This is a genomic window from Shimia sp., from assembly GCF_039969785.1.
Taxonomy (GTDB): Bacteria; Pseudomonadota; Alphaproteobacteria; order Rhodobacterales; family Rhodobacteraceae; genus Shimia.
This window is the reverse complement of sequence record NZ_JBDVNC010000027.1, coordinates 1-87,058: the sequence shown is the minus strand read 5'-3', so window position 1 is coordinate 87,058 and position 87,058 is coordinate 1. Positions and strand designations below refer to the sequence as shown.

The window sequence follows — 87,058 nt, the reverse complement described above, 5'->3', positions numbered from 1 at the left end:
TTTTTTGCAGGCGTCAGAGGCTGATCCCCGTTTCCACGGCACGGAAATTGATGGACATCACAACGTCATGGTACTTGATCCAACGCGAACGGCTGAAGCAATCTCGGCTGCTGTTTAACTTCGGATTTTAGACAGCTGGCGGGAATAATGTCGATTAGGGCTGATTGTGTTGAAAAACTTCATTTTTGCCGAAAACCAGTGAAAAAATTTCCCGTTGAGAGGCCTTCGAAATTTTAGGTTTGGGTGTCGGCAAAAATACCGGATCAGCGATGTGAGAGGCTGTCATGGCCCGCTCTGGGCAAGTGGTGCCGACTTTGAAGAGGTAATGGAATTTGGCAGAAAAACGGGCGCGCAGAATACTCGAGTTTTTCAACACAATGAGCCCAAAGCGGCGGTTATCGCCAAAGACTGCTTTAGGTAATGCCGCAACATTGTAGGCTCTGCCCTTGCACGCAACAGCAATTCCTACCTACATTTGGCGAAGTCTGCTTATTCAATATTCGGATTGAATTGGCTTCCGTTTAGAGCGTCGAAGAGGCCGAAATGGTTCAATACTTTTATGCAGAGAATTCCGATGGCGAGATTATCGAGGCGGCAGATATTGTATCGGAAGATCGCCACAAGTATGCGGATTTGGTTTGCCCCGGCTGCAAGGAGCCGATGAATGCTGCGGTAGGTGAAGTTGTTGAATCGCACTTCCGGCATAAGGTTGGGGAACAATGCAGCGATTACTTCGCCCAAGTTATTGAGAAGACGATTACACATTCCCACAGGCTGCGTCAGGAAAACAACCAACCGTACAATTTGACCGTGCCGGGTGGTCAAGTAGTCAACCTAGCAAAATCTGACGCGGTACTTGAGCAACACGAAACGAACAACAGGTTTCGGGTGGATTTGCGGTTTCGAACAGAGGCGGGTCAGATTGATGTGGTGGTTTCGCGGCGCGAAGCTGATATGCCCATGCTTGAGCGCATGAAGGGCTACTGCATCGGTATTGATGCCCAAGCTGCACAGGCTCGTGGTGAACAAAACCTTGTCAAACTGTTCAAGTCGGGGATCGACACGAACAATTTGTTCGTTGAGTTCTTCAAAGAGGGTCAACAGCAATTTTCACGGAAGCGAAGAACGCCACCGAAAAATTCAATGACAGCGTTAGAACAACTCAAAAAGCAACCCGGAGAGAGTACCGAGGATTACCGCGTTCGTATTTTGGGGAAGCACTAATGAGTGCTCGGCAAAGGCGCGTAAAGCCACCTTGCGGATTGGGACGGAAGTCGGTCCATAAGAGACCTTCGACATCCCGCTAACATTCTGCGGTTGCAGCCCGCATTCCGGTCATTCGCTGCGATAGCAAAATCTCTAGGTCGACGAACGGGAAATGTGCGGACTTTGCTGCCACTCGGGGAAAAGCCGAAATTGTCGTCCGCCGCTCTGCGAATTCTACGGTGTGCGCCCTCATTATGCTACACGTGCTGATCTGAGACTCGCAGGTGAAAGTAGCACATGTCAGACTGGTAGATTAACCCGGCGGCGGCACTTGGAGAGAGACTCCGCCGGGTGTGCCGTCTTCGCACCACTGGGGCGGATCGGGCATGTGTAACCTTACAGTGACGTCAAGGTTGGGGGCAAGTGTGCGATGGGTCGGGTGCGGTCAGATGCAGGTGCATGCGGGCGTCCTGCTGGCTCTGCGGGCAACGTGAAAAACGCGGTCAACGTGGCCCGTACATGGCTCGAAACCAACGAATTGCAGCCATTTGTGGATACGCTGGGTGACGAAGTCTTTGAAATCACTCGAGAAAAATGTGAAAAGGTGGGCCTCGCGTCCCGCCTTCCGAGATTTTTTAAGGGTGACTTCCCCATGTGAGGTGCCCGGCGATCCTAGCACCTCAGAAAAAAATTGGATACGTGGCTGGTACGCTGCACCCCGACAGATCGCTTAAGTTGTTGATTTTATTAGCAAAATGCGGGATGGCTTGGTAGGCCCGGAGGGATTTGAACCCCCAACCAAAGCGTTATGAGCGCTCTGCTCTAACCGTTGAGCTACAGGCCCGCCTGTAGCTTGTGCTACCAGAACCAGTCAGCGCGTCAAGGGCAACAATGGCCCATGGCGCGCTGAATCCTTTTGGAGAGTCGTTGGTCACGCAAAATACGATTTTGGCAATCATGTCGCAACGGCGGGCAGGAAAGGTCAGCCGCGTCTGCGCCTTCTGCGTCCGCCACCCGCGCCATCGCCGCCACCGGTGTTGAACGTGGGCGTGGGCAAGTCCACGATGCTGCGCAATATTGGGAACCGGTCAGACGCATTCGGCATCGCAGAGGCGTTGACAAAGTGTTCCTGAAAACGCGGTTCAACGGCGGTTTCGATCTTTTCGATCTTGCGCACCAGGGTTTCGATCTGCGTGCGGGCAGCGCGGTTGAGCAGGGCGATCCGAGCGCCAGTGCCCGCTGCATTGCCGGCTGATGTAACCTTGTCCAGTGGGCAATCGGGGATCATGCCCAGAACCATGGCGTGTTTGGCCGATATATGCGCGCCAAAAGCCCCCGCCAGAACCACGCGATCCACCCGATCTACGCCGCGCTTGTCCATTAACAAACGGGCACCAGAGTAGAGCGCAGCCTTGGCCATCTGAATGGCACGAATATCTGCGTTTGTGACCGCTATTGACCCATGGTCTTCGTTGCCGTCCCACAGCCGATAGGAGTTTGTACGCCCGTCGGTAAAACAGCGGTTTGTGCCAGTCTGTTCGGCAGATCCGATCAGACCGCTTGGGTCCACCAGACCGGCCATACGCATTTCGGCGATAACCTCAATAATGCCAGACCCGCAAATCCCTGTGACTCCGGTTGTCGCGATCGCACGTTCGAAACCGTCCTCATCCGACCAGAGATCGCAGCCAATAACCTGAAAGCGGGGTTCCTTGGTGTCGGGGTTAATTTCGACGCGTTCAATGGCCCCGGGAGCGGCTCGCTGGCCCGCGCTGATTTGTGCGCCCTCAAATGCGGGACCGGTGGGCGAGGAACAGGCCAATACGCCATTCTGATCACCCAACAAAATTTCGGCGTTGGTGCCGACATCGACCACCAGAACCAAATCGGCAGATTTGTCTGGCGCTTCGGAGAGCGCGACCCCGGCCGCGTCCGCACCGACATGTCCGGCGATACAGGGCAAGATATAGGTCCGGGTGCCCGGCGCGATCGCAAGGCCAATTTCAGCGGCTCTCATTTCAAGCGCATCGGACGTCGCCAGCGCGAAAGGTGCCTGTCCCAGTTCGAACGGGTCAATCCCAAGGAATAAATGATGCATCACCGGGTTCATCACGAAAACTGAATCAAGGATTTGCGACAGGTCTGCGTCTGCTTCCTTAGCGATATCAATCACCAGCTGATTCAATCCGTCGCGCACGGCTTGTGTCATTTCCAGATCGCCGCCAGCATTCATCATCGCATAGGACACCCGGCTCATCAGGTCTTCGCCAAAGCGGATCTGAGGGTTCATCAAACCAGACGAGGCGACCACTTCGCCCGTAGACAGATTGCAAAGATGGCCCGCAATTGTGGTGGAACCAAGATCAACCGCCAGCCCGAAAACTGGTCCGTCAAAATAGCCGGGCCAAAGGGCGGTTACACGTGGTGCGCGCCCGTCTCGACCCTGATGAATGGCTGCCGTGACGGTCCAGTTTCCTTTTCGCAAAATGGGCTGCAGCGGCCGCAAAAGGTGCGCGTCAATTTCGATGTTCTCATGGCCTGTTGCAGCTTCAAGCGCCGACAAAAGCCGCTCCAGGTCACCGGAGGGTTTGTGCATGTCAGGCTGGACCACTTCGACATAGGTCAGGTGTACGGTTGGGTTTAGCGTGATATCTCGCACTTCGGCCCGTTTGCGGACCACTTGTTTGTGGACCTGGCTTTCCGGGGGCACGTCGATCACGATGTCGCCCTGAACGGTTGCCTGACACCCCAGCCGGCGCCCTTTGGGCAAACCGCGTTTTTGGTCGTAACGCTCTTCGACGGCGTTCCAGTCTGACAGCGCATTTTCGGATACTGTCACGCCATGTTTGGGAAATTCGCCGAACGATGGGGTGATCTGACATTTCGAACAAATACCGCGCCCGCCACACACAGAATCCAGATCGACACCCAATTGACGTGCCGCTGTCAGAATTGGCGTTTCGGACGGAAAGTGACCGCGTTTGCCGGAGGGCGTAAAAATCACGAGGGGATCGCTGGTCATGGAGGGCCTCAAATGTGTTCGCGTCGTCCGAGCATATCTGGCTGTTTGCATTGTGAAAGGCAAGACACGGCACGGCAACGTCCGGAAACGGCATAGCGGCGCCAATAGTCGCTGAGAGTACACAGATGGTCTCTGTCGCGCGATTAGGGGTTTTCGGGAACGCCGTCACATGTAATAGGGAAGCGCCAAACGAGGTTCCCCCAAGGAGATGTGTGATGGAGATTCGTGAGGCGCTTACTTTCGACGATGTACTATTGGTTCCTGCTGCGTCAGCGGTGTTGCCTTCGACGGCTGACACGCGGACTCAAGTGACCAGAACCATTGCGATGAATATCCCGCTTTTAAGTTCAGCGATGGACACTGTGACCGAAAGCCGGATGGCGATTGCCATGGCGCAGGCCGGTGGTATCGGCGTAATTCACAAGAATCTCGATACAGAATCTCAAGCCCGGGAAGTTCGTCGTGTAAAGCGCTTTGAATCCGGTATTGTTTATAACCCTGTGACGTTGCGGGCTGATCAGACGCTGGCTGATGCCAAGGCGCTGATCGAACGCTATCGGTTTACCGGTTTTCCAGTGGTTGATGACAACGGGCGTGTGACGGGGATTGTGACCAACCGCGACATGCGATTTGCGCAAGCGGATGACACGCCTGTACACGCAATGATGACGACAGACGATCTGGCGATGTTGGCGGAACCAGCAGATCTGGAAGAAGCCAAAAGCCTGATGCGTGCGCGTCGCATCGAAAAACTGTTGGTGCATGACGGGCAGGGTAAGCTGACAGGCTTGTTGACGTTGAAGGACACAGAACAAGCCGTCCTGAACCCGACGGCCTGCAAAGATGATCTGGGCCGGTTGCGGGTTGCCGCGGCGACGTCAGTGGGCGATTCTGGCTTTGAGCGGTCCGGAGCGTTGGTTGATGCGGGCGTTGATATTCTTGTGGTTGATACCGCACATGGCCATTCCGAGGGCGTGATTGATGCAGTCAAGCGGGCCAAAAAGCTGTCCAATCATGTGCAGGTGATTGCCGGTAACGTCGCCACCGGCGAAGCGGCCAAAGCGTTGATCGATGCCGGTGCGGATGCGGTTAAGGTGGGTATCGGGCCAGGTTCAATCTGTACCACACGTATGGTTGCCGGTGTGGGCGTACCGCAGCTTACCGCAATCATTGATTGCGCCAAGGCTGCCGGAGACGTGCCGGTGATTGCAGATGGCGGCATCAAGTTTTCCGGCGATTTCGCCAAGGCTATTGCGGCAGGCGCCAGCTGTGCCATGGTTGGGTCAATGATTGCCGGCACAGATGAAAGCCCCGGAGAAGTTATTCTTTATCAAGGCCGTAGCTTTAAAAGCTATCGTGGTATGGGCAGCTTGGGTGCCATGGCGCGTGGATCTGCAGATCGATATTTCCAAAAGGATGCCGCCAGCGACAAGCTGGTACCAGAAGGCATTGAGGGGCAGGTTCCATATAAAGGGCCAGCTGGCACAGTCATCCATCAGCTTGTTGGAGGTTTACGCGCCGCCATGGGGTATACCGGAAACGCAACAGTTGAAGAAATGCGTCGCGGTTGCCAATTCGTCAAGATCACAGGTGCCGGGCTGAAAGAAAGCCATGTGCACGATGTTCGGATCACGCGGGAAAGCCCGAATTATCGGATCGGTTGATGACACCGGCAGCGCGGGTTCAAACCGCAATTGAGATACTGGACGACGTATTAGCGGGCAAGCCCGCGGAAAAGGCGTTGACCGGTTGGGCGCGGCGCAGTCGATATGCCGGGTCCAAGGACAGGGCGGCGGTGCGTGATCATGTGTATGATGCGCTCCGACGCCGAAATTCAGCAGCCGCTTTGGGCGGTGGTCTCTCCGGTCGCGCGGTTATGATAGGCCTATTGCGGCAGGAAGGTGTTGATTTGGATACCTTGTTTACCGGCCCGCCCTATGCTCCGGAACCATTGAAGGTATCGGAAACGGAATTTGCAGTCGAAACGGTTCCATTGGACGTTCCGGATTGGTTGGTTGAACCTCTGCGCGCAAGCCTTGGGGCTGTTTTTGATGAAAGCATGCGATACCTGAAACAGCGGGCGCCGGTCGGTCTGCGCGTCAACCTTCAAAAAACCACGCGCTCAGCCGCTCAGGCTGCGCTGCAAGAAAACGGTATCGAAACCAGAGCCGCCAGCAAGGCAGAGTCTGGATTGTTGGTCACACTGGGCGCGCGTAAGATCGCACAGTCACCCGCCTATCGTGATGGTTTGGTTGAACTACAGGATGTGTCCAGCCAGTCAGCAGTTGAGGCGATTCCCTTGTGCGACGGAATGTCTGTGCTTGATTATTGTGCCGGTGGAGGCGGTAAATTGTTGGCCATGGCGGGGCGGGCGCGGGGCCGTTTTTATGCGCATGATGCCTTGGCTCATCGGATGCGCGATTTGCCAAGTCGAGCAGATCGGGCCGGTGTGAAGGTTGTTCTGATCGAAGAACCTGCACAACATGCGCCTTACGATCTGGTGTTTTGTGATGTTCCGTGTTCGGGGACAGGCACATGGCGCCGCACCCCGGATTCGAAATGGCGATTTACTCAACCTGATCTGGACAAGTTATTGGAACTGCAGCAACAAATACTTTCTGATGCTTCAGAATTGGTGAAACCCAAGGGGACGCTTGTCTATGCGACCTGTTCGATTCTACTGGATGAGAACAGCGTGCAAATTGCTCAATTCCTAAAAAACCATCCAGAATGGCGTTTGGCAAAGGATTGTCAGTTGCCAATTTGCACAGACTCCGATGGATTCTACTTCGCGACCTTGACGCGCGATTAAAGTGATGGATACTCAACCTTAGGGGGTGTATGTTGTTAATCTCACTTTAATCGAATTCAACGAAAGTCGCCCTGCTTGATCAACCAAGGGGGGGCTGTCCTTGTCGATGCCTGAAACTATTGCCTGGACCGAACTTTCAAATCGTAGCCGACCTGCTGTGTTTGGTATTTCGCTGATTGTTTGTGCCGGACTGTTTGCCGTGGCGACCTTTTGGCAACCCGGAATGATCCGGGACGTATTATTGATCAGCGGTGTTAGCTTTGGCGTGCTGGCGATACTTCAAGGCATCAAAACACTGTGGGATCGGTACAGGTTCAGGGCCCGTGTACAAGTATTGATACCTCTCGTGGAGCAATGCAAAACGCAGCAGGTCTTAACGCTCAAAAACGGAAAGATTGCCTACGCAAATGACGCAGTAACAAAAGACGTCGAAGCTGATGTTAAGGGCAAGCATATTTCAGCAATTATACAACGGTATTTGGCAACTGCCGATCTGGACGTGACTCGTATTTTTGCGACCACAGATCGAAATATCCGATTTCAAGAGACGTACTCGACCCGAAGCGGCACGTTGTACCTTTCAGTCACGCCTCATTTCGGCAATTTGTTGCACTGGGACATGGAATTCAAAGCGTTGAGGGTGGAAGACACGCACCAAGCAGGCGTTCCGCGCATTCCGATGCTGACAATTGGGCGTGGGGGAACAATCCTGTTTATGAATATAGCCGCGCGCGCGTTGTTGGGGGCTCGCAAAAAGAACCTTAGCGAAGTTTTGGGAGGGGCGGGTGCTGACGTCAGTGAAACTAATACAATCCAGACTGCCGAGGGCGAGAGACAGTGTCTGGTCGCTGAATTTGAAGTTTCTGCGGGGCGTCGGGAAGTATACCTCTTGCCGACTGAAGTGCCGGCGGTGCGTGGCGGTGCCATTCAATTTGATGAGCTTCCTGTCGCACTTTTAAAAGTCAGGCGGGATGGACAGGTTGAACTGGCCAACCGCGCGGCGCGGGTTCTAGTAAACCAAGAAATCACTTCAACCACCACCGTTGGCGATCTTATGGAAGGGCTGGGACGTTCTATTCAGGACTGGCTGGCTGAAGCGGCCACTGGCCATGGAAACAATCACACCGAGTTTTTGCGACTAAAACGCGAAGACCGGGAGCTTTTTGTACAAGTGAGTCTGAACAGGGTTATTGAGGGTGATACAAGTTCCTTAATCGCTGTATTAAGCGACGCCACCGAACTTAAAACACTAGAAGCGCAGTTTGTGCAAAGCCAGAAAATGCAAGCGATTGGTCAACTTGCAGGAGGCGTAGCACACGATTTCAATAACCTTTTAACAGCAATTTCAGGGCATTGCGACTTGTTGTTGTTGCGCCATGATCAAGGGGATTCCGACTTTGGAGACCTCGTGCAGATCAACCAGAACGCCAACCGAGCAGCTGCGCTTGTAGGGCAGTTATTGGCGTTTTCACGTAAACAAAATCTTCGGCCAGAAATTCTTGATCTACGCAATACGTTGGCGGACCTTACCCACCTTTTAAATCGCTTGGTTGGAGAAAAGGTCACTCTTATCTTAAGCAATGACCCGATTTTGTCGTCAATTCGTGCTGACAAGCGTCAGTTGGAGCAAGTGTTGATGAATCTGGTGGTAAATGCGCGTGATGCAATGCCTGATGGGGGGGAAATCCGAATCCACACCGAAATTATGGACATTGAGCTGCCCCTGGAACGCGACAGGGCTGTCGTCCCGGCTGGCAAGTACGTGTCGGTGCGCGTTTCTGACGACGGCGTCGGAATTCCTTCTGATAAGCTGCAAAAGGTTTTTGAACCGTTTTTTACAACGAAACGCACAGGAGAAGGCACGGGGCTTGGGTTGTCGACTGTATACGGAATCGTCAAACAGACTGGTGGCTATATCTTTGTCGACAGCACTGTTGGAGTTGGAACATTTTTTTCGCTTTTGTTCCCTGTTTTTGATCCTGTTGAGTCACCGGTTGAAACAGTTACTGAGGTAAAGTCTCAACAGGGTCTGGCTGAAAAAACGGACGCAGTTGTTCTGTTAGTGGAAGACGAAGCGCCGGTGAGGTCGTTTGCATCGCGAGCTTTGCAATTGCGTGGGTTAACAGTTTTAGAAGCTGGATCGGGGGAAGAGGCGCTCGAACTACTGGCAATTGACGTGCCACATGTCGATCTTTTTGTAACAGACGTCGTGATGCCCGGAATAGACGGCCCCGGTTGGGTTCACGCCGCTCGGGAAAGCTACCCAGAAACTCCGGTTGTGTTTGTGTCCGGATATGCAGAGGACAGCTTCTCTGACGATCAGGCCCGCATCAATAATTCAGTCTTCTTGCCCAAACCATTTTCGTTGGCCGAATTGACTGAAATGGTACTGGCTCGGTTGCCCGCGCCTTAAAACAGGCTTTCGTAAAGGTCGAATTCAGCGCTGCATTTACGTCGAAATCTGGTTTCAATTTTTTGAGATAGCTCCAATGTCAATGCCGGAGAAATATTGTGTCTTTCAAGATCAATCTTGCGATCTAGCCGTTGCTCCAGAAAGTCAATAAGGCGAGGCTGATCTTCATAGCGAAACAAATTATGGACTTTGACCCCATTTGGACGAGGTTCAAGGAATTTCACCTGACTGCCCACATTTGCAAATGCCGGGCGATCACCCTTCATGTAGGCCTGAACAAATTCGTCAAATGTAACATGATGAGTTGAATTGGGATGCCCCTTCATAGAATCACGTCGCCGGTATCGATACCAGCTCGCCAGCCAGCTAACAGGTTCGCGAACAACCGCCATCGTCTCCATATCGGTGGTATCGCACGCTCTTTCGAACATTGGACGAAAAAACCGATTGTAACGATATAGAGGCGCATGTTTGAGTTCGGGAGGGTGGGACACTACAATGTCGGCATACGGTGCCAAGGCGGCTTCCATCGCGGTTGTACCGGTTTTGGGAACCGACAGAAAAACAAGTTTTTTATTCCAGAAAACAAGCATTTGCGAAACCTCAGCGCCGTTAATTAAGTTTGTTTTTGACTTGTAAACTACTCCTTAACGCTTCGGGGAAAAAGTGGTTTGCAGAGAATTATATTGTAATGTTCTCCTTTTGGTCTCATAAGGGGTGAGAACAAGACAAGAACGCAGGCAGCGATTGCCGCCCGTAGATGGGTGTGAAATAAGGATGCAAGCAAAATGGCAACGGCAGATCTTTTGACAATGAGCAGCAAATCTTCAAACAACAAACAAAAAGCGCTGGATAGCGCACTGGCCCAGATCGAACGACAGTTTGGTAAGGGGTCGATCATGAAATTGGGGGCTGACAACCCGATCCAAGAGATTGAGGCAACGTCCACCGGATCGTTGAGCCTTGATATTGCGCTTGGTATCGGCGGCTTACCCAAAGGACGGATCATTGAAATTTACGGCCCTGAAAGCTCGGGCAAGACGACCTTGACCCTGCATTGCATTGCGGAGGAGCAAAAAAAGGGCGGAGTTTGCGCTTTTGTCGATGCTGAGCACGCGCTTGATCCGCAATATGCAAAAAAGTTGGGCGTCAATTTAGACGAGTTACTGATTTCGCAACCCGACACAGGTGAACAGGCGTTGGAAATCACAGACACATTGGTGCGGTCTGGCGCAGTCAATATGGTCGTGGTCGATTCGGTCGCGGCGCTGACGCCTAAATCCGAGTTAGAAGGTGACATGGGCGACAGCAGCGTGGGTGTTCAGGCCCGCCTGATGAGTCAGGCGATGCGCAAACTGACGGGGTCGATTTCGCGCAGCAACTGCATGGTTATTTTCATAAACCAAATTCGAATGAAAATCGGCGTAATGTTTGGCAGCCCTGAAACCACGACAGGTGGGAATGCGCTTAAATTTTACAGCTCAGTTCGGTTGGATATTCGCCGCATTGGTGCGGTTAAGGATCGTGACGAGATTGTCGGGAACGCAACGCGTGTGAAGGTCGTCAAGAACAAGGTTGCTCCGCCTTTCAAACAAGTCGAGTTTGACATTATGTATGGCGAAGGTATTTCCAAGACTGGTGAATTGCTTGACCTAGGTGTCAAGGCCGGTGTGGTCGACAAATCCGGATCGTGGTTCAGTTATGGAGACGAACGTATTGGTCAGGGTCGCGAGAATGCCAAGAATTTCCTGAAGGAAAATACGCGGATTGCTCTGGATATCGAAGATAAAATTCGTGCGGCGCATGGTTTGGATTTTGAAATGCCGCGTGACGGCGGCGACGATGACGCACTTGTCGAAAGCTGATTGATACTGTGCATGTAGCGACAGAAATATTAAATCAGGCCTTACCTGAAATAATGGCCGCCCCAAAAGACGGGGCGGCCATTGATTTTTTGTGCCTGCGTCCGGCACGCAACGAACGACGTTTTGTCGACCAAATTTCGCTGACCTGTGACCGGGGAATTCCGGGCGAAAGATGGTTGGATGCGCCGTGGCTGCGCACCACAGACGGGGCGCCTCATCCTGGAATTCAGGTTTCCATTCTTTCACAACGGGTTCTTGATCTCGTCTGGACGGACCGTCAGAAAACAGAACACCCCGGCGACACGTTTGTTGTCGATATGGATCTGTCGTTGACAAATTTACCGACAGGTCAGCTGCTGCAAGTTGGGACGGCTATTTTAATGGTCTCTGACGTGTTCAATGATGGGTGCGTAAAGTGGAAAGTACGCTATGGCGCGGCCGCCAAGGACTGGATTACGGCGCCGGGACATCCGGAATTACGACTGCGCGGAATATTATGCAGCATTGAACAGGGGGGTGTGATTAGAACCGGCGATGTACTGAGAAAAATTGTGTCGCCAATGCGGTGATCAAGGCTCAGGCTTTTTGACATGTGGACAGGCGCGAGCAGGGGTATTAAACCCGAGCGGAACGCAAAACTTTCGCGAGAGATCCCGCATTATGCCCAGTCTGAATGACATCCGGTCGACCTTTCTGAACTACTTTGCCAAGCAAGGCCATGAGATCGTGCCATCAAGTCCGTTGGTGCCCCGCAATGATCCGACGTTGATGTTCACAAACTCCGGTATGGTGCAGTTTAAAAACCTGTTCACCGGGGTAGAACACCGCGACTATCAGCGCGCAACTTCGTCGCAAAAATGTGTACGTGCCGGCGGTAAACATAATGATCTGGACAATGTCGGCTACACGGCGCGACATCACACATTTTTCGAAATGCTCGGGAATTTTTCATTCGGGGATTACTTCAAAACCGATGCAATTCCGTTCGCCTGGGAACTGATCACCAAAGATTTCGACATTGACGAAAAACGGCTTTACGTAACGGTGTACCACACCGACGATGAAGCATTTGAAATCTGGAAAAAAGTTGGTGTTCCGGAAGACCGGATCATTCGGATCGCCACATCAGACAATTTCTGGCAGATGGGGCCAACGGGCCCGTGCGGCCCCTGTACAGAAATCTTTTTCGACCACGGCGATCATATTTGGGGCGGACCGCCAGGTTCACCAGAAGAAGATGGCGATCGATTCATAGAAATCTGGAACGTCGTTTTCATGCAAAACGAACAGTTCGAAGATGGTTCAATGCGCGCGCTCGACATGCAATCCATTGATACCGGCATGGGGTTGGAACGCATTGGCGCGTTGCTTCAGGGGTCGCATGACAACTATGACACGGACCTTTTCAAGGCGTTGATCGAAGCGTCGGCCCATGCAACTTCGACAGATCCATTTGGAGATAAAAACGTTCATCACCGCGTGATTGCGGACCATTTACGGTCGACATCCTTTTTGATCGCAGATGGGGTGATGCCGTCGAATGACGGGCGCGGATATGTTCTGCGTCGGATCATGCGCCGGGCGATGCGTCACGCGCATTTGTTAGGGGCCAAAGACCCTGTCATGTACCAATTGGTTCCTTCGTTGGTCAGCCAGATGGGAGCAGCCTATCCGGAACTTGGACAGGCGCAGGCGTTGATTGAAGAGACGTTGAAGCTGGAGGAGACCCGGTTCAAGCAGACGTTGGATCGTGGCCTGAAGCTATTGGATGATGAGCTGGATGATCTGGACGACGGCGCGCCGTTGCCCGGCGGTGCGGCGTTCAAGCTGTACGACACTTACGGCTTTCCGTTGGATTTGACGCAGGATGCGCTGCGCGAAAAGGGGCGCGAGGTTGATACTGACGGGTTCGACACTGCCATGGCTGAACAAAAGGCCAAAGCGCGGGCTGCATGGTCTGGATCTGGAGAAGCCGCAGACAGCACGATCTGGTTTGACATAGCTGAAAACAAGGGCACAACCGACTTTTTGGGATATGACACAGAAACGGCTGAAGGGCAGATTTTAACGCTTGTCATGGACGGTGCCGAGGCGACGAAGGCTGTCAAAGGCGATCAGGTGCAGATCATCCTGAATCAATCTCCGTTCTATGGTGAAAGCGGTGGTCAAGTTGGTGATACGGGGACGATTAAAACCGAAAACGGTTCCGCCAAAGTGACGGACACCAAAAAGGCTGCGGGAGTTTTCATACACGTCGCCGAAGTTTTGGATGGTGAAATTGAGGTCGGATCCGGTGCCGTTCTGGAGGTGGATCACACGCGTCGTTCTGCGATCCGCGCCAATCATTCGGCCACGCACTTGCTGCATGAAGCGCTTCGGGACGCGCTTGGAGAACATGTCGCACAACGTGGGTCGTTGAATGCTCAGGACCGTTTGCGGTTTGATTTCAGTCACGCCAAACCGCTGAGTGCAGCTGAACTGCACAAGGTTGGCACAGATGTGAACGCCTACATCCGTCAAAATTCACCAGTGGAAACCCGGATTATGACACCGGATGATGCGCGTGAGATTGGGGCACAGGCTTTGTTTGGGGAAAAATACGGCGATGAAGTGCGCGTTGTCTCGATGGGGCAGGCCAATACCGGTAAGGGATTGGATGGAAACACCTATTCGCTAGAGCTGTGCGGCGGTACCCATGTGAAACAAACCGGTGATATTGGGGTTTGCGTCATTTTGGGTGACTCTGCATCCAGTGCGGGCGTGCGCCGGATCGAAGCGTTGACCGGAGAGGCAGCGTTTGCCCATCTGGAGAGAGAGACCCGTCGCATGGGTGACATCGCCGGCGCGCTTAAGGCGCAGCCTGATGACGTCATGGATCGCCTCAAAGCGTTGATGGATGATCGCAAAGCCCTGCAGAACGAAGTTGCTCAGTTGCGCCGTGAACTGGCGATGGCTGGTGGATCAGGGCAGGGAGCAGCTCCGGAAGCGAAGTCGGTCGCGGGGGTAAAGTTTCTGGCGCAGGTATTAACCGGTGTCTCAGGCCGAGATTTGCCTGCATTGATCGACGAACATAAAACACGCCTTGAAAGTGGCGCCGTATTGTTGATTGCTGATACTGGCGACAAGGTCGCGGTTGCTGCCGGCGTTACCTCTGATTTGACGGACAGTGTAAACGCCGTTGATCTGGTGCGTGCGGCCGTTGGCGCGATGGGGGGGAAAGGTGGCGGTGGACGTCCTGATATGGCGCAAGGTGGTGCCAAGGACGCAAGTAACGCCGAGGCCGCGATTGCGGCGGCAGAAACTGTAATCGGAGGATAATACCATGGGTGCACTTTGGATCGCGCATGTGACAGTTACGGACGCGGATGCCTATGGCAAATACGCCGAACTCGCGGGACCGGCGATTGCAAAACACGGGGGTGAATTTGTTGCCCGTGGTGGACGTTTTGTGCAACTGGAAGGCAAAGAACGCCCGCGCAATGTTGTGGCGAAGTTCCCGGATGTTGACACTGCGGTGGCCTGTTACAACAGTCCTGAATACCAGGAAGCCTTGAACCATGCCCGCGGCGCGTCTGAACGTGAACTTATGGTTGTTGAAACAATCGAGTAAGAGGAGACTGGTCATATGTGCCGTTGGGCCGCCTATATCGGGCAACCCTGTTATCTGGAAGATGTCGTCACAAGGCCAGATCACTCGCTGATCCAGCAAAGTATCCAAGCGACCGAATGTAAAACCGCGACCAACGCCGATGGGTTTGGTGTTGCGTGGTATAACACACGCCCGGAACCGGGTCTGTATCGTGATACCTATCCAGCGTGGTCAGACCCCAATTTACGCTCTTTAACTGCTCAGGTGCAATCCGGGTTGTTTCTGGCCCATGTGCGCGCTTCGACAGGTACGGCCACAAGCCGGAATAATTGTCATCCGTTTTCTGTTGGTCGCTGGTCCTTTATGCACAACGGTCAGGTTGGCGGGTTTGATACATTTCGTCGGCGCGCAGACATGTTGATTCCGGATCAGCTTTATCATGAACGCAAGGGCGCAACTGACAGTGAGATTTTGTTCCTGCTTGGTTTGGTTGAAGGACTTGATGATGATCCCAAAGGTGCCATGGAGATTGCCGTGGGGGTTTTGCAGCGCATGAGCCGGGACAAAGGCCATACGCCGCACATGCGTGTCGGTGCGGCTTTTTCGGATGGCGAAACGCTTTATGCGATTCGTTATGCATCGGATGATCGCGCGCCAACTGTGTATCACCGTTGGAGCAAAAGTCGCGGAGGACGGGCAGTTGTCAGTGAGCCTTTAGCAGCAAATGAAGCCGACTGGCATGCGGTTCCGCCCGGATCGTTTTGCACATTTAAAGCAGATCAGGTACGAATTGAGCCATTCCGACCTTTGGCCTGAAGTCTAAAGGAAAAATTGTACTGCCCAAAATGTGAACCCGGCATAGATCAACGGGTAGACCCAAACGACCAAATAGAGGTCAATTTTGCGCGCCAATGCTTCGCGGTCCATGAGTTTGAGCCTGCGCAAAGCGATGTTCACGATGACCATTGAACCCGTTATCAGGAACATTCCTGCCAGCAGGCTATCCAGGAATGTCAAATACCCGAGTTTGGGCAAGCTCGTTGAGATTGCAAAGTTAAAGGCGACAAACACCAGAAGGTTGGCATTGGCCATGTCGATACGACGGCGGTATTCCTCGAGAAAGAACGTGGCCCAGGACACAAACAAGATAATCAACAGCGGCAGCATGAACCGTAACAAGTAGTATTGAACGTGCCGCTTGGCGCTAAACTTGAGCTGAATTTGCGCGGTATCCAGCTCTGTCGGCCCAGGAACGATGCGTGTTGATATTTGCGGGTTTGACAAAATCCACTCTTCTTCGCCGAGAAGATCGCCCAGTCCAGACAGTTCCTCTATCGGAACGTAAGTTACATGAGAAGCTGGGAAAACCGACATTATTTCTACAAAAAACGTTTGCGTATCAAATGGATACCGCCTGAAATTAAAGTGTGGCGCTTGCATTGTCGCCGAAAACCGTTCAACAAAAGTGAACTGTCCATTTGGGCGAAGAATAATTGTCGACTGTTGAACAAAGCGACGGCCTTGCTGGTTGTGCAGCAAGAATATTGGAATATTGAATTTTCTATCCCGTGCGTATTCGCGAAATTCGTCAATCGTGAGGCTCATTATGTCAGAGCCCATCTCCGCTTCGTCAAACGCCAGTAACGGATTTTCCATCCGCATTACCAGGGTTATAACAGCACCATAGTTTTCGGCCTGTTGATCTACGAATGTGATTTGGTCAACTTTGATCCCAACTGCAATTTCCTGTGGCCCGCCGTCTGGAGGGGTTATTTCAGAATAACCCTTGGTCCCAAATCCTTCTGCCTGCGCAGGGATTGAGTGAAGGAACGCGGAAAAGAAAAGGATCGTAAGAAACGCAAGTGTTCGCATAGGGAATGTTTCGACATTTTGTTGGCAGTTTGGGCAGCTTCGTTCAGAATGAGTTTTCAAACAACCCCGCGAACAATCAAAAGGCCGCCCCAGGAGGCGGCCGATGCTTTTTTACTGCATTGTTTTTGCCATGCGTTTGCGCTCATGGGGATCCAAATAGCGTTTGCGCAACCGGATCGCGTTAGGTGTCACTTCGACGAGTTCATCATCATTGATATAGGCGATGGCCTCTTCGAGGCTGAGCGTGACGGGCGTTGTAAGACGCACCGCTTCATCCGTACCGCTGGCCCGAACGTTGGTCAGTTTCTTACCTTTGAGCGGGTTCACTTCCAGATCGTTTTCACGGCTGTGTTCGCCGATAATCATACCTGTATAGATTTTGGCCTGCGCACCGATGAACATCTTTCCGCGGTCCTCGAGGTTCCACAGCGCATAGGCCACGGCCTCGCCGTTTTCCATCGAGATCAGTACCCCTGCACGGCGCCCTGGAATGCTGCCTTTAAAGGGTGTCCAACCGTGGAATACGCGGTTGAGAACGCCTGTGCCGCGCGTATCGGTCAGGAATTCCCCATGGTAACCGATCAACCCACGTGATGGCACATGAGCGATGATCCGGGTTTTACCAGCACCAGCCGGGCGCATTTCGGCAAGTTCGCCTTTGCGCGATCCGGTCAGTTTTTCGATCACGGCGCCAGAGTATTCATCATCCACGTCGATGGTCGCTTCTTCGACGGGTTCCATACGCTGGCCGTCTTCTTCCTTCATGATCACCTGAGGGCGTGAAATGCTGAGCTCGAACCCTTCACGGCGCATGTTTTCAATCAGAACGCCCATTTGCAGCTCGCCGCGACCTGACACTTCGAAAGCTTCGCCACCCGGAGTGTCAGCGATTTTGATCGCCACGTTGGATTCGGCTTCTTTCATCAGTCGTTCGCGAATGACGCGCGATTGAACTTTTTTGCCGTCACGACCAGCCAGAGGCGAATCGTTAATGCCAAAGGTCACTGTGATGGTTGGTGGATCGATCGGTTGCGCTTCCAGTGCGTCTTCGACCGCCAATGCACAGATTGTGTCGGCCACGGTGGCTTTGGACATGCCTGCAATCGACACGATGTCGCCGGCCAGCGCTTCTTCAATGTCTTGCTGTGCCAAGCCGCGGAAAGCTTGGATTTTTGTGACACGGAACTGTTCGATCTTCTGGCCAATACGGCTGATCGCCTGCACTGTCTGGCCCACTTTGAGCCGACCAGATTCAACACGGCCGGTCAGAATGCGTCCGACAAACGGGTCGGCGCCAAGCGTTGTGGCCAGCATGCGAAAGTCTTCGTCCTGCTGTTTGATCTGCTTGGGGGCAGGGACGTGATTAACAATCAGATTGAACAGGGCATGCAAATCCTGGCGTGGGCCATCCAGTTCGGCATCGGCCCAGCCGTTGCGACCTGACGCATACATATGTGGAAAATCAAGCTGATCGTCATCGGCGTCCAGTGATGCGAACAGATCAAAGCATTCGTCCAGCGCGCGGTCGGGTTCGGCGTCTGGCTTGTCGACTTTGTTCAGAACCACAATTGGGCGCAACCCCAGAGCGAGCGCCTTTGAGGTCACAAACTTGGTCTGCGGCATCGGGCCTTCTGCGGCGTCGACCAACAGCACAACACCGTCAACCATGCTCAGAATACGTTCAACTTCGCCGCCGAAATCGGCGTGGCCGGGCGTATCCACAATGTTGATACGAGAGCCCTTCCACTCGACGCTGGTAGGCTTGGCGAAAATCGTAATACCGCGTTCGCGTTCCAGATCGTTTGAGTCCATGGCGCGTTCGGCCACGTCCTGATTTTCGCGGAATGCGCCGGACTGCTTCAGCAACTCATCCACTAGGGTGGTTTTGCCGTGGTCGACGTGCGCAATGATAGCGATATTACGGAGGTCCATAAGGTATGCCTTTCCTGTTCGCGCCCGCCCTATAATGCGCGCGCAGAAAAGGCCAGCCCCTTAATGCCTCTTAGTGTGTGGCACTTTTGGAAAACAGGTGGATCACAAGAATGCCTGCAAGAATCATAGCCATTCCCAGAACCGCAGGCCAGTCGAGTTTTTGCCCAAATGCAATCAGCCCGATGATGGCTATCAGAACAATGCCCAAACCGGACCAGATTGCGTATGTGATGCCGACTGGCAAAACCTTTAGCGTGAGCGCCATAAAATAGAATGCCGCACCGTAACTGAGAACTACAATCACCGATGGTACCAGTCGCGTAAATTGGTGGCTGGCTTGAAGCGCTGTCGTTCCAATGGTTTCAAACACGACGGCAATAAACAACACGAGATAGGCTTTAGGCATGGGCCGGCGGCTCCTTAATGGGCGATATACCTATCGCGCCGGTGATTTGTTGCCACCATCATATTGGTAATCGCCGCGCCGAGCAGCGAATAGACGACCACCGAAATGTCAAAAAGCGACACTGCCAATGTAAAGACAGACAGATCAAAACCTAGCTGAACCCAACCCGCTTTGATACCCTTGGTGTCCTGAAGCCAGACCGCCACAATTCCAACCCCGCCAAGCGTTGCGCCGTGTCGAAATAACACGATGAGCCCAGCACCAGATGTGACACCCGCTAAAATCGCACCGGCCGCTGGATGAAGGGCATCAAAGTGCATGAAATTAGGCAACAGGTACGTCCACGTCGACATTAACCCAACGGCTACAAAGGTTTTGACAGTAAAGAGCCTGCCCATGCGCAAAAAGGCGATAACATAAAATGGTAGATTGAGCACAAAGAAGACTGCCGCGAAACTAAGGCCGCTCGCATAGGAAAGAACTAGCGACAATCCGGCGATTTGACCCGTGATAAGGCCGCCGGCCAACAGGAATTGTACGCACAACGCCATCAAAAGCGTCCCAACGATGAGACCCTGAATGTCTTCTAACGGACTGTGCCGTTCGGCTTGTGCGGGTTCTAGGAAACTGACCATGAAACAGCCATTTCACTGACGCCCGGAATTGTCCAGACGCCAGAATATCGCAGGTTGTTGCCTTTAGCCCGCCAGCGCCTTGTTCAGGTTTTCATCAATTTTTTCAAGGAACCCCATTGTGGTCAGCCAACCCTGATCAGGCCCAACCAACAAAGCCAGATCTTTGGTCATATATCCGGCTTCGACCGTGTCCACGATCACCTTGTCGAGCGTTTCCGCAAAGCTCTTCAATGCCTCGTTATTATCCAGCTTGGCGCGATGCTTGAGCCCGCCGGTCCATGCATAGATCGAGGCGATTGAGTTGGTTGATGTCGCTTCTCCCGCCTGATGCTGGCGATAGTGGCGTGTCACCGTACCATGTGCGGCCTCTGCTTCAACAATTTTACCATCAGGCGTCATCAATTGAGACGTCATCAACCCCAAGGAGCCAAACCCTTGCGCCACGGTGTCTGATTGCACGTCACCGTCATAGTTTTTGCAAGCCCAGACAAATTTACCGTTCCATTTCATCGCACAGGCGACCATGTCGTCGATCAGCCGGTGTTCATACCAAATCCCGGCCTCTTTGAATTTTTCTTCAAACTCTTCCTCAAACACTTGCTGGAATAGGTCCTTGAAACGGCCATCATAGGCCTTGAGGATTGTGTTTTTGGTCGACAGATAAACCGGCCATCCCAGATTGAGACCATAGTTCAGAGACGCGCGCGCAAAATCGAGAATGGAATCATCCAGATTATACATCGCCTGATAAACACCGGCTGAAGGCGCGTCATATACGTCGCGCTCGATCACCGTGCCATCTTCGCCTTCGAATTTCATCGTAAGCTTACCGGGGCCCGGGAATGTGAAATCCGTAGCCTTGTATTGATCGCCAAACGCATGACGTCCGACGACAATCGGGCTGGTCCAACCAGGGACAAGGCGAGGGACGTTTTTGCAGATGATCGGCTGGCGGAAAACAACGCCGCCCAATATGTTGCGGATCGTTCCGTTGGGACTGCGCCACATTTTCTTAAGGCCGAACTCTTCAACGCGCGCCTCGTCAGGCGTGATTGTGGCGCATTTAACAGCGACGCCAACTTCTTTGGTTTTCAATGCGGCATCAATGGTGATCTGATCGTCGGTGCGGTCGCGTTCTTCAATGCCTAAATCATAGTACAAGAGATCGATATCCAGATAAGGCAGGATCAGTTTGTCTTTAATGAATTGCCACATGATACGGGTCATCTCGTCGCCGTCCATTTCGACGATGGGATTGTCTACCTTGATCTTGGTCACGGGAACCTCCTGAGATCTGAGTCGAATTTCTGTACTTTTCTAGTGCATCTTTATGCTGACTTACATCAATTGTATACATTGGTATACATAAATTCGTTGTGTGGGTTTTTCTTTTGGCCACTTTTGGTCGACGGCATTTGAGAATGCGCTTAGATTACCAGTATAGATCAGGAGATTTCCCCTTTGAAAAAATCATTACATGACGTCCAGTCAGCATTTCAGACCGCATGGACGTTAAGATGGCGTCTTGTGGCTGCGCATTTGGCTTTTAATGTGGTTCTGGCCGTTGCGTTTGTTCCGTTGCTGGCTGTAACCGTCCGGTTGGCGTTGAAATTTTCCGGGCAGCCTGCTTTGTCGGATTTTGACATTGCCTATTTCCTGCTGTCACCTGTTGGGTTCATATCCTTTCTGATCCTCGCCGGGCTTGGACTGCTGCTATACGTGTTGGATGTGGCCCTGATGATGGCCGTTGCTTTGCGGGCGCGCCAAGAGGGGAGGTCCGGGGTTTTGGAAACCCTGATGCTGATCCTGCCACGTGCGCCAAAGGTCATTGAATTGGGCGCCCTTTTGACCCTTCGTGTTTTGTTAATCTGCCTGCCGTTTCTTGCGATCAGCGGTGGTGCATTTCTGCTTTGGATGTCGGAATACGACATCAATTATTATCTGGCCAACAAACCGCCCGAATTCACCCGAACTGTAATCGTCGCAGGGGGTATGCTGTCGATTATGGCACTGATCTTGGCACGGTTCCTGATCCGTTGGACGTTGACTTTGCCGTTGGTTCTGTTTGGCAATATCGCACCGGGCAAAAGCTTTGCTCTTAGCGCAGAACGGATGCACGGTTCTGAAATCCGGTTTGGGATCAAAGTTGCTATTTGGTTGGCGATTTCATTTGTGGCAGGAGCGATACCGGTTGGGATCCTGACAGCCTTGACGGACGTATCCATTTCCATGTTTGCATCCAGCCTCAAGTCACTGACCTTTATGCTTATTTTATTCGCAACTTTGGGCGTGGTGATCAATCTCCTGGTTGCCGCCATCACGACCGGAGCGCTTTCAGTTTTGATAGTGGAACGTGCAGATTGGCCTGATAATACTCTGCCGACCCAATACACTGCGCCTCGTTGGATAGCGCCGGTTGCCGCGATTGCGGCGCTGACCACGCTTGTTTTTGCGGGGCTCGCCCTAACACAATTGGTGCGCGTCAAAGCTGACCCGAATGTTCAGATCATCGCTCATCGCGGGGCTGCCGGCAGCGCGCCAGAAAACACGATGGCGTCCATTCAGCAAGCCATTGATGATGGCGCGGACTGGATCGAAATTGATGTTCAGGAAACTCTGGACGGGCAGGTGGTTGTCATTCACGACAGCGACTTCATGAAAATTGCAGGAGTAAATCTTAAGATCTGGGATGCAACAGTGGAGGACATCAACGACATTGATATTGGCAGTTGGTTTGCACCAGAGTTTTCGGATCAGCGTGCCCCGATGCTCATAGATGTTTTAACTGCGGCTAGGGACAAAGCCGGGGTTGTGATTGAACTGAAATACTATGGGCATGACCAAAAACTGGAACAACGTGTGATCGACATTGTCGAAGCGCTGGATATGGCAGGGCAGGTCAAAATTATGTCCCTGAAATATGATGCTGTTCTAAAAATGCGGGCTTTGCGGCCAGATTGGAATATCGGTTTGCTTGCGTCTGCATCTCTTGGACGGATGTGGGAATTGGATGTGGACTTTTTGGCGGTGAACGGAGCGGCTGCGTCGCATCGATTGGTTCGTGAAACCCGCAGATCAGGCAAGGATTTGTTCGTCTGGACGATCAACGACCAGATTTCGATGTCGCATATGATATCAACCGGGGTCGGTGGATTGATCACGGATGAACCTGCATTGGCGCGTCAGGTATTGAACGAACACCGGGAATTAAATCTGATCGAACGAACCGTGTTGGGGCTGGCGGGATCATTGGGGCTGGATATCGACACCAAGGCGTACCGCGATGAGTCCCCATAAATTCTGCGTGCTGGCCTTATGCTTGGGGTGTTCTGGTGTCTACGCACAGGAAAGCTTTGGCCCGACGGAGAGGCTCGAAATCTGGCGGCATGCGCGGCTGCAGGCCACACGGAATGATCATGCCAGTGTTCTGGCGGAATTCACGACTGATGGGTGCTCCGGTGGTATGTCAGCTGCATGGGAAACGGTCAGCACAATATTTCCGAATTTCGCCCTTGCACATGAGCAGCATCCCCCGTGGGAAGCATGTTGCGTGACCCATGACCATGCATACCATCTGGGGGGTGAAAATGATGATCCGGTCGCAAGCTTTGAGGCCAGAATAGCTGCGGATCAGGCGTTGAAAATCTGCGTGATTGAGACATCAAAACTCAGAAGTCTTGATTTGCAACAACAATACGATGTTTCAGAACAACAAGTTACATGGGCTTATGAACGTATTGCAAAAGGCATGTACGATGCTGTCCGGCTTGGTGGTGCACCGTGTTCAGGATTACCATGGCGGTGGGGGTACGGTTGGCCGCAATGCTGGTGAACAATTAGTTGCGCCGAAACCAGGCCTGAATTTTAGGGCGCAACCAAGCCCACACACCCGGCGCGCCGTGCTCTATCGGAACACCAACTCTTTGATCAATCTGGTCCATCGTTACATTGTAATCACTCCATGATCCGCCGCCAATTTCCATATTTGTAACAGGCGTGGGCACACGGTCGATCGCTTTGGCAAAACGTGATTCCGCACTTTCACCGGCTTCGAATTCTCTCCAAATTGCGATAAATTCGGATTGTAAATCATTGGGAAGTAAACCAAAAAGTCGTTTGGCTGCTTGTTCTTCTTCGGCGGCTTTGACCTTGGGATCAAAATCACCGTGAATTGGTGCATCGCCAGCGTCGATTTCAACGATGTCGTGCAGCAACAGCATTTTGAGCACGCGGTTGATATCGACCGACCCTTCAGCCTGATCCGCCAAAACAAGCGCATACAGCATTACATGCCAGGAATGCTCTGCAGAGTTTTCAAATCGCGTGTCATCAATCAGTCGCGACGCGCGCAGGATAGACTTCAGGTGATCGGCCTCATTCAGAAACGCAAATTGCGCATCTAACCGGTCGCTCATGTATCTGTTCCCTTTTCGCGTGCTTCCTTGACTTTTTCGACAAGAAAAGCGCGGGCTTTTTCTTCGGCAAGGCGCACCCGAACTTCAGTCAGGTAGGCTTCCTCAAGGGATTGAGACGCCGCCGCCAATACCCCGCCGACGGCGACAAACATACGGTCGTCCCCTGTAATACGCTGCGCTTTGAGCGTATCTTCGGCCAGTTTGGCGGCGAGTGTCTCAATGGTTCCCATTAGCGGGTGGTTTCTGTCAACCGTCGTTTGACGTAATCGGTGACGTTGCCAACCATCTGATCCATGTACTGCTCGTTTTCAAAGAAATGCCCGGAGCCATCAATCTCTGTGTGAGTGATGGTGATTCCTTTTTGCTCGTGCAGCTTATTGACCAGATTATGCGTATCAGCCGGAGGCGCGACGCGGTCATTCGTGCCGTTGATCACAAGACCAGAGCTGGGGCAGGGTGCAAGAAACGAGAAATCGTACATGTTTGCAGGCGGTGCCACGGAAATAAATCCTGTGATCTCTGGACGGCGCATCAACAATTGCATGCCGATCCATGCCCCAAACGAAAACCCGGCAACCCAGCAGTGTTTAGAGTTGTTGTTCATCGACTGGAGGTAATCCAGTGCTGACGCGGCATCGCTCAGCTCGCCAATGCCCTGATCATATTCACCCTGGCTACGCCCCACACCACGGAAATTGAACCGCAAAACGGTAAAGCCCATGTTGTAGAAAGCATAATGCAGATTGTAGACCACTTTGTTATTCATGGTCCCGCCAAACTGCGGATGAGGATGCAGCACAATCGCGATTGGTGCATCTTTTTCTTTTTGAGGGTGGTAGCGGCCTTCGAGGCGGCCTTCTGGTCCTGGAAAAATCACCTCGGGCATAGTGTTTGTTCATCTCCTGCGAAAGGTGCAATGCAATTCTTGACGAATTTGCTAAGCTACCTTAGAACGGTTCTAATCATTGAACCGGCTTGATACCGGTAAGGGCTTAAGCGACTTAAGCACCTTGGAGGCTGACGTCAATCTATTCGCAAGGGGGAGCGCGATGAAACTGTCCACGAAAGGCCGTTATGCGGTGGTTGCGCTCGCAGATATCGCGCTTCAACCGTCAAGTTCACTTGTGAGTCTGTCTGAAATCTCGAAACGTCAGGACATATCGCTGCCATATCTGGAGCAGCTCTTTGTAAAATTGCGCCGCGCAGGGCTGGTGGATTCGGTGCGTGGACCGGGCGGTGGCTATCGGCTGGCGAAGAACTGTTCGGATATCCGCGTGGTCGACATTCTAACGGCGGTGGATGAAACCGTATCTGCACTGCATACTGGCGCAGGTGCCAGCGGAGGATTAAGCGGGTCGCGGGCGCAATCGATGGCCAATCGTCTTTGGGAAGGCTTGTCCGCACATGTCTATGTGTTTTTGCATCAGACGCGGTTATCTGACGTCATTTCCAACGAACTGGCGCCATGTCCGGCTGTGCCAACTTTGTTTTCTGTGGTGGATGAAGACGTCTGATGCGGGTTTATCTGGACCATAACGCCTCGGCGCCTTTACGCCCGGAAGCGCGCGACGCGATGATCGCGGCCATGGATGTGGTCGGCAATCCGTCAAGCGTGCACGGCGAAGGGCGCAAGGCAAAAGCGTTGGTCGAAAAAGCCCGTACAGACATTGCCTCGGCATTTGGCGCAGATGGTGCGGATGTTGTCTTTACTTCGGGCGCAACCGAGGCCGCTGCGCTGGCACTTGCAGGGCGTGATTTGCATGCGGGTGATATTGAACATGACGCGGTTGCTGCGTGGGTCAAAGCGGATTTGAACGTTGATCTTATGGGGCAGGTGAACGTCAGTGACCCTGCAAGCTCGGCCGTTCAATTGGCCAATTCCGAGACTGGGATTGTGCAGATCTTGCCCGCGGGACTTGCGGTTAGCGACATGACTCAAGCCTTTGGCAAGTTGCCGGTGGCCTTTAACTGGTCGGGCGCAGAGATGGCGTTGCTGTCTGCACATAAGCTTGGCGGACCGAAGGGGATTGGCGCACTTGTGGTGAAACGCGGGACCAATATTCACGCGCAATTGCGCGGTGGGGGCCAGGAAATGGGCCGTCGCGCCGGAACGGAAAACGTGATTGGTGCTGCTGGATTTGCTGCTGCGGCCAACGCTGCGGCAAAAGACCTTGCCGATGGCGTATGGGAACGGGTTGCGTCTTTGCGTGATTTACTTGAAGAGACCCTTGTCGTTGAGGCAAAAGGTACCATTTTTGTCGGGAAAGATGCAAAACGTCTTCCCAACACAATCTGTATCGCCACACCCGGCTGGAAAGGCGAAACGCAGGTGATGCAAATGGATCTGGCTGGTTACGCTATTTCGGCTGGATCGGCATGTTCGTCGGGAAAAGTGCGTGCCAGTCGCGTGCTCAAGGCGATGGGGTATGAAGAAGCCGCCGCTGCAGGCGCAATTCGGATCAGCTTGGGTCTGGATACAACGGAACAGGACATTATGGGATTTGCCAAAGCATGGCTCGCCCAGATGAAGAAACATCGCGACAGAGCCCTGCGAGGGGCGGCGTGACAGCGGACGTACAGGAGAGCACGATGACAAGTCTGGAGCAGACAACAGACGTCAAAGACGGGGTTGATCAGGAAACCGTAGATGCCGTTCGCGAAGTTGGTGGCAAATACAAATATGGCTGGGAAACCGAGATCGAAATGGAATACGCCCCGAAGGGGTTGACCGAAGATATCGTGCGCCTGATTTCCGAGAAAAACGAAGAACCAGCCTGGATGACAGAATGGCGGCTCGAAGCTTATGCCCGTTGGTTGACCAAGGAAGAACCCGATTGGGCGATGCTTGATTACCCGGAAGTCAACTTTCAGGATCAGTATTATTATGCACGCCCCAAGAGCATGGAAGAGAAGCCTAAATCCTTGGATGAGGTTGATCCTAAACTTCTGGCCACCTACGAAAAGCTCGGTATCCCTCTGAAAGAACAAATGATTTTGGCCGGGGTTGAGGGAGCTGAAAATGCACCTGCCGAAGGGCGCAAAGTGGCCGTAGACGCCGTCTTTGACTCGGTTTCAGTTGGAACGACGTTCCAAAAAGAGCTCAAAGAAGCTGGCGTCATTTTTTGTTCGATCTCGGAGGCAATCAAGGATCACCCCGAACTGGTGAAAAAGTACCTTGGGTCAGTTGTGCCTGTATCGGACAATTTTTATGCCACGCTGAACAGCGCTGTCTTTTCAGATGGGTCCTTTGTGTACGTGCCACCCGGCGTGCGTTGCCCAATGGAGCTGTCGACCTATTTCCGTATCAATGCAGAAAATACTGGACAGTTTGAACGCACGCTGATCATCGCAGATAAGGGCTCATATGTGAGCTATTTGGAAGGATGTACGGCGCCGCAACGGGACACAAGCCAGCTGCACGCGGCTGTGGTTGAGATCATCATCGAAGAAGATGCCGAGGTGAAATATTCCACTGTTCAGAATTGGTATCCGGGCGACGAAAACGGCAAGGGTGGGATATATAACTTTGTGACCAAACGCGCCGACTGTCGGGGCGACCGGTCCAAGGTGATGTGGACACAAGTCGAAACCGGCTCTGCTGTGACCTGGAAGTATCCGTCCTGCATCCTGCGTGGGGACGACAGCCAGGGTGAATTTTATTCGATCGCCATCACAAACCATTATCAACAGGCCGATACCGGCACCAAGATGATCCATTTGGGCAAGAACTCAAAGTCGCGCATCGTCTCAAAAGGCATCAGCGCCGGTTTTGCCCAAAATACGTATCGCGGTTTGGTTTCGATGCACCCAAAGGCCAAGAACTCGCGCAACTACACTCAGTGCGATTCTTTGTTGATTGGCGATAAATGTGGGGCCCACACGGTTCCTTATATTGAAGTCAAAAACAATTCATCGCGTGTGGAACACGAAGCCACAACTTCGAAGGTGGATGATGAGCAGATGTTCTATTGCCGCCAGCGCGGTATGGACGAAGAAGAGGCCGTCGCGTTGATCGTAAACGGGTTTGCCAAGGAGGTCCTGCAGGCTTTGCCAATGGAGTTCGCTATGGAAGCGCAACAGCTTGTCGCGATTTCGCTGGAGGGATCAGTTGGCTAATTCAAACGCATCCCGGATTGGGGCAGCGATACCTTACGTGCTGCCCGTCCTTGGTGGCCTTTTCGGTGTTATCTACGTGAACCTTGTTCCTGAATCCCAAATAAGCCCGGTTCTGGGGATTGGGTTGGGGGTTGTAGTTGGCGTGCTGATTTCTCGTGTCATTCTTAAGCTGATGCATAGGCGGCGGTAATGGAAACCTTACAGATTTTGATTCAAAAATCCGTTGGTGTCGGCGCAGGGATTTCCATCGGCACGGCGATCGGCTTATTGATACGACGCCATAAAAGCGGAAACACAAATAACCTGATTGGCGGGTCGATTTTTGTGACTGCTGCTGTTTTTGGCATGGTTGCCATGGCGGTCATGATGCTGATCACCTATTTGGGTGGCATGTAATGATTATCACGACGACTCCGACTATCGAGACGCACACAATCATGGGCTACAAAGGTATAGTTGTGGGTGAGGCGATCATGGGTGCCAACGTTGTACGCGATATATTTGCCTCGATCACCGACATCGTGGGTGGTCGGTCAGGCGCTTACGAAACCAAATTGCAGGACGCGCGCGAAACCGCGCTGCACGAGTTGGAAGCACGGGCCCGGTCTTTGGGCGCGGACGCAGTTGTTGGTGTCGATCTGGATTATGAAGTTGTTGGGGACACAATGCTGATGGTTTCGGCCAGCGGCACTGCTGTCACATTGAAATAACGGGCAGCGCGCGACCTGCTCTTTGTACGAATGAAGGAATAAAAATGCTGAAAATCAAAGGCCTAAAGGTCAAACTTGAAGAAGAAGATAAGCAAATCCTCAAGGGAGTTGATTTGACAGTCGAAGCAGGAACTGTGCACGCCATCATGGGACCAAACGGGTCAGGCAAATCAACTTTATCATATGTCTTGTCTGGTCGTGACGGTTATGAAGTGACTGATGGTAGCGCCTCTTTGCAAGGCAACGATCTTTTGGAGCTCGAAGCCGAAGAACGCGCAGCGTTAGGTTTGTTTCTTGCCTTTCAATACCCCGTGGAAATTCCCGGTGTTGGTAATATGACGTTCCTGCGCACAGCGGTGAACGCCCAGCGTAAAGCGCGCGGACAGGACGAAATGTCCGCAGCGGAATTTCTGAAAGAGGTACGTGCCAAAGCTAAGTCGCTAAAAATTGATGCCGATATGCTGAAACGCCCGGTGAATGTCGGATTTTCGGGTGGTGAGAAAAAGCGCAATGAGATCCTGCAAATGGCTATGCTGGAACCGAAAATGTGCATTCTTGACGAGACCGATTCAGGCTTGGATGTTGACGCGATGAAGCTCGTATCTCAGGGCGTAAATGCTTTGCGCGGGGAAGGACGTGGGTTTCTGGTGATCACGCATTATCAGCGCTTGTTAGATCACATCAAACCTGACGTTGTGCATATCATGGCGGATGGCCGTATTGTGAAAACCGGTGGCCCGGAACTGGCGTTGGAAGTCGAACAGAACGGCTATGCCGATATTTTGGCGGAGGTGGCGTAATGGCGCGAGCACACCAAAAGCAGGAGGCAACTCAGTCGCGGATCGCCGCGTTGACGTTGCCCACTGGCGGTGCGTGGGCGACAGAAGCACGCGTATCCGCGCTGGCACGTGTTCAGGATATGGGCATGCCGGACCGGCGTGATGAATATTGGCGTTTTACACGACCAGATACGCTGACTCAAATCACTGCACCTGCGGCGGTTGTTTTTGACGCCAACGAACACCTGATGTTCAACGATTTTGACCGGCTAAGGGTCGTTTTTGTTGATGGCGTATTTGACGCCGAGAAGTCTGATGATCTGACCGGCGAAGGCTTTACCATCGAACGGTTGTCAGAAATCACGGATATGGACATTCACTGGGCGCGCGACCTTTATGGTGTTCTTGAAACGGCTGGACAGTCTCCTGTGGAGCGCCCGTTGGCTGCGCTGAACACGGGGTTTGCCACCGACGGGATTGTTATCCGGGTTACAGGCAAGGTTTCACGTCCGGTAAACCTGATTTATGTCCATGACTCAGAGACGTCTGATGCCATTCTCCACCATGTAATTCGTCTGGAAGAAGATGCAGAGCTGACGTTGCTTGAAAATGGCCCGGCAGCTGCACGGTTCAACAAATGCATGGAAGTGGATGTGGCTGACCGCGCTGCGTTCCATCATATTCGCACGCAAGGGCGCGACCACGAACGCCGTGCCGTGACGCACACGTTTGCCCGTCTGGCGACAGAAAGCGTGTTTAAGTCGTTCACTACAACCGTCAATGGCGTTCTGACACGCAATGAATGTGTGATTGAATTGACCGGTGATGACGCGACCGCGCATGTAGCCGGGGCGGCGCTTGGCGATGGTGATTTCCTGCATGATGACACGGTTTTTGTGACTCATGATGCAGTGAATTGCGAAAGCCGCCAGGTGTTCAAAAAAGTTCTTCGAAACGGGGCAACAGGCGTTTTCCAAGGCAAGATTTTGGTCCGCCCAGGTGCTCAGAAAACCGATGGATATCAGATCAGCCAATCGCTTTTGCTGGATGACGACAGCCAGTTTCTGGCAAAGCCGGAATTGGAAATATATGCCGACGACGTCGCATGTTCGCACGGCAGCACCAGCGGCGCGTTGGATGACCAGGCACTATTTTACCTGCGCGCCCGCGGTGTGCCGCGGGACATGGCCACCGATTTGCTGACGTTGGCGTTTCTTGCCGAAGCGGTTGAAGAAATCGAACGGGAAGACATTCGTGACGAAATCATCGGACGTCTGGAAGCCTGGCTGGAGCGTCGGCGCGGCTGATGTCTGTGACGCGCGACATGCTGGCCACTTATCGTGGTCCCCAAAAGGTTGTCGCCCGGCTTTTGTCGATGGGTGAACGCGAGGACCGGGCCTTGGCCATTCTGATGGCGGCTTGCGCTGTCGTGTTTGTCGCTCAGTGGCCACGGCTTGCGCGTGAAGCCCATATGACGGGACAAGAACTGAACGCGCTGTTGGGCGGTGCTTTGCTTGCGTGGATGTTTATTGCGCCGTTGCTGTTTTATGCGCTGGCGTTCCTATCGCATCTTCTGTTGCGTGTCATACGGCGCAATCAAAGCTCTTTTGGTACGCGAATGGCGTTGTTCTGGGCGATGCTCGCCGCATCGCCGCTAATATTGCTCCATGGTCTTGTTGCCGGGTTCATAGGTCCCGGTCCCGGGCTAAGCGGAGTAGGGTTGATCTGGCTGGTGATGTTTTTGTGGTTTTGGTTGTCCGGGTTGTTGCAGGCAGGTAAGGAGCCGGCATGATTGAGTTTTTACGACAATTGGTCATGCTGACCATCTACAGACCAGCACAGGCCGCGACATTGCTTGCCGGCCAAAACATGCCGCGTGAAACCAGTTGGTCGATCCTGGCGTTGGCCATTATCCTGAACACGCTGACCTATTTTTTGTCTACAGCTCTGTTTCCTGTGCCGACAGAAATTGCAATGCCGCTGCTGACGTCACCAACATTGGTTTGCCTGATACTGGGATCAGTTGTGGTCATGTTTGTGTTCGCCTTTTTCTGGGTCGGGCGCGCGTTAGGTGGAAAAGCCGCGTTTGATAACATCCTGCTGATGATGGCATGGCTGCAGTATATGCGACTGATTGTGCAACTGATCGCACTCGTCCTGATGGTATTCCTGCCTGGGCTAGCGCAGATATTTGTGATGGCGACCGGACTTTATGGTGCCTGGATTGTTGTTAATTTCATGAATGTCGCGCATCAGTTCAATTCTCTCGGAAAGTCTTTGATGATGCTGATCCTTACGCTGATTGGAATGACCGTAGGGTTGACCATTTTCTTATCATTCATCGGCGTCACAGCCTTAGGGATTTCCTGATATGTACAATCTCGCCAAAGTCCGATCCGATTTTCCGATTTTGTCTCGGGAAGTGAACGGCAAACCGCTTGTCTATCTGGACAATGGTGCGTCCGCGCAAAAACCTCAGGTTGTCATAGATGCGGTCACACGGTCTTACGCCCATGAATATGCGAATGTGCACAGAGGTTTGCACTATCTGTCGAACCTTGCGACGGACCAGTATGAAGCAGTCCGCGGTAAGCTTGCAAAGTTCCTTGGCGCCGCATCAGAAGACGAAATCATTCTGAATTCTGGCACAACCGAAGGCATCAATATGGTGGCCTATTCCTGGGCCATGCCACGCCTTCAGGCAGGTGACGAAATCATTCTGTCTGTGATGGAACACCACGCCAATATTGTACCGTGGCATTTTCTGCGCGAACGTCAGGGCGTCGTGATCAAGTGGGTGGATGTGGATGCAACCGGCGCGCTTGACCCGCAGGCCGTGATTGATGCGATTGGTCCAAAGACCAAGTTGATTGCGGTCACGCAATGTTCGAATGTTCTGGGCACGATCGTAGACGTCAAGGCAATCACCCATGGTGCACATGCCAAGGGCGTTCCGGTGCTGGTGGATGGATCGCAAGGGGCCGTACATATGCCGGTCGATGTCGTGGATCTAGGATGTGATTTCTATGCAATAACGGGGCACAAGCTTTATGGACCGTCTTCGTCTGGTGCCATTTACGTGAAGTCCGAACGAATGGCCGAAATGCGCCCGTTCCTTGGTGGTGGCGACATGATCAAAGAAGTGTCCAAGGAGCAGGTCACCTATAACGATCCGCCAATGAAATTCGAAGCGGGCACTCCGGGAATTGTGCAGACCATCGGTCTGGGTGTTGCGCTGGATTACTTGATGGATATCGGTATGCAGAATGTGGCAGCTCACGAAGCAGGGTTGCGCGACTATGCAATGACCAAACTCGGCGGGCTGAACTGGCTGCAGATACAAGGGACGACGCCAGATAAGGCTGCAATCTTTAGTTTTACCCTGGATGGGGCAGGGCATGCGCATGATATTTCAACCATCCTCGACAAAAAGGGCGTCGCGGTGCGTGCCGGACATCATTGCGCCGGACCTTTAATGGATCATTTGGGCCTGACGGCGACATGCCGTGCCTCGTTCGGTCTTTATAACACCACCGAGGAAGTTGACGCCTTGGCGGATGCGCTTGAGCTTGCACATGATCTGTTTGCTTAAGCCGTCATTTTTCTGATTGCGACGACCTGCGGGGCTGGCTATACCCCGCATCAGGCACTTTAACTCTGCACGTTTGAACGCTTCCTTCAAAAGGCGGTTTTTGATTGCTAGAGTGCTGATACTAAGAGACATTCGACACGAACCGTCGTATGAATGTCTGGAAATAGATTGCGGTCCAGTAGCTCAGCTGGATAGAGTGTCGCCCTCCGAAGGCGAAGGTCATAGGTTCGAATCCTATCTGGACCGCCATATTCCAAAAAACCACGTTAGAATCATTGAATTATTTCGGAAATTTGGAGACTGTTGCCGAGTGGTTTCCCAAGCCCTGTTCTTGTTCTCCTCTAGAGTGAGCTTTCCATCTGCTTGCCGGGTGTAGAGTGCTGCCATTGAAAGCGAAATAGGCGCGTCAGATCATCTTGAACGCTTGGGCTTAAGCAATGAAAAGCTCAAAATCTTAATGTACTTGTCAGAGCATTCTATGCAGAAAGTTACGCATTTTTTTTATTCCGGAATCGCTTAATCCCCTGCATCAACTGATTTATGTTCAGCGGTAAACGACCTATTGAAGCGACGCTGCTATCTGGCGTTGACGAGCCGACGTGACAACGCCATTTTGGCGGAAAACCTCCGCGTCAGATTGGAAAAAAAGTGTTTAAACGCCCTATCGTTTTTGGTTTCTCTTCTACTGATCAGGGAGAAGATCAGCTCAGAAACGCGTTGACGGGCATTGATTTACATGTTGCACGTCAAGACGAAGTCGAGGACCGCTCGCGAATTCAGTGGGATACTCGAAAAGGTGATTACGATCTGTTTGAACAGTTCGACGGCATCACGCATTTGAGAAGCCCGGACGTGTTTGCAAGAATCTCAGAATCTTACCCAGACTGCAAAACTATCCTGTTTGATGATACCTCCGATAACGCAGGCAATATCTCCTCGACCCGGCTTGAGCCCATTCTGTCTTTGGCTTCAAAAATGGGTTTAGATTGTTTCGTAATTGGCCGCAGGGATATCGAAAACTGCAAAGTACTGGCCGACTTTCTCGATCTGGATCTTGGACATGTGCGCGCCCGTCAAGATGCGGCCAGAAATTGGTCTGGGAACAAGCTTAGTTTCATTGTTCCGGTCGTGCATCCTCAAGCAAATCACCTTCAAAGCTACGAAACCGTCGAGAGAATTCTGAAGGAAAGCGTGCATTCTTATACCAGTCAAGAAGGTGCTGATACAAATCTGATTGTCATTTGCCACAATCTCCCGGACTGGGCGCAAGCATGCGACGGCCGGGTGACATTTATCAATCTGGGCGATCACCCGGTGTTTTTTGCGAGTAAACTTGGTGCAGAAGTTGACAAGGGTCTTAAGCACTTGATTGGCATTCTGTTTGCCCGGCAAGTCCAGTCTGCCAGCGCTATTATGTTTGGTGATGGTGACGATTTTGTCCGAACCGATCTGGCCAGAACCGCATTAACAAAGCTTGAAGACCACCTTGGCGGGCTAGTCATTACTGTTGGAAACCATGCCCATTTGACACCAATTGACACGGGTTTTGAGGTAGCCGGCGTGCTCAGGGTTTCAGATTTTTACCTGACCTGCGGTACTGACCGAGTTTTCCGAACAGATCATCTTTCTCGCTGTATGCACCGCTGGCACCCCGGACTTTTGACGGCAAAGAACGTTTTTAAACCGGGCGATCATCCCAATGAAATCCGCGTTTCGGACAGTTTTCTGAATTGGTTTTGGGAAACAGCAGAACCCAGACGCGCAAATGATATTGGATTGATGTGCTTGCTTGGACGTCATGAAGAGAAAAATGCAGTTTTTGATCACGCATTTTGGCCAGAACCGCTTGTTACCAAAGGCTGCGGTCACGGCAATCATGACGGTCCGCGAAAAGGCGAAGTCCATTGGCACCGTACGTTGGCTATGAAAAGTCGCGGCGAATTTATTACCGAATTTGGCCTTGATCCAAAATCGTTCAAAATCGATGGTTGGCATCCTTGGGTATGGGCGCGGGCCTTGAGCAACGCGGTTATCAACCGTTTCAAAGTGTAAATCAAAGCCGCTCGAGGCGTGGGTATGAGACAATGGTCTCAAAGCGTGCTGCCGGGACTTTGAGAAAATTCGGATTATGGCCTATAATCCTCCCATTCTTGGGGAGGAAATTATGAACAGTGATGCAAAAACCAAAAAGATCGTAACTGGCACCATTGCCGGGGTCGTTGTGCTACTGCTTTGTGCGACGGTCTTTGATATGTCGTTGCTCATCTCAATGGTTCTGGGCGCTATCGTCTATGTGGGTGTGTCCAGAATGGGTGGCAAGGTCGAAGAAAACGCTCCACCAAAACCAGCTTCGACCGCTCAGAATTCTGAACACCCTCAAATTCCCACTGCAAATCAAGACGTCGCTTCGGCACCGGCCCAAAACAGCGCCATCGAAGAAACGCTATCCGCATCGCCCGCTGTCAAAGTTGAAAAAGCCGCGTCGGATGGGGCGGGGCTTGTTCGAATGGGAACACTTTTACCCGGCGAAGACGACATCGCCTCGCGAAAAGGATCATGGCGATATTCTGGCTAATACCAAGGATTGAGCGCTCAGTCCTACTTGGGGCGTAAATACGTACTGAAAACATGATTGGCTGGCAGAACCGCACCGCTTTGGCGTAAGTGTGTTGGGGATGTATTGGAGCTCGACATGTTAAATCTTTATAAGCGCATTTGGCAGCACACGGGGCGGTCTCAGGTTCTTTTGATTGTGCTTTCGCTTATCGTGGCCGGTTTGGCTGCAGCGCCTTTGCGGTTCCAAAAGGACATCATCAACAGTCTTGGGCCAGATTTGGTGCTGGAGAGCCTGATTACGATGTGTGTCGGGTATCTCGGCGTGATTTTCGCGTCTAACGTTTTCAAATTTTTGCTGAACTACCGAAGCTCGCTTTTGGGTGAACGCACTATTCGATTTATCCGCAAACGCATATATTCCCAGCGATTTGATCCAGATGTTTCGCAGCAGCGCGACATGGGAACTCTGACAACGATCATTGCAGCGGAGGCGGAAGAGGTAGGTCGGTTTGCCGGTGTTGCGATTGCAAACCCACTTTTGCAAATTGGGACACTGATTTCTGTGATCAGTTACATCGCTTCCACGCAGCCGTATCTGGGTGGCTTTTTGGTGTTGATAGTTGTTCCACAAGCCGTTGTTGTTTTGCTCTTACAAGCACGGGTAAATCGACGAGTTCGCGCCCGAACGTTGATCTTGAGAGAGGCCACATCGGCGATTTCTGTTGAACAAATTGATCAAATGAAGGGGGCCCAGCAAGGAATTCTAGACGATTTCGACGAGATATTCACAACCCGTCGGGGCATTTTCAGGCTCAAACTTTCAATGAAATTTGCGATGAACCTGTTAAATGGGATTGGCTTAATTGGGATTTTGATGATCGGCGGTTTGTTGATGATGAATGGTCGAAGCGATGTAGGGACTGTTGTCGCATCAATCGCCGCATTGGAAAGGATCAGCGATCCATGGCGTCAGCTTCTGAATTTTTACAAGGAGTTGAGTTCAGTTCGAGTAAAATTTGATCTGATCGTAGGGACAGCCAGAATGTCTTCGTAGCATTTACTCAAAAAAGGGCACCCATTTGGCGCCCAAAACCATGAATTTCTAATGGGTTACCGACCCCAATTGCGAACTGGTCCACAATCCATATGGACGAAGTTGGAGCCTGAATACCGTCCGACTCCACCAGCCCGACAGGCCGAGGCAGCCTTGGCCATTTGTCCAACAGATCTGGAAGCCAATCTTAGATCAGCAGCCTGACCCTTCATATGCAAAGAGTTTTTAGCAACACCGCGTGAACGCGACCGAAGCATTGCGTTGGTGGCCGGGCTGCGATAGCCGGACAACAACATATAAGGCTCGTGCACATCCATCAGATTGTGAGCTGCGGCCATGATGTCGATGGTGCGGGTGTCTATTTTTATGGCGTCGTTCGTGCGCCAATCACGCATGAAAGCGTTGATTTCTTTCACAGCGTCTTTAATGTACTTACCTTCGACCCAATAAATTGTATCCATACGTTCGCCCGTACGGCCCGAGTACATTCGAATTCGACGAATATCGCCGCCTCCGCGGAGGAAACCTGCTGCATTGGAGAATGTCGGTGCTGCTGCCACTGCTGTGGCGGCAAAGGCGGTCAACAGGCCGCGTCTGGTCATGCTCAAAGAGCCATCGTTTATCATAGTATCAGCGCCTGTCCCGTCGCTTGCCTAGCGCCACGATGTTACGTGGCTGTTACATCATCCCCAGATGTGCGCGTTTTATGGCACAATACGATTCGTGCACCAAGCGCTCATTTTTCGACCTCGTGAATATCAACAGAATTCGGCAAAAATTTGCTTAACATCCGGAATTTGTGTTTTCACAGTCGCGCCGGGACTACAAAGCAACACTGATTTTTCGCTTTTGCTTTTCGAGAAGTTGTGATTGGACAGGTCCCATTGAAGCTTTGACAGTAGGCCTATCCAATTGGTCCCGTACGAGGAAATACTTTATGATTAGATCGCTCCGTTGCCGATTTTTGTCCATTACCGCTACGGTTCTGATCTGTTGCCTCAGTATTTCAATAGTGCCGGGACAAGCGCACGCCTTTCCTGCCTTTAAACAAGCGGTTGCTGAATCCGCTTCCAAGGACGCAGATGTGGCAGCGTTTTATCGGGGCACGAAATACAATCCTGTCTGGACTGGAGACAATGAGTTGGATCGGGCGCGTCGCAAAGCGCTGATTGGCGCGTTGGCGCGGGTTGAAGAACATGCTCTGCCATCGGAAAGATATAATGTTGACGGTTTGGTTTCGCAGATGGCGTCAGCCAAATCAGCGCGCGACATGGGACTTGTCGAAGTCGCACTGACCAAAACTTTTTTGGAGTACGCAAGGGACGTGTCCTCCGGGATGTTTGTGCCATCTAAATTGGACAGCGGTATTGTCAGAACCGTCGAGCGGCAAGATCGATTGGAAATAATGCGGCAGTTTGCATCAAGCACGGATCCGAAAGAGTTTGTGCGAGGTCTGGCACCGGGAACTTTGGAATACACGCGGTTGATGAAGGAAAAACTGCGTCTTGAGAAACTGATTTCTTCTGGCGGGTGGGGCGAAAAAGTTTCTGCGGGAAAACTGGAGCCCAAGGACAAGGGACCGCGGGTCATTGCTTTGCGCAACAGATTGATCGCTATGGGCTTCATGGATCGAAGCGCAACGGCTTCGTATGATCGTGACCTAGAAAAAGCAGTTCAGGAATTTCAGCTTGCGCATGGTCTTGAGGCGGATGGAGTAGCTGGCAAAGGCACGATCGAAGAAATTAACAAATCGCCCGAAACCCGGCTCAAGTCGATCATGGTTGCCATGGAACGAGAACGTTGGCTAACCCGCGCAAATGAAGGGCGCGAAATACTGGTAAACCTCACTGATTTTACAGCTAAAATCATGGATGACGGCAAAGTTACATTCCGTACAAGATCCGTTGTTGGCAAAAATCAGAGTGACCGTCGCAGTCCGGAATTTTCTGACACCATGGAGCACATGATCATCAACCCGACCTGGAATGTGCCACGGTCGATCGCGACCAAAGAATACCTCCCGATGATGAAACGCAATCCGAATGCTGCCGGACATCTTAGGCTGGTTGATTCTCGTGGTCGCACGGTAAACCGTAGTCAAATCAACTTTGCCCAATACAATACGCGAAATTTTCCGTTTGATATGAAGCAGCCACCAAGCACGCGAAATGCGCTGGGTCTGGTCAAGTTCATGTTCCCGAATAAACACAATATCTATCTGCACGACACGCCGGCAAAAAACCTATTTTCACGTGAAATACGCGCCTACAGCCATGGTTGCATCCGACTGCATCAGCCTTTTGAATTTGCATATGCCTTGCTGGCACGTCAGGTCGACAACCCTGAATCCTACTTCCAGGAGCGTCTGAAATCGGGACGTGAAACCAAAGTTGATCTGGAACAAAACATCCCGGTACATATCATTTACCGGACCGCTTATACCGAGGCCAAAGGCCCGGTTCAGTATCGCCGGGATGTCTATGGTCGTGACGCCACGATCTGGAAGGCTATGGCCAATGAAGGGGTGGCGCTGCGGTCTTATCAAGGCTAAACACGCCCCGGACAAATCTCCGGGGGGCTTATGGCTTATACGGTTCAGGAAATCGCTTCGGCTATTGATGCCGAAGTATTCGGGAACACTGACATTGTCATTCAGAAGGTATCAGAGCCAGCATCAGCCGGACCTGACGACCTTGCGTTATTGACCAACCCGAAATTTGCCTCGGGGCTAAAGCAAGGCAAGGCGCGCGTTGCGTTAGTCTGGCCGGGCGCCGATTGGCAAGAAATGGAGTTGGAGGCAGCCATTATTGCTCCTCGAGGGCGATATGCCATGTCCGGCCTAACCCGTATGATGGATCCAGGTCAACATTACCCGGACGGCATTCATCCGTCCGCCGTAATCGATAAAACCGCCCGGCTCGCGAAAAACGTGCGTATCGGCGCATTTACGGTAATTGGTCCACGCGCTCGAATTGGTCCAGACAGCACCATTGGCCCTCAATGTAACGTCGGGGCCGACGTCACCATAGGGCAGGGTGCTTTCTTGCGCGATCATGTTTCGATTGGCGCACGTGTTACCATTGGAGACCGTTTTTGGGCACAACCGGGTGCTCGGATCGGGGCGGATGGGTTGTCATTTGTCACGCCCGAGGCCTCAGGAGTGGAAAAAGCGCGTGAATCTCTGGGTGATCAAGGTGAGTTGAGTAGTCAAAGTTGGACCCGCATTCATTCTTTAGGCGCCGTGACAATTGGCGATGACGTTGAAATCGGGGCCAACGCATGTGTCGACTACGGTACCGTGCGCGACACGCGAATTGGCAATGGCTGCAAGATCGATAACTTATGCCACGTGGCCCACAACGTCACTGTAGGCAATGATTGCCTGTTTGCTGCTATGGTTGGCATCGCCGGATCCACAGTGATTGGAAATAATGTCGTTTTGGGCGGGCAAGTAGGTATTACTGACAATACAATAGTCGGCGACAATGTGATCGCCGGCGGCGGAACAAAAGTGTTGAACAAGATCCCTGCCGGACAAGTCATTCTGGGATACCCGGCTGTCAAAATGGAAACCCATCTTGAAATGTATAAGGGGCTGCGCAGATTGTCGCGGCTATTCAAACAAGTGGCAGACCTTCAAAAATCTGTTTCAAAAACCAGTTCCAATGACTAAATCAGGTTTCGGACTCGGTAAAAGGAAAGAGAGATGAGTGTCACGGAGAAGGTCATTGAGATCATTGCGGAACAAGCTGTTCTTGAGCCTTCAGATGTTACATTGGACAGCACGTTGGAAGCTTTGGGCATAGACAGTCTTGGCTTGGTTGAGAGCATTTTTGCAATCGAAGAAGAGTTTGACATATCGGTTCCATTTAATGCCAATGAACCAACCGCAGGTGATTTTGACATAACTTCCGTTGCCTCCATTATTTCTGGTATTAAAAAGCTGATCGCCGAACAGGCCTGAACAGGAAAATAATTATGAAGCGGGTCGTCATCACCGGGGCGGGTACGATCAATGCATTGGGGCATAATGTCCCTGAAACGATGCAAGCCATGCGCGAAGGGCGCTGCGGGATCGGTGACCTCGATATGCGTGACGTTGACAGATTGGCCGTGAGGATTGGTGCACAGGTCAGGAATTTCGAAGCGGAAACACTGTTCAATCGCCAACAACTTGCCCTTTACGATCGATTTACTCAATTCACGCTGGTCGCTGCCCGCGAAGCAATGTCGCAGGCGGGGCTGGAGTTTTCTGGAGAATTATCCGTGAAATCCGGTGTCGTTCTGGGGAATTCCGGTGGCGGCATGCAAACGCTCGATGAAAACTATCGCACCGTGTACGAAGACGGTAAAAACCGGGTGCATCCATTTGTGGTGCCCAAACTGATGAACAATGCTGCGGCAAGTCATGTTAGCATGGAATTCAATCTCAAAGGCCCAAGTTTTACAGTCGCATCGGCTTGTGCAAGCTCGAACCACGCAATGGCGCAAGCCTTTCAGATGGTCCGATCCGGCATGTCGCCTGTGATGATCACGGGTGGCACTGAATCAATGCTGTGTTTTGGCGGCGTAAAGGCATGGGAAGGCCTTCGCGTTATGTCCAAGGACGCCTGTCGTCCATTTTCGGCCAACCGCAATGGCATGGTGCAAGGTGAGGGTGCAGGTATATTCGTATTTGAGGAAATGGATCACGCCCGCGCCCGGGGCGCCGAGATTTTGGCCGAAGTTATCGGTTTTGCGATGAGTTCAGATGCAGCAGATATCGTTATGCCTTCAAAACAAGGCGCGGCGCGCGCTATTGCGGGAACTCTACAGGATGCCCGTATCAATCGTGAAGATGTCGGTTATATCAACGCGCATGGCACCGGAACAGCAGCCAACGACAAGACAGAATGCAGCGCAGTTGCCGATGTCTTTGGCCCACATGCCGACGACCTGCTCATGTCCTCAACCAAATCTATGCATGGTCATTTGATAGGCGGCACTGGTGCGGTCGAGTTGTTGGCCTGCATCTTGGCATTACGTGACGGGGTAATCGCGCCTACGATTGGTTATGAGGAACCGGACCCGGAATGCGCACTTGATGTTGTGCCAAATGAAGCTCGTGAAGCTGACGTTCATGTGGCACTGTCTAATGCGTTTGCATTTGGCGGATTGAACGCTGTGTTGGCGCTACGCAAAGTCTAACCACAAAAAAAGCCGCCCTGAAACAGAGCGGCTTCTACAGAACTTTGAGTCCAGGCTATTCGATAGCAGGCGCAGCCGTGTCATAGGCCTTAGTAAAGCCCTTTAGAGACATTGCAGCCGACACAACTTGATCCGGTGCAATGGCTGGTACAACCGAAAGATCCGAAACATTACCGGCTTTCAAAGAATCGATATCAGTTTGCGACAATCCGATACGCGCGAAACATCCTACGGGATTGCAGAATGAAAACGGGTAACGTTTAGTGTTTTGCCCGTCCACTGACATTGTCAACTGACCGGTCAAAAGCGTTTCAAGCGGTACAATAACAGTTGCTCCGGCGACGGCGTCACCTGCAGGCTGCTTAAGTTTGTAGAGCGTGATTTCCACAACCGCGTTGCCCTGATTATCTTTGAGCAGCTGATACATACGGCATGGGCGGGGTTCGGGTCCGTCCTTGGCACATTGCAAATCCCAGTCACCAATCACCTCGGACGTCACGTCCTGGCTTGCGGCTGCGGTCGGTTGAGTAGGCTGAGGCGGTGTCTCAACCTTTTGTCCCATCGACAAAGACCCGTCCGACAATGAACCAACACCCTGAGCTGATGCTGGTACTGCTGCACAAGAGATCACGGCAGCCATGAGAAGATGATGAAGCTTAGGCATAAGGTTTCCCGTGTGTTGAATATATTGGGTTTCGATTAACACGACTCGTTCAGAATGTCAGGTTAAAGCCTGCGTAATGTTATCCAAAAACAGGCGATTTTCCGCGCTTAAGTGCACGAATTGTCAAAAGCAAAAAAGGGACCCAAAGGCCCCTTTTTCAATTTTTCACTCCCCGTCGGACTGGCCGACTTATATATTGCCGAAAAGCTACGCAGAAAAAGCAGTACCGTCAATACTAAAAACTGCGCTGATACCTGATTTTACTAGAAAAAATGGCCGTGCATGACACACGGCCAAGTCAACAGGGAGGAAGTTATCCCGGATCAGAGAGTATTTGATGCCAGAATGCTCTCTAGACTGGCAGAGATTGGTTAAGAATGTATTTTGGAGCTTAATCGGTGAGTTAACAAAAGGAATGATGGGGCATGGATGGTAAGGTATTTGTCGGCGGTGGTGGCGTAAATAGCGCCAAAAAACAGGGCCTTACATTGAAATATGCTAACCGACATGGGTTGATCGCCGGGGCGACTGGTACTGGCAAGACTGTAACGTTGCAAATTCTCGCCGAGGGATTTTCCGCAGCGGGCGTGCCAGTCTTCCTGTCCGATGTCAAAGGTGACTTGTCAGGGTTGGCGGCGGCTGGCAGTGACACTTTCAAATTGCATCAGGCCTTCAGCGAACGGGCCCAGAAGATTGGGTTCAGTGACTACGCTTATGACAGCTTCCCTGTCACATTCTGGGACCTTTTTGGAGATCAAGGACATCCGGTACGCACCACCGTTGCCGATATGGGCCCGCTGTTGTTGTCCAGGTTGATGGAGTTGACCGAGGCCCAGGAAGGCATCCTGAATATCGCATTCCGTTTAGCTGACGAACAAGGCTGGCCGTTGCTCGATCTGAAAGACCTGCAATCGCTCTTGGTCTGGGTTGGAGAAAATCGCACGGATCTGGCGCTGCGCTATGGAAACGTGTCGGTGAGTTCGATCGGGGCAATTCAACGTCGCTTGTTGGTGCTTGAAAACCAGGGTGCTACAAAGCTGTTTGGTGAACCTGCTCTGGATTTGTCCGATATCATGCGCACAGACCCCGATGGGAGCGGCAGGATCAACATTCTTGCTGCCGATAAGCTCATGGCGTCGCCCAGGCTGTATGCTACGTTTCTTTTGTGGTTGTTGTCTGAACTGTTTGAAGAATTGCCCGAAATTGGCGACCCGGACAAACCACGTTTGGTCTTCTTCTTTGATGAGGCGCATTTGCTGTTTGAGGATGCGCCAAAAGCGCTGGTTGACAAGGTTGAGCAAGTTGCCCGTTTGATCCGTTCCAAGGGGGTTGGGGTCTATTTCGTGACCCAGAACCCGGACGATATACCCGAAGACATTCTTGGTCAGTTGGGAAATCGTGTACAACACGCATTGCGAGCGTTTACGGCGCGCGATCGTCGGGCCCTGCGTATGGCAGCGGAGACCTATCGGGAAAACCCCAGGTTTGATACCGAAGCCGCCATTCGCGAAGTCGGCGTTGGTGAGGCGGTGACCTCCATGCTTATGAAAAAGGGCGTGCCCGGTATTGTAGAACGGACATTGATCCGACCACCGTCTTCTCAGCTGGGTCCGCTTGACGCAAACACCCGAAAATCAGTGATCAACGCGTCTCCAATTGCGGGAAAGTATGAGGACCAAAAGGACCGTCGGTCTGCCTATGAAATACTGAAAGAGCGGGCTGCTAAAGCTGCGGCACAGGCCGAGGCAGCGGAGGCGAAGGAAGAGGAGATGGAGACAGCCCATCGTGAGTTTAATGCTGCCCGGCGCTATTCTGGAAGCCGCGTCAGTCGTTCCAGTTCCCGCTCCATGCGTCGTCGATCTGATGATAGTTTTGGGGAAGCCATGGGAAAAATGGTCATGAAGGAGCTAAGTGGAACAACGGGGCGACGTCTTGTGCGTGGGCTTCTTGGTGGGTTGTTCAAGGGGCGCTAGCAAGCCCTACGTTCAGCGGTCGCGTGATCCGACAATCAAGCGCGATTTTGAACAAACCAGATTTTGTGCTAGCGTGCCGTGTCCAGCACTTTTTTGTGCTTGGCAACCACGACCCTGAATGCGCCGATCTATTAACTAGAAGCTGCCTAGATGCGGCTCCGATTGTGGTTTCGGTACGGAGAAAAACGGTACATCAGGTTAATTTGATACCGGAACCTCGTTCTACGAGGGAGGATTACGTCAAATGCCCCACTATATGTTCCAGGCGCGTTATACCAGCGACGCCATGAAAGCGATGATGGCAAATCCACAAGACCGCGAAGCGCCGGCTCGTGCTTTGATCGAAGCGGCAGGTGGTAGTTTGATCGCAATGTATTTTGCGATGGGTCAGGAAGACATAGTCGCAATCGTTGACGCACCGGACGATGAAACAGTCGCCGCTGTGTCGATGATCATTGGTGCGTCTGGATCGTTTTCATCTGGATCCACAACCAAACTGATGACTCCGGCGCAAGCAGTAAAAGCGATGGAAATGGCGCAAAAAGGCGCTTCGGCTTACGCGCGACCGGGCTCGTGAATTCGTGGGCGCCCTTAAGTTGGGCGCCCTGTCAAAAAGCTATTTCTCGGGGATCAAACCACGCGGGCTGAATCGCAAAACCAGCAACAAGATCACACCCATTGTGAACAATCGCATATGCGCTGCGCTATCGATCAGGTGTTGACGCAATCCGCTGTCTTCGGACATGCCGCTTGTAACCACTTGCATCAGCCATAGACCAATGGGTTCGACCTGGATCCACAGGAACCAGATCAGAAACCCTCCCAGAACAGCCCCCAGATTGCTGCCAGAGCCGCCCACGATGACCATCACCCAGATCAGGAATGTATATCGAAGCGGTTGATAGGTGCCGGGTGTCAGTTGACCGTCCAGTGTCGTCATCATGGCGCCTGCAATTCCGCAGATCGCAGAGCCCAACACAAAGATATGCAAATGGCGTTGGGTGACATCCTTGCCCATGGCTTCGGCCGCAACTTCATTGTCACGAATGGCGCGCATCATGCGACCCCAAGGGCTTTTCAAAGCGGCTTGCGCCATCAGGAAAATAATTACCAAAACGCTGGTGAACAAAAGCGAATACCCAAGTTTGACATAGAGTGTCGAGGCTGTCACCGGATCAAGGTTAAAGCTTTGTGCGCGTTCGATAAAACTCGCAGATTTTTGCAGGTCGATTTCGTAAGGCACAGGGCGGGGCAGGCCGACCACGTTTTTAACGCCACGCGCCAGCCAGTCCTCATTTTTCATGACAGCAATAATAATCTCGGCAATGCCAAGCGTGGCAATGGCCAGATAATCCGAGCGCAGCCCCAATGCCGTCTTCCCGATCAGCCAGGCCGCACCCGCCGCCAGCAACCCACCAACGGGCCATGCAAACAGCACGGGCAGCCCTAGTCCTCCCAGAAAACCCGTTGCTGCGGGATCAATAGCTTCAACCGCGCCAACACCGGGATCAATAATAGCGCGATATATGAAAAATCCAGCTATCAGCACAGCAATCATAATCAGGTTGCGATTGCGCCCGGCAGGCAAACGTTGATACGCCATCACAGCCGCCACAATTGTGCCCGCGCCCGCCAGTAATCCGATGATAATGCGTACGCCTCCTGCGGCCCATGCTTCGCCCACCGGCGCAATAGACGTCAGCACAACGCCAAGGCCACCCAGCGCGACAAACCCCATGACACCCACATTGAACAGCCCGGCAAACCCCCATTGCAGATTTACGCCCAACGCCATGATCGCCGAGATAAGCCCCATATTCAGGATCAGAATGGCCGAGTTCCAGCTTTGCATGAATCCGGTGATCAGGATCAGAACTCCGACAAGACCAAAGAGAAGTCCGTTTTTGACTGTATCGCTCATACCGATTTCCCCTTGAACAGGCCGGTTGGCTTGAACAACAACACCACAATCAGAATCACAAAGCTGACTGCGAATTTGTAATCCGTACTCAGTAATTGCACGAGACTCGAAGGCTCTAAGCTTTCTGGCAGCATGTATTTCAGGACTTTTTTCCATGCATAGGTGATTGTGACTTCGGAGAATGCAATCACGAATCCGCCAGCAATCGCCCCCAACGGACTGCCCAATCCACCAACGATGGCAGCCGCAAAAATCGGCAAGAGCAACTGGAAATAAACAAATGGTTTGAAAGTCTTGTCGAGCCCATAAAGCACACCAGCCGTAGTCGCCAATGCGGCCACAATCAACCACGTGTACATCACCACACGTTCCGGATTGATGCCCGACAACAGCGCCAGGTCTTCATTGTCCGAATATGCCCGCATCGATTTTCCGGTGCGTGTGCGGTTCATAAACCAGAACAACAGAACAACGCAGATGATGGCGACAACAACGGTCAATCCTTGCGTGGTCTTGATCGCTAACCCTTCTTTCAAACCCGTCATCGCCTTGAATTCGCGCACGGATATGATGAACCGTTCTCCGTCAGCGAATTTCTGGTCATTTGGACCGATGATAAACCGAACCAAGCCGTTCAGGATGAACATGACACCCATAGACACGATCACCAGTATCACCGGTTTGGCCTTTTGATCGCGGTAGAATTTGTAGACCAGCCGATCCGTGACCAAAACCAGTGCCATCGTCCCCAGAATTGCAAAGGGCAGGGCGAGCAGCGCAGTGGGCAATGGCCCAAAACTGATCCCCAAGGCCTGAAACGCCCATGTGACCAGCACAGCGATCATTGCGCCAAAAGCCATCGTGTCTCCATGGGCAAAGTTGGAAAACCGCAAAATGCCATAGATAAGTGTAACCCCAAGCGCCCCAAGGGCGAGCTGGCTGCCATATGTGATGGCCGGGATCAGGACAAAGTTGGAAAGAACCACGAGGGCATTCAGGAAATCCATTGGGACCCCTTTTCTTTTGCTTCTGAACGCCCACACGAAGTTTCAACGCAGTGACGATAAAGGTTTTGAATTCGAAAAGCTGAAGACAGGCCGGAGAAATTCAAGCCTTTGCGCGAAAAGCGACAACTCGTCTCACGGATATCGGAAAGCAAAATAAAACCGGTCACATCAGCCTCCCAAAAACGATTTGCGAACTTCTTCATCCGCCAAAAGATCTTGGCCAGACCCGGTAAACGCATTGCGCCCCTGAACAAGCACGTATCCTTTGTCAGCGATCTCGAGCGCTTGACGGGCGTTTTGTTCAACCATCAGGATGGGAATGCCTGTTCGACTGACCTCGATAATACGATCAAACAGCTCATCCATCACGATTGGCGACACGCCAGCGGTCGGTTCGTCCAGCATCAACACCTTGGGCTTGGTCATCAACGCCCGACCCACGGCCACCTGTTGTCGCTGTCCACCCGACAATTCGCCAGCGGGTTGGTTGCGCTTTTCGCCAAGGATTGGGAACAGGTCATACACCTGCTGCAAGGTGTCGGAAAAATCGTCCTTGCGAATGAAGGCGCCCATCTCAAGGTTTTCTTCGACCGACATCGACGTGAAAATGTTATGCGTCTGGGGAACAAACCCCATGCCCTTGACCACCCGGTTCTGCGGGCTGAGGTTCGTTATATCCTCGCCATCCAACCTGACCGACCCTTGTCGTAGGTCGAGCATGCCGAACACCGCCTTCATCGCGGTGGATTTGCCCGCACCGTTTGGGCCGACAATCACAGCAATTTCACCAGCGTCCACGGCGACGGTGCAGTCGTGCAAAATGTCCGGTCCGCTTTTGCCATAACCGCCGGTCATGCTGTCACCGACGAGAAATGCGTTTTCAGTGTTCATTTCTTTGCTGGTGCCAAGCGTTGGGTTCAATTCACCAGCTCCGCCGGTGTTTGTAATCGAAGCATCTTTATTGCCGCGGTCGCCATAGTCGCCGTTGCTCATGCGCTTACTTTGTCCTTGTTCTTCAAACCGGTCCCCAGATAGGCCTCGATCACCTGATCGTTTGCCTTAATCTCGGGCAAGGTTCCCTCGGCCAGAACTTTTCCCTCGGCCATACAAATCACCGGGTCACACAGGCGCCCAATGAAATCCATGTCGTGTTCGATCACGACAAATGTATAGTTCCGCTCTTTGTTCAGCCGGATGATTGCGTCCCCAATAGTGTTCAGCAACGTGCGGTTCACTCCCGCGCCCACCTCGTCAAGAAATACGATCTTGGCATCCACCATCATGGTACGCCCAAGTTCCAACAGCTTTTTCTGCCCGCCAGAGACCTGACCCGCTTTATGATCTGAGAGATGTTCAATGGTCAGAAATTCGAGAACTTCATCTGCCTTGGCACGTAAGGCGCGTTCTTCATTGGCGATGCGTTTGCGCCCAAACCATGTATTCCACAAGCTTTCGCCGCTTTGACCTCCGGGCACCATCATCAGGTTTTCAAGGCACGACATTGAGCCAAATTCGTGCGCAATCTGAAACGTACGCAGCAACCCTTTGTGAAAAAGCTCATGCGGCGGCAGACCAGTGATATCTTCGCCGTCCATGATGACCTTGCCCGACGTTGGTTCAAGAACGCCCGCGATCACGTTGAAAAGAGTGGTTTTTCCAGCACCATTTGGTCCAATCAACCCGGTGATTGATCCGGGTTCAATGCGCAGGGACGCCCCGTCAACTGCGCGAAATCCGCCAAAATGCCGGTGTAAATTTTCAACGACGATCATAATCTCACACTCCGCGCGTGGTGATTGGTCGCTATTCAGACCGTGTTACAAATGTGGAAAAGCAGCCCGGACGAACCGGACTGCCTGATTTTTCCAATCTAGTACGACCTCAACGGTACTTTGCCGTGGTGATCTTGCCGCCTTCGATGACGATTTCACGGTATCCGCCAGCAGCTTCTCCGCCACCGATCAATTCAACCGCGGTCGCACCGACATAGTCCACGTCACCACCGGCGGCGAGGATATCCAGAGCTTTGCCAAGTTCGCCAGTGTTGATCTTTTCGCCCGGCGCATTGGCAACGTCCATGATCTTGCCTGCATAGGCGCTTGGATCGCTTGATCCAGCGGCCTGCATTGCCAGCATGATCAGCGCAGCCGCGTCATAGCTTTCTCCGATATATGGCCCTGAGGAATCGTAGGAATCCGATGCAATCGCTTCGAGGATCATATCTGTATTGGCGGACTCGGCGCCCGGAACAGTACCGACAGAGCCTTCGATCTCATCACCAAAATTGGCTTCCAGCGCAGCGCCGATCATGCCGTCTGGCAGGGCAAAGGTTTCAAACGCGCCTGTGTCAAGCGAAGCGCGGATAATACCGGGGCCGCCCTGATCCACATAGCCGGCAACAATCAGAATGTCGCCGCCAGCCGCAGCAAGGGCGGCAACTTCTGCCGAATAATCGGCCTTGCCGTCTTCATGCGCTGTTGTGGCAGTGACTTCACCACCGGCAGCTGCATAGGCTGCCGCAATGCTGTCAGCCAAACCCTTGCCATAGTCGTTGTTAGTGTAGGTGATCGCGGCCGACTTAAATCCTTTTTCCATCAAGACATCTGCCAGTACCTGCCCCTGACGGGCATCCGATGGCGATGTACGGAAGAACATGCCGTTATCTTCTGCCGAAGACAACGCAGGTGAAGTTGCCGAAGGTGAAATCATAACTACACCATTGGGCACGGCCACATTGGCCAGAATTGCGCCGGTCACACCGGAACAGTCAGCGCCAACAATACCTTTTACGCCATCAGATGTGATCAGGCGTTCGGCAGCAGCGGTTGCAGCACCTGCATCAACACAGGTTGAGTCACCACGTACCGGTGTCACCGAAGATCCGCCCAAAAGCTTTCCTGACTCGGTGACTTCCTTCATCGCGTGTTCGCCACCGGCCGCCATCGCGGGGGTCAGCGATTCAATTGGACCGGTAAAGCCCATAATGACGCCCAGTTTGATATCTTCGGCGGACGCAGCACTGACCATCAACGCGCCAGCGGCAGTCGCCATAAGAAACTTTTTCATTTTCACACTCCCATTGTGTTTGTTTTTCTAAGCCAGAGCCTATTCGGGGACATTTCAAAAGAAAAGGGCCATCTGACTGGAAATTGATTAGGTGCACGGGCAGAAGACGGGGCTTTGTGTGATAGTCTTACCAGATAACATCAAAGCGGAGAGCACCATGGTTTTCAGAGGGATAACGATCATTCTGCTGCTTGCGCTAAATTCGGTTGCTCAGGCACAATCGATCCAGCCGACCACTGGCAAGGTGCGTGTGGAAACTATGGCAGAAGGGTTAAAGACACCTTGGAGTTTTGGTTTTCTACCGTCGGGTGGCGTTCTGATCACTGAACGGGGTGGCAAACTACGGCGGTTGGATACCAACGGAATTTTGCATTCCGTTTCAGGCGCACCGAAAGTTCAGGCCAAAGGGCAGGGCGGGTTGCTGGATGTCCTGGTGCCGCGGGATTTTCGAAAAACGCGCCAGGTTTTCCTGACTTATTCTAAAAAACAACGCGGTGGCGCCGGCACGGCGGTTGCGCGCGCCGTGCTATCCTCTGATGGAAACCGGTTGCGGGACCTGAGAACAATTTTCGAAATGTCGCCCGGCAGCAGTGGCGGACGCCACTTTGGCAGCCGGTTGGTGGAAGCGCGCGACGGAACATTATTCGTAACGATAGGAGAACGTGGAGACAGGCCGTCGGCGCAGGATCTGAATCGACATAACGGGTCGATCATTCGCATATCAAAAAACGGCGGTGTTCCTTCGGATAACCCCTTTGTTGGTCAGCCCGGTGCGCGGCCTGAAATCTGGTCATATGGGCACCGAAACCCTCAGGGGGCCGCATTGGACGCAAACGGGCGGCTTTGGGCAGTGGAACACGGCGCCAAAGGTGGCGATGAAATCAATCGAATTCGAAAGGCTGCCAATTTTGGCTGGCCTGTAATTTCTTACGGGCTTCACTATTCCGGTCAAAAGATCGGTGAAGGTGCGCGCAAACAGGGCATGCAGCAACCAGCCTATTATTGGGATCCGTCCATCGCTCCGTCTGGCATGGTTATCTACTCGGGCAAGCTTTGGCCCGCATGGAAAGGGCATTTCTTCGTTGGTAGCCTGAAGTTTGACTATATCTCCCGGCTAAGCGGCTCATCATTGAGAGAAGTCGAAAAAATCAAGTCTGCTCGGACAAAACGTGTTCGGGATGTCCGCGAGGCATCGGATGGAAGCATTTGGTTTCTATCTGAAGATCGCGGCGCGCTTTACCGAATGTCTCCAAGCCGTTAACGTTCGAACAGACTTGTTCACGTCCCATTCTCAGGAGCCCTGATGTTTCGCCCAATTTTCCTTGCCTGCATTTTGGCAATCTTTTCATCCCACTCTGTCGTGGCACAGAGTAATCAGCGTACCCAATTTAACGAAGGTCTGGCGCGTTTCAATGAGATGATCATGAGCGGAGAGCTTGGCGCAGCTGTTGCGTTTCTGCGACCGGAACTGGAATTGGGTGACGAAGAAATTGCAAAAATCAACGAACGTCTCGGATCGCTTTATTCTGATGATTTCGTTGGTAGCGACACTGTCCGCTCGGAAACTCTAAAAGGCGGATTCCGCCAGGAATTGCTCGCATATTGGACCGCAAAGGGCGAATACTTCTTTGTCTACTTGTTGCTGCACTCGCGCGACAATCAACGCGACGTTCTGAGCATTCAATATGACACGGATTTTCACAAATTGATGGGACTGTTCTGAATTGGATATAGTCCGAATATTTGAGAGGCGCCTGATGTTCGTTCGATTTCTCACATTCCTGATGTGTTTGTTGTTGCCGCTGTCCGCCACAGCGCAAGACTCGTTGTTTTCAGACTATGCGGCTTACGAATCCTACGTCGATGAAAGAGTTATGAACCGCGATTTCTTGCCTTTGGTGATGCGCCTCGGGGGCAAAAACAAATATACCGAGGCTGAGATGAAATCGGTAAACGTTCAGTTGATGAATGCAATGCCGCGCGACTTTACTGATGTTGCGGTACTGAAGCGTGTCGATTTAGGGAGCGGTTTTTCGCAGGAAGCCCGCGTCTATTGGAACGATCGTCTTGGCTACACCTATTTCTTTGCTTTTCTGCACGATGCCCATGACCGATTGGTCGTGTTAAGATTTGACCTCAACACCAGTTCTAAATCGATTTTTGCGAATTTTTGATCAAATAGAAAGCCGGGTCGCGTGGCTGCCGCGCTCGCGGTACGGCGTGGTCTCGTAATGTGCGCGATAGCATTTGGAGAAATGACTGGGTGATGCAAATCCACAGGCCAGCGCGACGTTGATCACGCTCATATCGGTTTGCATCAACAGGTTACGGGCCTTTTGCAGGCGCAGTTCCATGTAATATCGTTTCGGTGATCTGTTCAGATATCGGCGGAACAACCGCTCGAGCTGGCGTGTCGACAATCCAACTTCCTTCGCAAGAATTGAAGGGCTGATTGGCTCTTCAATATTGGTTTCCATCATCTGAATGACCATGCTCAGCTTGGGATGGCGCACACCAATTCGGGTGGGCACGCTCAGCCTTTGGGCATCCTGATCAGTGCGAATCGAGCTGTATATTTGTTGATCCGCTACCCAGTTCGCGACCTCTTCACCCAGATCATCCGCAATAAGCTGCAAAAACAAATCGATTGAAGACGTGCCACCTGCGGTGGTCATGCGGTTCCCATCAATCGAAAACACAGATTTGGACAGGTTCACCTGTTCGAACTCTTCCATAAAACTGTCCTGGTTTTCCCAATGGATCGTGGCTTTTTTCCCGTCCAGCAGCCCGGCTCTGGCCATAACATAGGCCGCCGTGCACAACCCACCAATGCGCAACCCTTTACGAGCTTCGCGGCGCACCCAATTTAGCAGTTTCTTTGTTGTGGCTTTCTGAATCTCGATACCACCGCACAAAATAACGGTGTCGTCGCGATGCAGCTCCTCAAGATTCCCATCCAGCTTAAACGTCGTCATCGTGGAACAACTGATCGTTTCGCCGTTTTCCCCAACCAAGCGCCAGACATAGTAATCGCGTCCCATGTGCCGATTGGCCAACCTCAGACAGTCCAGAGCGGATGCAAAAGACAGGAGGGTAAAATTCTCAAGCAGAACAAAAACAAAGCGGCGCGATTTGGTATCAGACGCGTCCGCAGTCTGGGTTGCCTTTTGCGACATGGCTGTCTTTTCCTTTAGCTCCGCAGACGGCGGAGATGGATGATATTCAGGAGATGAAATTAGCGCTATTTTCCAGGGGCGCGTCAAGGCCGCATATTTCAACTATGGCCCTCACTCAAGAGCTTTTGTATAAGGGCCGCTCAACTTGTCTAACCGGAGAAAAGACAATGGCAGAATGGCAAAAATCTGACTGGCGCAACAAGCCCCGGGTGCAGATGCCTGACTATCTGGATACTGAGGCATTGAACGCCACCGAGGCGCAGCTTGCGAGTTATCCGCCACTGGTCTTCGCCGGAGAAGCGCGCTCTCTTAAGCAAAAGCTCGGGGCCGCCTCTCGGGGCGAAGCGTTTCTGTTGCAAGGTGGCGACTGCGCCGAAAGTTTTGAACAGTTCAGTGCCGACGGGATTCGCGACACGTTCAAAGTGATGTTGCAGATGGCGATGGTTCTGACCTATGGCGCAAAGGTGCCTGTGGTCAAAGTGGGCCGCATGGCCGGTCAGTTCGCCAAACCACGTTCGGCACCCACCGAAATGGTGGATGGTGTAGAGCTGCCCAGCTACCGTGGTGACATCATCAACGAGCTGGCCTTTACCTCGGACGCACGTATTCCAAACCCGCGAAAGATGTTGCAGGCTTATACACAGGCAGCAGCGACGCTGAACCTGTTGCGCGCATTTTCAACGGGCGGTTATGCCGACGTGCATCAGGTACACGCCTGGACATTGGGTTTCACCAAAGGTGAAAATGCCGCGAAATACCGCGACATGGCCAATCGTATCAGCGACACGCTGGACTTCATGGAAGCTGCTGGCGTCAACAGTGCCACAAGCAATGCCTTGCGTACGGTTGCGTTTTACACCAGCCATGAATCGCTTTTGCTGGAGTATGAAGAGGCGTTGACGCGTCTGGACTCCACGTCAGGCAAATGGCTGGCTGGCTCTGGTCACATGATCTGGATCGGTGACCGCACCCGTCAGCCGGACGGGGCTCATGTGGAATTCGCGCGCGGCGTTCAGAACCCGATTGGTCTGAAATGCGGCCCAACAACCACAGCTGAAGATCTTAAGGTACTGATAGCCAAGCTGAACCCTGAAAACGAAGCAGGTCGCCTGACTCTGATCGCCCGGTTTGGGGCAGGATCTGTTGGTGATCATCTTCCGCGACTGATTAAAACCGTTCAGGAAGAAGGGGCCAATGTTCTTTGGACCTGTGATCCGATGCACGGCAACACGATCAAGTCGGCAACCGGGTACAAAACGCGACCCTTTGACAGTGTACTGCGCGAAGTGCGTGAATTCTTCTCGGTGCACAAAGCCGAAGGAACCGTACCGGGTGGTGTGCATTTCGAGATGACCGGTCAGGACGTCACAGAATGTACAGGTGGTGTGCGTGCCGTGACCGAAGAAGATCTGTCGGATCGCTATCACACGGCGTGTGATCCGCGTTTGAACGCGTCTCAGTCGCTGGAACTAGCTTTCCTTGTTGCCGAGGAACTGTCCAATTTACGCGAAACTCGCCAAGCCGCAGCTGTCTGAAACCAGGCTTTCAGGCTAAAAGAACTAAAAAGGCGGGGTGCCATGTCCAGTGGGCCCCGCCTTTCTATTTTGACGAATGGATTCTCCTAATCGTCAGTCACCACCAATCGCAAATGAGCGTGGCGTGTTGGTATTGTTTTAATATCCAGATAGTCGAGCTCAGGCGCTTCGTGCGTCAGACGTTTATGTTCGTCTTGTCTGTCCAGCTTTCTGAGAAAACTGCCTTCCAGATGAAAGCGGCGCGGCGCTCTGCCAACGCGACCTTGATGTACCAGAGCACCCAGAATACGGGTCACTTTTCCTGCGTCGCCACGCAACGGTAGCAATATCATCTGCGCCTCGAGCGCCGGTTTTCCGTACCCGCCGTCCGAACGGAGCCTAAGGGTGGCTGTGGTTGGACCTAAAAACACTTCTTCAAGAGCACGGCGAAAAGGTTCACGAGTATCGGGATCGATGAGCGCTGAAACCGGCATACCGCGCATTTCCATTCCCATGAGTTCCGACAAAGTTTGCCCTGCCACCCGCAGGCGTGCCATGCCCGGAGCCATACGTTCCAGAATAAAGGCATTTTTTAACGCACGCTGAATGCCGCGCGGATCGACGTCAGACCGATAAGGAATTGTCGCTCCGCTGCGCAATGCCTCCCAATAGGCGGTGACTTCGTTCAAGACCGGATGATTTTGTAAATCCGCCGAAGTCGTATTGTTTCCACGTAAAAAAGCCACGTCGTCACCCTCTGCCATCCTCAACACACCCTAAGAATAGTCCGGCGAATGGCTCTTAACCTTTGGACCATCTTTGTTATCACTTCGTTAATATGGCCAATTTTCGCAAAAATGGGATAAAAACCGGAACGAATGGTTAACTCTCGGATCAACGCCTTGCTCTGACATGATGAATACTCTTAGGTATTTGAACCACGAACTTCAGGAGGTGCCCGTGCTGCACTCGATGACCGGATTTGCGTCTCTCAAAGGAGAGCACGAAACCTATAGCTGGACCTGGGATATGCGGAGCGTGAATGCCAAGGGGCTCGACATTCGTTTGCGGGTGCCGGACTGGATCGAAGGGCTGGAGCCGGGAATTCGCGCGGTGCTGTCCAAAGCGATGGCGCGTGGATCGGTCAGCCTTGGTTTGCGGGTTCACAAAGAAGATGAGCAGGGTACGCTGTCGCTGAATAAAACCCAGCTTATTCACGTTTTGAACGCATTGCACGACGCCGAAACACTGGCCGCAGAGCAAGGTATCGCCCTTGCGGCATCCCGCAGCGCGGATATTCTGAACATACGCGGGGTTCTGGAAACCACTGTAAACAATGGTGACGGCACTGCGTTGCGCGACGCACTATTGAAACAGCTGCCTGTCTTGCTTGAATCGTTCCTGGACATGCGCCGGAATGAAGGCAACGCACTGGACAACGTTTTGCAGGAACAACTCAATCAAATTGCACAGATGACCAATGTTGCAGCTACTGCGGCCAAGGCACGCCGGGCAGAAACCGCGACTAATCTGCGCAACAATCTGGCCAAGGTTTTAGACAATAGCGACTTTACTGACGAGGCACGCGTTGCTCAGGAACTGGCGGTGATAGCGGTCAAAGCTGACATCACTGAAGAGCTGGATCGGCTCGCCGCGCATGTTGAGGCTGCGCGCGACTTGCTGGCCAAGGGCAGTCCGGTTGGGCGCAAGCTCGATTTTCTGATGCAGGAGTTCAACCGCGAAGCCAATACACTCTGTTCGAAATCGCAATCCGTCGCACTCACCCGAATTGGGCTGGACCTTAAGACGGTGATCGATCAGATGCGCGAACAGGTTCAAAACGTGGAATAAAACATGACTTCAAGACGTGGCCTTTTGATCATCCTTTCTTCGCCGTCAGGTGCGGGCAAATCTACCTTGTCCAAAAGGCTGCGCATATGGGACCCTACAATTCGGTTTTCTGTGTCTGCTACGACGCGCGAGCCGCGATTGGGTGAGGTGGACGGGCAGGACTACCATTTCATGAGCGAAAACACGTTCAGACGGGATGTGGCAGCCAATGATATGCTGGAACACGCCCATGTTTTCGGCAATTTCTACGGCTCTCCTAAAGGACCGGTCAAACATGCGATCGAGGCCGGTCAGGATCTGCTTTTTGACATCGACTGGCAAGGTGCCCAGCAAATTCGCAACTCGGATCTTGGTCAGCACACGCTGTCGATTTTTTTGCTGCCACCATCCATCACCGAATTGCACCGTCGCCTGGTCAATCGGGGCCAGGACAGCGATGATGTGATCATGAAGCGCATGCAGAAAAGCTGGGACGAAATCAGCCACTGGGGCAGCTACGACCACGTGTTAATCAATGACGATCTGGACGCCACAGAGCAGGACCTGATTTCTATCGTTACTGCCACGCGCCTGCGCCGCATTCAGCAACCCGCATTGATGGATCATGTGCGCAAACTGCAAACAGAGTTCGAGGAAATGCAATGACCCTTTTTCAGCTCGACGGTGCCGCGCCGCAGATCGCAGATGACACATTTGTGGCCCACGATGCAAACATTATTGGCGATGTCGTGTTGGAGGAGGGGGTTTCTGTCTGGTTCGGTGCCACATTGCGCGGAGACAATGAACAAATATTCATTGGCGCGGGATCGAATGTTCAGGAAAACACCGTGATGCACACAGATATGGGTTATCCGTTGACGGTGGGTGCAGGATGTACAATTGGACACAAGGTCATGCTGCACGGCTGTACTATTGGTGAAAACAGCCTGATTGGAATTGGTGCTATTGTCCTAAACGGCGCGAAGATTGGGAAAAACTGCCTGATCGGCGCAGGCGCTCTGATCACTGAAAACAAAGAGATTCCAGATGGCAGTCTGGTGATGGGCGCACCGGGCAAAGTGGTACGCCAACTTGACGAAAATGCAATCAACGGGTTGCGCCTAAGCGCCAGCCATTATCAGGCAAACGCGCGCCGGTTCAAAAACGGGTTGCAGGCAGTGACCAGCTGAACTTGCACAACATGAACGCACGTTTCGACATTTCTACTCTGGAGGCCATTCCTCTGCCGGCGTTGTTTGTCGATGCGGATGCGCGTGTTGCCGGGGCGAACGAACGGGCAATTGCGATTCAACCGCGCGCGCGTCAGGATTTGCCTTTGGTGCTGGTCTTTCGCCATCCTGGCCTTCGAACCGCCGTGGAAAATTGTCTGCAAAGCAAGACGTCACAACAAACCGTCTACCACCACAGTGAAGGCCCACAAGAATATCGCTTCGATGTCTCTTGTGCCTCGGTAAAAGACGGTGACGGTTATGGCGCGTTGGTTTGTTTTCGTGACGTATCAGAAGTTCAACAGCTTGATCAGATGCGGCGCGACTTTATCGCCAATGTCAGCCACGAACTGCGGACCCCGCTGACCGCTATACTGGGATTTATCGAAACGCTGCAGGGACCGGCCCGCGACGATCCCGCCGCTCAAGCGAGATTTCTCAACATAATGTCTGCCGAGGCGAGCAGAATGAACCGCCTGGTTGGCGATCTTTTGTCTCTGAGCAAGGTTGTGGAAGTTTCACGGATGCGACCAACCAGCATGGTTGATATCGACGGGATAATCCGCACCGCTCTGCGCAATCTTACACCCCTTGCAGAGGATGCCAGCAGCACCCTGAGCTATGAGGCTCCAACGGCGGGCATTGAAATTCCCGGCGATGCCGATCAACTGATGCAAGTGGTCACAAACTTGCTGGAAAACGCGATAAAATACGGCGGCGCCAACACCGAAATTCAGATTTCCCTGACCGAAACCGACCGGGATCGTGGGGTGCGCGGCCCCGCCGTAGTACTGAACGTCGCGGACAATGGCCCCGGCATTGACCAAATCCACATTCCACGCCTTACAGAGCGGTTTTATCGAATTGATTCGCATCGTTCGCGTGAAATGGGCGGCACGGGGCTAGGACTAGCCATCGTGAAACACATCATCAATCGACATCGCGGCAGGTTTTCTATCTCAAGCGAGTTAGGAAAAGGCAGCGAATTTCGCGTCGTTTTGCCGAAAAGCTGACTATTTTTTGACCTGACGACCTACTTGTCATGAAACCGTTACATACATGTCACAAAAGCTTTGTCAGAGCGTCCTAGATCACGCCTAAGGGCTGTCTTTCGACAGTCATGATCAAATGGAGTTACACATATGTCTGTCAAACTGTCTGTTTCAGCCCTGGCCATTGCTGCCGTCGCTGCCACTTCTGCCGCTGCGCGCGATCAGGTTCAGATTGCCGGGTCCTCGACCGTTCTTCCTTATGCCTCGATTGTTGCCGAAGCTTTTGGCGAAAACTTCGATTTTCCCACGCCGGTTGTGGAATCAGGTGGGTCTTCTGCGGGTCTGAAACGCTTTTGTGAAGGTGTTGGTGAAAACACAATCGACATCGCCAACGCGTCGCGCAGAATAAAGGATAACGAACTCAAAACCTGTTCCGAAAACGGGGTAAGCGAAGTGATTGAGGTCCGTATTGGTTATGATGGCATCGTGTTCGCGTCTGACATCCAAGGCAACGGTTTCGAATTCACCCCATCCGACTGGTTTCTCGCACTATCCGATCAGATCATGATGAACGGTCAACTGGTCGACAACCCAAACAAAACCTGGGCTGATGTGAACCCCGGTTTTCCGGCCCAACCCTTGCAAGCTTTTGTCCCGGGTACAAAGCACGGCACCCGCGAAGTGTTTGAAGACAAGGTAATTCTGGCCGGGTGCGAATCCACCGGCGCATTTGAACACATTTTGAGCGGTGTCGAAGGCGACAGCGATAAAGCAAAGAAAAAAGCCGCTGAAAAAGCATGTATTGCTTTGCGCACGGACGGCGTGTCAGTCGATATCGACGGAGATTACACCGAAACACTGGCCCGCATCGAAAGCAACAAAGATGGCATCGGCGTCTTTGGGTTGGCGTTTTACGAGAACAACACAGACAAGCTTCAGGTTGCCACGATGTCCGGTGTTGTTCCCTCCACCGATTCGATCGCAGACGGGGAATATCCTGTATCGCGCCCTTTGTTCTTCTACGTAAAAAAAGCCCATATAGGCGTGATCCCGGGCCTCAAAGAATACACCGAATTCTTTACGGCTGACGAGATTGCCGGACCAGACGGTCCGTTGGCGGAATATGGTCTGGTATCTGACCCTGACCTGACCGAAACGCAGAACTCTGTTTCTGACGGAACCATCCTCGGCTCAAATATGTAACCGCATAATCCGGGCGGCATCTCCTCGGTGCCGCCCAATTATTCACCTTGCTAGGCGCATCCCAATATGCCTGTTTTCTGGTTAGTTCTTTGTGTTCTCGCACTTGCTGCGGCAGGCTATTTTGTTGGCCGGTCACGCGCGATACGCAATGCGGGTGGTGACACTCGAAACCTGCATTCGCTTCCAGTCTATTATGGCATCAACGTCGCGATCAGCACGCTTGTCCCGGCATTTGCCCTATTGGTTGTCTGGCTCCTGACCCAGCCATCCATAATTGAGCGTGCCGTATCCGATCTGATCCCGCCCGAGACGATCCCGCAAGGCTCCAGTCTTAGCCTGGTCATGGCCGACATGCGCAGGGTCGCAATCGGGATCACACTGGCCGTTGACCAGAATGTTCTCAGCGAAACGCAGGCCAAGGCATTGAGCGCCCAAAGCGATGACATTCGCGCCCGATTGCGTGACGTCGGCATTGCATTGGGTCAGGATGTGCGCCCTGAAGTGTTAGAGGCAGCTCAAAAATACCGGTCCTTGGCAAGCACCGGAATTCTGGCCATGTCCATCCTTGTTCTGACGTTCGCAGCCATAGGCTTTGGTTGGTCATTGCGGCGCAGCCACGCACAGTTTCGCGCTCGCAATTTTGTAGAACGCGCCGTTCTGATGATCCTGATGGTGGCTGCATCGCTGGCGATCCTGACCACGGTTGGGATCGTGCTGTCGATGTTGTTTGAATCGATCAATTTCTTCCGCTTGCACGCCGCTAAGGATTTCTTTTTCGGTCAAACATGGGCGCCAAACTTCCGGGGAGAGTCAGAGCTTTCCATTTTGCCGCTCCTTTGGGGTACGCTTTACATTTCGTTCATTGCGCTTCTTGTGGCGGTTCCCGTCGGATTGTTTGCTGCAATCTACCTATCCGAATACGCAGGCCCCAAGACCCGTGCTATCGCCAAGCCCATGTTGGAAATTCTCGCCGGCATTCCGACCATTGTTTATGGTCTCTTTGCGCTTTTGACGGTTGGTCCCGGACTGGTGAAATTGTTTGGTCAATCTGGCGCGCTTGGCTTGAGTTGGATGTCGGGCGCAACCTCGGTTCTTACGGCAGGTGCTGTGATGGGCATCATGTTGATCCCGTTCGTCAGTTCATTATCCGACGACATCATCAATGCCGTCCCTCAATCTTTGCGGGATGGGTCTCTCGGTCTGGGTGCAACCCCATCTGAGACCATCCGTCAGGTCGTTGTGCCAGCTGCGCTGCCGGGCATTGTCGGCGCAATTTTGCTGGCGGCATCCCGCGCCATCGGGGAAACCATGATTGTTGTGATGGGGGCAGGGGCCATAGCAAAGTTTTCGCTCAACCCGTTTGACACAATGACGACCATAACCACCCGCATTGTCAGTCAACTGACCGGCGACGGTGATTTCTCAAGCCCTGAAACCCTCGTGGCCTTTGCTCTGGGTCTCACTCTGTTTGTCCTGACACTCGGCCTCAACGTGCTGGCGCTCTACATCGTGCGCAATTACCGGGAGCAATACGAATGAGCGATGCTTCAATGCCAACGGACCGGATGCATCCGTCGATCCATGTGCAAGACGCGCATACCAAACGCCGGAACGCCGCAGAACGCCGGTTCAAGGCCTATGGTGTCATTGCCATAGCGATTGGGCTAGCAATGCTGGTGACATTGCTTTTCACAATCCTGTCCAAGGGCACTGGGGCCTTCCAGCAAACATTCATCACCATGCAGGTCGAGTTGTTGGAAAGTAAACTGGACAAGGCTGGCGATCGCGATCTTGAAAAAATCAAGAAAGTCACAACGTTTGGCTACGCACCGTTGATCAAATCGGCTCTTGAGAATGTGGCTCAAGCCAATGGCATCGAAACCGATTTGAAGCCCAAAGACATGGCCAAAATGCTGTCGAAATCCGCGGCGTCTCAATTGCGCGCGTTTGTGATCAAGAACCCCGACAAGATCGGTCAAACCGTTGAGTTTCGGTTTCTCGCCAACAGCCGAATTGACGGCTACCTCAAAGGCCGCGTCAATCGTCAGAGCATTGCAAACGACAAGAACGTGACACCTGCACAGCTCGATTTTTCCGACCAGCTTAAGGCTGCGGGTGTCCTGAAAAAGACCTTCAACATTGACTTCATCATCGGTGCCGATGCATCGGACCAACGTCCAGAGGCGGCGGGCATAGGCGTGGCAATGATGGGCTCTTTGTTCATGATGCTGGTTGTGTTGGGGCTGGCGCTGCCAATTGGCGTGGCCGCATCGATCTACCTGGAAGAGTTCGCACCCAAGAACTGGATCACCGACATTATCGAGGTGAACATATCAAACCTCGCGGCGGTGCCTTCCATTGTATTTGGTATCCTGGGCCTTGCAGTATTCATCAACTACATGCATTTGCCGCAATCGGCACCTCTGGTTGGCGGGTTGGTTCTGACCCTGATGACTTTACCGACTATTATCATTTCGACCCGCGCATCACTCAAGGCCGTGCCACCTTCGATCCGGGATGCAGCCTTGGGGGTAGGGGCCAGCAAAATGCAAGCGGTGTTCCACCATGTTTTGCCCTTGGCCGCGCCCGGCATCCTGACCGGGACAATCATTGGTCTGGCTCAGGCTCTGGGTGAAACGGCACCGTTGCTGTTGATCGGTATGATTGGCTTTATCGCCTCGAACATGCCGGAAACCGTCGCCGAAGGTTTGTTGTCACCAAACTCCGCGATGCCCGCTCAGATTTATGAATGGGCCAAGCGGGCCGATCCCGCCTTTTACGAACGCGCATGGGGCGGGATCATCATTCTCTTGATCTTCCTCATCTCTATGAACACACTTGCAGTGATCCTGCGCCGCCGGTTTGAACGCCGCTGGTAAGTCAAGGAACAATAAGATGTTTGATGCACCAAACCTAAACAGCCACGTGAGCCAGGACACCGCAAAAATATCCGCGCGGAATGTTCAGGTCTATTATGGTGATACTCACGCAATTAAAAATGTTAACGTTGAAATCGAGGCAAAAGCGGTCACCGCTTTCATCGGCCCGTCTGGATGTGGAAAATCAACATTTCTTCGCTGTATCAACAGGATGAATGACACAATTGATGTCTGTCATGTCCAAGGTGACATACATTTAGACGGCGAAGACATCTATGATAAAAAGGTAGATCCTGTTCAGCTGCGCGCGAAGGTTGGAATGGTCTTTCAAAAACCCAACCCATTTCCCAAGTCGATTTATGACAATGTCGCTTATGGTCCGCGAATTCACGGCCTTGCTAGGAACAAGTCAGAACTTGATGAAATTGTTGAGAAATCCCTGCGTCGTGGGGCACTTTGGAATGAAGTTAAAGACCGTCTGCATGCACCGGGAACAGGTCTGTCTGGTGGACAGCAACAACGCTTGTGCATTGCGCGCGCAGTGGCAACGGAACCCGAAGTTTTGTTGATGGACGAGCCTTGCTCGGCGCTTGATCCAATTGCCACAGCTCAGGTCGAAGAGTTGATCGACGAACTGCGCACCCGGTTCTCGGTCATCATCGTTACGCATTCAATGCAACAGGCAGCGCGTGTCAGTCAGAAAACTGCCTTTTTCCACTTGGGTAACCTTGTCGAATATGGCGACACATCCCAGATTTTTACCAACCCAATTGATGAGCGCACAGAAAGCTACATCACGGGCCGCATCGGGTAACAGGAGTCGAAAAAATGAACGAACAGCATATTGTCTCGGCGTTTGATCGCGAACTCGAAACCATTCAGGCACAAGTCATTAAGATGGGCGGGCTGGTTGAAGCTGCGATTTTGGACGCGTCAAAATCGCTCAAGACCCTTGACGAAGAACTTGCAGAACAAGTGCGCAATGCGGACAAGGCCATCGATGGACTGGAAGAGCAGATCAACGCCGATTGTGCCCAGCTGATCGCATTGCGCGCGCCAACGGCCGTTGATCTTCGTGTGGTCCTTTCGGTCATGAAAATGGCTGGAAATCTGGAACGGATTGGCGATTACGCAAAAAACATGGCCAAACGCACGTCCGTTCTGGTGCATATGACGCCTGTTGAAGGGGCAAGAGGCGCGTTGCGCCGCATGGCGCGCGAAGTCCAGCTAATGCTCAAAGACGTTCTGGACGCCTATATTCAACGCGACGCTGAGCTTGCCAGAGATGTGTTAGAGCGGGATCACGAGATTGATCAGATGTATAACGCGCTTTTCCGCGAATTTCTGACATTCATGATGGAAGACCCGCGTCACATTTCGCCCTGTATGCATCTGCATTTCATTGCAAAAAACACCGAACGAATGGGGGATCACGTGACAGCCATTGCTGAACAGGTGATTTATGTTGCCACAGGCAAAATGCCCGATGAACCGCGCCCCAAAGTATCGCACTACGAACCCGAGTAAGATAAATGGCTCAAGACCACCCAACCGTACTTGTTGTAGAAGACGAACCAGCTCAGCGAGAGGTTTTGTCATACAACCTTGAAGCCGAGGGTTTCAAAGTTGTGACCGCCTTTGATGGCGACGAAGCTTTGCTAATGGTCGACGAAACTCACCCAGATCTAATAGTTCTGGACTGGATGCTTCCGGGAACATCAGGCATCGAAATATGCCGGCGCCTGAAAACGCGAACCGAAACGAAGTCAATTCCGATACTCATGCTGTCCGCACGAGGTGAAGACGTGGACCGTGTGCGCGGACTGGAAACAGGTGCCGACGACTATGTTGTCAAACCGTATTCCGTGATTGAACTGATGGCCCGTGTCCGCAACCAATTGCGACGTGTTCGTCCGGGCGCAACCGGGCAAAGTCTCACGTATCTGGATATCAATTTGGATTCTGAAACGCACCGCGTAACGCGCGGCACCGACGCTTTAAAGCTTGGGCCGACCGAATTTCGCCTCTTAACAACATTCATGGAAAAACCTGGGCGCGTCTGGAGCCGCGAACAATTGCTCGACCGGGTTTGGGGCAGGGATATCTATGTAGATAGCCGTACGGTTGACGTACACATTGGTCGCCTTCGCAAAGCCTTGTGTGCGCATGGTGGTGATGACCCGCTCAGAACGGTGCGCGGTGCAGGCTATGCGTTGGGTTAGAAATTCACTTCATGTTGGTAAATGTGACATTGCACAATCCAATCACATGTTTTCCAACGCGACTAAAGTCGTATGTGTCGCAACATCAAAAGCGCCAATGAAAAAGAAGCCTTAACGGAAGTCGACAACCTGTTGAAAACATGCGTGTAAATCTAAGCGAAATATTCGTATAAGAGGTATTATGGTAAATAATAAGAGCATTCAAGTAATCCGTTTCCCCTCAAATACGCAAATTGACTGGACAAAACAAAGATGTTTCCGATACTTAACATATAAGGGGTATTGGGGAATGCCAACTGTGACCGATACACCAAATCCGGGTTGGTTATGGTGACTATAAGCAAATCGCAGACGTAATTCTGAGAAAAAACACGGGACGAAGACCTGGGGATGAAGGACACACTCGATTATATCGAAGCAGTCATGAATGAAACAAGCCTTGAAGCGCTGTGGGACAGACATGTACTACGTATGGCGGATTATGGCTTCGACAAGATAATCTATGGGTATACAAATTTCAGGAGCGGTTTGTCGCTTGGGGATGTCGAAGACTTTTTTATATTGTCCAATCATTCACGCGATTACCTCGACAAGTTTCTCGGTGAAGGCCTGTATTTTCATGGCCCGATGATGAATTGGACACTGAAGAACACAGGTGCGCAAAGCTGGAACATTGCGCATAAGGCTATGCAATCTGGTCAGTTGTCAGACCGACAACGGCAGGTTTACGAAGTCAATCAACAATACGGAATGCATGCAGGTTACACGATCAGCTTCCCAACTGTGTCTTCTCGTACAAAAGGTGCGATCTCGCTTGGGGCCCATCAGGATCTTTCACAACACGACGTTGATGAAATCTGGGCGCGCAAAGGGCGAGGAATTGAGTTGATCAACAATGTAGCACACCTCAAAATACACTCCCTGCCCTATACAAATCCAGAACGCGAACTGACGAAACGTCAGCGCGAAGTTCTAGAATGGGTTGGCGACGGAAAAACCATTCAAGACATTGCAACGTTGATTGGACGAACACCGGCAACAGTAGAAAAACATCTGCGTCTGGCGCGGGATTCAATGAATGTAGAAACGACGGCTCAGGCGCTTCTCAAGGCGTCATTTATGCATCAAATCTACTTGCCAGAGTCGCAAACGTGACGCATATTAGCGTCATAAGTATGGTTTACCTGACTTGATTGACCCGGCGTCAACATGTCAATTTAGAGATGTTCCGTGAGTGGTGGCTTTGGCCTTGGAACAAGTTCGGTGCTTATCCTCGTGATTGCGAGGCGCTTGGTGCTGACCGGTACCCAATCCGGATGTCAGTGTGTGGATTTATTTCGATCTGCAGGCTGACGTTTTCCGTGGGCCTCCTCATCCCCATGTTTCGGAGGTCGGGAATGAAAGCGGCGTCGCAGCAATGTGGCGTCGCTTTTTTCGTGTACCATCCACAAAAAAAGGCCAGCTGAACGAACAGATGGCCTTTCGATTTCTTTAGAGTGAGAGAACTTACCCTTGGGCGGCCTTGGCCACTTCGGCAGCAAAGTCTTCTTCTTTTTTCTCGATACCTTCGCCCACTTCCATGCGAACAAATGCAACAATCTCAGCACCAGCTTCTTTTGCGGCGGCTTCAACAGTCAGATCCGGGTTGACGACAAAGCTCTGACCCAGAAGTGTGACTTCTGCCATGAACTTTTTCATGCGGCCAACGATCATCTTTTCGATCACCTGCTCGGGCTTACCTGATTCACGCGCGATTTCGATTTGAACGTTGCGTTCTTTATCAACAATGGCCACGTCCAGATCAGCTTCTGACAAGGACTGTGGGTTGGCCGCTGCAATGTGCATTGCAACCTGCTTGCCAAAGCCTTCGTCGCCGCCTTTTGTGGCAACCAAAACGCCGATCTTGCCCATGCCTGCGGTGGCGGGGTTGTGAACGTAAGACGTCACAACATCACCTTCAACAGAGGCGATGCGGCGAACCGACATATTCTCGCCAATGGTGGCAACAGCATCGGTGACAACGTCAGCAACAGGCTTACCGCCCATGTCAGCAGCCAAAAGCGCTTCGGTTGTGTCCACAGTCAATGCGATGTCAGCGATACCGCCGACCATAGCCTGGAAGTCAGCATTCTTACCAACAAAGTCGGTTTCGGAATTCACTTCGACGGCAACACCTTTGCCACCGGCAACCTTAACGGCCACAAGACCTTCGGCAGCGATGCGGCCGGATTTCTTCGCGGCTTTTGCCAGGCCTTTGGTGCGCAGCCAGTCAATTGCTGCTTCTTGGTCGCCGTCGTTTTCGGTCAGTGCTTTTTTGGCATCCATCATGCCTGCGCCGGTCATTTCGCGCAGTTCTTTGACCATAGCTGCTGTGATCGCCATCTTGGCTCTCCTCGTCTCAAATAGGGGTTCCGGGGGCGGGCGTACCCTGCCCCCGTATCAGGTTTTAGGCCTCGGCCTTAGCTTCAACTTCAGCAGCGGCTTCTGCCGGCGCCTCTGCGATAACTTCTTCTACCGGAGCTTCTTCGAAGGCACCAAGATCAACACCTGCTGCGCCCATCTGAGCGGTCATTCCGTCCAGAGCGGCACGGGCTGCCAGATCGCAATACAGCGAAATCGCGCGTGCGGCGTCATCGTTGCCCGGGATGATGTAATCAACACCATCAGGCGAACAGTTGGTGTCAACCACGGCCACAACCGGGATGCCCAGCTTGTTGGCTTCGGCGACTGCCAGCGCTTCTTTTTTGACGTCGACGACGAACAACAGGTCAGGCACGCCGCCCATGTCGCGGATACCGCCCAAAGAGGCTTCCAGCTTGCCCTGGTCGCGTTCCATACCAAGACGTTCTTTCTTAGTCAGGCCTTCTGCGCCGCTTTCCATCTTTTCGTCGATTTCTTTCAGACGTTTGATCGATTGAGAAACGGTTTTCCAGTTGGTCAGTGTTCCGCCCAACCAACGGTGGTTCATGTAATACTGTGCCGACTTTTCAGCCGAGTCCGCGATCGGGCCAGCGGCCTGACGCTTGGTGCCCACAAACAGGACACGGCCGCCTTTTGCAACAGTGTCGCGAACCGCGGTCAGCGCCTGATCCAGCAACGGAACAGTTTGTGTCAGGTCCATGATGTGGATGCCGTTGCGCGAGCCGTAGATATACGGGCCCATGCGGGGATTCCAACGCTGTGTTTGGTGACCAAAGTGTACGCCTGCTTCCAGCAGCTGGCGCATGGAGAACTCAGGAAGAGCCATGCTTGTAGTTCCTTTTTCCGGTTTTGCCTCGGCGGGGGAAGTGAGAGCGGATGCTCCAACCGGCGGACCGGCAGGGATGTCTCCCCTGCCCGACCCAAACCCCGCCTGCGGGTTTGAATACGCGCGCATTAAACGAGCACGCTGCCAAAGGCAACCCCTGCCAACACGTAACATAACAAAATAGCAGGAAACAAACGTCAGGATGTCTTGTCTTGCATCCTGTGGGCCGCGCGCACAGCGGTTTCGCAATAGGTCGCAAGGGTTTTGCGATTTTCGAAATCCCGAACGGCAACAGGTGCATGATAGATCAACTCGACACCGCCTTGCCGCGGTGCGGCCAGGACATGCAACAGGTGCGGTCCAAAATCCATATCGCCCCACCAGCCATAATAGCGCTGATCTTGCCCGGCTGGCGCATCGTACATCACAGTCACAGGCTGCACATGCATCACGTCTCGCAATGCCGGCGAAAACAATGCAGCAAACAAAGTGGGTTTAAAGGGCAAAACCCGCAATGCATCTGTGCTAGTCCCTTCAGGGAAGAACAACAACTTATGCCCGGCAAGCAATCGCTCCTCAAAAACCTCTTTTTGTGCGCGCGCCTCCTTGGGGTCGCGATTGATAAACACGGTTCCTGTTGCCTTGGCCAACCAACCGATACCGGGCCATTTCGCAACCTCGGCTTTGCTGACAAAGTAAATCCGCTTGCGCGCATTCAGAGCGAAAATATCCAGCCAAGAGGAATGATTGGCCACAACAGCCCCGCGCTCTTTCATCAGCGCGCCGCTTGCCTGAAACTTCATCCCCATTATGCGAAAGGCGTTTCGACAGACAAATTGCGTTATGAACGGCGTCCAGGGACGATGCAGTCCGAACAACGGTCTTTCAATCAGGCGCACCAAAAGCAGTACAACCAGCCCACCAAATACCAGCCCGGACAAAACCAGACCTCGTGTCGCAACACGGGCCCAGCCTAATGCGCTGATGGGTGGCATTTCCGGGTAGTCGTCCGGGTTGTCCCACTCACGGCTCACAGGGCGCGCGCCCGCGTGTACAGCGCCTTGTTCTTGGCATTCATGCGCTCAATATCCATGATCAGACACACATCCGTGGTGTTGAATGAGTGGTCGATATAGGCCCCCTCGCCCACAAATCCACCCAACCGCAAATACGCTTTGATCAATGCGGGCACTTGCAACATTGTTGCGCGCCGATCGATCAGCTCTTCAGCGATCAAATTCATAGATTGATAGTTGTCGGCCTGCGCCCGGACACGCAGATCCTCGGGTGCCAGATGCCGCGCATGCAAAAGCGACAATGGATGCGCGAAAGCCCCGATATCTGTGCCGTGAAAGCTGGCCACACCAAACAATATCTCAATATCATGATCAGCCACGTAGTCCGCCAACCCGTTCCAAAGATGGAACATCGCGGCACCACCCCGGTACTCTTTATCAAGACAAGAGCGCCCTAATTCCAATAGCTTGCGACCACTCGCTTTTAGAACACTCAGGTCATATTCATCCTCTGAATAAAACTGACCGATCAGTTCCGCCTCTTCCTGCCGCAATACCCGATACACACCAACAACCTGATCAATCTCGTCGCAATCCAGAGCCTTGTCGATCAGGATCAGGTGATCAAAATGCGGATCAAACCGATCTTTTTCCAACCTCTCTGCGTGATCGATCAAGACGCCAGTGCCGCCTAACTCCTCCACAAACACCCGATAGCGCAAACGTTGCGCCGCGCGCAGTTCGGTCTGGGTTTGCGCGAGTTTGAGGAGAAAATCAGGCTCGGGACGTGACATGATAACTGTCTGTTGGTTCAGGTTGCCGCTTTTTACCAGCCGTGCCCGTGAAATCAACAGCACCAAGGCGAACGACTCCTTGATGATCAGCCCTAGGTTGTGTACACGATTTATTAATCACTATGGCTGTCACTGGCTGGCATCAACATGATCCGGGAACCGTCAATGACAACTTTGCCAGCCTCGCGAAAATTTACGGTAACTTTTCCGCCGATATTGGATTGCACCTGTCCCATCCCCCAATCGGGTTGGTCGGGATGGGTCACAAGCATACCCGGCTCAAGAAATGCATTCAGATCTTCCAACGACACCCTCATTTCACGGAGTAATTCAAGTGACAGATAATACGGATATCGCCGCATTGGTAGGGTCACGTATCTGCCACGACCTGATCAGTCCGGTTGGGGCAATTGGTAACGGTCTTGAACTGATTGGGCTTTCTGAAGGTTCGGTTGGCCCCGAACTTGACCTGATCAGTGAAAGCGTTGGTAATGCCAACGCACGTATTCGGTTTTTCCGCATTGCCTTTGGGATGTCCGGTGCGGATCAACAGATCGGATTGTCCGAAATTTTTTCGGTTCTGGATGGTCTGGCCAGCGGTTCGCGTATTCAGATTGATTGGTCCGCGCAGGGTGCGGTGCAACGTGACCACCTGAGAATGGCGTTTCTTGCGGTCATGTGTTTGGAAACGGCCATGCCTTATGGCGGTATTCTTTCGGTCAATCGTGAAGACGACGACAGGTGGGTATTTCACGCCGAAGGCAGCCGCCTCAAAATCGACCCCGCGCTCTGGCGACCACTTGCCGAGACGAAGCGACCCAATGGCATTACGCCCGCATTTGTTCAGTTCGGGCTGTTACCCGTAATCACACAGGATATGGGTCGCCGGATTTCAATTGATATCACTGAAACCCGACTGATTATGTCCATTTAGGCCCGTGTCGTCCCATCACCTTCAACCAGATATTTAAAGCTGGTCAACTGCGCAGCGCCAACCGGCCCGCGGGCGTGCATTTTGCCGGTCGCAATACCAATCTCTGCGCCCATGCCAAACTCACCGCCATCCGCAAATTGTGTCGAGGCATTGCGCATCAAAATGGCGCTGTCCAAACGCGTAAAGAACCGCGCTGCCGTGTCATCATCTTCGGTAATGATACAGTCTGTATGATTTGATCCGTATTCTCGGATATGAGCAATGGCTTCGTCCACGTCGCCTACCAAGCGCGCAGCAATATCCATGTCGAGGTATTCTTTGCCCCAATCTTCAGACTGGGCGGCAATGGTCCCGTTGATCTGTTGCAATGTCTGATCCGCATGAACCGTGACGCCGGTATCGATCAAGGCGCCGATAATGGCGCGCCCCAAAGTCTCAGCATGGCTTTCATGGATCAAAAGACATTCCGCCGCCCCGCAAATACCTGTGCGGCGGGTCTTGGCGTTCATCACCACGTCCAGCGCCTTTTGCGCATCTGCATGTTCATCAATGTAGATGTGAACGATGCCCTCCAGATGGGCAAAGACCGGCACCCGTGCCTCGCTTTGAACCAGCCCGACCAGCCCTTTGCCACCGCGCGGTACAATCACGTCCACCGTATCAACCATCGTCAGCAATTCCTGAACGGCTACACGATCTCGCGTTGGCACCAGCTGAACGGCATTTTCAGGCAATCCTGCCGCCTTAAGCCCTTCGACCAGACACGCGTGGATCGCGCCCGAGGAATGAAAACTCTCAGACCCCCCGCGCAGAATGACAGCATTGCCAGATTTCAGGCAAAGCGCCCCCGCATCCGCCGTGACATTGGGGCGGCTTTCGTAAATCACACCAACAACTCCCAAAGGGGTGCGTACCCGTTTTATATGTAGACCGGATGGCATATCCCATTCGGTTAAAATTTCGCCAACCGGATCGTCTTGTCCCGCAACCGCGCGCAGGCCGTCTACGATGCCCTGAATGCGCGCCTCGTCCAGCATCAAACGGTCCAACATCGCCGCTGACAGCCCTTTAGTCCGCCCAAACTCCATGTCTTTCTCGTTCGCAGCGATAATGTCACCACGCCGCGCCCAAACGGTATCCGCCGCTGCGGTCAAAGCTGTTGATTTTGCATCTGCCGGGGCAAAGGCCAGCTCCGCACTTGCTGCTTTGGCATTTGCGCCAATTTCGGCCATCAGGGCGGGGATATCTGCGATGTCTTTCATCAGATGTGTCCTTTGCGGGTGTTGAGAAGTCTGTTTGTGTCAGGCAGGGTCAAGCGGTTTTCAAAATTTCGGCGGGAACTCTTTTAGCAAGGTAGAAGTCACAGTGCCATATCGTCCCGATGGATCAAAGCTGTGCGTCCCGGATAGCCCAGAATGCCTTCGATGGCCGAGGAATGTGCGCCTTTAATGGCGTCAGCTTCTGACGCCGCATATGCCACCAACCCCTGCCCCAGCTTGTGCCCGTCAGGATCCAGAATGGCCACGGGATCGCCCCGCATAAACGAGCCACTTACGCCAGCCACGCCCGCGCTAAGCAGGCTTTTGCCACTGTTCAACGCGCGCGATGCGCCAGCATCAACCGTAATATCACCCTTGGGTTTCATCGAGCCAATCCAGCGTTTGCGGGCCTGCTGAGGTGTGCCGTGCGCGGTAAACCATGTGGCATTGGCGCCGTTTTCCAACGCACTCAGCGGTCGCAACACGCTACCTTCGGTGATGGCCATCGCGCATCCACCCGCCGTGGCCGTTTTGGCGGCAAACAGCTTGGTGATCATGCCACCTTTACTCAGGCCAGAGGTCCCCTCACCCGCCATCGCCTCAATCTCCGGCGTGATCGCTTCGATCACATCATAGCGGCGCGCATCCGGGTTGGTCATTGGATTGTCGGAATAAAACCCATCCACGTCGGACAACAATATCAGCCGGTCCGCCCCGGTTGTCAGCGCGACCTGAGCCGCCAGCCTGTCATTGTCCCCATACCGGATTTCGTCGGTGGCCACAGTGTCATTTTCGTTCACGATAGGCACAACGCCAAACCCAATCAATGCTTCAAGGGTCGCACGCGAATTTAGATACCGCCGGCGGTTGGCGCTGTCTTCCAATGTCACCAACACCTGCGCCGTTTTGATGTCATGGGGCGCCAAAACTTCTTCATAGGCCCGCGCCAGACGTATCTGTCCCACTGCGGCAGCCGCTTGTGAATGCTCCAGCGGCAAATCGCTTCGGGGCAAGCCCAATACTCCGCGTCCCAGCGCTATCGACCCGGAAGACACAAGGATGACATCCGTTCCGCGCGCTTTCAACTGCGCCACGTCTTCGGCCAGACCAGTCAACCAGTCGCGCCTGAGTGCACCGTTATCCCGGTCCACCAACAAGGCGGACCCGATCTTGATTACAACGCGTTTTGACCCAATCAGGGTTGCCACGGCGCGTCCTCCTCATCGACCTTTTTCAGCCGTAAACGCCCTTCGTCGATCTCTTTGCGCAAGGCTCGCAGCACGTCAACTGTGCCCTCGCCCGACGCCCCAGACATTAACATCACCGGGCCGTTGGTGAGGGTCTCAAGCTCTTCCTTGAGGAACGCGCGTTCTTCTTCGTCCAATGAGTCGATTTTGTTCAAGACTGTTACGCGTGGCTTTTGCGCCAGAATTTCCGCATAATTGCCAATCTCGCGTACAATGATCTGATAATCTTCAAGCAACATACCCGACGTGCCATCTACCAGATGAAGCAGCACCGAACATCGCTCAACATGGCCGAGAAACAGATCGCCCAGCCCACGCCCTTCGGATGCGCCTTCAATCAAACCGGGGATGTCAGCCACGACAAATTCCACGTTATCCACACCAACGACCCCGAGATTTGGGTGCAAAGTGGTGAACGGATAGTCCGCAATTTTCGGGCGTGCGTTGGATGTCGCGGCCAGAAATGTCGACTTGCCTGCATTGGGCAATCCCAGCAAACCAACATCCGCAATCAGCTTGAGGCGCAGCCAGATGGTGCGCTCGACGCCCTCTTGTCCCGAATTGGCACGTCGTGGCGCCTGGTTGGTCGAGGATTTGAAATGAAGGTTGCCAAATCCGCCATTGCCACCCTTGGCCAACAGAACCCGCTGCCCAACTTCGGTCAGGTCCGCAATCACGGTCTCCTGATCTTCGTCCAGAATTTCGGTGCCCACAGCCACGCGCAAGATGATGTCATCACCGCTCGCTCCGGTGCGTTGTTGTCCGCGCCCCGGTTGACCGCTTTTGGCAAAGAAATGTTGCTGATAGCGAAAGTCGATCAGCGTGTTCAGCCCTTCAACGGCTTCCGCCCAGACCGATCCGCCATTGCCGCCATCCCCGCCATCCGGACCGCCATATTCAATGTATTTTTCGCGCCGAAACGAGACACACCCGCCGCCGCCGCCGCCAGACCGGATGTAAACCTTGGCTAGGTCGAGGAATTTCATCAGTACATCCTTTCAGGATTGCGCCCCGCCTGATACCGCGGGACGCATGGCGGCTCAATTCATTTTCCGCCCATTTTGAGCGTATAAGTCCACGTTGGCACAGCCGCATTGCGCGCCACCGAAAAACTCTCGGCGTCGCCGAGATATTGAAACCCACAATTGGTCAGTACACGGGCCGAAGCCGGATTGTCCTGAAACACGCTGGCATAAAGCGCACGATTACCGAGCGGGTTCGCTGCGATCAACGCGCGCACCGCGTCTGATGCAAGTCCGGTGTTCCACAGCGCCGGGGCAACCCAGTAGCCAACTTCGCTCACTTCTTTGTCCAGCCGTGTCAGGCTGATCATTCCCATAATCTCGGGTGCGTTATCCGCGCTGCCATCCATGGCCCAAACATCTTCCACACGATCTTCAGACTGAGCCCGCGCAATAAACGCTTCGGTGGCGCCGGGCGGCAAAGGGTGCGAAATCGAAGTGGTCATACGTGCCACTTCACGTTGGCCGGCATAAAAATCAATCAAGCCCTGATCCGACCGCCTGAGCGGGCGCAAGACAAACCGCTCAGTTTCAATAACTGGCTGATTTACTATCCTATCTAATTTCATGTGTACCCTCCTCAAAATACAACATAAAGAACTGACGCCACGGTCAACAAAGCCAGTGTTCTCATCAAATATCTTTCTGCAGGACGCCCAACCACGACCCGAGCGATGCGGTCCCCTCCCAGCGACCACATCGGATGAAATAGCGCCTGACACACCAGCAGACAGATGGCTATGGTTGCCGTTGTCTGCAAGGTTGGCGCACCGGGGCTCACGAAACTGGTAAAACCCGTGATGACCATTGCCCAAGCCTTAGGATTCAACGGATGAACCCACAAACCGGCCAAAAAGCCCGGCGCGTCCTCTACACTCGCGCCTTCTGGATTTAGCCGCAAATTGGCAACTTTCCACGCCAACCAGAAAATATAGGCCGCGGACACCCACTTGAGTGCCGCAAACAATTCCGGCGTGGCTTCGGCCAGTGACATGAGGCCAAATCCAACCGGCCAGATAATCAATTGTTTTCCCAGCACCACACCAGCCACAAACGGTAAGGTCGCGAGAAAGCCGAAACGTGCACCAGTAGCAAGCAACACCATATTGGCCGGGCCCGGTGTGCCCACCTGGCTCGCCGCGAAGACGCTGAAACTGGCAATGGCGACGCTCACAGCGTTGTCCTGACATGAAAACTAAAAAGGGACCGGCGTTTCCGCCGATCCCCCTAATTGTTCGAAAACCTTTAAGGTCGGCTTACTCGGCGGCCTCCGCCACCGGGAGAACCGAAATAAAGGTGCGGCCTTTGAGGCCTTTGTGGAATTTCACGTTGCCTTCGACAGTCGCAAAGATAGTGTGATCTTTGCCCATGCCTACGCCTTCGCCCGGCCACATCTTTGTACCGCGCTGACGCAGGATGATGTTGCCAGAGATGACGTTTTCGCCACCGTATTTTTTCACGCCAAGGCGGCGACCTGCTGAGTCGCGGCCGTTACGGGAACTACCACCAGCTTTTTTATGTGCCATATCGTTGGTCTCCTATCCTCGGGGCCTTAGTTGGCCAGGTCCTTGGCTTGGGCAACCCAGCCTTCACGCTCGATGCGGCCTTTGAACGACAATTTTTCGTCGAACTCGGCAATATCGGCTTCACTCCAGCCAGCGATCTGCGCAAACGAGGTTACACCCGCTTCCAACAGTTTCTTCTCCAGCGCGGGGCCAACACCTGACAGCTTTTTCAGGTCATCGGCACCGGCAGGTGCAGCAGCCTTTTCAGCTTTCGGAGCGGCTTTCTTCGGGGCAGCCTTTTTCGCAGGTGCCGCAGCTTCAACAACCGCACTCGAAACCGAGCCTGCACCTACAGCAGCTTTGACACCCGACGCATCAGCGCCTTCGGCCAAAATATCAGTGATTTTGATCAATGTCAGCTTTTGACGGTGACCAACGGTACGCTTAGAGCTGTGCTTACGACGACGTTTCACGAACTTGATCAGCTTATCGCCTTTGATCTGGTCGATTACGTCGGCTTGCACGCCGGCACCTGCAACAAACGGCGCACCAACTACAGTGGCGTCGCCACCCAGCATCAACACGTCGTTGAATTGAACTTTTTCGCCAGCGTCTGCAGCCAGTTTTTCGACACGCAGGATATCACCTGCCTGTACCTTATACTGTTTGCCGCCGGTCTTCAGGACTGCGAACATGTCCTAATTCCTTTGATCTTCCCGCGTCCTGTGGCCCCCAGATGGGTGTTTGTGGCAAATGCCGCCTCGAACAGCGCGCCCCTTTAGGGCTGTGTTTCAACAAAACACGGCGCAAAGCTAACACTTCACGCCGAGTTGGGCGCTTATCGGGTGGTTTAAGGGGCAAGTCAAGCGGTAACTTATGAGCCTCAGCCCCCGCTGGACCTGATCCTCCAAAAAGGCGTTTGCACGGCTTTTCTGCCCAGTGAGTTTGTTCGCGTTTTTAACTTTTGACCCAGGACAACTGCATAGCCAAACGCTGCGCAAGTTCTAACCGAAATTATACGCTACTGAGCTATTGCTATGCTCTTGTTGAAGGAAGAGAAAAAGACACTTGATCAAACCCCTTCAGACGACTGCGCCCATAGGTTTTTTGTCGGACTATCCGCAGTTAAGGCATCAATGGCTTTTTCTTCCGCATCGGAAAAATTCAAATTAGCCCATGCCTTGGCGCAATCTTCGATTTGTTTGACTTTGGATGCTCCAATCAACGTAGACGTGACACGGCCGCGCCTCAACACCCATGCCAAGGCCATTTGAGCGAGCGTCTGACCACGTACTTCAGCAATTTCATTCAGGTCTCTCAACCGCGAAATCATGTCTTCCGTCAACTCGGATGAATCCAATGATGTTCCCTGGTCCGCGCGGCTACCTTTTGGCACAGACGCTAGGTATTTGCTTGTCAACATGCCCTGCGCCAGCGGCGTGAATGCGATAGAACCTACGCCAAGCTCCTCTAATGTGTCTAACAGACCGTCTCGTTCCACCCAGCGATTTAACATGTTATAACTGGGTTGATGGATCAGGCAGGGTGTTCCCAGTTCTTTCAAAATGCCAACAGCTTCTCGAGTGCGCTCGGAATTGTAGGAGGAAATGCCAACATACTGCGCGCGTCCGCTACGCACTATATAGTCGAGAGCCCCCATGGTTTCTTCCAAAGGCGTTTCTGGATCAAAGCGGTGGCTGTAAAAGATATCAAGATAGTCGACCCCCAAGCGACGTAAAGTCTGGTCGCACGAGGCCACCAGATACTTGCGGCTTCCCCATTCCCCATAGGGTCCCGGCCACATTCGATAACCAGCTTTCGAGGCGATGATCAGCTCGTCGCGATACTCCGAAAAATCCGTTCTTAAGATTTCTCCGAGGGCCTCCTCGGCCGCACCTGGTGGGGGTCCATAGTTGTTCCCAAGGTCAAAATGGGTAATCCCATTGTCAAATGCAGACCGGCAAAGATCTCGTTTTAGGCGGTGCGGGGTGTTTTCGCCAAAGTTATGCCACAACCCAAGACTGATGGCAGGCAATTTCAAACCCGAACGTCCGCAGCGCCGGTAAGTCATTTTTTCATATCGGCTTTCTGCCGGAACATAGGCGTTCATTATGAGGTCCTGTCTTCTTTAGGTGGAGCGTTGTGATCTACATTTTCACAGAATCCCGCTGGATGTTTAGCCTTTTATCCGCCGTCCATTCCAATAACGTCCCAAGCGGGTAATGTGCCAACTAGATCAATTGCGGTTTGGGCGAAGCAGACACGAAGTCTTAAGCTGCGCCTCTGGTCTATCCGGTGGCTATGATATCAGAGTTAATCTTTCTACCTGCGAACCCAATCCGCGTCACTACCGCGATCCATTGCCCGGCAGGGCATTTCCGATGGAAATGCCCCATCCGTCAATGGGCCATTTGTCGGTTTTGCAATCTTGTTTTGCAATCTCGGATGAGCGTTGTGACGAACGGTCAATGCTTTCAGCGCAAACCTTTCTAAAGCTGTTTAGCTAGAAGAGCGCAGATATTCCATCACGGCGGGGCGCACAGTTTGGTCGCCCGCTTCGCGCGCATCGCTGATCACTTGACGTACTTCGTTCAGGTTGACCCGTCTCATCAGGCTTTTGACCGGCCCGATTGAGGCGGGACGCATGGACAGATGTCGCAAGCCCATTGCCGCAAGACAAACTGCTTCGATCGGGCGGCCTGCGTCTTCGCCACAAAAGCTAAGGGGGGTATTTGTGGATAGGCAGCGGTTCACGATGCCCTCAAGAAACGTCAAAAAGCTGACATTCAGCGTGTCATAGCGGCGTCGGACGCGTTCGTTTTCCCGGTCAGCTGCAAAAAAGAACTGTTTCAGATCATTGCCGCCAATCGACAAGAAATCGACTTCTTCAAAAAAGGTTTGTGGTGCAAACGCAAGGGACGGAGTTTCCAGCATTGCGCCCACCTGCAGGTCAGATGGCAGAGGGTGCCCCAGAATTCTCTCTCGTTCCAGCGCCTTGTCCATTTCAGCCCGCGCTGCGCGGTATTCATCATGCTGGGCAATAAAGGGGAACATGACAGTTAATGGACGTCCGTTTGCCGCCCGCAAAAGCGCCTGCAGCTGCATGCGCATCACGCCGGGTTTGTCCAACGCGACCCGAACAGCCCGCCAGCCAAGCGCCGGGTTGGGTTCGTCTTCGCGCGCCATATAGGGCAGCACTTTGTCCGAGCCTATATCAAGGGTTCGAAACACCACGCGTTTGCCTTGCGCTGCTTTAATCACGTTGCTGTATTGTTGGGCCAGTTCCGTGCGCTTTGGCATCGTGTTGCGCACCAGAAACTGCAATTCGGTGCGGAACAGACCGACGCCTTCTGCGCCAGAGCTGGGCAGACTGGGCAGGTCGGCCATCAAGCCAGCGTTCATGTGCAGGGCAATGGTGATCCCATCGCGCGACTTTGCCGGTTTATCGCGGATCGACGCATAGCGTTCCTGAGCATCTGCGGCCATTGCGATCTTGTCGCGAAAGGCGCTGACAACGTTGTCATCCGGGCGCAGGTGCACTTGTCCCTGATCACCATCAACCAGGATATGGTCGCCATTCAGCGCCTCGGTCGTGATACGGTCTGCGTGAATCACCAGCGGAATGGCCAGCGCGCGGGCCACGATCGCGGCGTGACTGCCAACTGAGCCTTCTTCAAGCACAATGCCACGCAGAGAACGGCCATATTCCAGCAACTCGCCAGGGCCAATATTGCGCGCGATCAAAATTGGATCGGCGGGTAGATCAGCACCAGTTTGCGCCCCCTGCCCGGTCAGAATTCGCAGCAGACGGTTAGACAGATCATCAAGGTCATGCAGCCGTTCGCGCAGATAGGCATCTGTAACTTGTTCCATCCGCGCACGCGCCGTGGATTGTTCTTTCTCCACCGCTGCCTCGGCGGACAGCCCACGCGAGATGTCCTGCTCCATACGCTTCATCCAGCCCTTGGAGTTTGCAAACATGCGATAAGCCTCAAGGACTTCGAGCTGTTCCTTGTCGCCCCGCGCAGCACCGGCCAGCATTTTGTCGACCCCGACGCGCAATTCTTCAACCGCGTCTGACAAACGGCTAAGCTCGGTCTCAGGATCGTCGGCCACAAGGTTCGTGATAACAACACGGGGTTCATGCAACCACACATGACCCTCGGCGGCGCCTTCCTGAGCACTACCGCCTTTGAAGACCACAGCCTGTTGATGCAGGGCAGTCATGGCCGCACCTTCGCCGACAAAGGCCCCCAGCTCGGTCATTTCGGCCAAAACCATGGCGACGACTTCCAAAGCGTAAACCTCGTCAGCCGAGAAATTGCGCGCTTCTTTGGACTGAACAACCAAAACGCCCAGATTGTCTCCCAGACGCTGGATTGGAACGCCGCAAAAGCTGGAATAAATCTCTTCGCCAGTTTCCGGCATATAGCGGAACCCTTTTTCCGCCGGAGCATCATCGGAATTGACGATGCGCGACGTGCGGGCTACCTGGCCGACCAGACCTTCACCGACTCGCAGGCGTGTTTTGTGCACCGAGTCGGCGTTCAGGCCTTCGGTGGCACACAGCTCAAGCGTTTCTTCATCGCGAAACAGATAGATAGAGCACACTTCGCTGCCCATCGAGGTTGCGATCAGATGCGTGATCCGGTCCAGCCGTTCCTGGCCTGCCGTATCTTCGGCCAATGCGTCGCGCAAACGGCCAAGCAGCTTTCGGCTTTCGGAGTCTGTTCTTTCAGCCATGTTCGCCCATCAATTGCATTGCGCCCGTTCAGCGGTTTCGCCAGAAGGGCGAAATCGATCAGGCCGCTTTCTCAAGTTCGAAGGCATCATGCAGGGCTTGGACCGCAAGTTCCATGTATTTTCGATCAACAAGTACGGAAATTTTGATTTCCGATGTCGTAATGACCTTAATGTTCACGCCGTCATCAGACAGCACCCTGAACATCTTAGCTGCAACCCCCGATTGTGAGCGCATACCGATTCCGACAACCGAGATTTTAGCAACGTCCAGATCAGTGATCAGGTCTGCAAAGTTCAAACCGCCCGAATTCTTCAACTCGGCCAGCGCTTTTTCGGCGCGTTTGACTTGTTCAGTGGGCAACGAGAACGTCATATCGGTACGACCGTCTTCGGAAATGTTCTGAACGATCATATCGACGTTCACACCTGATTCGCTGAGACAGCCGAAAATGATCGAAGCGATTCCGGGGCGGTCAGCCACCGAGACCAGAGTCATCTTGGCTTCGTCACGGCTGTAGGCGACACCTGAAACTACGTTGCTTTCCATGATTTCCTCCTCATCGCAGACCAGCGTCCCGGCCTCGTCGGATTGTTCTTCGAACGAGCTAAGCACCCGCAGTTTTACTTTGTACCGCATGGCCAGTTCGACCGAGCGTGTTTGCAGAACCTTGGCCCCGAGCGAGGCCAGTTCCAACATTTCCTCAAACGCAATTTTATCAAGTTTGCGTGCTTTTTCGCAAATGCGAGGATCAGTCGTGTAGACCCCGTCCACGTCAGTATAAATGTCACAACGCTCGGCGCCAAAGGCGGCGGCAAACGCAACCGCCGTGGTGTCTGATCCCCCCCGGCCCAGCGTAGTAATGCGGCCCTCGGGGCTGATGCCCTGAAATCCGGCCACCACGGCAACGCGCATACCTTCGTCAAATTTGGCGGTGATATTTTCGGTCGGAATTTCTTCGATTCGGGCCTGAGAATGCGCGGACGTGGTGAGCAACGGAACCTGCCAACCCTGCCAACTGCGTGCAGGTACGTCCATTTCCTGAAGCGTCAGCGCCATCAGCCCAGCGGTAACATTTTCCCCCGACGATACCACCGCGTCATATTCACGGGCATCAAACAGGGGCGAGGTTTCTTCGACATAGCCGACCAGTTTGTTGGTCTGACCAGACATGGCGGAGACGATGACGATCACGTCATAGCCTTTGGCCACTTCAACACCAATGCGTTTGGCGGCACGGCGGATGCGGTCTGGGTTGGCGACTGAGGTGCCGCCGAATTTCATCACGAGAACAGGCATTGCTCTTCCTTGGCGCGTTTGATTGCGCGCGGTTTACGCGCTTGCGCGATTAGGTGCAAGCGAGGTCGCTTGTCGCAGCGTAATGCAATTGCGAGGCGCGCCGGAATCAGCGCATCCAAAAACCATTTTTGCGGATCGTGTTGCGAATGACCTGTTCGCGCCGGGGCAGGAAATCACGATCAAACAGCGCGCGCGTTTTGTGGCCTCGCCTCTGGTAGATCATGCGCTTAAACGGATCATATTGTTTGAGCACCTTTTTGACCCGATGTGGAGAAGAGACCTGTTCCAGCACTTCGACAACACGATCGTTTTCACGTGCATATAGCAGCGGCAGTACCCGATAGTGACAGCTGACATCGCCATCCAGAAAACCGGGTGGCAATGCGTCGCGACCGCCGCCAAAAGACCGGATCACCAGTGGCAGCGCCACCTGATCCAGCCACGGTGTCATTTGCTGACACACCAATTCTGGTGGTGGGTCGTTGCGGATCGCATTGGCATATTCTGCGAACCTTGTCCCAAACTCATGTGGGCAGCGATAATAGAAGAATCCTGCATTAAAATAGAGGTACCGGCGCCAGTATTCATCCGGCTGGGACAGATCCAGTGTGCTTTCAAAATCCAGTCCAAACTTGTCATAAAGCGATTTCCAGATTTCGGTGTATCCGGGGCCGTATAGTTCGAGCTGAGGCCACGTACCTTCAACTTTGAGCGAGGCTGAAGGGCGATCAAAGTCGAACGGAACCGCATTGAGATCGCCGGTGATCAGCGTGTCGGTATCAAAAAACACAAACGGTTCACCCCTGGGCAAGGCGGACAGCAGTTCGATCTTGTTGCCTTCAGGATAGGATTGACCAAAGAGCCGGTTTTCAAACGGCAAAATTTCGGCGTCAAATTGTTCCAGCAATGCACGCACATCCGGGTTGGACATGCGCGGGTTCTTTTCCCAGCGATCGCCTGGCTGAGGCTCGACGACAAACAAGCGGCCGGAAAAACCGGGGGACATTTCGCGCAAAGATGCGGCAAAAAGAACCGCTTCGTATTGAAGCCGACCGGATTGGCCAACGATCACGACGTTGAAATTTCTGGTATTTTGCGCTGTTCTTGCCATTTCGCCTGCTGCCCTGCACGATAGCTGAGTTGACTATAGGACGCTTGCTGGTCAGGCGAAAGGTTGGATCCGCCTTGTTTTGGCAATCATGTGTCGCGCGTCCTTTGCGAAAGGGAAATGGGATGAGATTTTTTGGATTAGTTGCTGCAATCTGCATCAGCCCGGCAGGAATTGCCACAGCGGGTGAGACACGTATCGCGGAGGATCAAACGCCCACCGGGAAATTTATGACGGCAACAGAAATTCGTCCGATTCTGACCGCCACCAAAGGTAATTGGGTCGCGGTGCGCGAATATGGCGGACAAGATCTGGTGTATTTCACGCATCTGTTGTCGTGGCGATGCGGGCTGCATAGTGTTCAATATTCTATCAATGGGGGCGATATACAGGAATTTCCAATCCCAGAATGCCCGGCGGACATTGCCCAGCCCAACGCAATTCCTGATGACGCATTGATTTATCTGAGCTTAGACAAAGGCGTGGTTCAATCCGTCGAGATCGAATTGCTATATGATGATCTGGGTGTCGACAGCGCGATGTTTGAACGCGCCGCAATTTTGATACCGTAACTGGAACGAGGCAACCTGCGGCCTGTGGATTTTTTTGGAGTATCTGCGAGAAGGTGAAAGAGCACCCTACGGTTGGCCTTGCTCAATCCTTTACAATTCCTGCTCTGGCTGCAGGTCTCCCAGCCGTTTGGCCAACGCTTCAAACCGGTTCGACATGACCTCGAAATGGACCGCATTCATCAATTCGTAGACGATCATCATATCCGGGTTCTCAAGCGCCTCGGTATATTCCGTCAACTCTTCAAGCGTGAAATCATGATAGGTATATGCCGAATTCTGCAATGCTGAGATTTCCACTTCCCGCGCCACTTCGTCTGCGCTTTCCGCCAATGCGGCGCGCAATCCATCCTCATCCACGCGCAAACTGATCACCCCGGCATAAGATGCGGCCAAAATAAAGCGTACCTGTATTTCGGTCATGGCCTGGGTCCCGATATCATTGGGATCGATGGCCTGGCTCATCCGGGAAAACAGATCAATGCGCGGATCGTCCTTGTCCTGCAGTTCAGCCAACAACCGTTCGCCCTCCGCGTCCTTGATGTCGTCGTCAATCAAATATGACGCATTTTCAGCCTCAACCAGCGATTGCCCCAACTCGCTTGCATAGAACCCGGCAGCATGCGCCAGCAAATCTTCGTCCAGCGTCGCTTCCAAAATATCGGTTGCACGTTTGCGCATGATTTTGGTGTCAAACACAGTTTGTGCAAGCAACATCCAGTGGCTGCCAAACTCATCGTCTTCCAATCCCAACATACCCGGTGCAGATGTGGCCGACATGGCAATTGAATCCAATGCCACGTCAAATCCGGTCACTTGAAGAAAGGCCGCCACCTGTTCACGATCGGCGCTGCGTGCAGGGTCCGAAACAAACATAAATGTGACCGTCAGGAATATGGCCAGAGCCAAAGATTGAAATCGGGAGAAACCCGAGACAAGAAGAGTTTTTATATACATGGTCTCAAGCTAGGCATTTTCTGCGTGAAGACAATGCAAATCACCCTTGCACCCGATTCCAAACATCATTAAACGACGCCCTTACCAAGATCCCCGCGGAGAGGTGCCGGAGTGGTCGAACGGGGCGGTCTCGAAAACCGTTGAGCCTTCACGGGTTCCCAGGGTTCGAATCCCTGTCTCTCCGCCATTTCCCTTTCATCGTCGTCTAAATCGCCTGAGGCCTTGAAGGGTAAGGTGGTTTTGGCGGTTCGAAAGCCTTGATTCCGGCGATATGGGATTGGGGCTTCGAAAACCAGTTTCGGGACGGTTTGACGGTCGTCATCGCGTCCGGTTTGCCAGAGTTTCCAAGGGTTTGCCAAGAAGTCCAGCGCGGTTCGAAAACTTGTGTCGAAGTCCTTTTGTTTTGGCTTGGTTTTGGAGAGGTTTTCCGAGATCAGCGCCGCTTGGGCTTCCAGTTTTTCGATTTTGGCCTCGAGGGCACGGGCTGTGGCGGCGCTGTAGATATGTACGGACTCCCGGGACACTTCCTGTAAATTCCCTGATTTGGGTGGAGGAAGTATTCATGACGAACGACGAACGCGACATTCATCCCAGGACATGTCGAGAGGACACTGCCGTCGTTTCCGCAGGCTTTCAAAGGACCTTTTCAGCAAATCTTGCGTTTCAGGCAGCAGTCGATCTTTTTCTGGAAATGTCGTTTCGCGCATTATTTTTCCCACCTCGATTTCGGCCCATTGCCGAGTCCCTTCTCTTTGAATGTCATTGATCAATGACTGCGCACGCGCCACGTCGCGTCTGATGCCGTCACCTTTTAACAGCGACTGCGCAAAGGCTGCCTTGCCGTGATCATCGTCGTCCGAAGCCAGTTCAAACCAATGGGCAGCCACTCCTGCGTTGTATTCTGCGCCGGCCAACTCCTCGCTGTATATCCTTCCAATCTGGTACTCTAACTCTGAGTCCCTTGTGATGTTTGCCTTCTCTTTCAAAGACTCTAGCCAAGCCAGCGTCCAACCCTCAGAAACCAGACCTGTTTGGAAAAGATCGTCGAGCTGATCAATTGCTTGATAGTCCCCAAGAGAAGCGGCGTCATGAAGATATGGAAGTGCCTTTTCAGGGTTTTTTTGTGAATGAGCATAGTAGTCTGCGAGCATGAGTTTTGCGTGCAGATCGCCGTTTGCAGATGCCATCTTTGTCAAGCGAATGGTCTTGAGCAATGTCGCTAGCTCTTCCTCAGAAAGATCGGCTAGTATGTCCTTGGCCACATCTTGCAAATCATGATCCTCACCGGTAAGGTTGCGGCCTTCGTTGTTTGAGGGACTTTTTTCCACTGGTTCCAATTCAGCGAACGCAATGGCAAGCCATAACGTCAATCTATCGTGGTATGAAGTGGTCCCAGGAAACCGGACAGTCGGCTAAGGAGTATCCCAAACCTTTGAAGGGATACGAGAATGGCAAAGCGCCGGAACTTTACAGATCAGTTTAAGGCCAAAGTGGCGTTGGAAGCGCTGCGAGGTGACAAGACG

Annotated in this window: 84 protein-coding genes and 3 tRNA genes; 49 read left to right on the top strand and 38 right to left on the bottom strand. The window is 52.9% G+C overall.

The window, feature by feature from the left end:
- Positions 1–543: 543 nt before the first annotated feature.
- Positions 544–1,224: a hypothetical protein gene (locus ABJI08_RS13510; protein WP_348402373.1), complete on the top strand. Its 681-nt coding sequence runs from the start codon at positions 544–546 to the stop codon at positions 1,222–1,224.
- A 750-nt stretch (positions 1,225–1,974) separates the two neighbouring features.
- Here ABJI08_RS13510 and ABJI08_RS13505 read toward each other — a convergent pair.
- Both ABJI08_RS13505 and ABJI08_RS13500 read right to left on the bottom strand, forming a co-directional pair.
- Positions 1,975–2,050, bottom strand: a tRNA-Ile gene (locus ABJI08_RS13505).
- A 138-nt stretch (positions 2,051–2,188) separates the two neighbouring features.
- Entirely contained in the window at positions 2,189–4,228 is a 2,040-nt protein-coding gene (locus tag ABJI08_RS13500; protein WP_348402372.1) for an ASKHA domain-containing protein, read from the bottom strand.
- Between the two features lie 215 nt (positions 4,229–4,443).
- On the opposite strand from ABJI08_RS13500, the gene guaB reads away from it, so the two are divergent.
- From guaB to ABJI08_RS13485, 3 genes are all read left to right on the top strand, one after another.
- Positions 4,444–5,892 (top strand): IMP dehydrogenase, encoded by a 1,449-nt coding sequence (gene guaB, locus ABJI08_RS13495; protein WP_348402371.1) that lies wholly within the window; start codon positions 4,444–4,446, stop codon positions 5,890–5,892.
- Positions 5,892–7,040, top strand: a complete 1,149-nt coding sequence (locus ABJI08_RS13490) for an RsmB/NOP family class I SAM-dependent RNA methyltransferase (RefSeq protein ID WP_348402370.1) — start codon at positions 5,892–5,894, stop codon at positions 7,038–7,040. Before guaB ends, ABJI08_RS13490 begins: the two co-directional genes overlap by 1 nt.
- 106 nt (positions 7,041–7,146) lie before the next feature.
- Positions 7,147–9,453 carry an ATP-binding protein gene (locus ABJI08_RS13485; protein WP_348402369.1) on the top strand — a complete coding sequence of 769 codons (2,307 nt, stop codon included), beginning with the start codon at positions 7,147–7,149 and terminating at the stop codon, positions 9,451–9,453.
- Here the strand turns inward: ABJI08_RS13485 and ABJI08_RS13480 are convergent.
- Positions 9,450–10,046 (bottom strand): sulfotransferase family 2 domain-containing protein, encoded by a 597-nt coding sequence (locus ABJI08_RS13480; RefSeq protein ID WP_348402368.1) that lies wholly within the window; start codon positions 10,044–10,046, stop codon positions 9,450–9,452. The genes ABJI08_RS13485 and ABJI08_RS13480 overlap by 4 nt on opposite strands.
- Positions 10,047–10,241: 195 nt before the next feature.
- Between ABJI08_RS13480 and recA the strand changes: the two genes are divergently transcribed.
- The 5 genes from recA (at position 10,242) to ABJI08_RS13455 (ending at position 15,723) form a co-directional block, all read left to right on the top strand.
- Positions 10,242–11,318 carry a recombinase RecA gene (recA, locus tag ABJI08_RS13475; RefSeq protein WP_348402367.1) on the top strand — a complete coding sequence of 359 codons (1,077 nt, stop codon included), beginning with the start codon at positions 10,242–10,244 and terminating at the stop codon, positions 11,316–11,318.
- 53 nt (positions 11,319–11,371) lie between these two features.
- A complete protein-coding gene (locus ABJI08_RS13470; RefSeq protein ID WP_348402366.1) occupies positions 11,372–11,887 on the top strand; it encodes a hypothetical protein in 516 nt (171 codons plus the stop codon).
- 91 nt (positions 11,888–11,978) lie between these two features.
- Positions 11,979–14,636 carry an alanine--tRNA ligase gene (alaS, locus tag ABJI08_RS13465; protein ID WP_348402365.1) on the top strand — a complete coding sequence of 886 codons (2,658 nt, stop codon included), beginning with the start codon at positions 11,979–11,981 and terminating at the stop codon, positions 14,634–14,636.
- 4 nt (positions 14,637–14,640) lie between these two features.
- Entirely contained in the window at positions 14,641–14,928 is a 288-nt protein-coding gene (locus ABJI08_RS13460; protein ID WP_348402364.1) for a DUF1330 domain-containing protein, read from the top strand.
- A gap of 15 nt (positions 14,929–14,943) precedes the next feature.
- Positions 14,944–15,723 (top strand): class II glutamine amidotransferase, encoded by a 780-nt coding sequence (locus tag ABJI08_RS13455; RefSeq protein ID WP_348402363.1) that lies wholly within the window; start codon positions 14,944–14,946, stop codon positions 15,721–15,723.
- A gap of 3 nt (positions 15,724–15,726) precedes the next feature.
- Here ABJI08_RS13455 and ABJI08_RS13450 read toward each other — a convergent pair whose 3' ends face one another.
- The 5 genes from ABJI08_RS13450 to ABJI08_RS13430 form a co-directional block, all read right to left on the bottom strand.
- Positions 15,727–16,779 (bottom strand): hypothetical protein, encoded by a 1,053-nt coding sequence (locus ABJI08_RS13450; protein ID WP_348402362.1) that lies wholly within the window; start codon positions 16,777–16,779, stop codon positions 15,727–15,729.
- Between the two features lie 111 nt (positions 16,780–16,890).
- On the bottom strand, positions 16,891–18,711 hold the full coding sequence (gene typA, locus ABJI08_RS13445) for a translational GTPase TypA (protein ID WP_348402361.1): 1,821 nt from the start codon (positions 18,709–18,711) through the stop codon (positions 16,891–16,893).
- A gap of 70 nt (positions 18,712–18,781) precedes the next feature.
- Entirely contained in the window at positions 18,782–19,117 is a 336-nt protein-coding gene (locus ABJI08_RS13440) for an SMR family transporter (RefSeq protein ID WP_348402360.1), read from the bottom strand.
- A gap of 14 nt (positions 19,118–19,131) precedes the next feature.
- Positions 19,132–19,752, bottom strand: a complete 621-nt coding sequence (locus ABJI08_RS13435) for a YitT family protein (protein ID WP_348402359.1) — start codon at positions 19,750–19,752, stop codon at positions 19,132–19,134.
- Between the two features lie 63 nt (positions 19,753–19,815).
- On the bottom strand, positions 19,816–21,030 hold the full coding sequence (locus ABJI08_RS13430) for an NADP-dependent isocitrate dehydrogenase (protein ID WP_348402358.1): 1,215 nt from the start codon (positions 21,028–21,030) through the stop codon (positions 19,816–19,818).
- Positions 21,031–21,213: 183 nt separating this feature from the next.
- Between ABJI08_RS13430 and ABJI08_RS13425 the strand changes: the two genes are divergently transcribed.
- Both ABJI08_RS13425 and ABJI08_RS13420 read left to right on the top strand, forming a co-directional pair.
- Positions 21,214–23,049, top strand: coding sequence for a glycerophosphodiester phosphodiesterase family protein (locus ABJI08_RS13425; RefSeq protein ID WP_348402357.1), 1,836 nt, complete (start codon positions 21,214–21,216; stop codon positions 23,047–23,049).
- Entirely contained in the window at positions 23,036–23,584 is a 549-nt protein-coding gene (locus ABJI08_RS13420; RefSeq protein WP_348402356.1) for a hypothetical protein, read from the top strand. The genes ABJI08_RS13425 and ABJI08_RS13420 overlap by 14 nt, the downstream gene beginning before the upstream one ends.
- A gap of 4 nt (positions 23,585–23,588) precedes the next feature.
- Here the strand turns inward: ABJI08_RS13420 and ABJI08_RS13415 are convergent, their stop codons facing one another.
- Genes ABJI08_RS13415 through ABJI08_RS13405 form a run of 3 tightly spaced genes read right to left on the bottom strand, consistent with a single transcriptional unit; the run spans position 23,589 to position 25,053 of the window.
- Positions 23,589–24,167, bottom strand: a complete 579-nt coding sequence (locus ABJI08_RS13415) for an HD domain-containing protein (RefSeq protein WP_348402355.1) — start codon at positions 24,165–24,167, stop codon at positions 23,589–23,591.
- Entirely contained in the window at positions 24,164–24,397 is a 234-nt protein-coding gene (locus ABJI08_RS13410; RefSeq protein WP_348402354.1) for a hypothetical protein, read from the bottom strand. The genes ABJI08_RS13415 and ABJI08_RS13410 overlap by 4 nt, the downstream gene beginning before the upstream one ends.
- Positions 24,397–25,053: an alpha/beta hydrolase gene (locus ABJI08_RS13405; protein WP_348402353.1), complete on the bottom strand. Its 657-nt coding sequence runs from the start codon at positions 25,051–25,053 to the stop codon at positions 24,397–24,399. The genes ABJI08_RS13410 and ABJI08_RS13405 overlap by 1 nt, the downstream gene beginning before the upstream one ends.
- A 163-nt stretch (positions 25,054–25,216) precedes the next feature.
- On the opposite strand from ABJI08_RS13405, the gene ABJI08_RS13400 reads away from it, so the two are divergent.
- From ABJI08_RS13400 to ABJI08_RS13335, 14 genes are all read left to right on the top strand, one after another.
- Positions 25,217–25,681, top strand: a complete 465-nt coding sequence (locus tag ABJI08_RS13400) for an Rrf2 family transcriptional regulator (RefSeq protein ID WP_348402352.1) — start codon at positions 25,217–25,219, stop codon at positions 25,679–25,681.
- The gene (locus ABJI08_RS13395; protein ID WP_348402377.1) at positions 25,678–26,733 is read left to right on the top strand and encodes an aminotransferase class V-fold PLP-dependent enzyme; all 1,056 of its coding nucleotides are present in this window, start codon (positions 25,678–25,680) and stop codon (positions 26,731–26,733) included. Before ABJI08_RS13400 ends, ABJI08_RS13395 begins: the two co-directional genes overlap by 4 nt.
- Positions 26,734–26,756: 23 nt before the next feature.
- Entirely contained in the window at positions 26,757–28,283 is a 1,527-nt protein-coding gene (gene sufB / locus ABJI08_RS13390; protein ID WP_348402351.1) for a Fe-S cluster assembly protein SufB, read from the top strand.
- A gap of 189 nt (positions 28,284–28,472) precedes the next feature.
- Positions 28,473–28,679, top strand: coding sequence for a hypothetical protein (locus ABJI08_RS13385; RefSeq protein WP_348402350.1), 207 nt, complete (start codon positions 28,473–28,475; stop codon positions 28,677–28,679).
- Complete coding sequence (locus tag ABJI08_RS13380) at positions 28,679–28,993, top strand: YbjQ family protein (protein WP_348402349.1); 315 nt, start codon at positions 28,679–28,681, stop codon at positions 28,991–28,993. The genes ABJI08_RS13385 and ABJI08_RS13380 overlap by 1 nt, the downstream gene beginning before the upstream one ends.
- Before the next feature lie 44 nt (positions 28,994–29,037).
- Positions 29,038–29,793 carry a Fe-S cluster assembly ATPase SufC gene (gene sufC, locus ABJI08_RS13375; protein ID WP_348402348.1) on the top strand — a complete coding sequence of 252 codons (756 nt, stop codon included), beginning with the start codon at positions 29,038–29,040 and terminating at the stop codon, positions 29,791–29,793.
- A complete protein-coding gene (locus ABJI08_RS13370; protein ID WP_348402347.1) occupies positions 29,793–31,079 on the top strand; it encodes a SufD family Fe-S cluster assembly protein in 1,287 nt (428 codons plus the stop codon). Before sufC ends, ABJI08_RS13370 begins: the two co-directional genes overlap by 1 nt.
- Positions 31,079–31,564, top strand: a complete 486-nt coding sequence (locus ABJI08_RS13365; RefSeq protein WP_348402346.1) for a YIP1 family protein — start codon at positions 31,079–31,081, stop codon at positions 31,562–31,564. The genes ABJI08_RS13370 and ABJI08_RS13365 overlap by 1 nt, the downstream gene beginning before the upstream one ends.
- Complete coding sequence (locus ABJI08_RS13360; protein WP_348402345.1) at positions 31,561–32,142, top strand: YIP1 family protein; 582 nt, start codon at positions 31,561–31,563, stop codon at positions 32,140–32,142. Before ABJI08_RS13365 ends, ABJI08_RS13360 begins: the two co-directional genes overlap by 4 nt.
- 1 nt (position 32,143) lies before the next feature.
- Positions 32,144–33,364: a cysteine desulfurase gene (locus ABJI08_RS13355; protein WP_348402344.1), complete on the top strand. Its 1,221-nt coding sequence runs from the start codon at positions 32,144–32,146 to the stop codon at positions 33,362–33,364.
- A gap of 172 nt (positions 33,365–33,536) precedes the next feature.
- Positions 33,537–33,613: transfer RNA gene (locus ABJI08_RS13350), tRNA-Arg, on the top strand.
- Between the two features lie 399 nt (positions 33,614–34,012).
- Positions 34,013–35,416 carry a hypothetical protein gene (locus ABJI08_RS13345; RefSeq protein WP_348402343.1) on the top strand — a complete coding sequence of 468 codons (1,404 nt, stop codon included), beginning with the start codon at positions 34,013–34,015 and terminating at the stop codon, positions 35,414–35,416.
- A gap of 112 nt (positions 35,417–35,528) precedes the next feature.
- Positions 35,529–35,939: a hypothetical protein gene (locus tag ABJI08_RS13340; protein ID WP_348402342.1), complete on the top strand. Its 411-nt coding sequence runs from the start codon at positions 35,529–35,531 to the stop codon at positions 35,937–35,939.
- A gap of 117 nt (positions 35,940–36,056) precedes the next feature.
- The gene (locus tag ABJI08_RS13335) at positions 36,057–36,974 is read left to right on the top strand and encodes an ABC transporter ATP-binding protein (RefSeq protein WP_348402341.1); all 918 of its coding nucleotides are present in this window, start codon (positions 36,057–36,059) and stop codon (positions 36,972–36,974) included.
- Between the two features lie 56 nt (positions 36,975–37,030).
- Here ABJI08_RS13335 and ABJI08_RS13330 read toward each other — a convergent pair whose 3' ends face one another.
- On the bottom strand, positions 37,031–37,576 hold the full coding sequence (locus ABJI08_RS13330) for a DUF882 domain-containing protein (protein WP_348402340.1): 546 nt from the start codon (positions 37,574–37,576) through the stop codon (positions 37,031–37,033).
- A 482-nt stretch (positions 37,577–38,058) separates the two neighbouring features.
- Between ABJI08_RS13330 and ABJI08_RS13325 the strand changes: the two genes are divergently transcribed.
- Genes ABJI08_RS13325 through ABJI08_RS13310 form a run of 4 tightly spaced genes read left to right on the top strand, consistent with a single transcriptional unit; the run spans position 38,059 to position 42,161 of the window.
- Positions 38,059–39,525 (top strand): L,D-transpeptidase family protein, encoded by a 1,467-nt coding sequence (locus ABJI08_RS13325; RefSeq protein WP_348402339.1) that lies wholly within the window; start codon positions 38,059–38,061, stop codon positions 39,523–39,525.
- A gap of 30 nt (positions 39,526–39,555) precedes the next feature.
- Positions 39,556–40,647 carry a UDP-3-O-(3-hydroxymyristoyl)glucosamine N-acyltransferase gene (lpxD, locus tag ABJI08_RS13320; protein WP_348402338.1) on the top strand — a complete coding sequence of 364 codons (1,092 nt, stop codon included), beginning with the start codon at positions 39,556–39,558 and terminating at the stop codon, positions 40,645–40,647.
- A gap of 33 nt (positions 40,648–40,680) precedes the next feature.
- The gene (locus ABJI08_RS13315; protein ID WP_348402337.1) at positions 40,681–40,938 is read left to right on the top strand and encodes a phosphopantetheine-binding protein; all 258 of its coding nucleotides are present in this window, start codon (positions 40,681–40,683) and stop codon (positions 40,936–40,938) included.
- A 14-nt stretch (positions 40,939–40,952) separates the two neighbouring features.
- Positions 40,953–42,161, top strand: a complete 1,209-nt coding sequence (locus ABJI08_RS13310) for a beta-ketoacyl-[acyl-carrier-protein] synthase family protein (RefSeq protein ID WP_348402336.1) — start codon at positions 40,953–40,955, stop codon at positions 42,159–42,161.
- Between the two features lie 55 nt (positions 42,162–42,216).
- Here ABJI08_RS13310 and ABJI08_RS13305 read toward each other — a convergent pair whose 3' ends face one another.
- The gene (locus tag ABJI08_RS13305) at positions 42,217–42,825 is read right to left on the bottom strand and encodes an invasion associated locus B family protein (protein WP_348402335.1); all 609 of its coding nucleotides are present in this window, start codon (positions 42,823–42,825) and stop codon (positions 42,217–42,219) included.
- 425 nt (positions 42,826–43,250) lie between these two features.
- Between ABJI08_RS13305 and ABJI08_RS13300 the strand changes: the two genes are divergently transcribed.
- Positions 43,251–44,798, top strand: coding sequence for a helicase HerA-like domain-containing protein (locus tag ABJI08_RS13300; protein WP_348402334.1), 1,548 nt, complete (start codon positions 43,251–43,253; stop codon positions 44,796–44,798).
- Positions 44,799–45,042: 244 nt separating this feature from the next.
- Positions 45,043–45,375: a GYD domain-containing protein gene (locus ABJI08_RS13295; protein ID WP_348402333.1), complete on the top strand. Its 333-nt coding sequence runs from the start codon at positions 45,043–45,045 to the stop codon at positions 45,373–45,375.
- Positions 45,376–45,414: 39 nt separating this feature from the next.
- On the opposite strand, the gene ABJI08_RS13290 is transcribed toward ABJI08_RS13295, so the two are convergent.
- The 5 genes from ABJI08_RS13290 to ABJI08_RS13270 form a co-directional block, all read right to left on the bottom strand.
- The gene (locus ABJI08_RS13290; RefSeq protein WP_348402332.1) at positions 45,415–46,719 is read right to left on the bottom strand and encodes a branched-chain amino acid ABC transporter permease; all 1,305 of its coding nucleotides are present in this window, start codon (positions 46,717–46,719) and stop codon (positions 45,415–45,417) included.
- Entirely contained in the window at positions 46,716–47,726 is a 1,011-nt protein-coding gene (locus ABJI08_RS13285) for a branched-chain amino acid ABC transporter permease (protein ID WP_348402331.1), read from the bottom strand. Before ABJI08_RS13285 ends, ABJI08_RS13290 begins: the two co-directional genes overlap by 4 nt.
- Positions 47,727–47,894: 168 nt before the next feature.
- A complete protein-coding gene (locus tag ABJI08_RS13280) occupies positions 47,895–48,719 on the bottom strand; it encodes an ABC transporter ATP-binding protein (RefSeq protein WP_348402330.1) in 825 nt (274 codons plus the stop codon).
- Positions 48,716–49,498: an ABC transporter ATP-binding protein gene (locus ABJI08_RS13275; protein WP_348402329.1), complete on the bottom strand. Its 783-nt coding sequence runs from the start codon at positions 49,496–49,498 to the stop codon at positions 48,716–48,718. The genes ABJI08_RS13280 and ABJI08_RS13275 overlap by 4 nt, the downstream gene beginning before the upstream one ends.
- Positions 49,499–49,607: 109 nt before the next feature.
- The gene (locus ABJI08_RS13270) at positions 49,608–50,792 is read right to left on the bottom strand and encodes an ABC transporter substrate-binding protein (protein ID WP_348402328.1); all 1,185 of its coding nucleotides are present in this window, start codon (positions 50,790–50,792) and stop codon (positions 49,608–49,610) included.
- A gap of 157 nt (positions 50,793–50,949) precedes the next feature.
- On the opposite strand from ABJI08_RS13270, the gene ABJI08_RS13265 reads away from it, so the two are divergent.
- The 3 genes from ABJI08_RS13265 to ABJI08_RS13255 all read left to right on the top strand — a co-directional run bounded on the left by ABJI08_RS13265 (position 50,950) and on the right by ABJI08_RS13255 (position 52,966).
- A complete protein-coding gene (locus ABJI08_RS13265; RefSeq protein WP_348402327.1) occupies positions 50,950–52,053 on the top strand; it encodes a PQQ-dependent sugar dehydrogenase in 1,104 nt (367 codons plus the stop codon).
- Between the two features lie 42 nt (positions 52,054–52,095).
- Positions 52,096–52,515 (top strand): hypothetical protein, encoded by a 420-nt coding sequence (locus tag ABJI08_RS13260; RefSeq protein ID WP_348402326.1) that lies wholly within the window; start codon positions 52,096–52,098, stop codon positions 52,513–52,515.
- A gap of 151 nt (positions 52,516–52,666) precedes the next feature.
- Positions 52,667–52,966: a hypothetical protein gene (locus ABJI08_RS13255; RefSeq protein WP_348402325.1), complete on the top strand. Its 300-nt coding sequence runs from the start codon at positions 52,667–52,669 to the stop codon at positions 52,964–52,966.
- On the opposite strand, the gene ABJI08_RS13250 is transcribed toward ABJI08_RS13255, so the two are convergent.
- Positions 52,967–53,968, bottom strand: a complete 1,002-nt coding sequence (locus ABJI08_RS13250; protein WP_348402324.1) for a GlxA family transcriptional regulator — start codon at positions 53,966–53,968, stop codon at positions 52,967–52,969.
- A 167-nt stretch (positions 53,969–54,135) separates the two neighbouring features.
- On the opposite strand from ABJI08_RS13250, the gene ABJI08_RS13245 reads away from it, so the two are divergent.
- Complete coding sequence (locus tag ABJI08_RS13245) at positions 54,136–55,503, top strand: 3-deoxy-7-phosphoheptulonate synthase class II (protein WP_348402323.1); 1,368 nt, start codon at positions 54,136–54,138, stop codon at positions 55,501–55,503.
- 86 nt (positions 55,504–55,589) lie between these two features.
- Here ABJI08_RS13245 and ABJI08_RS13240 read toward each other — a convergent pair whose 3' ends face one another.
- On the bottom strand, positions 55,590–56,171 hold the full coding sequence (locus tag ABJI08_RS13240; protein WP_348402322.1) for a PAS domain-containing protein: 582 nt from the start codon (positions 56,169–56,171) through the stop codon (positions 55,590–55,592).
- Between the two features lie 223 nt (positions 56,172–56,394).
- Between ABJI08_RS13240 and ABJI08_RS13235 the strand changes: the two genes are divergently transcribed.
- The 11 genes from ABJI08_RS13235 to ABJI08_RS13185 all read left to right on the top strand — a co-directional run bounded on the left by ABJI08_RS13235 (position 56,395) and on the right by ABJI08_RS13185 (position 66,992).
- Complete coding sequence (locus ABJI08_RS13235) at positions 56,395–57,333, top strand: YicC/YloC family endoribonuclease (protein ID WP_348402321.1); 939 nt, start codon at positions 56,395–56,397, stop codon at positions 57,331–57,333.
- A gap of 3 nt (positions 57,334–57,336) precedes the next feature.
- Positions 57,337–57,978: a guanylate kinase gene (gene gmk / locus ABJI08_RS13230; RefSeq protein ID WP_348402320.1), complete on the top strand. Its 642-nt coding sequence runs from the start codon at positions 57,337–57,339 to the stop codon at positions 57,976–57,978.
- Positions 57,975–58,502, top strand: coding sequence for a gamma carbonic anhydrase family protein (locus ABJI08_RS13225; RefSeq protein WP_348402319.1), 528 nt, complete (start codon positions 57,975–57,977; stop codon positions 58,500–58,502). Before gmk ends, ABJI08_RS13225 begins: the two co-directional genes overlap by 4 nt.
- An 11-nt stretch (positions 58,503–58,513) precedes the next feature.
- Positions 58,514–59,554, top strand: coding sequence for an ATP-binding protein (locus tag ABJI08_RS13220; protein WP_348402318.1), 1,041 nt, complete (start codon positions 58,514–58,516; stop codon positions 59,552–59,554).
- A gap of 129 nt (positions 59,555–59,683) precedes the next feature.
- Entirely contained in the window at positions 59,684–60,736 is a 1,053-nt protein-coding gene (locus ABJI08_RS13215; RefSeq protein ID WP_348402317.1) for a substrate-binding domain-containing protein, read from the top strand.
- Positions 60,737–60,802: 66 nt separating this feature from the next.
- A complete protein-coding gene (gene pstC / locus ABJI08_RS13210) occupies positions 60,803–62,275 on the top strand; it encodes a phosphate ABC transporter permease subunit PstC (RefSeq protein WP_348402316.1) in 1,473 nt (490 codons plus the stop codon).
- A gap of 11 nt (positions 62,276–62,286) precedes the next feature.
- The gene (gene pstA / locus ABJI08_RS13205; RefSeq protein WP_348402376.1) at positions 62,287–63,615 is read left to right on the top strand and encodes a phosphate ABC transporter permease PstA; all 1,329 of its coding nucleotides are present in this window, start codon (positions 62,287–62,289) and stop codon (positions 63,613–63,615) included.
- A gap of 16 nt (positions 63,616–63,631) precedes the next feature.
- Complete coding sequence (gene pstB, locus ABJI08_RS13200) at positions 63,632–64,429, top strand: phosphate ABC transporter ATP-binding protein PstB (RefSeq protein ID WP_348402315.1); 798 nt, start codon at positions 63,632–63,634, stop codon at positions 64,427–64,429.
- A gap of 14 nt (positions 64,430–64,443) precedes the next feature.
- A complete protein-coding gene (gene phoU / locus ABJI08_RS13195) occupies positions 64,444–65,142 on the top strand; it encodes a phosphate signaling complex protein PhoU (protein WP_348402314.1) in 699 nt (232 codons plus the stop codon).
- Positions 65,143–65,147: 5 nt separating this feature from the next.
- Entirely contained in the window at positions 65,148–65,837 is a 690-nt protein-coding gene (gene phoB, locus ABJI08_RS13190; RefSeq protein ID WP_348402313.1) for a phosphate regulon transcriptional regulator PhoB, read from the top strand.
- 390 nt (positions 65,838–66,227) lie between these two features.
- Positions 66,228–66,992 carry a LuxR family transcriptional regulator gene (locus tag ABJI08_RS13185; protein ID WP_348402312.1) on the top strand — a complete coding sequence of 255 codons (765 nt, stop codon included), beginning with the start codon at positions 66,228–66,230 and terminating at the stop codon, positions 66,990–66,992.
- A gap of 351 nt (positions 66,993–67,343) precedes the next feature.
- Here ABJI08_RS13185 and tsf read toward each other — a convergent pair whose 3' ends face one another.
- The 5 genes from tsf to ABJI08_RS13160 form a co-directional block, all read right to left on the bottom strand.
- A complete protein-coding gene (gene tsf, locus ABJI08_RS13180) occupies positions 67,344–68,219 on the bottom strand; it encodes a translation elongation factor Ts (RefSeq protein ID WP_348402311.1) in 876 nt (291 codons plus the stop codon).
- 64 nt (positions 68,220–68,283) lie between these two features.
- Positions 68,284–69,084: a 30S ribosomal protein S2 gene (gene rpsB, locus ABJI08_RS13175; protein ID WP_348402310.1), complete on the bottom strand. Its 801-nt coding sequence runs from the start codon at positions 69,082–69,084 to the stop codon at positions 68,284–68,286.
- Between the two features lie 197 nt (positions 69,085–69,281).
- Positions 69,282–70,079, bottom strand: a complete 798-nt coding sequence (locus tag ABJI08_RS13170; protein ID WP_348402375.1) for a lysophospholipid acyltransferase family protein — start codon at positions 70,077–70,079, stop codon at positions 69,282–69,284.
- A 35-nt stretch (positions 70,080–70,114) separates the two neighbouring features.
- On the bottom strand, positions 70,115–70,894 hold the full coding sequence (locus ABJI08_RS13165; RefSeq protein WP_348402374.1) for a GNAT family N-acyltransferase: 780 nt from the start codon (positions 70,892–70,894) through the stop codon (positions 70,115–70,117).
- 113 nt (positions 70,895–71,007) lie between these two features.
- Positions 71,008–71,199: a DUF3553 domain-containing protein gene (locus tag ABJI08_RS13160; protein ID WP_348402309.1), complete on the bottom strand. Its 192-nt coding sequence runs from the start codon at positions 71,197–71,199 to the stop codon at positions 71,008–71,010.
- Between the two features lie 29 nt (positions 71,200–71,228).
- Here ABJI08_RS13160 and ABJI08_RS13155 point away from each other — a divergent pair, with 29 nt between their 5' ends.
- The gene (locus ABJI08_RS13155; protein ID WP_348402308.1) at positions 71,229–71,828 is read left to right on the top strand and encodes a histidine phosphotransferase family protein; all 600 of its coding nucleotides are present in this window, start codon (positions 71,229–71,231) and stop codon (positions 71,826–71,828) included.
- Here ABJI08_RS13155 and ABJI08_RS13150 read toward each other — a convergent pair.
- From ABJI08_RS13150 to ABJI08_RS13100, 11 genes are all read right to left on the bottom strand, one after another.
- A complete protein-coding gene (locus ABJI08_RS13150; protein WP_348402307.1) occupies positions 71,825–73,090 on the bottom strand; it encodes a glutamate-5-semialdehyde dehydrogenase in 1,266 nt (421 codons plus the stop codon). The two genes, ABJI08_RS13155 and ABJI08_RS13150, sit on opposite strands and share 4 nt — an antisense overlap.
- Positions 73,091–73,188: 98 nt before the next feature.
- Positions 73,189–74,295 carry a glutamate 5-kinase gene (gene proB / locus ABJI08_RS13145; protein WP_348402306.1) on the bottom strand — a complete coding sequence of 369 codons (1,107 nt, stop codon included), beginning with the start codon at positions 74,293–74,295 and terminating at the stop codon, positions 73,189–73,191.
- Positions 74,283–75,320, bottom strand: a complete 1,038-nt coding sequence (gene obgE / locus ABJI08_RS13140; RefSeq protein WP_348402305.1) for a GTPase ObgE — start codon at positions 75,318–75,320, stop codon at positions 74,283–74,285. The genes proB and obgE overlap by 13 nt, the downstream gene beginning before the upstream one ends.
- A gap of 59 nt (positions 75,321–75,379) precedes the next feature.
- Positions 75,380–75,925 (bottom strand): GNAT family N-acetyltransferase, encoded by a 546-nt coding sequence (locus tag ABJI08_RS13135; protein WP_348402304.1) that lies wholly within the window; start codon positions 75,923–75,925, stop codon positions 75,380–75,382.
- A gap of 11 nt (positions 75,926–75,936) precedes the next feature.
- A complete protein-coding gene (locus ABJI08_RS13130) occupies positions 75,937–76,530 on the bottom strand; it encodes a LysE family translocator (RefSeq protein ID WP_348402303.1) in 594 nt (197 codons plus the stop codon).
- A gap of 82 nt (positions 76,531–76,612) precedes the next feature.
- A complete protein-coding gene (rpmA, locus tag ABJI08_RS13125) occupies positions 76,613–76,882 on the bottom strand; it encodes a 50S ribosomal protein L27 (RefSeq protein ID WP_283424789.1) in 270 nt (89 codons plus the stop codon).
- A 26-nt stretch (positions 76,883–76,908) separates the two neighbouring features.
- Positions 76,909–77,556 carry a 50S ribosomal protein L21 gene (locus ABJI08_RS13120; RefSeq protein WP_348402302.1) on the bottom strand — a complete coding sequence of 216 codons (648 nt, stop codon included), beginning with the start codon at positions 77,554–77,556 and terminating at the stop codon, positions 76,909–76,911.
- 377 nt (positions 77,557–77,933) lie between these two features.
- The gene (gene mgrA / locus ABJI08_RS13115; RefSeq protein WP_348402301.1) at positions 77,934–78,971 is read right to left on the bottom strand and encodes an L-glyceraldehyde 3-phosphate reductase; all 1,038 of its coding nucleotides are present in this window, start codon (positions 78,969–78,971) and stop codon (positions 77,934–77,936) included.
- 389 nt (positions 78,972–79,360) lie between these two features.
- A complete protein-coding gene (gene ptsP, locus ABJI08_RS13110) occupies positions 79,361–81,604 on the bottom strand; it encodes a phosphoenolpyruvate--protein phosphotransferase (protein WP_348402300.1) in 2,244 nt (747 codons plus the stop codon).
- 58 nt (positions 81,605–81,662) lie between these two features.
- The gene (locus tag ABJI08_RS13105) at positions 81,663–82,901 is read right to left on the bottom strand and encodes an aspartate kinase (protein ID WP_348402299.1); all 1,239 of its coding nucleotides are present in this window, start codon (positions 82,899–82,901) and stop codon (positions 81,663–81,665) included.
- A 106-nt stretch (positions 82,902–83,007) separates the two neighbouring features.
- Positions 83,008–84,012 carry a hypothetical protein gene (locus tag ABJI08_RS13100; protein WP_348402298.1) on the bottom strand — a complete coding sequence of 335 codons (1,005 nt, stop codon included), beginning with the start codon at positions 84,010–84,012 and terminating at the stop codon, positions 83,008–83,010.
- Between the two features lie 122 nt (positions 84,013–84,134).
- On the opposite strand from ABJI08_RS13100, the gene ABJI08_RS13095 reads away from it, so the two are divergent.
- The gene (locus ABJI08_RS13095; RefSeq protein WP_348402297.1) at positions 84,135–84,581 is read left to right on the top strand and encodes a hypothetical protein; all 447 of its coding nucleotides are present in this window, start codon (positions 84,135–84,137) and stop codon (positions 84,579–84,581) included.
- A 90-nt stretch (positions 84,582–84,671) separates the two neighbouring features.
- Here ABJI08_RS13095 and ABJI08_RS13090 read toward each other — a convergent pair whose 3' ends face one another.
- The gene (locus ABJI08_RS13090; RefSeq protein WP_348402296.1) at positions 84,672–85,535 is read right to left on the bottom strand and encodes a DUF2059 domain-containing protein; all 864 of its coding nucleotides are present in this window, start codon (positions 85,533–85,535) and stop codon (positions 84,672–84,674) included.
- 97 nt (positions 85,536–85,632) lie between these two features.
- On the opposite strand from ABJI08_RS13090, the gene ABJI08_RS13085 reads away from it, so the two are divergent.
- Positions 85,633–85,722, top strand: a tRNA-Ser gene (locus tag ABJI08_RS13085).
- A gap of 373 nt (positions 85,723–86,095) precedes the next feature.
- Here the strand turns inward: ABJI08_RS13085 and ABJI08_RS13080 are convergent.
- The gene (locus tag ABJI08_RS13080; RefSeq protein WP_348402295.1) at positions 86,096–86,905 is read right to left on the bottom strand and encodes a hypothetical protein; all 810 of its coding nucleotides are present in this window, start codon (positions 86,903–86,905) and stop codon (positions 86,096–86,098) included.
- Positions 86,906–87,058: the final 153 nt, after the last annotated feature.

What these genes read in the sequence shown, in the direction of transcription:
- ABJI08_RS13270 (WP_348402328.1), bottom strand. Translation starts at nt 50,792, where the DNA reads ATGAAAAAGTTTCTTATGGCGACTGCCGCTGGCGCGTTGATGGTCAGT.
- ABJI08_RS13435 (WP_348402359.1), bottom strand. Translation starts at nt 19,752, where the DNA reads ATGGTCAGTTTCCTAGAACCCGCACAAGCCGAACGGCACAGTCCGTTA.
- ABJI08_RS13510 (WP_348402373.1), top strand. Translation starts at nt 544, where the DNA reads ATGGTTCAATACTTTTATGCAGAGAATTCCGATGGCGAGATTATCGAG.
- ABJI08_RS13215 (WP_348402317.1), top strand. Translation starts at nt 59,684, where the DNA reads ATGTCTGTCAAACTGTCTGTTTCAGCCCTGGCCATTGCTGCCGTCGCT.
- rpsB (WP_348402310.1), bottom strand. Translation starts at nt 69,084, where the DNA reads ATGGCTCTTCCTGAGTTCTCCATGCGCCAGCTGCTGGAAGCAGGCGTA.
- ABJI08_RS13480 (WP_348402368.1), bottom strand. Translation starts at nt 10,046, where the DNA reads ATGCTTGTTTTCTGGAATAAAAAACTTGTTTTTCTGTCGGTTCCCAAA.
- ABJI08_RS13220 (WP_348402318.1), top strand. Translation starts at nt 58,514, where the DNA reads ATGAACGCACGTTTCGACATTTCTACTCTGGAGGCCATTCCTCTGCCG.
- ABJI08_RS13165 (WP_348402374.1), bottom strand. Translation starts at nt 70,894, where the DNA reads ATGTCACGTCCCGAGCCTGATTTTCTCCTCAAACTCGCGCAAACCCAG.
- recA (WP_348402367.1), top strand. Translation starts at nt 10,242, where the DNA reads ATGGCAACGGCAGATCTTTTGACAATGAGCAGCAAATCTTCAAACAAC.
- phoB (WP_348402313.1), top strand. Translation starts at nt 65,148, where the DNA reads ATGGCTCAAGACCACCCAACCGTACTTGTTGTAGAAGACGAACCAGCT.
- ABJI08_RS13315 (WP_348402337.1), top strand. Translation starts at nt 40,681, where the DNA reads ATGAGTGTCACGGAGAAGGTCATTGAGATCATTGCGGAACAAGCTGTT.
- ABJI08_RS13340 (WP_348402342.1), top strand. Translation starts at nt 35,529, where the DNA reads ATGAACAGTGATGCAAAAACCAAAAAGATCGTAACTGGCACCATTGCC.
- ABJI08_RS13225 (WP_348402319.1), top strand. Translation starts at nt 57,975, where the DNA reads ATGACCCTTTTTCAGCTCGACGGTGCCGCGCCGCAGATCGCAGATGAC.
- ABJI08_RS13485 (WP_348402369.1), top strand. Translation starts at nt 7,147, where the DNA reads ATGCCTGAAACTATTGCCTGGACCGAACTTTCAAATCGTAGCCGACCT.
- ABJI08_RS13285 (WP_348402331.1), bottom strand. Translation starts at nt 47,726, where the DNA reads ATGGATTTCCTGAATGCCCTCGTGGTTCTTTCCAACTTTGTCCTGATC.
- phoU (WP_348402314.1), top strand. Translation starts at nt 64,444, where the DNA reads ATGAACGAACAGCATATTGTCTCGGCGTTTGATCGCGAACTCGAAACC.
- ABJI08_RS13095 (WP_348402297.1), top strand. Translation starts at nt 84,135, where the DNA reads ATGAGATTTTTTGGATTAGTTGCTGCAATCTGCATCAGCCCGGCAGGA.
- ABJI08_RS13295 (WP_348402333.1), top strand. Translation starts at nt 45,043, where the DNA reads ATGCCCCACTATATGTTCCAGGCGCGTTATACCAGCGACGCCATGAAA.
- ABJI08_RS13460 (WP_348402364.1), top strand. Translation starts at nt 14,641, where the DNA reads ATGGGTGCACTTTGGATCGCGCATGTGACAGTTACGGACGCGGATGCC.
- ABJI08_RS13490 (WP_348402370.1), top strand. Translation starts at nt 5,892, where the DNA reads ATGACACCGGCAGCGCGGGTTCAAACCGCAATTGAGATACTGGACGAC.
- gmk (WP_348402320.1), top strand. Translation starts at nt 57,337, where the DNA reads ATGACTTCAAGACGTGGCCTTTTGATCATCCTTTCTTCGCCGTCAGGT.
- typA (WP_348402361.1), bottom strand. Translation starts at nt 18,711, where the DNA reads ATGGACCTCCGTAATATCGCTATCATTGCGCACGTCGACCACGGCAAA.
- ABJI08_RS13380 (WP_348402349.1), top strand. Translation starts at nt 28,679, where the DNA reads ATGATTATCACGACGACTCCGACTATCGAGACGCACACAATCATGGGC.
- ptsP (WP_348402300.1), bottom strand. Translation starts at nt 81,604, where the DNA reads ATGGCTGAAAGAACAGACTCCGAAAGCCGAAAGCTGCTTGGCCGTTTG.
- ABJI08_RS13360 (WP_348402345.1), top strand. Translation starts at nt 31,561, where the DNA reads ATGATTGAGTTTTTACGACAATTGGTCATGCTGACCATCTACAGACCA.
- ABJI08_RS13440 (WP_348402360.1), bottom strand. Translation starts at nt 19,117, where the DNA reads ATGCCTAAAGCCTATCTCGTGTTGTTTATTGCCGTCGTGTTTGAAACC.
- ABJI08_RS13335 (WP_348402341.1), top strand. Translation starts at nt 36,057, where the DNA reads ATGTTAAATCTTTATAAGCGCATTTGGCAGCACACGGGGCGGTCTCAG.
- ABJI08_RS13300 (WP_348402334.1), top strand. Translation starts at nt 43,251, where the DNA reads ATGGATGGTAAGGTATTTGTCGGCGGTGGTGGCGTAAATAGCGCCAAA.
- ABJI08_RS13355 (WP_348402344.1), top strand. Translation starts at nt 32,144, where the DNA reads ATGTACAATCTCGCCAAAGTCCGATCCGATTTTCCGATTTTGTCTCGG.
- ABJI08_RS13385 (WP_348402350.1), top strand. Translation starts at nt 28,473, where the DNA reads ATGGAAACCTTACAGATTTTGATTCAAAAATCCGTTGGTGTCGGCGCA.
- obgE (WP_348402305.1), bottom strand. Translation starts at nt 75,320, where the DNA reads ATGAAATTCCTCGACCTAGCCAAGGTTTACATCCGGTCTGGCGGCGGC.
- ABJI08_RS13410 (WP_348402354.1), bottom strand. Translation starts at nt 24,397, where the DNA reads ATGGGAACCATTGAGACACTCGCCGCCAAACTGGCCGAAGATACGCTC.
- ABJI08_RS13185 (WP_348402312.1), top strand. Translation starts at nt 66,228, where the DNA reads ATGAAGGACACACTCGATTATATCGAAGCAGTCATGAATGAAACAAGC.
- ABJI08_RS13470 (WP_348402366.1), top strand. Translation starts at nt 11,372, where the DNA reads ATGGCCGCCCCAAAAGACGGGGCGGCCATTGATTTTTTGTGCCTGCGT.
- ABJI08_RS13120 (WP_348402302.1), bottom strand. Translation starts at nt 77,556, where the DNA reads ATGTTCGCAGTCCTGAAGACCGGCGGCAAACAGTATAAGGTACAGGCA.
- ABJI08_RS13290 (WP_348402332.1), bottom strand. Translation starts at nt 46,719, where the DNA reads ATGAGCGATACAGTCAAAAACGGACTTCTCTTTGGTCTTGTCGGAGTT.
- sufB (WP_348402351.1), top strand. Translation starts at nt 26,757, where the DNA reads ATGACAAGTCTGGAGCAGACAACAGACGTCAAAGACGGGGTTGATCAG.
- ABJI08_RS13150 (WP_348402307.1), bottom strand. Translation starts at nt 73,090, where the DNA reads ATGAAAGACATCGCAGATATCCCCGCCCTGATGGCCGAAATTGGCGCA.
- ABJI08_RS13405 (WP_348402353.1), bottom strand. Translation starts at nt 25,053, where the DNA reads ATGCCCGAGGTGATTTTTCCAGGACCAGAAGGCCGCCTCGAAGGCCGC.
- pstB (WP_348402315.1), top strand. Translation starts at nt 63,632, where the DNA reads ATGTTTGATGCACCAAACCTAAACAGCCACGTGAGCCAGGACACCGCA.
- ABJI08_RS13370 (WP_348402347.1), top strand. Translation starts at nt 29,793, where the DNA reads ATGGCGCGAGCACACCAAAAGCAGGAGGCAACTCAGTCGCGGATCGCC.
- ABJI08_RS13455 (WP_348402363.1), top strand. Translation starts at nt 14,944, where the DNA reads ATGTGCCGTTGGGCCGCCTATATCGGGCAACCCTGTTATCTGGAAGAT.
- pstC (WP_348402316.1), top strand. Translation starts at nt 60,803, where the DNA reads ATGCCTGTTTTCTGGTTAGTTCTTTGTGTTCTCGCACTTGCTGCGGCA.
- ABJI08_RS13170 (WP_348402375.1), bottom strand. Translation starts at nt 70,079, where the DNA reads ATGCCACCCATCAGCGCATTAGGCTGGGCCCGTGTTGCGACACGAGGT.
- ABJI08_RS13090 (WP_348402296.1), bottom strand. Translation starts at nt 85,535, where the DNA reads ATGTATATAAAAACTCTTCTTGTCTCGGGTTTCTCCCGATTTCAATCT.
- tsf (WP_348402311.1), bottom strand. Translation starts at nt 68,219, where the DNA reads ATGGCGATCACAGCAGCTATGGTCAAAGAACTGCGCGAAATGACCGGC.
- ABJI08_RS13250 (WP_348402324.1), bottom strand. Translation starts at nt 53,968, where the DNA reads ATGTCGCAAAAGGCAACCCAGACTGCGGACGCGTCTGATACCAAATCG.
- ABJI08_RS13245 (WP_348402323.1), top strand. Translation starts at nt 54,136, where the DNA reads ATGGCAGAATGGCAAAAATCTGACTGGCGCAACAAGCCCCGGGTGCAG.
- ABJI08_RS13275 (WP_348402329.1), bottom strand. Translation starts at nt 49,498, where the DNA reads ATGATCGTCGTTGAAAATTTACACCGGCATTTTGGCGGATTTCGCGCA.
- ABJI08_RS13365 (WP_348402346.1), top strand. Translation starts at nt 31,079, where the DNA reads ATGTCTGTGACGCGCGACATGCTGGCCACTTATCGTGGTCCCCAAAAG.
- ABJI08_RS13330 (WP_348402340.1), bottom strand. Translation starts at nt 37,576, where the DNA reads ATGACCAGACGCGGCCTGTTGACCGCCTTTGCCGCCACAGCAGTGGCA.
- ABJI08_RS13265 (WP_348402327.1), top strand. Translation starts at nt 50,950, where the DNA reads ATGGTTTTCAGAGGGATAACGATCATTCTGCTGCTTGCGCTAAATTCG.
- ABJI08_RS13450 (WP_348402362.1), bottom strand. Translation starts at nt 16,779, where the DNA reads ATGCGAACACTTGCGTTTCTTACGATCCTTTTCTTTTCCGCGTTCCTT.
- ABJI08_RS13105 (WP_348402299.1), bottom strand. Translation starts at nt 82,901, where the DNA reads ATGCCTGTTCTCGTGATGAAATTCGGCGGCACCTCAGTCGCCAACCCA.
- rpmA (WP_283424789.1), bottom strand. Translation starts at nt 76,882, where the DNA reads ATGGCACATAAAAAAGCTGGTGGTAGTTCCCGTAACGGCCGCGACTCA.
- ABJI08_RS13100 (WP_348402298.1), bottom strand. Translation starts at nt 84,012, where the DNA reads ATGGCAAGAACAGCGCAAAATACCAGAAATTTCAACGTCGTGATCGTT.
- ABJI08_RS13280 (WP_348402330.1), bottom strand. Translation starts at nt 48,719, where the DNA reads ATGAGCAACGGCGACTATGGCGACCGCGGCAATAAAGATGCTTCGATT.
- ABJI08_RS13500 (WP_348402372.1), bottom strand. Translation starts at nt 4,228, where the DNA reads ATGACCAGCGATCCCCTCGTGATTTTTACGCCCTCCGGCAAACGCGGT.
- ABJI08_RS13310 (WP_348402336.1), top strand. Translation starts at nt 40,953, where the DNA reads ATGAAGCGGGTCGTCATCACCGGGGCGGGTACGATCAATGCATTGGGG.
- ABJI08_RS13415 (WP_348402355.1), bottom strand. Translation starts at nt 24,167, where the DNA reads ATGAGCGACCGGTTAGATGCGCAATTTGCGTTTCTGAATGAGGCCGAT.
- ABJI08_RS13255 (WP_348402325.1), top strand. Translation starts at nt 52,667, where the DNA reads ATGAACCGCGATTTCTTGCCTTTGGTGATGCGCCTCGGGGGCAAAAAC.
- mgrA (WP_348402301.1), bottom strand. Translation starts at nt 78,971, where the DNA reads ATGAACGCCTATGTTCCGGCAGAAAGCCGATATGAAAAAATGACTTAC.
- ABJI08_RS13260 (WP_348402326.1), top strand. Translation starts at nt 52,096, where the DNA reads ATGTTTCGCCCAATTTTCCTTGCCTGCATTTTGGCAATCTTTTCATCC.
- sufC (WP_348402348.1), top strand. Translation starts at nt 29,038, where the DNA reads ATGCTGAAAATCAAAGGCCTAAAGGTCAAACTTGAAGAAGAAGATAAG.
- ABJI08_RS13400 (WP_348402352.1), top strand. Translation starts at nt 25,217, where the DNA reads ATGAAACTGTCCACGAAAGGCCGTTATGCGGTGGTTGCGCTCGCAGAT.
- alaS (WP_348402365.1), top strand. Translation starts at nt 11,979, where the DNA reads ATGCCCAGTCTGAATGACATCCGGTCGACCTTTCTGAACTACTTTGCC.
- lpxD (WP_348402338.1), top strand. Translation starts at nt 39,556, where the DNA reads ATGGCTTATACGGTTCAGGAAATCGCTTCGGCTATTGATGCCGAAGTA.
- pstA (WP_348402376.1), top strand. Translation starts at nt 62,287, where the DNA reads ATGCCAACGGACCGGATGCATCCGTCGATCCATGTGCAAGACGCGCAT.
- guaB (WP_348402371.1), top strand. Translation starts at nt 4,444, where the DNA reads ATGGAGATTCGTGAGGCGCTTACTTTCGACGATGTACTATTGGTTCCT.
- ABJI08_RS13420 (WP_348402356.1), top strand. Translation starts at nt 23,036, where the DNA reads ATGAGTCCCCATAAATTCTGCGTGCTGGCCTTATGCTTGGGGTGTTCT.
- ABJI08_RS13235 (WP_348402321.1), top strand. Translation starts at nt 56,395, where the DNA reads ATGATGAATACTCTTAGGTATTTGAACCACGAACTTCAGGAGGTGCCC.
- ABJI08_RS13135 (WP_348402304.1), bottom strand. Translation starts at nt 75,925, where the DNA reads ATGAAATTAGATAGGATAGTAAATCAGCCAGTTATTGAAACTGAGCGG.
- ABJI08_RS13305 (WP_348402335.1), bottom strand. Translation starts at nt 42,825, where the DNA reads ATGCCTAAGCTTCATCATCTTCTCATGGCTGCCGTGATCTCTTGTGCA.